This window comes from Spirochaetia bacterium 38H-sp (assembly GCA_039023545.1).
In the GTDB taxonomy this organism is placed as follows: Bacteria; Spirochaetota; Spirochaetia; order Winmispirales; family Winmispiraceae; genus Rarispira; species Rarispira pelagica.
On record JBCHKQ010000001.1, the window covers coordinates 288,357 to 403,699 of the forward strand.

Consider the following 115,343-nt stretch of genomic DNA (forward strand, 5'->3'; position numbering starts at 1 on the left):
TAAATCTTATAACCTTTCACATTCCTGTGCAACACAAAACTCATAGGGATTAAAACGACTCCCGATAAAATGAGAAGAACCCCTGAGAGGCTCAACAGAAGAAATAAGACCTTTCTCCACAAAAACACTTAGATTCCTATACCGCCATACAAAACTCGGAGTACTGGAAAAAAGCCATTCCCAAGAAGCAAAGAACTCCGCTCTATCCGCACAGCATTTTTTAATATCATCTTCCCACACATATTCTTGAGAAAGCGACCACTTATCTGCTACCATACCAACAATATCTTCCGGTAAAACATCAACATAATCACAAACACATCCAACATTAGCCCTTACAGAAGAAATCGCCCTACTTTCAAAAAAACCACAGACAGGCCTCAGAGCAGAAGAAACAACAGAAGAGTCAGAGGAAACAAGCAAGGTACTGTGAAGCATAATCCTTCCCTGAGCAATCTTAAAAGCAGCACCAGAAACTTTCTTTCCATCAGATAGAAAAATAGCAGAACGCTCATCTATTTTTGTCTCAAGTCCAATACCAATAAGCACATCTGATAAAATAAGTGCAAGAAAATCTCTATTGCATTTTCTATCGGATATAAGACAAAAATTGATATTACCACTGTCATGATAGACAGCCCCTCCACCGGATATTCTTCTTGCAAGATTGATATCATTCTTTTTAAGAAAAAGAGGATTACATTCCGCCCAGGGGTTTTGGAAGCGACCTATGACCACAGACGGACTATTGGCATATACAAAGAGCACCTCATCCTCTGTATTGCCAAGAAGATACTCTTCATATGCCAGATTGAGATATACATTATCCGACCGAGAAAATATTACTTTGCGCTTCACGATTAATATGTGGCACCACTGATTGTTACCTGCCAAACATACCAGCCATCATCGCCCTCTTTCATCTTAAACTCAATAGGTTCATTGGTATATGTCCATCCACTGACAGTTGTTGTGGCAACATCACCTGATACAGAGACAGCTCCATGAGAATAACTATTTCCTGAAGGAAGCTTTTGCCCCAGGGTATTGTTATAATCTTTTACATTATCATAGTTGGGAGCATCCGGGTGATAATTGGTATAAACCTCAGAAGGTGCATTATTAACATCATCAAAAAACATATCTATTCTCTCTTCTATACCTATCTTGTTCTTAAGATCACAGGAAAAAAGCATAAAAACAATACCAACAAGCAAAGAAAATATTATAACCCTATTTATATTTTTCATAATAGCCTCCGTTATATATCAGCCTGTACAAGATATGGTACAAGCCTTTTATCAAAAAACTCAAGAACAGACATATAAGCTCCGTAGAACTCGTTCCATCTGTCATAGTCCCCCGTAAGAACCTTGGCCCGAAGAGGTATATAAAGCCTGACAATCATATAACGCCTGAGAGACAATGCAGAAAGTGCATAATATCTGTAGTTAAAACCAAGGTAAGCAGACTGAGAGGTAAGAGGATCTATTTCTTTTTTTCTATATTCTATTGCAACATCCCTGCCTTTTTCTTTTTCTATTCTATTAAACTCCTCAAGCTTTCTGTCTATTATTTGTTTTAACGCATTCTGCTCTTTTTTTAATGCATCAGCTTTGTCCGCATAAGATTCAAGCTGAAACATGACAGACTCAAGTGCGGATAAAGGATCCTTAAGCATCTTAGCACTTCTTTCCTTGTTCCATGCAGAAAAATCAAGAGGTTTCCCGTGAGAAGAAAACTTCTCAGAAGGAGGAGCCCCAAGCTCAACAGTAACAGCCTCTTCTGGTCCCAGCGCAACCGACTGTCCTTGCGCTGTCACCTCAACCTTTCCTGATAAGACATGGATAAGAGAGCTTCCGTCGCTTGCACTTACAATGGTAAACTCTGTTCCCCTGACACCACATATTGCTCCTTGTGTCCGGGACATAGGCTCTGTTCCTGAGAACTTGCCAAACTTATAGCTAACCTCTCCCATCAGAGCTGCAAAACCGGTCTGTTTTTCTTCTCCATAAGGCATATCCTCCACAAGAAAGACAGAATCCGGACCAATCTTTATGGTAGTCCCGTTACCCATCTCAAGCTCTACAAAGCCGTCAGAAGAGGTAACAACCCCTTCTCCGGGCATAAGTACATCTCCTATAAAAAGCTCAACAAGTCCTCCGTTCTTTTCTTTTTTATCTGCCCAACCCTCAAGATAAGAAACAGTAATTTCCTGAGAAAAAGCATAAGACAACAGGAGAAAAAAGGTTAAAAAACCAATTGTCATTTTTCTCATAGGGCAGGCCCCCTTATTCCCAAGATAGAAGGAATACCTTTTACAGGTCTTCCTATAAGAAGCATAAACTCACCTCCCGCAGTATCAATGATAACACAGTTAGTATCCTGGTTAAGATAATTCTTCTGATATGAATCTATTTCCATCTTTATACCCGGCCACAGATCTGAAATACGCTCGGGATAAAAAATTTCCCGTATCGTATAATCTTTGAGTTTAAATCCGCCGGAAGAGAGATATTGCCAGAGAGACTGCATATCGGTAGGCGTGCTTATTATCTCCGATTCAAAAAGAAAAGGCAGCCTGCTCACAGCAGTCAGCGCTGTTATATCTCCTTTGTTGATAAGACTGATAACAATGTCCACATCCTCCCTGTCTGCTCTATACGGAAGAGACTGACATGATGTAAGAATAAATAAGATGATAATAAGTAATACTATTTTTTTCATATTCTTCTCCATTTATCAAAATTCAATTCCTACAGAAAGTCTTATATTGGGAGCAAAATGGAACTCCCAGCCTCTTGCCTCAGGAGAAAAAAGATACTGTCCCACATCAGGAACCCAATATCTTTCTCTGAGAGGGAGCTGAGCTGCCAAATAGCCCAATCCCCCTGCCTCAGCAAAAAATCTACCAAAACGAAATCTATATCCTGCATACGCAGAACCCAAAAGTCCGTACGAGAAACGCTTGGCATAGCCAATCGTATTTGCAGGATAGTTGTTACCAATATCATCCACAAGGTCCTGGTTAACATCTGCTACAGCACCTGTAGAAGTATATCCTCCAAAGCCAAGTCCAAAAACAAAGCCTCCAGAATCAGGGCTTACGTACAAAATCATGATAGAAGAAGCCCAGGATTCTCCCATAGTACTCTCATCATTTTCCATACTTTTAAAGTATATACCATAAAGCATCGTAAGGTTAAATTCTGTATAAAAATCCAACCATAAAGGCACACCAAGTCCCATCTCCTGTCCAACAACAAGATAACCGCCGGGATTATAGAAAAAATACAATGGCTTCTTCTCTCCTGCAAGTTTTTCTTCTATCGGTGGCTCGGAAAGAGTTTTCTGGTAAGCAGAAATGAGTTCTTCCTTTGCCCTATCAAGTCCTTCTGTAGAAACAGAGTTTTCAAACCTTTGCATGAGCTCCGTAAAGAACAGTTCAGCCTGGTTTTTATCTCTTCTGGCATAGTATATGAGGGCTGCCTCCTGTGATTTTATAAAAGCCGATTCCTCGGGTAATATATCCGGCACACTAAAATCAACATAAGTGATTTCTCCCTCTGATATTTTTATACTTTGCCGATAGATTACTGTTTCTGTCCCTAGCCTGTTCTGAGTTATTGTAAGTACATATTCTCCCGCAACTACATTGACAAGAGATACAAGGTCATCTCCAGCATAAAAATCATTGATATACACAGAATAGGATAATGATAAGCCGTTGTTGTTGAGAGACAGCTCGCCATATCCCACATGGGAACCGCTCAAAGCATCTATCATATCTGCAACAAGCCTATCTGTTGCAGAAAATATCCCAAGCAATGATTTTGTACGCTGCTCTTTTACAAGGCTTATTTTTCCTTCTTGTGCATCAAAAACAGAAAGCTCCGACACTATAATACCATCATCCAGAAATATTCTGCCAAATAAAAGATTATCTAACCTTTTTTCAAGACAATAGTCTGACATCTCCTGCTCGGAAGCAAAGTCTGCACTAATATAGTTCTTGATTACTTCATAACGATTGAGAAGATACAAAGAGAGAATAATGGTATCCTGAATTGTCTCGGCAACCACGCTATACTCATCTGAGCTAGTCTGGTTCTCCGGTAAAAAGATTTCTATGCGCGCCTTCTCCTGGGCGAATGACAAAAATGAGGATAAAACTATAATAAGACACGCAAAAAGGCGTCGCATCTGACTACTCCTTTTTATATAATAACACAGTTTTTATGTTTTTGCTCTCTATGCTGTTGTTCTTCCTAAGAACATATTATATTACATTAAGATATATATATACAGTAATGAATACTTTTATTGATAAAATAGTGTCAGTAAAAAGACTATAAAATAAAGAATGGAGCTTCTTTTATGGACAGGCAAGAGATTTTAAAGCTACTAAAAAAAAACAGGTACAATCCTAGATTGATGGGGTTTTCCGCCCTTGACAGATATTACAGATTTTATGATGACCAGTATTATCTCTTGATAAAGAGTTCTGCTGATATGGTAGCTCTTGCACAAATGTTTGATAATCTTATTTTCCCATCTATGTTTGCAATAGAGGCTGCAATAGTAGAAGAAGATTCTGTTGTTCTATTTTCAGAAGAAGGAATGTTTTCTTACTTACCGGAGCTTAACATTACAGCAGATCCTTTTTCCAGAAGGTTTTACATGTCTGATTCGGCTATAAAAAGTATAAGGAGTAAAAAACTGGAATGCGCAGGAGAGTATTCCATAAGGGATGTGTTAAATATTGCAATTATGATTTCACGCTATGATTTTTCTATTGAAGGAGATTTCTTTCCAGATATGAAGTCATATATGCCATCACAGGATGAGCAAAGAATTTTTCTGTCATTGCTTATGAGTTCCTATAAGCCTTGGAAAGGTCTCTCTCTGCTTGATAAAAGCGGTTTATTGTCCGTACTGTGGCCTGAGCTGGCAAGAATGAAGGATGTAGAACACAGTAAAGATTATCATCCCGAGGGTTCTGTCTGGCAACATACACTGGAAGCTTTGCGATATCCCAAAAAAAGGTTGTTGCCTGTTACTCTTGCTGTTCTTCTGCATGATGCAGGAAAACCTCTTGCTACGGAGCAGGATGGGAAACGTTTCTTTGCTCATGCAAATATAGGAGAATCTATAGCCCGCTCATTTCTCAAGCGACTTGGATTTTCAAGCTCTCTTACAGAGGATGTTGCTTTTCTTGTTAGACACCATATGCTGCCACATGCTCTCCCTTCTTTGCGTCCTTCTTCTGTCAGCAATGTATTGGATTCTCCTCTTTTCCCTATGCTTCTCGAGGTGTATCGTTGCGATTTATTTTCTACTTTTAAAGGTCCGGATAGTTATCACCGCTCCTGTAAGGCTTACAAGGCTTATCTTAAAAATAGAAAGAATCCATATAAAAATATGGATTTTAAAAAAGATGTTAAGCTCTTTGTAGAATAAAAAAGCACCGCCTGAGCGGTGCGTTCGGTCTGTTATTTTATTTTTTTTCTGAGGAAATCCGATAAAGAGTCCAGACTATTGTCTATAAGGGTAGCTTGTTTTTGCTTGTTTAAGGCTTCTTTTAATCGGTCAGGCAGTGGGGGGAATTCTCCTGTTGCCTGTTTTACTACTTCCAAAAACTTGCCTGGATGAGCTGTAGATAGGCTTATGATATTGTGTGCAGGGTTCTTCTGCATATATCGCTCGGATGCAAGTACTCCTACTGCTGTATGGGGATCCAAAAAAGTCTGCTTTTTTTTGTGATATCGGCTAATTGTTTCCAGTGTTTCCTTGTCTGATATGCTGCAACCTGTTATATGCTCTGCCATTTTTTCTCTGCTTCCAAACAATGCCTTAAGTCTCTCAAAATTACTCGGATTCCCAACATCCATGGCATTGGAAAGGGTGTGCAATGATGGTCTTGGTTTGTATTCTCCGCCTGCGAGATATTGGGGTACCACGTCATTGGCATTGGTTGCAGCTATAAATCCGCTTGTCGGCATCCCCCAGATGCTTGCATATACTCCTGCTGTGAGATTGCCAAAGTTGCCGCTGGGCACGCAAAATACCGGCGCTTTGTCTGTGTCTTTGAGCTGTGCATATGCGTATACATAATAGAACGACTGAGGGATAAGTCTTCCAAGATTGATGGAATTTGCACTGGTAAGATTAAAGGTGCTCCTAAGCTCGGTGTCCATGAATGCTTCTTTCACCATTCTTTGACAATCATCAAAAGAGCCTTTTACTTCCAATGCATGAATGTTGGCTCCAAGTGTCGTAAGTTGCTTTTCCTGTAGAGGGCTTACCCTGCCGGAAGGATAGAGGATAACAACATCTATGTTTTCTTTTTTATAGAATGCCTGTGCAACAGCGCTGCCCGTATCCCCGGATGTTGCAGTAAGTATAACAGCTTTTCTATGTTCCTGCTTTAAGAACTCTTCCATACAAGTCGCAAGAAAAGAGGCTCCAAAATCTTTGAAAGCACAGGAAGGTCCATGGAAGAGTTCCAGAAGATACAGCTTGTTATCAAGATGTACAAGCTCAGGGGAAAAAGGAAAGGCTTTTTCGGCTATTTCTTTTGCTTTGTCTTTATCAAAGTAGTCGGGGAAGAGCGCAGTTATAAGCTTGCCTGCTATAGCTGTAAAATCCATGCCAGGATTAAGAGAGGCAAAAAGTTCCTGCAAATCAGGATGCTTTACTGGATGGTAGAGGCCTCCATCAGGGGCAAGTCCCCGAAATATAGCCTCCTCATAACTCACAATATGTCGGATATCTCTGGTACTGCAAAACTGCATTTTTGCTCCTTACAGGCCTTATGCTTTAAAAAAGGCATCGTGGACTGTTTTTATTGTTTTTTGTCCCTCTTTCTCATCAACAACAAAGGAAAGATTTAACTCCGATGAGCCTTGAGCTATTGCATGGACATTAATACCGGCCTTGCCCACAGCATCAAATAGCCTCCCGGCTATGCCAGGCGTTCCTCTCATGTTTTCTCCCACAATAGCGACGATTTCCAGATCATTTATGCAATCAAACCGAGATACAAGTCTTGCTCTCTTTTCATATTCCAGTGTTTTCTCAAGTGCAGAGATTGCTTTTCTTGCCTCACTGCTTCTACAGACAATACAGATACTATGCTCGGATGATGCCTGAGAAATCATTATTATATTTATTTTTGATTCTGCAAGTGCGGAGAAAACCCTAGCTGCTATCCCGGGAGTACCCATCATTCCGCTGCCTTCTATATTTATGAGCGACACACCTGGTATGGAGGCTATACCTGTAATAGGCCATTTGTGTCTTTTTGCATCTTTTACTATTCTTGTGCCGGGGTAAGATGGATTCATCGTGTTCTTTATTACTATCGGAATATTTTTCTCAACAGCAGGAATCATAGTATAGGGGTGTATAACCTTTGCACCAAAAAAGGAAAGCTCCATAGCTTCTGCAAAAGAAACCTCTTCCAGAACAAACGCATCTTTTACTATTCTGGGATCAGCACTTAGAACTCCGTCCACATCCGTCCATATCTCAACCTCGGAAGCTCCAACACCCGCACCAACTATAGCGGCACTATAATCAGAACCGTTTCTTCCCAGTGTTGTTGTAACACCTTCTTCTGTAGAACCTATGAATCCAGTTACGATATATATATTGTCTCCTGACAGCCTTTTTTCTATAAGACCATAAGTTGTCTCAAAATCTACAACAGCTTCTCCGTGGCTTGCATCTGTTCTTATAATCTCTCTTGCATCAACATATTCTGCTGCATATCCAAGAGATTTTATATAAGCCGATATAAGATTGCAGTTGAGCCTCTCTCCAAAACTTGCAATAAGATCCTTGCTTCTCTTGGAGCACTCTTTTACAAGTTCCACTCCGTGCAGGATATCCTTTAACTCATCCAAAAGCCCAGATAAAACAGAAAACACTTCTTCTTTTTCTTTTTCATCAGCTATTAAACCATCCACCGCTGTTTTTTGCTTATCCGTAAGAGCAGCAAAATCTTCCCTATAACTGGCATCTCCTTTTTCTGCCTTATCCGCCATTGTAAGGAGCATATCTGTTACACCTTTCATGGCAGAAAAAACAACAGCAATCCTCTCCGTCTTTGCAATATCAAGAACAATACTGACTACTGTCTTTATCCTATCCGCATCTGCAACAGAACTTCCGCCAAACTTAAGAACTTTCATGTTTGCTTATGCCTCCAAGTTGTGATACAATTTCTAGAAAATAATTACAGAGAAGAGGAGTTTTATCAATATACACATTGATGTATAGATATGCAAAAAAAGCCTAAAAAACATAAAATTATTGCATTTTTTTCTATTTTTATTCTTTTCTCGGTAATTTTATTCGCAAGCTGTAAAAGTATAAAAGATACAGTCTCTCAGCAACCCAAAATAAACCAGATAGAACCCACATCACCAACTCAAACGCCAATGCCACCTCAAAAGCTGATAGAGGAACAGCAGATAAAAATACCATCCGGATTCTTTCCTGTTACAGATAATACAGGTCCTATAGCCTTTATACCAGAAAAAAACAATGAGGCGGTACTATTCCTATGTACCAAAGAAAAACAATTTACAATATATACCCTTTCAAGGAAAGAGAGAATATACGATATAGAGTCATTTGCTGATTTTTATGCAATATGGCTGGAGAAAGGGAATCCACCTCATAAGATAAAACTGGGTAAATATCCCCTTTTGTACCAAATACAAGAAAAGACAATAACAGAAAATGCCATAATGTATATTTTTTCCTTTCTTACAGCACAAAAGAAAGTGGATGCCATAATCAGTATATCACAGCAGTCCCCTCCGACTGTAAACTTTTTTGACACAACTCCAGACAAAAGCATAGATATAGAAGATTATAACGATGACAACATACCGGATATACTTGTAAGAGAAAATCTTTTTGAACAAGGAACAGGAAAAGAAACATTTCTATATCTATATAAGTGGAACGGCCACGACTTTGAGATTTCTCATTCTCTGGCAGTGGTAAGAAGCCTTAATAACTTTTTCTATCAGACAGTATCCGAACTCCAAAGAGGCGATCTAGAATCCTTTTACAATCGGGCGGTAGAAGGAAGACCAGCCAGCATCTGGCAAATATTTGTGCCAGAAATAGGAACAGCACCAAAAACTACAGGAAGTATACTGATTACATTTCCGCCTTTGTTTGAAAACCCGTTCCCGGACAATGCAAGACCTCTCAGTACTATAAAAATACCTGTAAAAGTAGAAGCAGAAGGAAAAACTTTTATTGCACACGCACAGCTGCAAATATGTAAATTCCCCTTTACCCGCAAAGCTTTTCTCTTTGTGATTGACAGAAACGCCCCATGACCTTAGAGTATGCCCATGAAGTACAGAATAGAAGGCGGATTCCCTCTCAAGGGAACCATAAAAGCAAAAGGCAATAAAAACGCAGCCCTGCCATGTATAGCCGCCTGTCTCCTTACGGACGAGCCGGTAATACTCAGAAACATACCCAACATACAGGATGTAAAAGTAACCCTATCTATAATACAGGATTTGGGAGCAAATGTAGAAAAAATAGACAACAACACTTATAAAATAACCACAAGCGACATAAAGAGCTCGGAGCTCCCTCCTGAGAAGGCAAAGCTCATACGTGCCTCAATACTCTTCGCAGGCCCATTGCTTGCAAGAACCGGAAAAGCGATACTCCCCCCACCGGGAGGAGACGTGATAGGCAGGAGAAGACTGGACACTCATTTTCTTGCCTTTTCAGAGCTTGGAGCCCGTGTGGAAATAGACGGTGTTTTTCGTATAAGTGCAAATAAGCTCGTAGGAGAAGACATCTTTCTTGATGAAGCCTCCGTAACAGCAACTGAGAATGCAATAATGGCTGCCGTACTTGCAGAAGGCACAACAGTATTGCGCAACGCAGCATCAGAACCACACGTACAGGACCTATGCAACATGTTGAGCAATATGGGAGCAAAAATAAGCGGCATAGGCTCCAACATCCTCACGATAGAAGGCGTAAAAAAACTGCGCAGCACTGACTTTTCTATAGGTTCCGACTATATGGAAGTAGGCTCCTTTATAGGCCTTGCCGCAGTAACAAGGGGAGAAATAACAATAGAAAACGCAAGCCCTCAGCACCTCAGGATGATAAAACTGGCCTACTCCAAACTGGGAATACATTGGGAACAGGAAGAAAACACAATACGCGTCCCATCCCCGCAGCAACTCAGAGTAATCCCTGACCTGGGCGGCATGATACCCAAGATAGACGACGCACCATGGCCCGGATTCCCGGCCGATCTTACAAGCATAATGACAGTAGTCGCCACGCAGGTAGAAGGCACAATCCTCATACACGAAAAAATGTTTGAATCCCGCATGTTCTTTGTAGACAAGCTAATAGAAATGGGTGCAAGAATAATCCTCTGTGACCCGCACAGAGCAGTAGTATCCGGCCCCTCCCGCCTGAGAGGCGCAGAACTCACATCTCCAGATGTGCGAGCAGGCATGGCAATGGTCATAGCCGCACTCTGTGCAGAAGGAAACAGCCTGATACACAACGTATACCAAGTAGAAAGAGGATATGAAGACCTGGTAGGCAGACTCAATAAACTGGGAGCACAGATAAAAAGAGAAAAAGCGGATTAGACTGAACGGGCAGCCCGTCATACGGCAGGCTGCCCTTTTCTGTAAGCAAAAACTATCAAAATCGTTATTTTAACATAAGATTTATCATAGTTATATCATCCGCAAGATGCCCCTTGGAAATCCAAGTATTCACAGCCTCATCCACAAGAGAATCAAAAGAAGAAAAATCATTCTTATATGCACTCTTAAAAAGCTCCAATACCCTCTCGTCGCCAAACCTCCTGCCATCCATATCCAGAATATCGGAAATACCATCGGAATACGCAAATATACGCATTCCTGGCTGAAAATCAAGCTTAAAAGCACAATCCACACTCAAGTTGCTATCCATACCCAGTGGAGGAAGATTAGCCTTAATACGCTTTATTGAAACCTGCCCGCCATCCTGTACAAAGGCATAAGAAACAGGAAAACCGCAATTAAATATGAGACAGCCGGAAGACGGAGAAACAAAAATAAAAATACCGGCCACAAACACATCTGCAGGCAAAATATCCGCCAAAACATTATTGACAAGTGCAACCGTCTCCTCCGGCCTCCTGGCAGCAACCCTTTTTATCATAGAAAAAACAGCCCCAAGTGCACTTGTAGCAAGAGCAGCGGATACATTCTTACCCATAACATCAAAACAAGAAGCCATAACCCCGTCAGCTGCAAGCTCGGAAAAAGAAAAAAAATCCCCACCAATCATATAAGCCATACGGTTATAAAAAGAAAGCTCCACATGTTGGGAAGCAAAATTCCTATGACGCAAAAGAGTAGCCTGCATTTCCCTTGCCCGCTCCATCTCTCGCCTATTTATTTCATTGAGATAGCGTATCATCTCTCTAAGGCTTATAATCCCTGCAAAACTCTTTCTGTACTCTACAATAAACCATCCAGAAAGCTCGGAATCCCTATTCTCATCAAGAGCTTCCGCAACAAGAACATCCACATAATCCAAAGCATCCACAAGCCTGGCATCTACGACATACTCTTCAAGCTCACCATGAAAAATCTTTTTTATTGCAGTATCCACAGAAGCAAGAAGATCCGATTTACTAACAAGACCAATGACAGCACCGTTTTTCTCAACTGGCACAACATCTATGCCCTCGCTATCCATATAATCAAGAACCCACTCTACCTCAGAGTTGATACTGACAGGCTCAATATATCTTGCTATAGAGCCCACATGCATAAAGGAAAAAGAAGATGTGTTACTAATAGTCCCCATAACATATCATTATCATATCAATGAGATAAAAAAACAATACCTAAAACATGTCAATAATAAATAATTACTTGTCATAACAGATTAAAAAAAGGCACTGCGAAAGCAGTGCCGTTCGATATATAAAATCAGATTTTTTCCATTATCTTTGCAAGACGTTTTGCAAAACCCACACTGTCCTTTGGCTTTTGTCCAGCAAGAAGGATTGCCTGGTCAAGAAGTATGTGAGCCATGTCTTTTGCAAGCTCATCATCTGCCTGTTCAATGCGCTTTATAACTGGATGTTCCGTGTTTATCTCAAGTATAGGCTTGATATCGGATAGGGCATCCTGCCCCATTGCCTTAAGCAGCTCTTGCATCTTGAGGGAAGGTGTAAACTCATCAAGTACTATACAGGCAGGTGAGTCCTCAAGTCTTACAGAGGCTATAACATCCTTGACCTCGTCCCCAAGTATTTTTTTGATTTTTTCCGCAACTGTTTTTCCCTCCTCTGCTTTCTTCTTCTTTTCCTCGTCATTGATAAACTCATCCTCTGCCTTGCTTGTGTTTACCGCCTTGAGCTCATAGTCTTTGTACTTGCCTATAAGAGGCACAATAAGCTCGTCTATCTCATCGTCCATTATAAGCACTTCTACATTCTTTTTCTTATATGCCTCAAGCACAGGCGCATTCCTCAACACAGCCTCGTCCCCACCGCTTATATAGTATATCGCCTTTTGCTCCTTATTGTTGATTCTTTCTACATATTCAGCAAGGGAAGTATAACCTGCAGCAGAAGTGGATTTAAAACGAACAAGGTCAACAAGTAAATCCTTATGTGCAAAATCAGAATAAAGTCCTTCTTTTAAGGGCTTATTGTATTGTCTTATAAACTCAAGATATTTCTCTGGCTCTTCCTTTGCAACTCTTTGACATTCTTGCAAAAACCTCTTTACAGTTGCATTTCTTATGTTTGCAAGAATTCTATGCTCCTGTAGCATCTCACGGCTGACATTGAGAGGTAAATCCTCGGAATCTATAATACCACGCAGAAACCTGAGATATTGGGGCAACAGCTCCTTATCATCCTCTGTGATAAAAACACGCTTTACATAAAGCCTTATACCAGGCCTATAATCCGCAGAAAACATATCAAAAGGAGCCCTGCGCGGAACAAACAAAAGACTACTGTACTCCATTGTGCCCTCTGCCTTGATATGAAGATAAAAAAGAGGCTCCTCATCATCTCCTGATATATTCTTATAAAACTCCACATAATCCTTATGCTCAAGCTCGGATTTGGACCTACGCCATAAAGCCTGAGCAGAATTAACCTGTTCCTCTTTCTTGTTTCCTTTATCATCCTCGTAAGAAAGATATATGGGAAAAGCAATATGATTGGAGTATCGCTTGACAATCTCCCTTATCCTCCACTCGGAGGCAAACTCCTTTGCATCCTCCTTGAGATGCAGTACAATACTCGTACCATGTCCTTCCCGCTTGGCCTTATCTATCTCATACTCACCCTTACCATCGCTTACCCAGCGCCATGCCTGTTCCTCGCCAGCCTTTTTACTTATCACTTCAACCCTGTCAGCAACCATAAAGGCACTGTAAAAGCCCACACCAAATTGTCCGATAAGCTCAGAATCCTTTTTCTCATCGCCAGACAACCTGGAAAGAAACTCTCTGGTACCAGACTTGGCAATAGTACCCAGATGCTCCACAAGATCTTCATCGTTCATACCAATACCCGTATCTGACACAGTAAGCAGCGCCTTATCCTTATCAAAAGAGATATCAATCCTGGGAGCAAAATCTAGCCCTTTATAAGCATCATCCGTAAGAGTAAGAATCTTAAGCTTATCAAGCGCATCCGATGCATTGGAAACGAGCTCGCGCAAAAAAATCTCCCTGTGGGAATAAAGAGAATAGATTAGGATATCAAGCAATCTGTTAACCTCAGTCTGAAAATGATGCTTTGCCATTGCACAACTCCTGTCATTAAATATTTGTAAAAAATATAAAAATATAAAGCAAAAGAGAAAAGAGGAAAAAACAAATTATACCGAACGGCAGCCCGCCCTTACGGGACGGACTGCCTTTTCTTTACACACAAAAAAAAGGGGATAAAAAAATCCCCTGTAATTGCATACAAACAAGTGACTAAAAATGAAAAATAATACCAGCAGAAATCCTGGTACAGTTATTAATCCATGCAGGAGGGCCTACTGGCAATTCCTGCTTGAGCTCAGTAATCAAATCCATATTGGGATGGACCTTGATTCTAAGCCCTGCATCAAGATAAGGACCAAGATAAAAAAAAGCAGGCTCAGCAATGACAAACTGAGGACTAAGCCCCACCCCCACATAGGGAATAAGACTTTGAGAAGCTGGGAACAAAAAGACAAGGCCTATCTCACCCGTAAGCAAAAAATCGGCAACAATCTCTCCGCCTCTCTGAGTAGTATTTATACCTATATCGGCACCAAGTTTTAACTCCATACTCTCCGCAAGATTTTGGTGATAAGCAAGACGGAAATCAAGAAAACCCTTATCATAATTAAAAAAATCCACTCCAAGCTGTGTGGAAAACATCTGCGGAAAAGCAGCAATAGTAGCTATAAAAAAAGTGAGTATAAAAAAACATTTCTTCATTACAGCCTCCGATTTTACTATATAGCAATAATCGGAAAATAACACTACATTTTAAATATGAAAGAGAACATAGCAACACTGGCGGTGTGGGATGCCTTCAGAAATCCCTCGGAATGCCCTCTCTGCTCTCTTCTGGAAAAAGCAGAAGAAAAATATGTAGAGTTTTATCTGGTAAACATCATGCAACCAGAGGCAAGAATAGCAATAGAAAAAACAGGCTACTGCAAACATCACATAAGGCTTTTGTACCAGAGAAGAGACCTTCTCCCTCTTGCCATACAGCTCAACGACATACTCACGATAAGAATAAAAGAACGGGAAAAGATGTTTAGGAATCTAATCATCTCGGCAGAAGATGCAGGAGAAAACAATAAGAAAAAAGGTTTTATATTTTTTAACAAACAGGAAATGCAAAAAGAAAGCACCTGCCTCATCTGCGATGCACTGGATAAAGATAGAGATATAAACAGGCGCATAACTATAGAACTGTGGAAAAAACACGATGACTTTAAAGAGCTTTTTAAAAGCAGCAGAGGCTTTTGTATGAAACATGAGGTTGACCTCATAAAGACCGCAAAAAAAAGACTATCGGGAAAGCTTTTTAAAGATTTCACTTCTGTTATGGATGATATACAAAAAAAAGAATATAAACGCATTAAAGAAGAGCTGGAGTACTTCATAGACCAGTATGATTATCAGAACGCAAACAGGCCATGGAAAACATCGCGGGATGCTGTACCAAGGGTAATAAGAAAGATTATGGGAAACGCCATTGTTCCAGAAATCAAGCCCAAAGGACCGGGAGAATAGGGCTTTTGCCTTTTATATGCCTAAGGCAGGCGGACATGCACACTCGCCAGCTATTAGCACTATAAAGTACGCATATCCGCCGTTCGGTATAAATAAAAAGGCTGCCTTTTGGCAGCCTATCATTTTTGCTGTTATATGGTTTATCAGAACTTCTCTATCTTGGCAGAACTCTTAAGTTCTTCTATATACTGCTGAAGCTTCTCCGACTTTTTCTGGTCAACAAGCATATTGAGAAGCTGAGGCTTAGCATCATCAAATGATATTACAGAAGATGCTTTTTTATCCTCAACTTTGATGATATGCAAACCAAACTGAGTCCTTACAACATCGCTTACTTCACCTACTCCCAGGGAAAATGCTGCATCTTCAAAAGGTTTTACCATCTGCCCTTTGCCAAAATAGCCAAGGTCTCCCCCCTGAGGCCCGGAGGGACCTTCGGAATATTTTTTTGCAAGTTCTGCAAAATCTGCACCCTTTGCCAGCTCTTCTTTAACTTGCTTTATTTTTGCATATGCTGCATCTTCTTCCTCTTTTGATGCATCCTGTGCAAGACTTATGAGAATATGTCTGGCATGTACCTGCTCCGGCTGAACAAACTGAGAAGGATTAGCGTCATAATATTCTTTTGCCTCTTCATCGGATACCTCTATATCCTTGAGTACTCTGTTCTCTATAAGTTCCTGTAGGATAAATGCATCTTCTATCTCCTGTCTAAACTCTTCTTCTGTGTTAAATCCGGCCTGAGAAAGAGCATTGGTAAAGTTCTCATCAGATCCGCTTCTTGTCTTAATATCCGCAAGCTGTTTGTCTACTTCTGCTTTATCCGCATTTATCTTCTGTTTTGCAGCTTCTTGAAGTAGTAATTCTCTTGCTATAAGCTGATCAATGACCTGCTCTTTTATCTTTGCTTTATCCTCTTCTGAGGGCTGCATGCCATATTGTGCATACTGAGCAAGATATCGTGCCATTTCTCTGTCTATCTGCTCCACATAGATTGCTTTTCCGTTTACTTTTGCGGCCACTGTTCCTCCACTCTCCTGCCCCTTTGCACACATAGGAAATAAAAATACAGAAAGGACAAGAATTATTAATAATATTTTGTTTTTCTTCATTATGAAAAACTCCTTATAGATATTGTATCACAATACAATATCTACGCATTTATTACCAGTCGTTTTTATGCTATGCGGCTGCTGTTTCCATTTTTTTTATGGATCTGGGTATCCATATGGCAGATATGAGTGCCGTAAGCAAGTTACCTAGCATTACTCCTCCCCATACTCCGTATATCCCCCAGTCAAATACATAAACAAAGATTATCACCGCCGGAACCGCAAGCAATATAAGCCTTAAAAGAACAAGTACCATGCCGTTCCAGCCTTTTCCTACCGCCTGGAAAAATGAGCGTCCCAGTATCCCAAGAGAAGAAAAGATAAAAGCATATTCCAAAAATCTTACCTGTCTTACAGCATAATCCAGAACCTCAGGAACGTCCGTAAAGAATGCATATATCTTGGGTGCAAATATAACAATCAGAAAAACTACCACAGCAGAAACGGATATAGAAACAGTAATAGCTGTGCTCCAGGCCTTTTTTACTCTGTCAAAGCGCTTTCTTCCGTAGTTCTGTCCCACTATAGTAACAATGGCCGAAGCTATTGCAAATATGGGCATCAATACCGCCTGATCTATTCTACCACACAAAGCAAAGGCAGTAAGAGCTCTTTCGTCTATGGATATAACTACCGTATTAAATATAAGGAAGCTAAGGGACATAATCATCTGTCCCAATGCCTGTGGGAAGCCCACAACTGTTATCTCTTTCATAACATATGCTCTAAAACCAGAAAGCTTAAAGTGTACAGGAACTCTAGTCCTTCCGGACAGGAAGATAAAGACTATGTACAGAAAGGCTATTGCCTGAGAAATTACAGTCGCTAGTGCTGCACCTTTTATACCCATGTTAAAGACAAATATAGCTATCGGGTCCAGTATGACATTTAACACTGTACCAAGTATCATAGAAACCATAACATATTTCATGAGCCCTTCACCTTGCAGAACTCCCATAAAGACGTTGGCAATAAACATAAAGGCAGCAGCAGGAAGTATATAAGCAAGATAATCTCTTGCATTGGCAAAATAGCTTCCTTCTGCTCCCAGCATGGATACCAGAGGATTGAGGAATATATACCCCAATACGAGAACAAGGATGCTGATTATTACCGCAAGAAATATGCCCGAGTCGGCTGCAGCATCCAACTTGTCCTCGCTTTTTTCTCCCACAGCTCTTGCAACAAGAGAGGCTGTTCCTACCATGAGGCCATTGCTAAGTGCAATTATAAAAAACATAAGAGGGAAAATTATTCCCACTCCTCCAACAATAGACGGATCAGAAAGATCAATTCTGCTTATCCAGATTGTATCGGTTATGTTATAAATAAGCTGAAAAACCATACCTGCAAATATTGGCAATGCAAGCTTTAGTATAAGAGGCAGAATAGGACCGTTAAACATCTGCTCTTCTCTGTTTGCTTCCATATTTTGTTTTCTCCCGTAAAAAATAGATTAAACGTCTAACTAATCAAAAATAAAAAATAAATTAGTCCGAGTCAAAGATTATTGTGATATTTTCCATTCTAGTTTCATACCAGAACAGGCAGAAACAATATCTCCATATTTTTCCGGTACTATCCACTCACGTCTAACAAGACAAATAGTCCCTTTATTGCGTGGAAGTCCATAAAAATCAGCACCATAGACAGAGGTAAAGCCTTCCAGCTTTTCCAAAACCCCATTATTATAAAAAAGAGTGGCCAGCGCTTCTACAGCATATGGAGCAGTATAAACACCTGCAGCTCCGGCGAGTTTTTTCTCCATATTATGCGGAGCACTATCAGAACCAAAGAAAAATCTACTATTCCCGGAAAAAACGACCTCTCTTATAGCATCCCTGTCTGCCTTTGTCTTGACAACAGGCTTACAAAACAGATGCGGATTGAGCCCGCCTCCCATAAGATCATCAAGTGTAAAAAGAAGATGATGCAGTGTTACAGTAGCCGCCATTATATTATCAGGGAAGGAGTGCACAAAGTCTATTGTAGCCTTGTCGGAGACATGCTCAAAAACCATCTTAAGAGAAGGAAAATTCTTATGTATCTTTTCCACAACAGGAAAGAAGGCTCTTTCTCTATCCAAAACAGAGGCAGAAGGTTCTTCTCCATGAAAACATAAAACCAAGCCGATTTTTTCCATGGCAGCAAGAGCAGGAAAAACAGACTCAACATCTTTTGCTCCATCTTCCGCATTAGTTGTAGCCCCTCTAGGATAATATTTTCCGGCAATTGCTCCAGCTTTTTTTAATAAAGTTATATCCTGCTCTTTCATATCCGGCATTATTTTAAAAACAGGAATTAAATCCAAAGAAGGTGCTGCTTTTTTTATATGGGAAGCATATCTTTTTATATCCTCAGGGCTTGTAACAGGCGGTATAGTATTAGGCATAGCAAGTACTCTGGCAAAACTTTTACTTGCGTCTCTTGCATAGTTTACAAGTTCTTTACCTTGTCTGAGATGTATATGAAAATCATCCGGTTTTATAAGCACGTGCTCCATAATCTCTTGATAGGCTCCCTTGATATATCAAAATAAACCATAGGCTCATTACGGTCAACAGACAGACCTGTCTCCAGATTGTTCCCTTCCGGCCAATCAGGAACCATATTCTTCTCGGAAGCACTCTCCATAGTTTTCCACAGCCCCAGTATCTTATCTACGGTATCGTTTATGAGTTTAGCTACTGTTATCTTTGCTTTTTTTCCGGTAACAGGATGCTGATATTCATATTCGTTATTCCATATATTTTTATTCTCTTCAAAACATTTTCTATAAAAAATAGCTCTGAAGGATTTTAAAGAAGGAATAAAAAAGGATAAAAAATCATTCAGACCACACCAAAAAGATGAAGAAAACCTCTTCTGAAACCAGATATGACTCCTAAGCCCCTTTTTACAATCTGTCATGTGTTTGTCATCATTATACCAAATAAAAGAAAGCATTTTTAAGAAAAAGACATTATCAGAATACTTCATAAGCATATTTTCCAGAGATGCAGATAAGGGAACCGTAACTTCATCTTTCATATACAGATCCATACTACTTTCTATGGCATAATGCCGCATATTGGAACCTGTTCTTACTTCTTCCACGGGCGTTTCATTATCTCCTGAAAAGAAAAAAACCATAGGATGAAAATGAATATCAGCCATGACATGGGTAACATAACCTGCAATAAAGCTATCTCTGAGCTCTCTATCAGATTCAAAATCGGAAATAGAAAAAAGACGTTTGACAGGAAGAAGACTATCCACACCTGATTTCCCATGAAGAAGACTTGATATTCTGTTTTTGTCCGACCCTTCTGCTCTAAGGGCATAAAATATTGTATCAGGAGCAACAGAACCATAGAAAAACAAACCCATATGTTTTTCTATGGCTTTTTTGAGGTAAGAGTCTTTTAAGCTATTATAAGCTGTATATGCAATTGAAAAATGCGTATACTCCTTAGGCATTATTTTGTTCCTTTTCCATATAAGATACTTTTATGAGAGAAATAAGCCCAACTATAAACAAAATCAAAAGACTGGATATTCCCACAGATGTATTCTTGGTAAGGTCACCCAGCCCTCCAACCAGTGCAGGGCCCATAATTGCTGCAAATTTGCCCATTACATTGTAAAAGCCAAAGAACTCCGCCGATTTTTCCTTGGGTACAAGCTTTGCATAATAAGAACGACTCAGAGACTGAATCCCTCCCTGAGCTGTTCCTACAAGCATGGCAAGCCCCCAGAAAAAAGCTGTTTTAAGACCTACTCCAGGCAAATAGGGAAGGAAAATAGCAATAAAGACTATAACAAAGTATGTCCCCAGACCGAAAAATAAAACAGGTCTCGTACCAAATTTCTTTGCAAACCAACCATAAATAAGAGAAAATGGAAAAGCAACAAATTGAACAACAAGAAGTATCAACAAGAGAGTATTGTCCGTGAGCCCTATATCAAGGCCTATTGGAATAGCCATCTTTATAATTGTTACAACACCATCAATATAGAAAAAATATGCAATAAGAAAAATAAAAAGTGCTTTATATTCTCTTGCATTCTTAAAGGTATGATAAATACGTACAAACGCTTCTTTTATGGGGTTACCTTTATGCTCAACAAAATACTTTTGTTTTACAAATATAAAAAACGGGATAGTAAAAACTGCCCACCAACCAGCAGCAATCAGAAAAGAAACTCTGGTCATCGCATCTGTAGTTACAGAAGGAAGAAACTTGGGAAACTGACTTATCAGGACATAAGAAATGATAAAGGGTATATTGCCTCCAATATACCCCCAGGCATAAGCACTTGTGGAAACCCTATCCATTTTGTCATTGCTTGTTATATCTATAAGCATTGAATCATAAAAAATATTAGCTCCGGAAAAACCCAAAATAGAAAGAGCAAATAAAATAATACCTGCCATCCAGTTACCTACAGCAATAAAGGCAAGCCCTGCCGAGGAAAGAACACCCATCATAAAAAAGACAGTAAAAAAGCGTTTTTTGCTGTCTTTGTAATCTGCAAGAGTTCCCAAAACAGGAGAAAGTATTGCAATAACAGCTGCAACTATACTATTTGCATACCCTATTATCGCAGTGGAAGAATGCTCATCCATATCTTGGGCAAGAACTTTTTTAAAAAATATTGGAAATATAACTGTCATGATAATCATAGTGTGTGCCGAGTTTGCCCAGTCATAAAGAATCCAGCTTTTTTCTTGTATGTTTGTCCTGCTCATACTGCCTCCTTGGAAAGATAAAGATATATTATATCATTTTAAAAAATACAGAAACCTTTTTTTGTTGTTATTGCATTAAAAATGCATTAATATAGCCTAAATATGAAAGAAACTATTATACAAGCACTTAGACGAGAAACTGCCCTGGAAAAAGAAATAAATATGCTAAAAGAAAAAATAAAAAATATTAAATCCAGAGCACTTAGCAAAGAAGAAATAAACATTCTAGAAAAACAGGGCAATATAAGCTCAGACTGGTCAAAAATAAGAGTTGCAGAAGATTTTAATCCCAAATGCATTTTCTATTCTTTTTTTATAGGTGATTGTTATATCTCAAAAATAGAAAAACAGGATATATACTCATATCCTTCGGGAATCTATCACAGTACAATAAAAGAAAGTATTATTCTTGATACTTGTTCCATAAACAGATGTGCAATGCTTGATAATTTTATAATAGATAAAAATGCTCTTCTTATAGAAGTAACAGGCAGTAATAAAAATCAATTTACTCCAGGGATAGGTCCCAAAATATCCTGTGGCATAGAAACAGGAGGAAGAGAAATAAACCTTTCGGTATTTATAACTCCGGAAATAGCAGAAGTATTCACAAGCAGACCATTGGATAAAAAAACAATTGAAGAAGAAAAAAAACGCATAGAAGAATATCGCTCTCTAGCTGGTATGACAAAAACATACATAGGAAAAAATTGCATACTGCAAAATGCAAAAGATCTGGAAGAATGCTGGATAGGAGACAACTCCAAGATAACATCAAGTATAATAAGAAAAAGCACTATAATATCCAGCCTTGATTCTCCTGTAAACATAAGTCATAACAGCTATATAGAGAATTCTATAATTCAATATGGTGCAGAAATAAAACGTGGTGCTATAGTAAGATCCAGCTTAATTATGGAAACAAGCGGGGCGGAAGACCACGGCAAGATAGATAGCTGTATAATATTTCCCAATACTCATATAGCAAAAGGAGAGGTAACGGCAAGCCTGATTGGACCATTTGTGGGGATGCACCACCAATCCCTTTTAATTGCAGCATACTGGCCGGAGGGAAAAGGTAACGTTGCATACGGAGCCAATGTAGGCTCAAACCATACCTCAAGACAACCAGATCAAGAAATCTGGCCAGGAGAAGGAATGTTTTTTGGTCTTGGCTGCGTGGTAAAATTCCCTGCAAACTTTAGAAATGCACCTTACAGCACAATAGCATCGGGAATAACAACACTACCACAAAAGATGGAATTCCCTTTTTCTCTTATCGTACAGCCACTGTCTCCCATAGAAGATGTACCACCTGCTTTCAATCAGATTATCCCCGCCTGGGCTCTCACTAGCAATCTATACGGGATTTTTAGAAACCAGGAAAAGTTTAGAACCAGAAACAGAGCAAAATACTATTCACCTGTTTACGAGATTTTTCGCCCAAAAATAATAAAACTCATGCACACAGCTCTAAAACGGCTTCAAAACCCACCGGAGATATCAAATATTTATAAATCAGGAGATATAAGAGGATTAGGAAAAAACGTACTATTAGAAGCAGACAGACTTAGGGCAATAGATGCTTATAGATTTTTTATCAATTACGGATTGCTTAGAATCATTCTTGGAATAGTAAAAACAAAAGAAACAGAAAGCTGGAAAAAAGAAATAGCCGATATAACAGAAGAATACGATTTAACCAGCCAACCAAGACCGATTCTAATACAAAAATATATGGAAATGCTGCCGATAATAAGAGAATCAATAACAAAATCCAGGAAAAAAGATTTTATAAGAGGCAGGAGAGTTATAGACGATTATGACCTTACACATCAGGAAGAAGATGCCTTTTTTAAAGCTATAGAAAAAAGGTTTAAAGAAGAAGAGGAGGCCCTTCTATAGAAGGGCTGTTTTTGCAGCTATAAAAAAGATTAATTGACATCAAAAGATACAGAGAATATACTTTTTATACATAGTCAATTATTAATAGATTAGGGATACTCATGTTAGATACAGCATATCAGACACGCATTTTTCTAGAAATAATCTTACTCTCCATGTCTTTTTTTTGGTCAGCAAGATTAAAATCTATACAATTGAATGTACTCAGATACATATCTGTCTCTTTTCTGCTTAGAGACTTACTGTATATGTTTATAAACAGTAGTTTTATTTTCACATTGGGTGATATATCTTTTGTAGCACTGTCTCTTTTATGGATAAGAACTTATAGTTCATCAAGGAATACAGACATAATTGTAATAATAATTTCTTCCATAACCGCAATAACAATATTTCTGCTCAATTTTCTAGGTGTATTTAACATCACTATTATTTTGGGAATCATTCCGCTAAGTATAATAACAATATATTTTTTAGTAGAATACACAAGGATATCAATACACAATACAGAAGGGGCAGAAGACATAATAGGCATAAGACCTTTTGCTATTCTTACCATTATATCAAGCCCTTTTCTATCCCTTTTTACAGGATACAACAATAGTGCAATAGGCCAGTTTTTTCTGATTTTTCCAATTGTTTATAGTGGTATAATAGTGATGTTTTATGTACTCAAGCATATCAACAAACAAGAGTTTCAGAATCAGCGGCTTACTCAGGATATAGAAAATCTTTTTGACTTTATGAAAAAAGTCTCGTCCGTAACCAGAACAGAGCTGCAGATAGACCGGATATTACAATATGTAACAGAATCTACAATGCAGAATGTTGATGCTGATGGGGCGGCAATATTAATCCTTGACGAATTTGACCCCACTATCATAAGAGTAAGAGCTGTATCCGGATTTTATCCTCCACCATTTCCTGTACCACAGATGGTGAAAACAAAATCCAGCGTTTTTGAAGAATATTTCAGATCACAGCAAATCCCCATAGCCGCCGATAATGTATTATCGGAAACAGTGAGAGAAGTAAAACCGATATTCATAAGGAATTCTGCTCAGGATGACAGATTAAAACATAACAGAGGAGACGATTTGCTGTATTTGAGTTCTTTTATATCAGTACCACTTATAGCAAACAACAGAGTTTTTGGTGTATTATCTCTGATTAAGAGAAGAAGAAACAGATATTTTACTCAGAATGACTTTTCTCATATACTTACCTTTGCAGACTATTCCTCTCTCATAATCGATACAATATACACATATATAGAGCTTCTGGAAAAGAGAGAAATGGAAAGAGAAGTAAACATAGCAGCAGAAATCCAACAGAAGCTAATACCACAATATATGCCAGAGATTTCTACTCTTGATTTACGTGTACATTCCATTCCTTTACATGGTGTGAGCGGAGACTACTATGATATCTTTACACTAGATGAGAATAAGCTCGCACTATTTATGTGTGATGTTGCAGGAAAAGGAGTCCCTGCTGCCCTCATAATGGTTATGATCCATTCCATACTACACCTTATAGCTTCTCCCAACAGAGATCCAGCCGTAACTCTTACATGGTTAAACCGAGGTCTCTTTGGCAGAATAAGCGTAGACCACTATGCAACTGTTTCCTATGCTATATATGACTCAGAAAAAAGAGTATTGGAATACACTAATGCAGCACACCATCCTCTCATCGTGATAAGACCATCTGATAAAAAAATCTTCAAAGTAGATACAAGAGGTCTTCCAATAGGAATAGAACAAAATATAGTATACGAGAAAAAAAGCATTCCTTTGCAAAAAGGAGATATTGCTATACTCTACACAGATGGCATAACAGAAGCCATGAACAAAGACGGAGAACAATACGGATTGGAAAGACTATTAAAAATTCTTTTGGCAAATGCAGAAAAGGATATAGAAGAGATAACAGAAACAGTAAAATCAGATCTTGCAGAATTTGTAGGAAGAGCAAAACAACACGATGATCAAACTTTTTTACTTTTAAAAGTAAAATAAAGGTTTTATAGTTTATATATAGAGAGAGGTGAACATGAAACTACAAACAAAAAATCAAGGTGATGTTCAGATTATAGAACTTGACGGGGATCTGGACGTTTTTAGCTGTGTAGCACTGAAACAGGAAGTAGATAAGCTCTTTAATGCCGGAACACAAAAGATGATTATCAATATGAACAAGGTACCCTATATAGATAGCCGCGGCGTTGGTGTGCTTATCTATACAAACTCACTTTTTAAAAAATCAGGAAGGAAGTTTTTTCTTACCAATGTAAATGGTTCTGTAAAAAGAGTTATAGAGCTTACCAAGCTCTTGGGATATTTACCCATCGCTAACTCAGATACAGAAGCAATACAACAGATGTAATACAAGGAGAATAATATGGAAAACACAGAAATAAGACTGCTTAAAGTAGATGAGAACAGTCCACTATTTGATACTAAAGGAATGTTTTATAAAGAATTCCCAAGTGATTTCAGACAGGTAAGATATTTTACTCTTCTTATTGTTCAAAAAGCCCCACCTGAGATAAGAGAAGTAAACCTTCTTGAACAACAAATAAGCGAAATTCTTATCAATGCAATAAAACACGGAAATAAAAGAGACCTCAATAAGAAGGTCAAGGTGTGGTACAAATTCACTCCAGAATCAGCTCATATAATTGTAGAAGATGAAGGAGAAGGATTCAAAAAACTGGAAGAATGGAACGAATTCCATAAAAGAAGGACACAAGCCTTCTTCCAACAGGATTTTGATACACTGGAAAAGTATATATCTTTTAGAACGGAAGAAAGCGAAGAAATGGACGGCGGTAACGCCATGTTCGCAGCAGTAGAATATTGGAATGGCGGAATAGTATATAACAATAAAAAAAATAAGGTTGCAGTATTAAAAACCTTTCCAAAAAAGCGACATGGAGTTACAATAGAAGAGATACAACAGATAACAACCGCTTAAGAAGGTTATAATGGCTTATCCATCGGAAAAAAGTATAATAGAAATTCCTTTAAAAATCGCGCTAAGTCCGGAGGGGGTAAATTTATTTCTCCAGAGTAATCGCCCCCTCCAAAAAATACAGTTTGCGGACATGAGGGATACCTTTGGCTTAACTGTCACAGGAATAAGTACGGATACACTAAAACAGCTTTTAAGTAAGAATTATATAACCGGTATAGAAGCATCTGATAGCGACATACTCTCTCGTAGAGATGATATTCTTACTCTCAATACTCTTCTATTTAGAAGAGCTCTCCAGGAAAGATTTAACGCAGAATTAAAAGCAAAATTATTAAAATCAAAACTTATATATCAATGGAATAGGACAAATCCTCAAAAAGCAATAACAGAAAATCTTTCTGTCTCTGAAGCAGCCATAAAAAAGATATTCAACAACCAGGGAGAAGAACTAAAAAAGATACAAGAATATATTCTTACTCCAGTATATTATAATATAGAAAAAGAAATAGGTTCGCAGGTAGAAGAAGGAGAAACACTAAAAAAATTGGCTGCTGCTTTCTTTAGAAATCAGGGACCTTTCAACTGGTACATACTGGCTTTTATAAAAGATAAAGAAGATCGAAAATTTTATACGGAAATAAGCTCTCTTATAAATACATATATAAAAAGATCAAAGATAGGAGATTTTCTGGGAACAACTCTGATAGAACTTATTATGAATGCAGAAAACTCCAATATTTATTCTTTTGCCATAAAGAAAAACATACCCGGAGTAAAGATAGATCAAATATTTCAGGATCAGATCCTTAGAAACAAGATTTTGACAAGCATGTCAAAAGCAGAACAAAAACTTTATGTCTTATGGAGTTTTAAAGAAATAGAAAGCAGACAAGGGACAGCTACGAGATTTCAAATAACAGTATACAATAGAGAATATAAGGCACAGATAGTACAGGACTCAATAAAAGAACAGAGTAAGCTTTCAGAAAAAAGCATGGAGCAATATCTTGCCTCTGCAAGTAACAATTCCCTCGGATCGGTTGACATGACGGGTTTCTACCTGCAATCAGTAAAACAAGAATGCGAATCATTATCAATTTTCTTTGATTCCACAGTAGCCCAGCTTGCAAGAAACGATATAGCAGCTATCACTCTTACACTTCAGTTTTAACCCACAGGCTATCTGCTTTTTTTTGTATCTCTATTATTCTGTCATAGAGATAATTCACATATTGGTCTTTCTTCCTAGACTGAGGATTATCCTCATACCACTTTATAGAACGCGCTATCATTTCTTCCAGACCAATAACTGGAGAAAAATTTTTTACTACGGACTTCAATCTGCTCATATCAAACAAAGTAGTATAAGCCTTATCTCCTATAAGACTGGCTCCCTTATCCTTGTCCAGCATTGCTATGTGAGATGATTTTACATAAACAGGCAATAGCTTTTTTCCAAGAGTCTTAGCAATCACATTGTGTATGGTATTCCATGAGTAAAAAAAGCCAGAAGTGATATTAAAGGTATCAAAATCATAATCAAGATATAATAAAGGCACAAAACCTTTTGCAAAATCCTCAGAGTGAGTAAGAGTCCAAAACGCATTACCGTCATCATGTATAACTATTTCTTTGTCTTCCAGAATTCTGGAGGCAACAGTAAAGCCGGTAGAACCTAGGGAAGTAGGAAGCCAACCCTCTCCAATCGTATGAGAAGGTCTGATTATCGTATATCTCAAACCAAGCTTTGGGAATTCTCTTCTTACAAAATCCTCAGCTTCTATTTTATCCTGAGAATATTTCCAATACGGATTGGAAACAGGGGTTTCTTCTGTAATTATAGGGCTGATAGGTGGCTTCTTATATATAGAAGCAGAACTGATAAAAAAATAACTTGCCCCCAGCTTAGAACATAATAACATATCCCGCTTAACATCTGAGACGGTAAAAGCGACCCAATCTACAAGAACATCTATATTGATATTCTGCCTCTTGAGTTCTGTCAAAACGAACTCCGTATCATTTACATCCGCTTTTATAATCTTTACAGAAGAAGGTATAGGTCTTATCCCTGTTTTCCCTCTTGTAACAAGAACAACATCTAACCCTTGCTTTACCGCCTCTAATGTACAATAATAAGAAATATTTCCTGTACCACCTATAAAAAGTACTCTCAAAGTCTTCTCCTCAGTTTAAACTTTGCCTTCCTTCCAGTGCACGTGCTAGAGTTGTTCTATCAGCATACTCAAGATCACCTCCAACAGGCAAACCAAGTGCCAACCTACTTACTTTTATTCCCAAAGGCTCAATAAGACGAGATATATATAAAGCCGTGGTATCTCCCTCTACAGTAGGATTGGTCGCTATTATTATCTCTTTTACCGTTGCCTTTTTTATCCTCTCTATAAGCTCTGCAATGGATATATCATCAGGGCCAACACCCTCAAGAGGAGATATGACACCGTTTAAAACATGGTAAAGACCTCTATAAGACCTTGTGGCCTCTATTGCAAAAACATCGGAAGGCTGCTCAACAACACAAATAAGAGAAGAATTCCGTGTGGCATCAGCACAAAATTCGCAAACTTGCGTCTCGCTAAGCATACCGCAGATTCTACATTTTTTTATTTTATCAGGAAGAGAAGAGATAAGGTTTCCCAATTCTCTTACAAAAGAGACATCAGCCTTTACTAACCAATAAGCAATCCTCCTGGCACTTTTCTGTCCTAATCCAGGAATTCTGGAAAGATAATTAACCAGAACATCTATTGAGTTCATACTATATTCCCACCCGGACCAAAAAACAGCTCGGAACCAAAAGAATTCTTCATATTATCCTGCATTGCTGATTTTAAGTTTTCCATTGCAGAAGAAAGGGCGGATGCTACCAAATCTTCCAAAAGACCAACCTCATCAGAATTAACAATGGAAGGGTCAATCTTGACCTCCTCCACACTAAAATCTCCTCTCATAACTATTTTAACCATACCTGCTCCCGATTCTCCGGAAACCTTGAGCTTTTTTAACTCTTCCTGAGCCTGGGTCATTTTTTCCTGTAGCGATCCAAAATTCTTTATCAAATCAAAAGGGTTCATGTTTTACCTCTCTGTTCTAAAATGGTTTGTTAATAAAATTCAACATAAAATATAAAAAAATCAAATATCAGCTTATTATTTCTCCCCTAAAAATATCTTTAATTCTCTCTATATTTTTGTCCGTACTTTCATACTCAGAAACAGCAGATTCTTCAGATTGAGATATTTCCTCAGATTCTTCCGACTCTAATTCCTCATCGTCCTCCCCCTGCAGAATGAGATTATAATCACTTCCTGCTATTTCTTTTAACATTCTTACTAAAAAATCATAATGAGGTTTGACAAAAAGATAAGCAGAAGAAGAAGAGAAAGCACACACCAACTCCTTATCTTTTAACTGTATGTGACCGCTTTTTAATGCTGCTTCAAGAGTAAGAGAATGTTCTCTGGCTCTTGATAAAAATAGCTCCACAATATTTATAATAGCAGAAGATTGATTTGTAGAAACAACAACAGACTCTGTATCCCCTTTCTGGACTTCTTCTAGCTCAGAATCATCAGACCTAGCAACCTCTCTACTGTAATCAGTATTCTCTAAGAAGTTTTTTTTTACTCCGGTAACCTCACTGGGCATAGATGCAATAGCAGCTCTGACTCTCTCCAACCTCTTTGCAAGCTCCTCCGGAGAAAGCCAGGAAGAAACATGAGAAAGTCTTGCAACAGCCAACTCCAGTTCATAGCGCTGATTTACAGAATAACGAATATCACGATAAACGGACAAAAAAATCTCTATTGCCTTTTCTATCTGAAAAAGAGAGAAAGAATCAACAACAGAGCTGTCAAAGCGGGAAAAAGAATAACCCAGCAGAGAATCCCGTTTTACTCCTCCTTTAACAAAAAGAAGAGCCCGTAAGTAATCTACAATATCTATAACACACTGTTCAACAGAAATACCGGCAGAAAGAATACCATCCAAAGAAGAAAGTGCAGAAGCAGTATCACCTCTGGAGCAACAGGCAACCAAGGATTGAATACTATCAAAACCAGCAAGACCAAGTTTTTCTTTTATGATAGAAAAACTGATCTTTTTATCACAAAAAGAAACCACTTGGTCAAAAAGAGTATAAGCATCTCTCAAGGAACCGCCAGATTCCTTGGCAATCCACATAAGAGCCTCATCCTCAGCCTCAACACCAATCTCCCGGCAAACAGAAGCAAGCAGAGAAACAATCTGCTCATAAGACACAAGTCTAAAGTGATACTGCTGACATCTGGAACGTATAGTAGCAGGAACACGCTGTAACTCCGTAGTAGCAAAAATAAAAACAACATACGGAGGAGGTTCTTCTATGGTCTTTAAAAGTGCGTTAAAAGCACTATTGGACAGCATATGCACTTCGTCAATTATATAGACCTTATATCTAGCCTTGGAAGGAGCAAAAAGCACTTCATCGCGTATTACACGCACATCATTTACAGAAGTATTGGAAGCACCATCTATCTCTATAACATCTATGGAAGAACCCGTAAGAATCTCTCTGCAAGAATCACATACACCGCAAGGCTCCGGAGTAATTCCCTTTTCGCAGTTGAGGGCACGCGCAAGGATTCTTGCTGCAGAAGTCTTACCCACACCGCGGGGACCGGAAAAAAGATAAGCATGAGCAATCCTCCCCTCAGAAAGAGCATTGGATAAAGTAGAAACAACAAACTCCTGACCAACCAGCTGAGAAAACGCCTGCGGCCTTTTTCTGTTAGCAGTAACTTCAAACATAAAAACCCCTACACATCCAAATCTTCTGGCACACCTCCGATAAGTCTCCCTGCCTCAAAAGCAAGCAAAAAACCTCCGCCAGGCTTCATAATATCAACTCCCTGTCCCTTAAGCAACTTGGCAAGAAAATCAGCCTGTTCCAAAGAAGATAAAGTACCCACATATGTCTTAGAAAAAGGCGTCTTAGAATGAAAAAACTTAACCCCTGCAAAAATAGGAATATCATATAACAATTTTTTTTGCAAAGTCTCCGATTCAAGAATAATAGCAGTCTGCGCACCAATCTCCACAAGAGAAGAAAGAACGGCCTCATCCGTTCCCTCTTCATTGACGCATAGAATAAAAGCAAAGTTACCCCTCTTTCCTACCTTTGTAAGCGGCACTACATCTGCCTCGGCAAGCACAGAGCGAAAAACCTCCACATCCTGAGCAAGAATAAGCTTATTCCTTATATTTTCATCCTTTAAAATTCTTGACAACTTTGCGAGAACCTGCAGGTATTGCATCCCCTGCTCGGCCGGGAAAAGAAAACAAAACACCAGCCTCACAGGCCTTCCATCCATGCTTGCATATTTCATTCCCTCCGGAATAGTTGCAGCAAGCACACATGCATTCTTAAGCCCTTCCATCTTACAGTGAGGAATCGCAATCCCCTCACCGATACCTGTTGTAGCTTGTTTTTCCCTATCCACAAGCTCTGCCACAACCGCATCACGTAGTTCATCAGGAAGCAAACCCGCATCACAAGCCTTATCTACAAGCACAGAAAACAGCTCTTCCTTCTTCTTATAAGCCCCCAGATTAAGGAAAACCCCCTCAGGTTTCAAATAATCAATAACAAACATAAACCCCTCCTAAAATAAAAATTAGTAAAAGAGGACAAAAAATCAATAAAAGAACCGAACGGCATACCTGCAAAAGCAGGCATGCCTTTTTAATCATTCTGATATGCAAGTTTTAACAAAGGAGGAGGCAAAATAGCAGTAACAACAACAATAAGAACAGTTATAGAAAATTCAACATGAGTAAAAATCCCTCTGTCCATAGCCATAGACGCAACAATAAGGGCGACCTCTCCTCTAGGAATCATACCAATACCCACACGCAAAGACTCAAGCCATGAAAATCCCCCCAGCTTAGCACCAAGGCCTGAGCCAATGAGCTTGGAAAAAAGAGCAAGAATAACAAGCAAAACAATAAAAATAGGATCACCGGATATGCCCTCAACATAAGTCTCAAGACCAATGTTTATAAAGAAGATAGAAACAAAAAAGCTCTGTCCCAAATCATCTATACCCTCGAGCACAGTACGCTTAAACTCCGTTTGCCCAAGATAGAGACCTGCAAGATATGCCCCGGTAATCTCTGCAACACCAACCTGCTCTGCAGCCCAGGCAAAAACAAAACACAAAGCGATACCTATGGTAACAACAGCCTTTTCTATGTTTGTCCTGCGGGAAATTTCCATAAAAGGCCTAAACAAAAAATTACCAATAAGAAAAGTACCTACAAAATAAAGAACAACCTTTGCAATAACCAGCCAGATAGATTCTCCACCACCAAAAACTGCAAACACAAAAGTAAGAATAAGAAAGCCAATAACATCATCAATAACAGCAGCACCCATTATAGTGGTACCTTCTGGAGATCTCAGACGATTGAGATCTATAAGAGCCATAACAGTAACACTCACACTTGTTGCAGTAAGCATGGTAGCCATTATGGCAGCCTTAGAAGGCCCACCGCCAAAATACATGACAAGAGCCATACCCCCTACAAAAGGGAGAATAACACCACCCAAAGCAACAAGAGAAGACACTTTTCCCTGCCTTCTCAACTGAGCAACATCGGTTTCAAGCCCAGCAGCAAACAAAAGGAAAATAACACCAAGCCTTGCCAGCCAGGAAATAGCCACATCCTCCTCCAGAAAACCAAAACCAGAAGGCCCCAGAAGAAGACCAGCGAGGAGCATGCCCAACACAGGAGGCATTTTTAACCTGACAAACAAAGCAGAACCATATTTTGCAAGAATAAGAATAATAGCAAGATGAATCAGAACATGCTCATTGGACACAAAAGACTCCGCAGAATATTATTACAGAAATATTAACACAAAGATAATGACAATACCAGCAAAAAAAACTGCCAGGCTTGACCTGCACACACAATCCGTGCCTACCGCTGCTTCCTTCCGGACCTGACGGGGTTTGGCAAGACTATGTTGCAGGGGCCTGACAGAACGGAGAGAGGGGGATTCGAACCCCCGGTACCCGGTTAGGGTACACACGCTTTCCAAGCGTGCACCTTCGGCCTCTCGGTCATCTCTCCAAAAAGATTAGCAAGATTATAGAGAAAAGATTGCATAAAATCAAGCACAAAGGAGCATAATCTTTTACACAAGATGTACTGTGAATTTCACCGGATTTATTCACAATTTCCACAGGTTTTCCACAAACAGAGAATGTAAAATTATACTAAAAGCTTTTTTCAAATAAAAACCAAAGGTTCTCTAAGCCAAAGATTCTTATCAGACAGGAAAGAGAGATGTTTTAGCTTGATATGGTTATTCAATTGGCGGAGAGGGTGGGATTCGAACCCACGGTACCGCAGAACGGTACAACGGATTTCGAGTCCGCCCGATTCGACCACTCTCGCACCTCTCCGAATGATAGCGTGCCCAGGAGGACTCGAACCTCCGGCCTTTAGATCCGCAATCTAACGCTCTATCCACCTGAGCTATGGGCACATAAAAAGAAAAACGGAGAGGGAGGGATTCGAACCCTCGGTACCCGTAAGGGTACAACTCCTTAGCAGGGAGCCCGATTCGGCCGCTCTCGCACCTCTCCAAAATAAATTATAGCTTAACCGGAGAGGGTGGGATTCGAACCCACGGAACCTTGCGGTTCAACGGTTTTCAAGACCGCCTCCTTCAACCACTCGGACACCTCTCCTCCTGTGGTAAATAACTATAGACAAAAATAATGTTCCTTGTCAACCAAACAAAAGCAGTGCCCTGCGGGCGCTGCGTTCGGTTTATTTTTTTAAAATTTTAATATGGCCGGTATGTGATATTCTACTCCTACATTTATCAATAGTGACTCCTGATATATGCTGTCAACTGTAAGCATAAAGCTCTTGTAGATGAGGGTCGCCCCAGCGGATGTCCCGCTGTATAGGCCGTCACCTATGTCTATAAGTGTGCCAATATTTATGCCAAAGGAAAAGCCGCCAAAGTCGCCTACCCTTATGCCTGCTTTTAGATGGGATGACCAGGGAGTCTTTTGGTCACCGCTGCTGTTATCAGTAAATATGGCCTGAATGATTCTAAAAGTGCCGGTATATCCCAATACTGCATTGATTTTTTCTATGATAGGAGTATGAAGGATAATTCCCATATCAAGGCCAAGGAGTCCTGCTGTAACTGTGCCTGCTTCTTGCGAGGATACAAACCAAAAGTTGCCAAACAGTGTAGAGACTCCAAAATTGAGGTCAATTGCAGATTGATATGATTGGGGCTGTTTTTTTTCCTGTCCTTCTTGTGCAAAGAGCATAAGGCCAGTTATAAGCAGCAGAATTGCTATTATTTTTTTTGCCATATTATTACTATACTACTTCTGCTTCTTTCTTTCCATTTTTGGGCTGTTTATCTTGTTTCTCTCATTGCATCCGCTATTATGAGTTTTGCCGCGCGTCTTGCAGGGCTTATGCTGCCAAGAATAGAGATGATTATGACTACAGCTGCAGAGCTTATAAAGTCATACCATCTGTAGTCTCCGTAAAATCTTCTTCCAAAGGGCATGGGCATGTTTTCCGGTAGATACTTCGCTATGTTTATTCCTTTTGTAGAAATATACCAGACTATACCAAGACTCAGGATAAATCCTGTTGCGGATGACAGGAGGGCGAGTGCCGAAGATTCTGCGAGTATCATATTTTTGAGTGTGCCTTGCTTCATACCTATTGCTCTGAGTGTTGCTAGTTCTTTGATTCTTTCCTGTACAGACATAGAGAATGCGTTTACGATGTTGGCTGCCGTGAGTATAAAAAGTATTATGGCAAAAACAACAAAGGAGCCACTGTCTGTTTTTACTGCCTGCACAAGTGCTTTTGCAAAATCCTGCCAAGGATATGCTCTGTAGGGTGTGTCTGCTATGCTTTTCTGTATTTCTGCCAGAGCCTTTTCTTGACTAATGTTCTCTTTTTTTCTTATGACAAGATTTATCACTGCATTATCGAGTCCTGTAAGCTGCTGGATAGTCTCTATGTCCGCATATACCATATTGTCATCCATTGCAGGATAACCAAACTCAAAAGTGCCCAATAGTCTTAAGGGCATTATGTCATCAACTCTATATTTGTTTCTAATAGTAAGGATTATCATGTCACCGACGGATACTCCTAGTTTTTTTGCAAGTCCTTTGCCCAAGATAAGCCCTGCCTGAGAGTCAAAATACTTACCATCCGTTATAACTTTTTTTATTCTTGTTATATTCTGCTCGTATCCAGGGTCTATTGCTCTAAGGATTGTATATAGTTTCTTGCCTTTATATGATATGCTTGCTGGTATATCTATCCTTCCACTTACTTCCGCAACGCTGTCTAGTGATGCCAGCTTTTTTCTAAGCTGTGCATAGTTTTGTACTGCATATTCCATAGGTATTCTGGGTTTATCTTTAAGATAATCTGGATGATAAACCTGTATATGAGCGGTATCAAAGTCATTGATATTCTTGAATATTGTAGAAAAATATCCTCTAACCCAGCCTATGCCAAAAACAAGTACAACATAACTGATTATAAGAGCTATCATGATAAGAATGCTTCTTCTTTTGTTTCTCACTGTGTTTCTAAACCCAAGCCATAGCGTATACATGTTTCCTCCTAGATATAGGTGAGAGACTGATAGATAGTTTTTTTTGATGCAACAAAGCCCGCATATAGAGATGCAAATATCGCAAGAAGAATTCCACTTGCTATATTAAGAATCAGGTTTTGAGCAGTTATTACAAAGGTAAAAGATGAGCTCATAAGATAGTCAGAAAGTTCTTCTATTCCGCTTATGGGGTTTACAGAAAAGAACCAAATTAGTGGCAAAGAAATAAAAAGACCCAGGGCTGTTCCTATTACACCCTCTACAGATCCTTCCATAACTATAAGCCCAAGCAGTTTTTTTCTGGTAAGCCCTATCGCTCTTAATGTGCCATATTCTCGTATCCTGTCAAAAACATTCATCAGAATTGCGTTTGCAATGAGCGAGCCTCCAACAATAAGGACAACAAGATTCATAAAGATAAGAACGACATCCACCATGTCCATTATAACGGCAAAACCACCGTTTATTTCTTTCCATGTTTGCATATCGAGTTGTATGTCAGGATGAGTCTTAAAAAAAGAAGTCTTTACCATATCCGCATAGCTTTTATCCTGACACAAAAGTCTTATCTCCGTGACAGAATCGCCGGTTCCGGCAAGCTCCTGAGCAGTGGAGAGTTGTATAAAGACTGTACCTTCATCAAAAGTATCAGAGCTTGTTTTAAATATTCCATCCACAGAAAAGTCCAGATAATAGGCTTCTCCTATAGCACCTTCTACTATAAGAGAAAGGATATCTCCCAACTTTACATCAAGTAGTTCTGCAAGCCTCTGAGATATCAATATACTTTTTTTATACGGCAGAAAAGCTCCTCCAATAAGACCTTCTCTTACCTGAGAGTAAAAACTCGTATTTCTATCTGTTCCTACTACCTCTACGGCAAGATCTCTGCTCTCTTTTTCCCAATCAATAGGAACAGAAACAGCCAAAGCTCCCAGCTTGAGAAAACCTTCTGCGGATACGACAAAACTGTTTTCTTTAAGTTCTTCTGCTATCTCTTTCCAGTTATCAATTCTTTTTTCCAGACCAAGCGGATTAATCTGTTCTTTATATCCTTTTGCATAAACTACGATATGACCTGTGTTTTTGGTAAGAGATTTAAAAAAGTTTACTCTCATACCGTCAAACATTGCTCCCATTATTTCCAGGGCAAACACGGATATGGCTATTGCCAGTATAATCAAGACAGTACGTTTCTTATGTCTGCTTAAAGACAAGATCGCCATTTTAAGAAACATGGTCCATCTCCCCGTCTTTGAGTCTTATAGTTCTTTTTGCATATTTCATTACTGCAGGGTCATGAGTAGAAAATACAAAACTTACTCCTTCTTCTTTATTAAGCCTTTTCATCTCTTCCATGATATGTCCGCCGGTTACAGAATCCAGATTTGCCGTAGGTTCGTCAGCTATTATCAACCTGGGCTTATGTACAAGAGCTCTGGCAATCGCAACACGCTGTCTTTGACCTCCAGAGAGTTCATCCGGTTTGTGCTCTGCAAAGTCAGCAAGCCCCACAAGCTCTACAAGGAAATTAACTCTTTTTTTTCTTTCTGCTGCTGGAATCCTTGCAAGAACAAGAGGAAGCTCAATATTTTCCACAACATTTAAGACAGGCACCAGATTAAAGGTCTGAAATATAAAACCTATATTCTTGAGCCTCATAAGTGCTTCTTGGTCGTCGGAAAGTCCTGCGACATCCCTTCCATCAAACAGGACATTACCTGATGTCGGCTTATCTATGCATCCTATTATGTTTAGCAGAGTAGTTTTCCCACAACCTGACGGCCCTACAATGGATAAAAAATCCCCTTCTTCTATAGAAAAACTTATCCCTTTTAAGGCATGCACTATTGTCTTACCAAGATGATAATTCTTCTTGACATCTTCTAATACAATAAACCCCATAAAACCTCCAAAAATATCAATAACTAACCGTAAATTTTAAATCTGCAATAAAGTCATACGGCCATAAGCCATAAAAACTGCCATCCTTTCCCACAGGCAAAGAAAAACCAACCCTGCAATCTGTCTTATTACCAGGTAAAAACCCAAGCCCAATCGTAATTATTGCACTCTTGCTATCAGCCTCCCAGACAAGCGATTCTTCAAGAACATATCTGTCCCATATAGTCCAATCCGTATGAGAAATAACAGAAAAATACCTTGCATAATCCGTAAACAGTTTATCTTGCTGATAAAACAACTCTGTAATCAGCACAAGAGATGACCACTCGCCATACCAATCCCATTCGGAAGAAAGCATATAGCACCAAGCGTCTTCACCCTTATCCCAGGCAAACTCGGAAGAAAAAACAAACACCCCCAAAGGAAAGCTAAACCATCCACCAAAGCGTTCATCATCCGAATCCAGCCATATCCCTGACAACCCTATCTCAACACTGTCCATAAAAAAACCATCCACATATCCGGCATATCCAAGCCCAGAAATAATATTGGAGCTTAAACCATAAACAACATCTGTAAGCACCATGAGTGCACCACTATAATCCGCCCCAGCGGCCCATCTTACGGATAAACCGTCACGCCCTACAGACTCATCTCCGGAAATTCTATGTATAGAATCTACAGGATGTATGGAATAACAGACCCCAAGAGGCAAAACCTGCCTTCCTGCGTAAAAACGCAGAAAATCACCTGCACTTACAGAGACAAAAGCCTCATAGAGCTCCCAGGAATAAACCAGCTTATAATCCTCCTGTAAGGATAAAAATACCCCCATCCTCATATAAGCCTTTCCAGCATCATCTCCGCTATAAAAAACGAGCTTTGTACCATAACTTGATGAAAGCGACTCCATACCCATAACAGATTCAAAAGACTTATCAACACTCTTATAAGAAAAAGAAGAAAAAACAGAGCCAGAAAAAGACTGTGCATAGACACTCAGCAATATGAAAAAAAACATTCCGGCAAATACCAACTTCTTTGCCATATTAATCTACCTCGTAAGAGCAGAACGAGAAAACATCTCATCACCTAGCTCTTTTAAAGCCTCCATAGAGCTAACCTCAACAACAGAATACGCTCCCTCCTGCTCAAAAGAATCCATTCTGTATATCGTAGGACGCAATGCACCCGCAATATCCTTTACCCCACTAAGAATCATCTCCTTTATAAGGAAATCGGAACGAGAATAATATTTTATTTTAAAGGGTATAAGGCTATCCTTTACCACATAAATCACAACCCTTCCATAAGCAACATCCGACCTTTTTGCAACAGCCTCAAGAATATACATATCGACAATTCCCAGCTCAGGATGTTCCACTCTTTCTACGGACATTATCTTTGCATCATAATCATCTGTATACTGAGGATCGCTCACATCATGATTGGAAAACAAACTACCCTGGAAAGAAGCTCTTGCAGAAAGCCTAACCGGCCTTTTGGAACCTGCCCTTGGATTATACATCCACAGACTTCCTTCCTTTTGCAAAAACCTCATACCCTTTGACCTGGCCGGCTCAAGAACAACAATAAAAGAACCCACTCCTTCCTTATACCAGGACTCAAAAACCATAACAGCCGGATCCGGTCTATCAGGATAATGAGACTCCATCTTAAAAACAGCATGATAAACCTTGGGATTTAGGCTTAGTTCCATACTCCTGAGAATAGAATTTGCATCCGACAAATCCTCGGCAAAAACAAAAACAGAACAAAACATAAAAAACAATATAAAAACAGATAAAAACCTATTCATTTTTAACCTCCCCATGGGATTTTATAACTGACTCCATAAAAACCAGATATTCTTTAAACTCCTTCCGCCCCTTTTCTGTCAGAAAATAAACCGTCTGTGCACCATCAGAAATAAGAACCTTCTCCTTACTAACAAAACCGGCACCCACAAGCTTCTGCAAGTGAGAATACAAAGCACCATCAGAAAGCCCTGTTATTCTTTTGAGAGCAGGAAAAGACACCTTTTCCTCCCTAAAAATAATAGTAATCAGCGAAAGACGCGTCCTTTCAAAAAAAACAGGATCAAACCTTGTGTAAAGCATCCTTGCTATACTCCCTATCCCAAAACCAAAAAAGATACCCACTTATAAAATAAGCAACAGAAATCATACCTGCAGCAACAAAATACAACCAGTCATCCTTCCATCCACCAATCCACATAAAAAAACCCACAAACAGCAAAACAGCTCCCGGAAAAAACAACTCCATATATGACATAACCCCATACATAAAAAGCGGCACAGAACCAAGGAGCACATAAATTCCCGGCACATCCCTACCGGAATCCAATAAAGAAAAAGACATAGCAAGAAGCACGACAAAAATCCCAATAGAAGCAACAATTACCTTAAGCATACCCGGAGTAAAAAGCACAACATCAAGCCGCCTGCTCTGCCTGACCCACGCAACAAACTCACCTACAGAGGCCACAACCATAAGAGGCAACCACAAACCCCAAAAAATCTGATGCTCCGACCAGCCAATAGAAGAACACCACCAAGCAATAAACGCCCCAATAAGCACCACAACACCCCAGAGCAAAAAAGCCCAGTACTCTACAACAGGATACCCCTCTTTCTCCCTGAGAATCTGTTTGATTTCCCTCAAGTCCTCCAGATATCTGTCAAAATCCTGTTTTTCCATAAAACCTCCATATGTAGCCTACTTTGCATAAAAAAGTTACTTTGCATTACAAAGTATAATGCTAAAAAACACACCTGTCAATTATACCGAACGCCATGCCCTCAAAAAATGAGAGCATGGCTTTTAAACAAAAAAGGGGAGCTCAAACTCCCCAAAGAAAATACTCCTTTTTATCATCCTGCGCTAAACATAATGGCATCGTACAAACTGATTATCCCCAACCATTTTTTCATCAGGAAAAGATATTGAACAAATTTCAAGCGCAACTGGACATCTGTTGTAAAAAGGACAACCCTTCTTTTCCGGAGTCCAAAAACTAACCTCATTCTCCACATCTTCTTTTACATCCAATTTTGCAAGTCCATCTCTTTCGGGATCTGGAGCAGCAGAAATCAATAACCTCGTATATGGATGTTTGGGATTAAGAACAACAGAATCAACATCCCCCCACTCAACCATATGTCCACTATAAAGAACAATAATCCTATCCGCAAAATACCTGGCAGTTGCAATATCATGAGTTATATAAAGAAAAGACTTACCCATATCCTTTTTTAACTTATTCATAAGATTAAGAACGCCCAAACGAATAGAAACATCAAGCATAGAAGTAGGCTCATCCGCAAAAATAACATCCGCACCTATCGCAAGAATCCTTGCAAGAAAAGCCCTCTGTCTCTGTCCACCAGAAAGCTGATGTGGAAACTTTTTCCCCTGCTCTTCCGGAGGCACAAGTCCAACAAGAGATAAAGCCTCATCCATCCTCTTCTTAGTTTCTATCTTATCACACTTATGATATAGCTCAATAGGACGCTTAAGATGATAATAAATAGAATGCAACGGATTAAGACTGGAAAAAGGATCCTGAAAAATCATCTGGACCTTTTGCCTGTATTTCCTAAGCTCATCTCCGGAAAAAGCATGCACATCACCACCATCAAAAAGCATCTTCCCCGAAGTAGGATTATAAAAGCGCATAGCAATACGACATATAGTGGATTTACCACAACCTGATTCACCCACAACAGCCAAAGATTCTCCTGGATAAATATCAAAAGAAACATCATTTAAAGCACGCAAAGTCTGCTGTTTAGAAAAAAAATTTTTTCCACTTATGGAAAAATCCATAACAAGATTTTTTACACTAAAAATAGGATTACCTGACATCAACTACCCCCTGGAAGCATTTAAAGGAAAATGGCATTCAAAAAAATCATCACCGTCATGCATACGTGGAGGAACCTCTCTGTAGCACTTATCCTTTGCATTAAAACAACGCTCTGCAAAACGGCAACCATTGGGAATCCTGCGTAAATCCAGAGGAGAACCCGGAATACCCTCCATATATTTCATTTCTCCATGAAGTGGAGGAAAGGAATTTTTAAGTCCATAAGAATACGGATGTCTAGGACTCTTAAGAATAACAGAAGAAGAAGCCTTTTCCACTATCTCAGCAGCATACATTATGCCAATAGTATCACAAAACTCCATCATCAAACTTAGGTCATGGGTTATAAAAAGAATAGAAAAGCCAAGCTCCTCTTTAAGCTCCTGCACCTTCTGGAGAATAGAACGCTGAACAACAGTATCAAGAGCAGTAGTAGGCTCATCCATAACCAGTAACTTAGGCCTCAAAGCCAGAGCCATAGCAATAACAGCCCGCTGTCGCATGCCACCAGAAAATTGATGAGGATAATCCCTCATTCTCTCCGGAGCAATACCCACAAGTTTTAAAAGCTCAGCTGTCCTGTCTCTGGACTCATCCATACTATCTGTGACATCATGGTATTTAAAAATCTCAAAAAATTGTTTTTCCAATTTTATTACCGGATTGAGACAATTCATAGCAGATTGAAAAACCATACTGATTTTTTCCCATCTGAATTTTCTGAGAGTTTCATCGTCCATTTCTAGAACATCCTTGCCATCAAAAATAATACTTCCTCCTGTAATCAGAGCAGGCGGCCTGTGAAGTCTCATAAGAGCATAAGCAAGAGTACTCTTACCACAACCGGATTCACCGGCTAGACCAAAAATTTGTCCCTCCTTTATGGAAAAACTCACATTATCTACAGCTCTTACATGACCATCAAGAGTAACATAATCAACACATACGTCCTTTACTTCCAGCAATGCTGCCATCACACAACCTCTTTTACCTGTTTTTTTGCTTTTTTTGTAAGCTTTGCTTCTTTTTTCTTTTCCCGATAATAACCTGCCATTATTCTGTCCGCCCGCAAGCGAGGATTGGAAATCTCATCGATGGAAAAGTTTATCAGAGTAAGACCAGATGCAAGAATAACTATGGCAAGACTTGGGCCCAGTAACTCCCACCATGCACCAACCTGCAAGGCAGCAGTTCTGTTTGCATTGAGAAGCATATTGCCCCATGTAACAGAAAATGGATCACCAAAACCGAGAAATTCAAGAGTAGCCTGAGCCATAATCGCATATATCGTAGTACCTACAAACCCCGCACTCATCATAGAAAGCATATTGGGCATAACCTCAGAAAAAAGCCTTCTCAACCTAGTCTCGCCAAGGGTCTCTGCTGCATATATATATTCTCTCTGCCTTATACTCATAGTCTGAGATCTCAAAACCCTGGCTCCCCATGCCCAGGAGGTGAGTCCTATTATTATGGCTATTACAAGCGGAGAAACGCCATCAAGAAGTGAAGCCATTATAAGGATAAGAGGAAGATTGGGGACAACCATTACAACATTTATAACAGTAGTAATTATCCCGTCCACAACCCCACCAAAATACCCAGCTGTAATTCCTATAACAGCACCCAAAACAACGGCAATAAGCGCAGCCAGAATACCCACCATGAGAGAAGTCCTTCCACCATAAAGCGTCTGTGCCCATACATCCCTGCCAAGCTGTGTTGTACCCAAGATATGCTTGGCATTGGGAGCAATTCTTATGGCATCCTTATCCATAGCCATAGGATCATAAGAAGTAAAAAGAGGCGCACCGAGAGTAAGAAAAAGCAAAATAAAAAGAAGAGCAAAGCCCACCGCAGCCTTGGGATTATCTCTAAAAAATTTATATACATAAAACAGTTTGGAATCTTTTGATAATAAGTTCTTCATAAGCCTTACCTACCCTGTTTCCTAAGTCGCGGGTCCAAAACCAGCAATAACAAGTCAGCAATGAAATTTGCAGAAAGCATAAGAATTGTGGACATGAGTAATATGCCCTGCATGAGAGGATAATCTCTGCCGTTTAGAGCCTTAAGCATAACCTGTCCCAGTCCGGGATAATTGAAAACTATTTCTATAATAAAATTACCTCCAAGAAGATAACCAAACTGCATAGCCACCGTGGTAACCACCGGAAGCAATGCATTTCTGGCTCCATAACCAAACATAACACGTCTGTCAGGCACACCTTTTGCCCATCCCATGGTTATATAATCTTCTCCAAGCTGATTTATCATATTGGCACGCATACCCATGATTCCGCCAAAACTTACAAGAACCATAGAAAGGATTGGTAAAGCAGCATGATAAAGAACATCACCTATGTATTGAAAAACATTATCCGGTCTAAAAAGAGGAGTAACAGCATAGCCAATGGGAAATATTCTTAAGGCACGTGCAAGCCAATAGTTTAATAACAGTGCTACGATAACCGCAGGAATATTTGCCAAAAGCTGTCCGCCCAAGGTTAAGGCGCTGTCTATCTTGCTGCCTCTTTTCCATGCAACATAAATACCCAACAAGGTATTTAAAATAAAAGTAATTATAAGGACAGAACCCATTAAAAAAACCGTCCATCTCAGACCTCTGGAAACAGCCTCTAAAACTGTCTGAGGATATTGCGTAAAAGAAACACCCCAATTGCCCTTTATGATGCTGCCGACGTAATCAAAATAACTTTCTATAAGAGACTTTTCTTCCGTAAAGCCAAACATTTCCTGTACAGCATGAATAGTTTCTTTATCAATCTTACCACCACTCTGATAAAGTTGAGCCATATACATCTGAACAGGATCCCCCGGCATCAACCGGGGGAGAAAAAAGTTTAATGTTACGGCGGCAACAAAAGCGATGATATAAAAGCCCAATCTGTTAAGTATGTATCTCACTTTGATTGCCCATCCTATTTGTTTATTTTACAGGTCTAAGCTGTAACAGATGATAAATCTTGATATCATGATCAAACAACGCAGGCTCACACACAGGATTATCCTTTGTTGACCAGCCCGTAAATCTGGAAGTGTTATAAATATGCCATAAACCATTATAGAAGAGAGGAATATTTATCATATTCTCTGCAAAGAAAAGCTCTACCTTATCCGTATACTGTCTAAGCTCTTCTTCTGTTTTTGCCGTAGGCATTTTTGCTATGAGAGAATTAATCTCCTCATTGATATAATTATTCTGACACACGCTCCACCATGTAGGCGTAAACGCTCTGGAAGCATCACCTATTGTATCATAGTAGAACTTCCAGATATTTGAGCTCTTACCATAACCGCTGTACAGAGCATCAAACTCACCGCTATCCCATTTTTCGATTATAACACCGAGGTCAGGAGCCTTTGCATTGGCATTGATGCCTATATTTCTAAGTCCTTGTGCAACTATGACTGCCCCGTCATTCCAGTCGGTCCAACCTGCAGGAGAAAGGATATCAAACTTTATTGGGGTTCCATCCGGATTATCTCTCCATCCATCGCCATCTGCATCCTTAAAGCCTGCCTCGTCAAGAATTTTCTTAGCCATCTCGGGATCAAACTTGGCATACTTATCAAGAATTTCTCTTGCCTTGGGGTTCTCATATCCCAGAAGCGCAGGAGGGAGACCGGTTACAGGAGGAACCATGCTGTCAAGATACCCGTAGGCAGCAGTATCAATAATTCCCTGCCTGTCTATAGACAGAGAAAAAGCTCTGCGGAAAGCAACATTATTAAATGCTTTGCGATTATTCTCATCAGGAGTCTGATAGTTGAGAGAAATCCTTACAGCATCATTTTTACCATACCAATAATTTCTATTGGAATCACCTTTTACATAAGTATTGTCTATATCAGGAATAAAAATATATGCCCAGTCAACCTTTCCAGATTCAAGGAGTGCAAGAGCTCCCTCGTTGCCATTAAACTGAGGAACAACAAGCCTATCAACCTTGAGCTCATCGGCTTTCCAATAGTATGGATTTCTTCCCAGAACAATAAGTTCCGGAGTAAACTCTATAATTTCGGAGAAAGGACCTGTAACAACAGGGTTCTCATAAACATAAGACATGGGGTCTTCTACATTTTCCCACACATGTTTGGGAATAATAACATGCTCATTTAAAACATCCTGCCGCCAAAAACGGTTAGGCTCGCGCATCTCAATCTGCACCGTATAATCATCTATTACTCTAACCGCTTTACACTTTCCGTCTTCTCCCCAGAAACCGCCATTATCCATAGCAGGGTGGTCCTTGCTGATTGTAAAAGAATAAGCAACGTCCTCGGCAGTAAGAGGAGTACCGTCACTCCACTTAACCCCTTTTCTTACCTTGATTGTAAGAGTCTTGAGGTCAGGTTCGCTTATAACCTCTTCTGCAAGCCAGGGAATCTCCTTGTTCTTATTAAGTGGATCAAACAGAACAAGGTACTCATGCATAAAACCAAGAGTAAACTGCTTGGCATTGGAAAATGGGTTAAAATTTCTCACCCAACCGTCGGTTGAATCGAGAAGAACAGTGAGCGAAGCTTCTTTGCTGCCCTGTTCTTGCTGAGAACCTGCAAAAGCAAGACCGGCAATCATAAGAACAGCAAGAAGAACTATAAGGGTCTTTTTCATACCCCCTCCTTGTTTAGGCACTAGCCTTTTTTACAGCCCCCTACGGGAGCTCTGCTATATGTTTACGACAACAGATTAACCCTCTATAACCATCCTGTCAAGTTTTTTCTGTTTTCGAAAACATGCTTAAAAATTTTGGATCTCTTTATAAAGACATTTATTAAATAATTTTATATAAAAAGACTTTACTATCTGTCAGAAAAACACCTGAGTCCGTAGATTTAAACCGTGTATCAAACATAAGGTTTTCGCAAACATACAAATGCTATGTTCCACAGGCCTTTATTAAATAATATTTTATGTGTTATGATGGTTGATAACATAAACTATCTTGCACATTGGAGGACCTATGTTTGATGTACGTGGACGATGGGCACTTATAACAGGAGCAAGCCGCGGAATAGGAAGACTCATAGCTTTATTTATGGCAGAAAGGGGCTGCAATCTTATTCTTCACAGCAGAAAAAAAGAAAACTGCAATGCTGTTATTGAGGAAGTTAGGGCAAAAGGCATAGAGGCAATTGCTGTGGAGGCAGAGCTCGCAGACAGAGATAAGATAAAAAATATGCTAAAAGAAATAGATTCTCTTGGGAAAGATATAGACATAGTCTTTAATAACGCAGGCCTTCAGGTAGGCTACAGAAAGGATTATTATAAAACTCCTTTGGAGGACTTTGACATAAGCTTTGCCGTTAATTTTATAGCGCCTGCTATGATATGCTACCACTTCCTCCCACGCATGGAAGAAAGAGGAACCGGTCGAATAATCAACACTACAAGCGGTATAAAAAACGAGCCAGAACAGGCCGGATACTCAGCGAGCAAAGCTGCTCTGGATAAATACACCTCCGACCTTGCCAATAGACTTGATGGAACAGACATAATAATCAGTCTATCCGACCCTGGTTGGTGTAGAACGGATCTGGGCGGTCCCAACGCACCTAATGCTCCGGAAAGCAGTATCCCAGGAGTCGTCGTAGGTGCCTTTGTCAACGATAGGACAAGCGGAAGGCTTTTTAATGCCGGAGATTTCCACAATATGAGTCTAGAAGAAGCTGTGGAAAAAGCAAAGACACTAACTCCTCTTTTTAAATAATATAAAAACCGAACGGGGCAGGCTTTTCCCTGCCCCTTTTTGTGATTTCCGGCAAGGGTTTTTCTGTTTTACACCAAAAAACCACTTTCTATTGCTTTTTGCTGACAGGCAGCAGGGGACGGAGACGTCCCCTGCGTTCGGTATAAGTTATAGACATTTATGGCCAGGATATATAAAAAAAGTCCTATTCTGTCGATGATAAAATACAGAAAACCTTTTTTTCTTGACTTTTGTTAATTATAATTAAAGGTGTGATATTTTTATCGGGAGTTTTTTGTGGGAAGTCTGCTGTCCAAAGCAAAGGAAATCAGAAAAGAGGCCGGATTTATAATCGTAGAGCAGAATAAGCTTCCCGGCAAAAATACTCTTACCTCTCAGGAAGAGAAAGAGATAGCAGAAGAGATAGAACATATTGTCGAGAAAAATAAAATTCATGTTGATGAAAATACTTTTAAAATCCATGCCCAAAAGAAAGGAAGCCTTCTTCCTTTTCTTATCAATCTCTTTGCTGTAATAGCTATTGTTTCCAGTTTTTTTGTGTTTCGTTATCTTTCTGCCCGTGAACAGGAGAGGATTGCTTCCGGTTCTACAGAGCTTGCCGCAGTAGAGGCAAAGCTGATTCAAGAAATTCAGCGACAGGCACAGGAAAAACTTAAGGAAAAAGAGGCGGAGATTTCTACTATCCAGCAAAAACTTTCCGAGCTTGCAAAACAGCAGGAAGAGCTGGAAGCAAGCATGCAGGATAAAATAAAGCAGAAAGAAGAAGAGCTCAAAGGTCAACTTGAGCTTGTTCTTGCGGAAGAGAGAAAAAAGCTGGAGGCTCAGGGTGCATCTGAGGAAACAATACGAGAACAACTCGCAATTATAGAGCAGCAAAAGAATCAAGAATTGGCTTCTCAGATAGATGAGTTTAAAAGACAGGCAGAAGAAGAGAAAAAACAACTTGCTCTTACCATAGATAATCTCAAAAAAGACTATCAAAGCAGCTTGGACAAGCTTATTGCAGAAAGGAAAGCGCTTGAGGAAGAAGCAAAACAAAAGGAAGAAAAGCTAAGAAAGGAGTATGAAGAAAAGACGCAAAGTCTTCTTGCCCAGCAGCAAGCAACAAGCGAGGAACTACAATCAGCAAGAGCACGGCTTGCTTCTCTGGGAGAACAACAGCAGCGGTCTCAGCTTGTGGAAGATAGGATAATGGGGCTTTATTCGGACATAAAAAAATCTCTGGAACAAAAAGATTATGATACAGCACAGCAAAAGCTTGTTTCTCTGCAGGATTTTTTAAACAGCAATGAGATGATTTCTCTGGACAGTCTCAAGGAGAGGAGACAAATAGATCTCTTTGTCACAGATACACTTGAGCAGATGATAGAGCTGCAAAAACAGCAGACAAGTCTGGACACTGCTTCCCTTGTAGCACAGGCTAATCTGCTTGCTAGAATACGTGCCACAGTATCCAGTGCTCAGGAGGCCATAAGACAGGGAGATGCAGAATCTGCAACAAAACTCTATACCGAGGCAATAAAGCTGATACCACAGATAAAAGAAAGCCATGCATACCTTGTATCCCTACTGGAAAATGCACAAACAAGACAGAGCAAGGCTGTCCTTGCCGCCCTTGATGAGGCCGATACAGCATATAAAAACAAAGAAACAGAAAAAGCCCTTGACGCCTATAAAAAAGCCCTATCCTACCTGCCTGTGGACAAAACAAGATATGAGAGAATAGCAGAGAATCTTGTTGCAATAGGCGAGACAAAAAACAGACAAATACAAGATGCGGCAGAAAAGACAACAATAGTCCGGCAGAAAGAGTTGGCACAACAACTTATGACTGCAGCAGAAAAACTTATGTCTCAGGCCAGATATCAGGAAGCAATAGAGCAATACGCAAAGGCACTTGCGGACTACCCGGACGGCATAGATACTGCCAAAGCAATAAGCGGGATAAGAAACAGCATAACGGCATACAACAAACAAACAGAAAAAACTGTAGCAGATTACATCGCAGCACAGAAGAAGCTGCAACAAGAACTTGATACGATAAAAAAAGAACTGGAAGAAAGCAATAAAGAAAACTCAAAGCTTGCAGAAAGAATAAAAGAACTGCAAGCAGTAAATGCAGAAGCGGACACATACGCACAAGAAAACACAAAAATCAAGGAAGAGAACAGCAAACTTACAGAAGAGAGAAAACAACTGCAAGAAAAAATAGCAGCCATGGAGCAGGATAACAAAAAACTCACGGATAGAATATCCGAGTTGGAAAAACAACTTGCAAACGCAAAGAACAAAACCGCACCAGCACTCTCACAGGAAGAAAAAGACGCACTCCAAGAGCAGATAGACACCCTCAATAAAAAGCTGGAATCATACGAGAGACTCAAAGACAGCTACATAAGCTACGCCCGCAAAGAAGACCAGCTTATAAGCCAATACGGAGAAACCGGACTTTCCCAAGCCAAAGTCTACCTCGACAGCTTCCTCTCCTCCCCCGAGGCAAAAGCTAGCTTCCCCGGCCTCTTCTCAAGAATAAAAGCCTATGACAAAGCCTTTACAGAAGCAGGTAAAAGAAGCGCCATGATAGAAGCAATAGACATCATGGAAGCACTCTCATACTTTGACACCCAGGAAAAAAAGCTGGCATTTCTCAAAGACCAGATGGAACAAGCAAAAAACAACGAAGCTCTGTACGCATTTCTAGAAAGCCTGACAGCCCTCATACAGTAAAAACAACTTTATACCGAACGTCGTCCCCGCGTCACACAAGAAAACATAATAGAAAAGGAGCGACGAATCCTGCCTGCGGCATCAAAGAAAAAACAATCAAGGTTCATAAGCATAAAGAGTAAAATTGGCAGCCTTCCCGTCCTTGGTATCAAAAATACTAGCAAGAGAAAAGATCAGCTTCTTGGTTCCTTTGATTTCATACTCTCCACAGTAGTTGAGAAGAGTGGCATCAACAGCAACCCCTATCTCAGCAAAAGAAGAACTGTCATAAAAATAAAACATCTCCTCATCCGGATTATACGCCACAAGACGACCTGCAGAAGTAGCATCTATAACATAACCCGATATCTTACCCTTCTCCTGTACAATCGGTGTAGTAGAATCACCGCTTGTCACCATGAGTTTTATCTCACTACCATCTTTATAGCTTATATAACCTACAGGATTGGGAGAAGAGTAAAATATCTCATAATATGCAGAAGAAGGATTGGGAATAGAATATGTACCTCTATCAACAAAACCGAAAGTTGGACTGGGACTAGGAACCAAAGAAACAGAAGAGCTTGTATACTTTTCTATATAATTATCAGAGGACTCATAGAGGCATCCTGCAATAAAATTGTTGCTCTCGACATAAGAAAGACCAAAGGCATATATATTATTGCCAGAAACAGGATTGTTGCTATAGTCTACAACAGAGTCCATATCATTAAAATCAAGTGTTCTTGCTATTATGACCAAAGGCTCGGCATTATCCTCCTTTATATATCCAATAAGCACATCTGCTTCTCCGTCATCATATGGGCCAACAAGAACTTCCAAATTGTCAGCATACGCAGAACCGGTAAAAAAACCGGTAACATAAGCCGCACTGTCGCCAATCATATTTAAAGTCACATTGCCGTCATTCCTCTTTTCTACTGCAAGTCCGTAGTTGATATGAGATTCGTCCCGTACAGGATAAAAAAACAATCTATCTGAAGAATTGGTATTCCAATCTATCTCTATAAAAGCAGTTTCTCCCAGTTTTTCCATACCTGCAGATTCTATGGAAGCAAGGGTTTTTATTAGCTCCTCGTTATATAAAGGCAAAGTGCAGGAAACAATAAACAAAAAAGAAATTATAATTATAAAACCTGTCTTTTTCATAGTCTTAGAACTCCATCCTGAGCCCCAGTCTTGTACCGGGGACAAAAAAAGCATTATAAATATCCCCGGAAGACTCCATATCCATATTTCCTTCCAGAGACTGGTAAATCTGCTTTCTATCATTACTTATATAGCTTGTAAAGAAGCTCTCAAAAAAGAAGCTCCATTTGCCTACGGCATAAAAGAGAGGCAAATCAGCACCAAGACCGATCTCCGTAAAAAAAGGAGCTACAGGATCAAGACCCGTATAACCCACAGGATACACAAACCGTAAATTAAAACCCGCAAAAAAGAAAAGAGAAACATCGGAAAGAAAACGATAAAACGGAACAGAAAAACCCAACCCGGTTTCTATAAGAGGAAAAGAAACAAAACCTGCAGAAACAGAAGCATATACATCAGAGGGAAGATAATAGCCTATACCATACCACTTTATATCCCAGTCAAGCCTAAGCTTATCCGGAATAAGCCAGTAAGCAAACCCAATATAGGGATACTGGATGTGCTGAGCTCCAATACTTACTGCAAGGCCATAGACCTTTGCCTGAAAAAAATCCACACGTGTTTTATCATTCACCGACAATGCAGCAATCAGCTCCACAGGCCTGTATCCATCCTTCTCCGCACGAATAACATAAGTACTGGGCGCAGGAAGCCTGAGCCTGACCAGTCCCTTATCTCCTACGACAACAGGCTCATCGAAAATCCCACTTAAACTAGTTCCCGGAAGCGCAGACACAACCAGCACACCCTCACCAAACTTAGGCTTCTGTCTGCTTACAGACTCAGCCAACTCTTTGAGCTTATCTTTTATGGGAGAAACAACCGCACGGGCAAGCACAGGAGAAGAAATAACAGGAGGAAGTTCCTGTTCATAATGCCATATTTCCTGCTTGACAGAAAAATCCCATACAGAAAAAACAATCATATCGTTCTGCATATAGAGCAGCAAAGCACTATCTACCCCTCTGGAAATTGCAAGCCCTTTTAATTCGTCGGGATTATCAGAAAAACGATCAGCTATCTTTACAGCAAGCCAATCCTGCATAGCAAGCTCAGAAAGAGTCTCTTCGCGGATAAGCTTATCAATGTCATCAGAAGCCATAAACAACACAACCCTATCAATTGCAAAAAGAGCAGGAATAAAAAACAAAGAGAACAAAACTCCAAACAAGAAACGTCTTACCACCATACAGCTCCCTTATATATATATCCGCTCTTTCTGTCAAAAACATACAGAACAGAACCATCTCTGGAAAGGGCAAAAGCAGAATCATCATAAAAAGGCCACTCGTCTGTTGATTTTTTGCTGCCGCTAAGGTTGTAACGCTCTATATAATTCTTATCATCTTCTTCTTTTAAAACAAGTATAGTATCTCCTCCTACGGCAATGGTCCCATCTCCCCACAAGTCATAGCCTGCATCTCCGGAGAAGCTGGCATGGGGATAAAAATCCATAAGAGGTCCAGTAATAGAAGAAATATCATAGGGAACGGACAAGAAAATAAAATCAGAATCCATACTCATAAGAATGGAAAAATATTTCTCTGTCTCCCAAGTAGAAATCCAATTGTCAACAACAGAAGTAGCACTTGAGAAATAATCAAGGGTAGATGGAGTAGGGATTGTCGACGGTGGGAAAGAACTTGCCACAGAAGAATAAGATAAGCCATTTGTTCCTGATGTTTCGTTTTTAAGAAGATAATAGTTTCCGTTTACATATAAACCGTTAGTCCATTCAGTAAGCGTACCTCCCTCATCCGTCACGTTTTTATTGCCCACATCAATCTTGTAACTGCCCCACCACAGATAAGAACCGTCCCAGAAAATATTATCAAAACGATGGCCGGGAGTACTAAAAAAATCATCTTCATTAAAAACAGCCTCAACACTTAAATCGTCATCCATAACAATAAGCCTGAGTTTATTTCCATCAGAAGACCATACAAATACAGCAAAAATCACATACTTCGTATCGGTATTGTCAACTACCCCAACACAACGCAATCTCATATCAACCCCTTCATACGGAGGAGAAGCGATATCGGATACAAGATCAGAAATTTTTACTTCGTTATCCGCCCAGGAGACCATTGGAGAAAAGGGAGAAGAAAGAAGAAAGGAACAGGAAGGAAACAACAACGCAACAAAAAATAAAAAAAGAATAGAAACAATATTCTTTACCATCTTACAATGCCTCCCAGAGACATAATAGGTCCTCCGTCCGGCTCAAGCTCTATTGCCCCCTGGGGTATAAGTCCCGTACCCAGACTATAATCATAACCACCGCGTATAAACACACCCAAAAAAGGCAAAGGATTAAACTCTAGTCCTACAGCACCTACATGCACATAAAAATCCAACGAAATAGAAGAATCCTTTAAAAATGTTGCATAAAAGCCCACACCACTCTCAATCCATATACGAAAAAAATTAGCAGGTTGTCCCAATATGTATGCCCCTACAACCATCTCAGCCTGATTATGAGGAACAACATAGCGCGCAAAAATACCATCTGAATACTGGACAAAAAAGTACTCCTTCAATCCTGTAAAAACAAATCCCGGGATAAGATACCATCTGCCTTCCATACCCAACCCCATAATTTGTCCGGTAGATAGAAAAGAAGCAGTTTCAAAGATGCTTTTCTTTACAAGAGGGGGCAGCCTGAGCTCCGCAGGAGAAGAATCTGCTACATAATCTGTAATTGCAGTATAATAGCCTTCTTTTTCTACTCTGACACGCAGCTTACTACCTTGAGAGACAAAAATCTGCTTTTTTGTTTTAAGAATCCCGTCTTTTATGGTACCTATATTTCTGTTTCCCATAAAAACAACTGCATCTTCATCTTGAGAATAAATAACCAGTGGAAAGACTTTATCGGCCTTGGGAGAATATTCCGGTGCTTTGGAAGCAAGGCTGTCCATAACAGCAACAATAGCTTTATCAACAGCAGAAGAAAGTTCTAGGGCAGAGGTTACACTCTGCAGAGAAGAGGCCACAAGCCTCTCTCCTCCATCATCATAAAGACGTAAAACAAGAAAAACCCTAAGTCCCTTTTTCCATACAGAGGACTCCATGACAAGAACAGAATTATCGGAGACAGCTATACCCCGTCCGTCAAGAGAGTTGATTATCATACTATCTATTGAATCGGCGGAAATCCCAGAATTTTCTGACACAGAAGAAGGTCTCAGCATAAGACTAACACCGTCTGCAAAAACAGAGAAAGTTGTAAAAAACACAAGAAAGACAAAGAATTGCCTCATTATTTATAATATAGTACCAAAGCTGACAAATCTCCACATATAAAAACAAATAATACTAGGATGATTTTCTTAGATATTCTTCTCAGAAAATATTTTTTCTTAAATATTCCTGAGATTTTTTTATCCTTGCAGGGGCAGTCAAAAATCTAAAAAGAATCTTAGGAAAGGTAAGCCATGCAAGCCTCCTACCATTTTTAATACCTCTCTTTATGTTTTCAACAAAAAAACCGGCAACTATCTCGGGCGGATCCGCAAGAATTTTGTATATTTTAAGCTTGTTTTGATTGGTTTTATCTTTATCGTTTATAAGCAAATCAGTAAACATCATACCAGGACTGAGCAAAGAAATATTAACTCCGCTTCCCTTAACCTCTTTGGAAAAGCCGAGGGTAAAATATCTTAAGGCAGCTTTGCTTGTACCATACAGGTTAAGCCTATCCATATGCTTACCATCGCTACCCCAGCCCTCCATATTGAATATATGACCGTATCCCTGTTCTTTCATTCGGAGAAAGGCTTCTCTGCTTCCATACATGCTTCCCAGAAGATTGGTCTTTATTACCTTTTGATATTCATCCGGAGTAGCTTCCCATAAATGGGTGGAATCCTGGGTAATGCCCGCATTGTTTATCCATATATCAACAGAGCCCATAAGCTCCCATGCTCTTTGCGCTAGGAGTCTGACATGCTCTGGACTCCTAACATCACAGGCTAGATAATACACTGTGCCAATATTTTCTAAAGATGGCAGGATCTTTTTTATGTTGTCATCTGTTCTTCCAGTGATAAAAACAGTATCCCCTTGCTTTAAAAACTCTTCTGCCAAAGCTCTTCCCAAACCTCTTGTAGAACCTGTTATAACAACATTCATATTCTTTCTCCTCTATCGTTTATGTTGTCAAAGGCAGAAGGAAAAATCTTGCTTAAAATAAACATTAGAAACCAAAGCCCCAACGCACCACCGTAAAGCGCAACAGGGATAAAACTTACTTCATAAAGTTTGCTATAGCCTCTCTGATAATAAAGAACAGCAACCAAAGCTATGTAAACAATCCAATTGAGTTTATAAACCCAGGATGGAAGTTTTATACCATATTGGTAGGTCATAACTGCCATAAATAAAAATCCAGTAACAAACATGGGCCATATTTCCTGCCCCTTGTAAGTTGCTATGGCAAAAGCATGCAGGGCTACAAAGGTTTCAAGCAAAGCAACCCATGTTGTGCTGGTATGTATTGGTTTTCCAACCATTGATGTTTGGATAAACAATAAAAACATATATATAAAACCGGCAAGAAGGCCGTAGGAGCCTTCCATGGGATGGAACCAAAATGTATATACCAGAGCCCAGCTTATATATATGCCATGCCACTTTCTGACGGGTTTTCTCAGTTTGTCTTTTATGCCTATTTTTTTCCCAAAGAAAAGCCCTCTACGACCTTCCAGCATAAAGAGCAGAATAATAAGCATTATTATGACAGAATATTGACTTGACCATATAGGTACATCCTGAGCAAGTCCATCGTAAAAAAGATGTGTCTGTATGAGATGCAGAATTACAAAAAATATATTGGATATAAAAATCCATTTTACAACTTTCTCTTTTTTTTCTTTCTGGTCCGCTTTTATAGCAAAAAAAGCCAGTACCCATATGCTGAGTTGATGTAATGTATATCCTGTCCATGCAGAGATCCGAGAAATGAGTCCTGGCTCGGGAAGCTGCCAATAATACCAGGATGCTCCTTTATCCGAAAGATGTTCTATTGATTCTAGTCTGCTTCCCAAAAACCAGACAATAAAAGCAATTACTCCGTAAATTACAAATCCTGCTATAAAAAACTTGTTTTCTTTTATTTTTGCCATTTGATTATGTTTCCTTGATAATATGATAATTCCTTTTCTCTGTTTTTGCAATTTAAAAAGGCAGGCCGCAGGTCTGCCGTTCGGTATTTTCTTAGATTATAAAAAACTTTCTTGCACGCTTTGTCTCTCAGTGTTAAAGTCTTATATATGAGGGATTCCTTCTGGACTATTGTGTATTTTCTTCTGTGGTCTATTTTTCTGGGGATAGCAGCTTCTTTTTCTGTTGCTGTTTCCGAGATGGGGATATCACATGTTGTATATATGTCAGGGAAAAGCATTTTTAATGTTTTTTTCTATATAAAGGCTCTAAGGCTGGTTTTTCCTGTTGTTATTTTTTTGTCCGTGATAATAACTTTGTCCAGGCTTATTGTTTTTCCTGGCAAGTTGTTTTTGTCTATTGTTTTTTCTGCTTTTTCTGCAACTGTTGCTCTATGGTTCTTTTTTACGGTTATTTCTCCTGCTATTGAAAAAACAGAGAAGAATCTCAGTATATCTTATGAAAATCCCGTTATCCCATCTGCACTTATGCGCATAGGAGATGATATTTATATGGAGGTTCTATCGTCAGGGAGGATAGACGAGGGGATTGTTATAGCAGCAACGGGTAAAGAGCCCGGTTTCTCCGTATACGAAAAAGGCTGGTTTGATAAAAGTTCTATGGAATATCTTCTTGATGGTAAAGAAAGTGTAAAATTGTCTTATAGACGGATCTTTCCTCATTATATGCTAGATCCTCCCGTATGGATGACAAAATGGGAGAGTATTTTTTCTTCTTTTGAAGATGTATTTAAACATGATTGGGGGCTTTTTAAAGGGGATTTCTTGCTTCCTTATCTTGCGTGGTTTCTGTTTTTCTCGGGTTTATGGCCATGGATGCGCCTTACAAAGTGGCCTTTTTTAAATGCTGCGTTTACCTTATGGATTTCTGTTACTGCTATTGTTCTGGTTGATGGCGTTTCTTCTGCTCCTTTTAAAGAAATGTTCTCATCTCTTTTTAATTTTCTACCTCCTGTTATTATGAGTTTTCTGCCTCTTTTTATCCCCACTGGTATGGGACTTCTTTCTCTGTCTATGCTTATACTTATGCCCCGCTTCAGCAAGGTAAAGGAGGAGATGCGAGCATGAGACGGCTTGGTTCTTCTTTTATAAAGACTTCTCTTGTTGTCTATGTCGTATCTCTTGCTCTGTCTACCGTTTGGGCTTTGTTTTTTGAGCCTGCAAAGGATGTTGTACCTGCTTTGTGGTCATCTTGGGCTTGGAAAACGGTGTTTATAATATGGATAGAAAATTTTATGTTTTTCCATTTTACCGCTATGACAATAACTATAAGTTTTATTCTTCCTCCGCTTATCCTTATGGCAGGTGAAACAAAGGCAAAGATGCGTTTTATACAGCTTATTTTGGTTTTCACCATATTTATGAGTGCTGTTTTTTTCTTTTTTAACGAGGGTGTCTTGCCATCTCTTGTAAGCAGCAGAGAGGATATTTTGTATAGAAGCAGGCTGGCTTCCCAATTTTTTAATCAATATGAAAAAGCAATAAAGGCGAATGATGTTATAAATGCTTACGAAGCTTTAAACAGATATGCCAATCTAATCCCGGAAAATGAGGATACAAAAAAACTGCTTAAAAATCTTGCCATGAGGCTTCCTGAGGATAGAAGAAAAAAAGAACAGCCAGATTCTTTTATAAAGATAGAGCATAACCTGAGTATTGGTAAGGCTATTTCTCTGTCAGAGGAGGCAATTAACAGGGAAGACTATTATACTGCATATTATTATGCAAGGATTGCTCTGGGGTTGGATAGTTCTCATCAGACGGCAAGGTGGCTTGCTTCCAGAGCATGGGATGCTATTTTAAGTCTGGAAGAAAACAGCGAGGATAGAGCTCAGCGGGTATTTTTTGCATCCAAAAGAGAGGCTTATCAAAAATTGATAGATGGCAAATACCTTGCGGCTTATTATCATTTTTTAAGGCTTTCTAAGGAAAATCCAAAAGATGCTGATGTAATTCGCTATTTGGCAGAGGCAAAAAAGGCTGTGGAAACCTATGCCTTTTACTATGACGAGATAGAAGAGCTTGTAGAAACCCAGGGTATCAATAATGTGCTTTTTTCATATGCTCAGGACAATATATCTACTTTTTATTTTATAAAGAGGATTGTAAGGGTAAGAGAGGGTTCTTACTGCTTTGATATAAGAATGATGGCTACGGATAAGAAGGGTAAGGTACTATACCGTCTATCCGCTCCTTATGGTAAGATAGAGGAAAACAGTCTTGTGATGCAGGCTGTAGGAAGGGATAATCCTAATATACGCTATACTCCCAAGATATGGGGAACTGTGCCTTTTAAACCGGAGTTTATAGTGCCTCTTCCTATGGAAGATTCCCAATTGCATCTTTTTTCCATAACAGAGCAAGGATTCCAGGGAAAATCTTTGTCAGAGCTTATGAGTCTTTCTTTTTTGCCAGCAGAGTTTGGGGTTCCCAAAAAAGAGGTTGTTTTTTCTATGTTTTCCCGTATTTTTAGGGTTCTTATTTTTCTTACGGGCTCTTTTATTGTAATTACTCTCGCGTGGAGAGGGCATAATCGCTCCATGAGGAATTCTATTGCCGCTCTTATACCGGCTATTCCTGTTATAGGGGGTATGATGTGGCTGTTGTCTAATATTCTTCTAAGGGGCGGAGATTTCCTTGTCGCCGGGATTTTGGTAACAGTAGGGTTTGCTGGTGTTGTCTGGTTTATGGTGCTTTTTTGTGTGTTTATGTTGTTTGTGAGCATCTTCCTCTTTGCAAGAAGTTTGCAGTAGTCTATATTGCTTTTTCTTTTCTTAAGAGTTCTTCTTTTATGTTAAGTCCTCCACTGTATCCTCCGAGAGTTCTGTCTTTTCTTATTACTCTATGACATGGAATTATGAGTGGTATTTTGTTGGCCGCACATGCGTTTGCCACGGCTCTTATTGCTCTTTTGTTTCCTATTTTTTTTGCTATGTCTGTATATGTCGCTGTTTTGCCCGCTGGTATTTTGCTTATTTCATGCCATACTTTTTTCTGAAATTCTGTTCCTTCTATATCCAGCTGTATGTCCGGTGTTTTGGCAGGGTTATCCCAATACTGTTTTATTTTTATGTATTCTTGTTCCAGTTTTCCAGGGTTTTCTTCTGCGTGATATGTACTTTTTAACTTTGCCTCTGTTTCTTCTATGTATTTTTTGTCTCCAAAGTTTATACGAGCAAGGCCTTTTTCTGTTTTTGCAAGCAGTATCTGTCCCTGTAGAAAGGGGAATTTTGCGTATGTTATTTTTTTCATGTGCTTATATTATGTTTGTTTTTTTTATATTGCAATGTTCTTCTTTGTTTTTCTTTTGCCAAAGGCAGGAACAGCCTCGATAGGGGCTGTGCCGTTCGGTTTTTTCTTTGTTATATAAGGTTTTCTTAATCCTTGACAATCGCTCAATCTCACAATAAAATCTTGTATCTTTTTTTATATTTTTCTATGCGAGAGGAAAGATGGCAGAACAGATTACTCGGCGTGATGTTAATTATTCGGATTGGTATCTTGATATTGTGCTCAAGGCTCAACTTGCGGATTATAGTCCGGTAAAAGGTTGTATGGTGATAAGGCCGCGTGGTTATGCGCTGTGGGAAAAGATTCAGCAAAATCTGGATAGGATGTTTAAGGAGACTGGGCATTCCAATGCTTATTTTCCGCTCTTGATTCCAGAGGGGTTTTTGCATAAGGAGGCCGAGCATGTGGAGGGGTTTTCTCCAGAGCTGGCTGTTGTTACCCATGGAGGCGGAGAGACGCTTGAGGAACCGCTTGTTGTAAGGCCTACCTCAGAAACGATTATATGGAGTATGTATAAAAAATGGATTCAGTCTTACCGCGATTTGCCGCTTCTTATCAATCAGTGGGCCAATGTCGTGCGATGGGAGAAGAGAACCAGACTTTTTCTGCGGACTACGGAGTTTTTGTGGCAGGAAGGACATACTGCTCATGCAACAGAAGAAGAAGCCAGGGAAGAGGCTCTCAGGATGCTGGATGTTTACAGAAGGTTTGCAGAGGAATATCTAGCTATCCCTGTCTACTATGGCCCTAAGACAGATTCGGAGAAGTTTGCTGGTGCTGTTACTACCTATGCCATCGAGGCAATGATGCAGGATAAGAAGGCTCTTCAGGCGGGTACCAGTCATTTTCTGGGACAGAATTTTGCCAAGGCTTTTGATGTTACTTTCCAGACCGCTGAGGGCAAGCTGGATTATGTGTGGGCTACATCGTGGGGAGTTTCTACTCGTCTCATAGGTGCTGTAATTATGGCTCATTCCGACGACAATGGTCTTGTTGTTCCTCCGCGGATTGCTCCCACAGAAGCGGTTGTTATTCCTATATTTACCAAGAAGGACAACGATAAAATTGCAGATTATGCGCGCGATATAAGAAAACGCCTTATAAATGCAGGGATTTCTACAGAGATAGATCTCGACGACCAGAGTTCTCCAGGCTGGAAGTTTGCAGAATGGGAGTTGAGAGGTGTTCCGGTAAGAATAGAGGCGGGACCCAGAGACATGAAGGAAAACAAGGTTGTACTAGTAAGGCGCGATACGGGGGAAAAGATTTTTGTATCCATTGATAGCCTTGCAAATAATGTAAAAAGCCTGCTTGAAGATATACAGCAAAACCTCTTTAACAGGGCAAAAGATTTTAGAGATAAGAATACTCATTATACAGACGACTACGAGGAGTTTAAAAAACTCATAGAAGAAGGAGCCTTTGTTCGTGCTCCCTGGTCAGGCTCACAAGAGGTGGAAGCAAAAATCAAGGAAGAAACAAAAGCAACCATCAGAGTGCTGGAAGATGACCAACAGAAGCATGCAGAAGGAAAGACCTGTATACTTGGAAAAGAGGATGCAAAATATATAGCACTTTTTGCAAAAAGCTACTGATTGTGATATATTTATCATATGAAAAATAAAATAACCGCCATGACAGTAGCATTATTAGTATTCTGCATGGCGGATTTTTTATACGCACTGGACTACAAGGGCTTTGCAATAACGGACGACTTTGGCATAAGCTTTACCTCCACCTCTGATGCAGCCCCATCCCCGGTTAATCACACACCAGGCATCGAGATTTTTCTACACATAACAGACAATATAAGCTTTCATCCAGCCCTGGCACTATCATGGGGAGAATTTCTCATGTCAGCAAACAAAGCAGCACCGGCAGAAATAGAAGCAGCAAATGCGGCGCTTCTTTTATCAATAATACTACGGCCTTACATAGGATACCACATAGATATAAACTCCATCCTCAGTTTTGATGGCTTTTTCTCACCCACACTAATCTTCAAACTCCCCATAAAATCCTACGGCCAAGACCCATCAGGAGAACTCCTATCATACTACTACGGCGGATTCAGACTTATTTATCCGGAACTATCCTTAAGAATTAGCTGGAAAATCACAGAACACATGTCAATCATGGTGGGAGAAACAACAAGAATACCGCTCTTTAGACTGTGGGACAGCTACCCATTCTATGATGAACTAGGACTATTCTTACACCTAGGACTAGTACTAAAATAAAGACATTATACCGAACGCGGAGCTGCAAGCAGCTCCGCTTTTTTATCAGACATACTCCTCTGGCAGAACATCCTTCCTCTCTCCAGAACGCTCTGCAACAAGAAAAGAAACAGCAGAAGAAATCACCGCATCAAGAAAAGTACCTACACTGATCATAAGAGGGAAAAGAGGCTTAAAAATAAGATATCCCTCCTCCGTAGCCCTTCCGTACATACCACAGATGACAAAAAGACCCATCACAACAGCATAACCAGGAGAAGCACCCATCAAAAACATAATACCTAGAGAAACAAAACCAATCCATAAAAAAGTCGTAAAAGGAATTCCAAGACTGGAATAAGAGGAAAGAATAACTATAAAAGATAAAATCATCACAGAAACACTACCCGATCTGCCAAAAAGAACAGAAAACGGATAAGAAAGAGCCCCTATCCGTCTGGGAACACCTGAGTTTTCCCTGCCATGCAACATCTGAGAACCAAGAGAAAAATAAACATCCCCGGAAAAAAAAGCAAAAAGAAAAGAATTAAGATCCTGATAAAGAAAAAGAAGCCCACTCTTACCCTTTATCAGAAACATAACAAGAGAAACAAAAATAAGAACAAAAAGAACAAAAACGAGAAGCATAAACAGAAAGCCGGAATAAACACTAATATCGCTCTCTTTCTGTAAAATAAAAAACAACCTTGCAGAAACAAACCCCATGACAAAAGGAATAATCTCAACAAAAAAATGATTGATATGATAGATAATACGATTAAAACCATCCAAAACATCTATAAAAGGATCCGTATAATAAGTATCAAAAGACAAATTAGCTCCCAGAAGAATAGCAAAAACAAAAACAGGCAACAAAAAAGTTCCGGAAGTTATAAAGATACTTATAAAATCAGGAGGAAAAACAGAAGAAACAAGCTCGGCAAAAGAAGGTACATCCATATTAACGTTTTCTTCCATTATAAGAGGGATCCTCTCTCCCGGATAAACAGCACCAAAAATAAGGCTGAAAACAATCATCCCGATATTAAAACCACCAAAAACAATAAAAAGATTTTTCCATATTTTTACTGTTTTCTTATGCTTTATAAGCTCATATATGGCAAGACTAAGACCGCTAAAAACAAGAGGAACAAGCAAAAAACGACCTGCATTGATAATAAAAGCATAGAAAAACTCAATCAAAGCCTTAATACCATCGGAATACGGCACAACTAAAGTAAATAAAAAGCCGGCAAGAAGTCCAAGCAAAGTTTTAAACCAAATTTTCATACACTATACCTCTTGTAAAACATCTAAATTCCAAGAAAACCGCGTTTTTTGGGAATATATTGCCACTTTTTTGACTTTCTGGGAACTTGCAAATCAGATATAAAATCACACAACTCAGACTCCAAATCAGAAGAATAAATAACAGCTCTTACAGAAAAACCATCATTCTGTTTCTCAAGATATCTGTCAGCAAGATAAAAGAAACTTTTTTCAAGAAAAAAATTGATAATACTATCTTCCCTCTTTCTTGTATCAAGAACAAAAGTCAACATTATGGCATCCTTATAAAGGAACGGTTCCAGCTCCTTAAGAATAAACAGCCAACCCTTTATCCACGAGTCACAGGCCTCTTCTATAGATTTTACAGAAAAATCCGTAAAATCCTCCTTGTGTGGAGAAAAAAGAAGAACTACCTGCTCTGGGTGCTGTTTTCTCATATAAGAACCAACCACAGTCTTAGCAGAAAGATAAGAAGATGGCTCCCAAAACCTTACACCTATATCATCATCCTCTCTCTTGTGTTCCTCAGCAAGACACAATTGAATATCAAACACGGACAGCAGCCTAATGGCCATAGAATCCATAAAAGTAGCATTGTTTCCAATAAATAAAAGGCTTTTTTTCATGCTTTTTATACTACAAAGCCTTTTAATCTAGGTCAACAAAAAAACAGCACCAGCATATAAATAGAAAAAATAAAGACAATATAAATACACTTATACTGCAACACAAGAATAAAATACTCAGTCAAAAATAAAAAAAACAGGCTGATATGGCCCTAACTCCAAAAAAAGACAATTTTCCGCTTTTTTAAAAACCAACCTTTCCTTCCTTATCAACTCATAAGCAAAATTACTTGTTATGAGTCTGACTATATTCTCTTTTATAATTCGCTCACCGCAGCGGGATGCAAAACTATTAGAAAAATACCCCTTTTTTTCCTGAGAACTATTATTATATGCAATAAGATATTTTTTTGTTTTTGTCTTTACAAAAAAAACAAAAACATCATCATCCTCACTATCTCCAACAAAAAAAGGGAAAAACAAAATGAGTTCTGGAAATCCCATGTTCTTTTTTTCATGTAAAATGGGAGCTATCACCTCATGATGCCACAAAAATAAAAGCTCCTCCTCATACTTGGACGGAGACGCAACATCAACAGGATAATACTCCTGATATCCCTCGATTTGCCCATGTGTAAACAAAAAGGCACCCGGCAAAGCAGACATAAAGCAGCATGCTCCCTTATATTTCTCCATAGGCTTATATCTGGACAAGGGAGAGTCCTGGTCAGGACTACTAAGATAATATAAAAATCTAAAAAACAGTCTCAGCTCTTCCGACAAAATATCTTTTATATAATTTTTAAGCTCAGCATTCTCTTCCAGAGCAAGATGATGTGCAAATGCCGCATTATATACATATCCGTAGGAAAACCTTTTTAAAAATTCCTTTTCTAGTCCCCAAAAGACCTCAAATATATACAAACCTTTTTTTTTCAGAACTCTTCCGGCCTCATCCCAGAATTCCTCAGGCATTAATTTTAAAAACTTAGACTCTTCCAGAGAATAAGAATCTCTGGAAGGAACAGAAGCCGTCTTGCCGGGCTCTGGAAACCATAATCTCCTATACTGGTTTCTCAAAAGAAGCATAGCAGCATCAAATCTTATGCCATCATATTTTTTTGACATATCTCTTATCAACAATAGCATTTTTTTTCTGAGGACCTGATTAGTATAATCCAGTTGAGCCGTATCATTCCAAGGAATACCCTCTCCATTATTCCCATGATATATGAACCACTCCTGTCCCTTGCTGTTTTTTACAGAAAAAACCACTGCCGCATCTTCTTTTGTATAATACTTATCCTCTATTCTTACTTCTATTTTTTCATTGTCACACAGATCCACACCGGAAAAACAATAATTATCATACGGCTTATTCTTTGCTTGCATAAAAAAATCAGGATTTTCAATAAGCCATTTGCTGTCAACCGACATATGATTGGGGATTATATCCACTACCAGTCCCATCCCCTTAGAATGAAGCCTGTCCAGAAACACATCCAGAGCTTTTTTATCTCCTACTCTGTTATCAACATCATAGGAAACTATAGAATAAGCAGAGCCTATCTTATCTTTTTCACCCTGCAGTCTTTTTATCTTCTCGGATGCAAAACTTCTTTGCCACAAGCCTATAAGCCACAAATAATCTATTCCCAGACTCTTTAATTGTTCTATCTCCTCATTGGGAATATCAGTAAGACTCTTAATCGGTTTTCTATATTTTCCAGAAAGATGAAAAAACCATACTGGAAGCTTTTTTACAAGCACCACAGGATTTTTTAAAAAAGTACCCAATTTACACCTGCTAATGACGAGAATTTTTAAGCTCTCTGATTCTATCTCTTATTCTTGCAGCCTCTTCATATCGTTCGTTCTCCAGAGCCCTATTAAGCTCCTCTTCCAATCTCGAGATCTCAAGTTCTGTAGGAGAAGGCTCAAACCTCTCCTTCTCCATAAGGCTAATGGATATGGATGTTTCTTCAATAATGAAATCTGCAACATATATGGGACACCCACATCTTACCGCAATAGCAATAGCATCAGAGGGTCTAGAATCCATATCCATTATTTTCCCCTTATTGTCAAGTATAATGCGGGCATAATAAGTAGCTTCTTTTAGATCATTTATCTCCACTTTTTTTATTTTTATATCCAATACTTCCAGAAGCTTTATAAACAAATCATGTGTAAGCGGCCTGGGCATAGGAACATTTCCAAGACCAATAAGTATGGATTGTGCCTCAAGATGGCCTATAAAAATCGGGACCACCTTATCCAAACCTTCGGGACGTAAAAGTACAGCTGTTCCTCCCTCTGTTCTTGCAACAGTCCAGACATCCGCTTTTTTTAAGTCAGAGTTCCTCATATTTTATAATATTAGTGTTTTGCCCGGTTAAATGCAAACCCTGTTTCTTCCTTTTTCTTTTGCCATATAGAGTGCTTTATCCGCTCTCTCTATAAAAGCCTCTTTCGACTCATCTTTTATAGGATCATATTGAGCAACCCCTAGGGAAATAGTGATTCTCATCTCTGTATTGTTATGAACTATTACATTATTTTCTATATTTTCTCTTATCCTATTAGCTATATAATACGCAGATTCCAAAGATGTATTTGGCAACAGTATTGCAAACTCCTCTCCCCCATATCTGGCAGCAACATCAGTTTTTCTGATATGTTCCATAATTATTCTGGCAGAATCCTGCAAAACAAGATCCCCTGCAAGATGTCCGTAAGTATCATTGAGCAACTTAAAATGATCTAGATCCCCCATAATAAGAGAAAGTGGAACTTTATCTCTATTTGCAAGAAATATGTTATCTATTAAAACAGATTCGAAATAATTTCTTAATTTCAGCTTGGTAAGAAAATCAGTAACTGCCATCTCATACAAAAAAGCATTATGGAGAGCAACACTTGCTATATTGGCCAAATCAATAAGATAGTTTTTTTCATAGATGGAAAAAGATTTCCCATCTATTTTTTCTCCCAAGATAAGTATGCCATAAACCACTTTTTTGGACAGAAGGGGAACTATCATATGAGGGTTTAAAACCTTAATAACCTCAGGTATATCATAATCATCCATATTTTCTTGTAGTTCATCAAGAGAAAGAACATTATGCGACTGCTCAAGAAGCCTTATAAGTGGACTTTTCCCAGATATTCTAAACTCTATGTTGTGTTTTTCCACCTCAAAACCAAAACAATTCCTATGCAATATAAAATCATAATTCCCCATACCTCTTCTTACAAAAATCCCCGCCTTTTCTACCCTAAGCTGTCCCATGGTAACATAGAGTATAGAATCAATAAGGTCATCCAAGTCAAGATTAGTATTAAGGCTTTTGCTTACTTCTATAAGCTGCTTGAGATCATAGATTTGTTTCTCATATTTTTTTTTCTCTTGCTCTTCTATATTAGATTCATCCATGGTATGGGTATAGCTCCTTTTTTTTCATATAGTACATATAGTTTATTTTATAACGATTTTGAATAAATACAAGAATTATTTTAATAAAGAATTATACCGAACAAAAGGCTGCCATGAGGCAGCCTTTTTTATTATAGAGAAGAAAAATCTAAAGTCGAAAAATAGTCTTCCACGGTTTCTGCTCTCCGTATAAGCTTAACAGTCCCATCCTCCTTTAACAAAAGTTCTGCAGACCTTAGCTTACCATTATAGTTAAAACCCATAGCATGTCCATGAGCTCCGGTGTCATGTATTACTATAATATCACCTATCTTTATCTCTGGGAGTTGTCTGTCCACAGCAAATTTATCGTTATTTTCACATAAGCTGCCAACAACATCATAAACATGATCGCAGGGATTTTTTTCCTTACCTAAAACCGTAATATGATGGTATGCTCCATACATTCCGGGGCGCATAAGATTAGCCATGCATGCATCAACACCAATATATTCTTTGTATATATGTTTTTCATGGATAGCTTTTGTTATAAGATAACCATGAGGTCCTGTTATTGCTCTACCACTTTCCGTAACAATCTTTGCAGGATATAAGCCTTTTTTTTCTATAAGCTCTTCATAAGATTGTCTTATGAGACCAGACACAAGATGTATATCCACTTCTTTTTGATCCGGTTTATATGGGATTCCTATACCTCCTCCGAGGTTTATAAACTCTATATCTACTCCTGCTTTTTCCTTTATTTCTCCCACAAGTGTAAAAAGCAACCTAGCTGTATCTGCAAAGTATTCGGGATTTAACTCATTGGATGCTACCATCGTATGCAGACCGAATTTTTTTGCTCCTTTTTGTTTTAAAATTTTATAGCCTTCTATTATTTGTTCTTTTGTAAATCCGTATTTTGCTTCTTCCGGTTTTCCTATTATGCTGTTGCCTTCTTTTAAAGGCCCAGGATTATATCTCATACATATAAAATCAGGTATGCCTGCATGTTTTTCTAGATATTCTATATGTGTTATATCATCCAAATTGATTTTTGCTCCCAATTCTTTTGCTTTTTGGTATTCTGTATATGGTGTATTATTGGAAGTAAACATTATGTCGATTCCACTGGCTCCGACTTTTTCTGCAAGAAGAAGTTCTGGCAATGAGCTGCAATCAAATCCCATTCCTTCTTCTTGGAGTATCTTCATTATGTGTGGGTTAGGAAGTGCTTTTACTGCAAAATAGTTCTTATATCCTCCCGGAACCCACTTAAAAGCCAGGTTAAATTTTCTTGCGGTTTCTCTTATTGCCTTTTCGTCATAGATGTGAAAGGGGGTTGGATATTGTTCTATGATTTTTTCTATTTGCTCTTTTGTAAATGGTAGTTTTTTTTCCATATCTGCTCCGTTTGTTGAGTTTTTATTATCTTATATTTTTATCTTTTTTTTTGCTATGGGATAAAAGGCATTAGCGCTATGCGCTAATGCCGTTCGGTTTTTATTTTACCAGGTTATTTTGCTGTTTATACTTATATAATTTTGTAGTTTGTTGTTTCCGGCAATAAGATTGTAGTTCCATGTGTAAAGAATTTTATAAGCTAGTTCTATTTTCATGTCCAAACTCTCTGTTTCTATGGCAAAGCCCGCATCAAGTCCTGCTTCTAGAGTTTTTTCTATTGTATCCTGAGTCATAAATCTTGTGGGCTGCGCATCAAAGCTGGGATATCCGGTAGTAGTGTAACCTGCATCAAAGATGCTCCCGTCTGCAGGATAGGCTATATCCGCTATTCCTTCCGAAGCGTTTGCGTGTCTGGTAAAGCTAAGCTTAGGCGATAGGGTAACCCAATCCAATGGCTCTATCGTTGCCGCTAGCATAAGTCTATCAGAGTTGGGTGGTAACTGGAGTGCAAGGCTGAGCCCATCGTGGGTATAGTTGAGATAATTGTATGTGTCGGAGTCCTTATGTGTATACATATATGGGGTTATCAGTATGTATTCCAAGGATATGTCTTTTAGGCTTTTGTAGAGGGGAACCCATTTTATAGCTGTTTGGATGCTTGCTTTATAAAGTGTGTTAAAATTTAATTTTACCAGATCATAAAACTCAAGGTCATCTACATATAACATTATGTCATATCTGAACCGGTAAGGTGTCCGTACTGTGAGACTAAGGCCAAACAGTGAGTTATCGGGGGCTCCTGCGTATATCTGTTGATAAGTAAGCTCTCCCAGAGGTATAAGATAATACAGATTAAAATCAGGTCCCCACAGTACGGTTTCAAAAAGTCCCGCTCTTATATTCTTTCCTATATTCCACTCTAGGCTGTTTATTCTAAGATGCTTTCCGGTATTTGCTCCTTCTCCTATGTTATTGGTAGCAACAAGATCCATATATATTGCGGAATATGTCCATCCTAGAGCGTAGTATACCAGATTATATCTTATTGCATGCTGAGAAGAGGGAGAAAGGACTATGCTCTCAGAAAAAAATGGCCCAAAGCTGCTTCTTACGAGGCCGATCTGTGTATATAGTCTGCTATCTCCCATATTGATTATACTGTGTATGCTTTGTTTTATGTAATACGTTCTACCTGCAATACTCATGTTGGAAGAATCAGCAACCATATCCAGAGGGAATCCACTATACTCGGGCTGTGCCATTCCCTCCAGCTGCTTACTCCTTGCAGGAGGAGAAGGAGAAGAGAGACTCTCCCCGTTTTGCTTATCCACAAGCAAAAGGCTCCAATCCGCCGCAGCATATATGAGGCTGTTTAATCTATAATCAAGGAGGAATCCTGCTCCGCTTATTGCAAAAAAATCGTTGTCAGATATGTTTATCAATGCTTTTGCCAGAGGAGTAAAAACAGGAGAAGAAAACTCGAGCTCCTGTTTCTCTTTTTCTTGATTATAATACTTGGATGAATCATTTTTTTTTATCTCTTCCAGAAAGCTCTTTGCTTTATTTCTGCTCTGTCTGTCACCTCTTTCTATAACTTGTAATAACCCTTTTTCCAAAATTTCTTGCGGATATGGTCTGAGTGGAGGCAAAAAATCCACATAACCTGTTGTTATCCATCTGTCAAAATATTTATATATATCATCCTGAGGATCTAAGAAAGCTTGTGCATGTGCAACGATGTTTATTATCAATATAAAGAATATTGATTTTTGTATCTTTTTAATATTCATACGCACACCTTATGAAAATATATCATATATGGGAGAAAAAAAATAAAATGCGACATATTTTTTATATTCTTGCCACATGATTATTTTTTCTCGCTCATTAAAGTTATCCGGTTTTTCTCTAGAAAATAACAAACCTATTTCAAAAGAATCGCCAAAAACCTTATTAAAAATATTCCAAGCTCTCCAAGAGTGATACCAATCTGTTATGATAATTATTTTTCTGATTTTGGTTTTCTTTAAATAAGTATAACTTATTTTTGCATCACCATATGTGGATTTTATTCTTCCATAGGCATTTATTATTTTTATATTTCTGTTTTCCGCTTGTATTTTTTCTATATAGTCTATGTTGGGTTTATAAAAAAGATTGGGAAGAAATATAAAAGCATTGTCATACACTGATAATACAAGTTCTACTGCTTTTTTATGTCGTACAACATATTCTCCTTCCAGTGGTATGATGACTTCAGGAGAATTTATATTATGCTCAGAAAATAAACTTTGCTTTGTATACGGAAGATAAAATATCAGCCCTATGTATTTTATAAAGAAAATTATAAGAAAAGGAAGCAAAGCTTCTCTTTTTAAAGAAAAAAACATACTAAAGCCTGCTCCCTTTTTATAAACCATTATGCTAAAGTTATGAAAATATTCTTTTAAGCTCTTCTGTTTTGTCCAGCCTTTCCCATGGGAAAATATCTCTGCCAAAATGTCCATACGCTGCCGTATTGCTATATATAGGACGTCTCAAATCAAGCGTCTTTATTATGCCTGACGGACTCAAATCAAAAATTTCTTTAACAGCTTTCTCTATTCTTACCTCATCTACGACAGCAGTACCAAAAGTATCAACCATAACAGATACAGGAAATGGTACTCCTATTGCATATGCTACCTGGATCTCACATCGCTTAGCCAATCCTGCGGCAACTATATTCTTTGCTATATATCTGCACATATATGCTGCAGATCTATCGACTTTAGAAGGATCTTTTCCAGAGAAAGCCCCACCACCATGTCTTGCCACACCACCGTATGTATCAACTATTATTTTTCTTCCAGTAAGCCCAGTATCACCGTGAGGACCTCCTACGACAAATCTTCCAGTAGGATTTATAAAAAACTTAGTATCATCGGAAAGAAGCCCTGTAGGTTCAAGAACAGGTTTTATTATCTTTTCTATGACTGTGTTTTTTATTTCTTCATAAGAAGCATCTTCATCATGCTGATGAGAAACTACTACCGTATCAATTCTCTTGGGTACATATCCCTGATATTCTATTGTCACCTGACTCTTTGCATCAGGTCTCAACCAAGATATTTCGGACTTTTTTCTCATCTCGGCGGCTTTAATTAACAACTTATGAGAAAGCATAATTGTTGCAGGCATGTATTCTTCTGTCTCATCACAAGCAAAACCAAACATCATCCCCTGGTCACCAGCACCCTGTTCTTTAAAAAGACCAGTTCCTTCCATAACTCCCTGCGCAATATCCGGACTTTGTTTCTGCAGAGTGCTTATAACACTCATGCTCTTATAATCCAATCCATATTCTGGCTTATCATAGCCTATCCTTTTTACAACATCTCTTGCCAGTTCTTGGACATCTATATGCGCAGAAGTCGCAATCTCTCCACCTACAAGAACCATTCCTGTTGTTGTATATGTTTCACATGCAACTCTAGAGCCTGGATCTTGTCTGAGGCATTCATCAAGAACTGCATCACTTACCTGGTCCGCAAGCTTATCTGGATGCCCCTCGCTTACAGATTCGGATGTAAATAAATAAGATTCTTTATTTCTCATAAAAATACTCCTTTTATGATGTTTTTCTTTAAAAATTAATAACGATAATGCTCAGGTTTATAGGGTCCGTCAAGTGGCACTCCAATATATTTTGCCTGTTTTTCTGTAAGCTTTGTAAGTCTTACTCCAAGCTTTTCAAGGTGTAATGCCGCAACTTCTTCATCCAGTTTTTTGGGAAGAGTATATACACCTATTTCATAATCATTTGTCCACAACTCTATCTGTGCAAGTGTCTGATTGGTAAAAGAATTGCTCATTACAAAAGAAGGATGTCCTGTTGCACATCCGAGATTTACAAGCCTTCCTTCCGCAAGCAGGATTATAGAATGCCCATCAGGAAATTCATATTTATCAACTTGAGGTTTTATATTGATCTTCTTTATTCCAGGTATTTTTTCCAGTTCCGAAACTTGAATTTCGTTATCAAAATGACCTATATTGCATACTATTGCTTGATCCTTCATTTTTGACATATGTTCTGCCGTTATGACATCACAGTTTCCAGTAGCAGTAATATAAATATCTCCATAAGCAAGGGTGTCCTCCACTGTTTTGACTTCATACCCCTCCATAGCCGCCTGTAATGCACATATTGGATCTATTTCGGTTACAATAACGCGTGCACCAAAACCTCTCATGGATTGAGCGCAACCCTTACCAACATCACCATAACCACAAACCACCACAACTTTTCCTGCAACCATAACATCCGTGGCCCTCTTTATACCGTCGGCAAGAGATTCTCTACATCCATACAGATTATCAAACTTGGACTTTGTAACACTGTCATTTACATTTATTGCAGGAAAAAGAAGACTTCCATCTTTTAACATTTGATAAAGCCTATGAACACCTGTTGTTGTTTCCTCAGAAACTCCTTTTATTTTTTTCGCTATTTTTGTCCACTTGTTTTTTTCTCGGGAGTATGTGTCCTTGAGTTTTTTTATAAGCTCAATAAAATCCTCTCCTTCGGAAGAGTAATCTTTTTCCAGTAATTCTGGATTTTTCTCTACTTCCACACCCTTATGAATCATAAGAGTAGCATCTCCCCCATCATCAACTATAAGGTCAGGACCGCTTCCATCAGGAAAAGTAAGTGCCTGTTCCGTACACCACCAATACTCTTCCAAGCTTTCTCCTTTCCAAGCAAAAACCGGTATACCTGCCTTTGCTATAGCAGCTGCTGCATGGTCCTGTGTAGAAAAAATATTGCAACTTGCCCATCTCACAGAAGCACCAAGCTCTACCAATGTTTCTATCAAAACAGCAGTTTGAATAGTCATATGAAGAGAACCGGAAATTTTAGCACCTTTTAAAGGCTTCTTAGCACCATATTTTTCCCTCAACGCCATAAGCCCCGGCATTTCTTTTTCTGCTATTTCTATTTCTTTTCTACCAAAATCAGCAAGACCCATGTCTTTTATCTTATAATCTGTCATAAATTAACTCCTTTTCTGCCTACTCCTTCGTAGACAAAACCTTTTTTTATAGCCGATTCTGGATCAAGAACATTTCTAAGGTCCAAAATCTTTTTTTCTTTTACATTTCTCGATATCTCATCAAGATCAAGATTTCTGTAATCATTCCACTCCGTACAAATGATAACCAAATTAGCATTTTTACATGCATCATATGCATTATCATAATATTCAACATAAGGAAACAGCTTTTTAAAATTTTCTACTGCTTTGGGATCGTGAGCACTTATTTTTACCCCCTCCTTTAAAAAGCCTTTTACAATAGTAATTGCCGGACTTTCCCTTATGTCATCAGTTTCTGCTTTAAAAGCTAATCCCAAAACAGCTACTTTTTTATCAGAAATGTTATTTTCTAACAGACGTTTTGCCTTTTCTATCATTCTTTCTTTTTGTGTTTCATTAGAAGAAATGACTTCTTCTATGAGACTCATCACAACACCAACTTTTCTTCCTGTTTTGGCAAGAGCTTTTGTATCTTTTGGAAAACAGCTTCCCCCATATCCAGGTCCCGGATGAAGAAACTTAGAACTTATTCTTCCATCCATTCCCATTGCCTTTGCAATTTTATGTATATCCGCCCCCATTTCTTCCGCAAGATTTGCCATTTGATTTATAAATGTTATCTTTGTTGCAAGAAAAGCATTGGAAGCATATTTTATTAATTCCGCTGTCTCCCAGTTACACCAGATAAAAGGAGTTTCTATCAAATACAAGGAACGATAAATATCCCTCATAATTGGATTTTCTTTTCCATCCTTAGTACCTATTACGACCCTATCGGGATGAAAAAAATCGTGTATCGCCTTACCTTCTCGTAAAAACTCAGGATTAGAAACCACTTCAAATAAATTTTCATCTACTTTGGAAGACATATAATCGTTTATCCATCTATTTGTCCCTGCAGGAACAGTAGATTTTGTAACAATAACCAAAGGCCTGTCTATTATTTCTGCTATAGCATCCAGAGCCGATTTTATCTGACTGAGATCTGCACTCCCATCTTCTCTTTCTGGAGTTCCTACAGCAAGAAAAACAACCTCGGCATCTTTTAAAGCAACCTTAAAATCCGATGTAAATGACAATCTTCCTGTTTCAAGATTCTTTTTGAGATAATATTCCATTCCATTTTCGTATATTACAGGATCACCGGACGATAATCGTTTTATCTTATTATCATCTATATCAAAACCTACAACAATATTACCAAAATCGGAAAGACCAACACATGTACTAATACCAACATATCCTGTTCCTATGACAGCTATCTTTATTGCCATAAAAAATCCCTAAATTGACTCTACATATTTCTTATAATCAGAAACTGTCATCAGGGACGACATCTCTGCTGTATTAAAAGGCTTTATTTTTATAAGCCAACCCTCTTCAAAAGGAGAAGAATTTATAAGTTCCGGCTTATCTTTTAATTTAGCATTAACTTCCACAATTTTTCCGGAGAGCGGAGCATGAACATCGCTTGTTGTCTTGACAGATTCTATAACACCAAAACTTTCTCCCTTTTTAACTTCTTTTCCAACCTCAGGCAATTCTACAAAAACAACATCTCCTAGACTATTCTGTGCATAATCAGATATCCCACATATAACAATTTCATCATTATTATTAAGCAATGCCCATTCGTGAGTTTCTGCGTAATATAGTCCTTCTCTATACTCCATTATTTTCTCCTTCCACCTGTATAATAAACTCTGACCTGTTTTATAAGTCCTTCGCCTTCACTTTTTGTTGCAACATCTTTAATATCGCTTAAAGCAGTATGAATGAGCCTTCTTTCAAAAGGATTCATGGGCTCAAGCAGAACAGAACGTCTCGTTCTTTTTACCTGATTTGCAATCTTTCTTGCCATACTTACAATCTGTTCTTCTCTTCTGCTCCTGTAGTTTTCAGCATCTATTACAACCTTTAACTCTTCTGCACCCAATCTGGAAACTATCACATTAGCAAGGAGCTGTATTGCATCTAGATTTTTTCCTTTTCTTCCTATCAAAATATTAGAATATTCTGATTCTACAACAAGAATAAGCTTGTTTTCCTGTCTGTCAGAAATAAAAACCTTTGCAGGGAAACCCATTTTTTCAGTAAGCTTCTCTACAAAATCAATAACAGCATGTTCCACATCATTCTCAGGCTGAGAATATATCTTTTTCTCCCCTGTCATTACTCCTTCTGGTATATGCACCCTTATTACAACCTTACCAGATTTAAAGAGCCTTGGTTTTTGTTCTTCTACTATTTCTACGTCAAAAGACTCTCGGCTCAATCCAAGTTCATCTATAGCTCTTTTTATTGCATCCTGTTCTGTTTTCCCTTCAAATTCCTGAACCATATATCACTCCTCAATTAGAAGATTTTTTCTTCATCATTAATTTATTAACATACATCTGTTGAAAAATAGTAAAAATGTTCATAGCACACCAATATACCAATAACCCAGCAGGAGCATTATATAAAATAAACATAAAAACAACAGGCAAAATATACATCATAGACTGTCCTTGCGCAGCTTTATTAGCTCCCTGAGTTATTTTTGTAGACAATATCTGAGTCGCTACAAGTAAAATAGGCAATAACCTTATCTCAGAACCAAGAAAAGGCAAATTAAAACCCAAAGAAAAAATACTTTCAGGAATAGACAGATCCTCTATCCAACCAGGAATAAACATGGCTCCTCTCAAATCAAAATGCGTATTAAAAAGACTATAAAGAGCAAAGAAAATAGGCAACTGAAGAAGCATCGGCAAACATCCGCCAAGAGGATTTACCCCTTCTTTTTGATAAAGAAGGGCTATTTCCTGATTCATCTTCTGCGGGTCATCTTTATATTTATTTCTAATCTCTTCCATTTTTGGAGAAAGAGCCTGCAACTTACTGGTAGATTCGTAACTCTTATGAGTAAGCGGAAAAAGCAAAAGTTTAACAAATAAAGTCAAAAAGATTATTGCAACACCATAATTGGGCACTATCTTATAAAAAAGATTTAGAAAAAATTTAAGAATATTTTCAAGAGGCGCCCAAAAACTGGAATCCACTATTTTATTAAGTTTTAACTCCGACAAACCGAGAGAATTCTTTTCTTTACTATTATATTTACTAAGTTCAGATACAAGCTTAGGACCAACATAAAAATTATAAACATCTCTTATTCTTGCACCAGAAGTATATGGCCTGTAAATAAGAATTCTATGCACAGAAACATCTAAACCATCGTAAACAGTGGAAAAAGAAAAATCATATTTTGTAAGAATAGGAACGGATATAAGAGTAAAATACTTTCCAGCCAAACCAATCCAGGAAGCAGAAATATCAAAGTCCTTAACCTTTCCAGCTGTTAAATTTTCTTCCTTCATCTTAGAATTGGAATAATAATAAAACTTCCTATATTCATATCTATCAAGACTTTCAAACTCAGGACCTATCTCAAAACCAGTATCAAGAGTATATGAAACTCCATCAAAATTAAGAGGTAGAGCCTTATTCTCAGAATTTATTATTTCTACTTCGAGCTTAAACATATATTCTCCAGGATAAAAGACATATCTTTTTATTAATTTAAAACTCGATTCGGAAACCTTAAAATCCCTGTAAAATTCAAAAGTATTATCTTTCCTTTCCAATTTAAAAGTCTCATCAATAGGAATATTCTCTTTTCCTAAAAACAAATTAAAAGCACCTATATTATTTTTTCCGTAAAAAAACATATCCACTGGTTTATCACCATCTTTATGCTTTAACAACTCAAAAGATTTTACAACAGCACCTTTATTGGATAACACAACTCTTACAAGTCCATTATCATAAACATAATCCTGTTCTGCAGGAAAATCATTGTCTTCTACACTTATATCATAAGACAAATCATTACTAATAACATTTTTATCATCATTCAACAAATCATTACTTCTAGTTTCAACACTATTTTCTTTATAAACAGTAGTCTCAGGCAAAGAACTCTGTTGGGGAACAAAAAACATAGTATTTATAACAGCAGAAGCAAAAATAACGATAGCAGATAAAATTACCGCAAGTACAACATTTCTCTCCATAAAATAACTCCTTCTTACGGAACCGGATCATATCCCCCGGGATTAAAAGGATGACATCTGGAAACTCTTTTTAAACCAAGCCATCCACCTTTAAAAGCACCATATTTTTCTATAGCTTCAATAGTATAATGAGAACAAGTAGGAAAAAATCTGCATTTTGCTGGAAATAAAGGGGAAACAAGGCGTTGATATACTCTGATGAAAAAAATAAATAAACGCCCCAAAAAAGATTTCTTTTTAACTATCCTTTGATAATCCGGCTCTCTTAATAAGGGAGCAAAACTGCTCCTTCCTTTCTTCATAAAAATAGTCTCCAGGAAAAAAAACCAGGGCAAGATCGTATCCGGATTTTAATATAGCTTTATTATTTCTATATATATCTCTTTCCACTCTTTTCAATCTATTTCTATCAACTGCTTTTTTGATTTTTTTTGGTGCAAGAAACAATACCCTATTAAAACCGCAATTGTTCTTAACAAAAACCATCCCTGCACCATCTACAGAAACTCTCTTGCCCTCTTTAAACAGGAATTCGATATCTTTTCTTTTTCTTAAAATTTCCTCTTTAGTAAGGCTTTTTTTCATTTGAGACTGTCAGCTTTTTCCTTCCCTTAGCTCTTCTTCTTTTAAGAACAAGACGACCACCCTTGGTCTTCATTCTAGCCCTAAAACCGAACTTTCTTACTCTCTTTGTTCTACTAGGCTGATAAGTTCTCTTCATATAAAAACTCCTTAAAAGGGTATAAATCCTCAAAAACAGGAAAATACAGTATAGATATTGTTCTATATTACGTCAATAATAGCAAATTACAAAAAACAATAAACCGAACGGTAAAGCTATGCTTTACCGTTTTCTTTGTAATCAATAGCATCTTTTAATCTTTTTAGCAATACTTTAAGCTTATCATCTTTTATATTATCAACAGGATCAGAAAAATATTTTTTTTCACTTTCCCTATTTTTCTTTTTCAATGGCTTATTTTTTTTAAATATATAAACATCCTCCGTAACATCATTATCATCAACAACAATATCTCTTACATACATCTCAATATTTTTTATAGAAAGCTGAGGAAAATTTTTTTTAATATAAGATAAAACAACACCTTGTCTTTTTAAAGAAAACTCTTGCAACCATATTGCATCATCAAAAGAAACAATAAGACAATTATCCTTTACATCCTCTATTTTACAGTGATAAGCAAGCTTATCACCTAAAAGAACTCTCCAATTTTTAAAAAACTCAAAATAATCATCTTTACTATTTGAGACATAAGAAGAAAGAATAGCTTCAATTAAATCGGAAGCTTTTTTCATGCTATAAAAACCCTTCCACCTTTGACAGAATAAACAATACTATTCTTGATATTAAGATAATTCATAGCCGGTTCATCAGGCAAAAAAGTAAAAAAAATCTGAGAAAATTCAGGTAACAGCGATAATAATTTTTTTCTTCTACAAGGATCCAACTCCAACAAAACATCATCCATAAGTAATATTGGTTTTTTCTTTGAAACATAAAATAAAAACCGTGCTTGTAAAATTCTCAAAACAAGAGCTATGGTTCTTATCTGACCAGTAGAAGCATAAGAAACAAAATTCTTATCCTCATATTCAAAAAAAACTCTATCCCTATGAGAACCAACAGAAGTATAGCCTATAGAAAAGTCTTTTTTTCTGTTATTAATGTAATATTCAAAAATATCATCCACGGAAAAAGATTTATAAGACGATAAAAATTTTATTTTAACCTCTTTACCGGTTAAATCTGACATAATATTGGAAAAATCGTTCTTAACATAATTGATAAACCATTCTCTTTTAGAACTAATAAAACTTCCTAAAACAGAAAGCTTTTTATCATAAATATCCAGTAACTTAATATTATTTTCTTTTATCAACTTATTTCTGGACTCTAATAATTTTTTATATTCTCTCAATTTATATATAAAAAGAGGATCGTATAAAACAATCATCTGATCAATAAACTTTCTTTGAAAAACAGGTTCTCCATTAACAAAATTGATATCATCATTAGCAAAAACAATACAAGGAAAATTATCAAATAAACTTTCCATGCTTTCAGTTTTTTTATTATTAAAAAAAATACTTTTTTTACCATCTTTTAAAATAATAGAAACAGGAATACTTATACTATTATTATTTTTATAGTCTCCAGAAATAGACATGTAAGAAAAACCATTTTTAACAATAATCTTATTCTTTTTTGTTCTAAAAGAAGTTCCATAACATAACATATAAACTGATTCTAATATATTTGTTTTTCCCTGACCATTTTCGCCCATAAAAATAATTGAGGATGAGTTAGTATTTATTACCCCATCCTCAATATTTCTAAAATTTTTAAAATCTATATAAGAAAACATTTTAACACTAAAGCTGCATTGGCATTATAATATTAAAAGAATTTCCATTATCTTTTTCTTTCAAAGTTATTGCCTTTGTAGAATCCGTAAACTGGATTTCCACCACATCACCTTCCATAACTTTGAGTGGTTCCATAAGATATTGATAATTGATTCCTATTGTATGCTCGTCCCCATCATACTGAGCTGCTATTTCTTCTCTTGCAACACCTATTTCGGATTCCTCAGAACTTAATATAATAAACCCTGCTTTTATAAGCATAAAAATCTTTTTCGTCTTTCCAACAAGAAGAGAAACTCTTTTAAGAGCTTCGAGAAGTTCTGTTTTATTAACAAAAACCTTGTAATCTTGTGCTTCGGGAATAACCCTTCTATAAGCAGGAAAATTACCATCGATAAGACTACTTGATATATGTATACTCCCGTATTTTATAAAAATATGTCTTTCATCTACAGCTACATCCACAAGACCTTCGCCGGGTAAGAGTTTTCTTACAAGATTTAAAACCTTTGGAGGAATTATTATCCCGGAAAAAGACGGAATGTTTTCAAATTTTTTTTCAGAAAGAGAAAGTCTTCTCCCATCCGTAGCTACCATTATAAGAGAACTATCCTCTGTTTCCATAAAAACACCATTCATAAAATAACGTGTCTCATCATCGGAAACAGCAAAAACTGTTTTAGATATCATATCGATAAAATCTTTTTGATTAACAGAAAAATAAGAACCAGAAAAGGAAGGAGATTCTGGAAATTTATCTGCCGATATAGTTTTAAGATCAAAAACTATTTTTTTAAATACTGTTTTTATTTTTAATGTATCGTTTTCATGTATTATTTCTATTTCTCCAGGAGGGATAGTTCTAAGTATTCCTAACAACTTATCAAAAAAAACAGTGGTTGTTCCTTCTTCTATAACATCTACGTCCATACTTGTTTCAAATGATATCTTAAGATCAGTAGCTTTTATAAGCAGTTTTCCATTATTTGCACTAAGAAGAATGTTTGAGAGTATGGATATTGAATTTTTTGAGGATATTATGTCTTGAGCTATGGATATTTCTTTTAGGATATCATCTTTTTCGCATTTTATTCGCATTTTATTACTCCTTATTTATATATAAATTCTAGTAATAATAGTAATAGTAACAGTTAACTTGTGGATAACAGTATTAGTCATTCTTTTATAAAATTTTATATAAATAAAAACTAAATATTGTTATTAACAATTTATACAATTATCCACAGCATTGTAAATTATAAACATATTTCTGTCAAAAAAGCCACAGGTTATTCACCTTTTATTTCTTTTATTAAGTGTTCTGTTATTTTATGTAATGTAGGATCTGTTTTCATTTTTGACTCTATTTTTTGTATAGCATACATTACTGTGGTATGGTCTCTTCCCCCAAAAGCCTCTCCTATTTCTGTTGTAGAAAATTCTGTAAGTTCTCTTGATATATACATTGCTATTTGTCTTGGAAAAGATATAGTTCTTGTTCTTTTTTTGTTTCGTAGATCATTTTGTTTTATGTTAAAATAGTTAGCTACTTTTTCTTGTATTGTTTCTATAGTTATGTTTTTTTTATCAGAAACGTTTTTTGACATGTCGGATAAAAGAGATTCTGCTATCTCCTTTGTAACTTGTTTTTTTACAAGTTCGGAATAAGCTATCACTTTTATCAAAGCAGCTTCCAGATCTCTAACATTAGTAGTTATTTTTTCTGCTATTATATTTATAACTTCATCTGATACTTGTTTTCCTCTTTGAATAACCTTCCGCTTTAAAATTGCACATCTTGTTTCAAAAGATGGTGGTTGTAAATCTACATTTAAACCTCTTTCAAAACGACTTCTTAATCTGTCACTTATATTTTTTAACTCAGAAACAGGTCTATCACAGGTAAATACCATTTGTTTTTCAGAATCATATAATGCATTGAATGTATGAAATAATTCTTCCTGTGTTTCCGTTTTATTTACAAAGAAATGAATATCGTCTATTAACAGTACATCTACAGTTCTGTATTTTCTTTTAAATTTTTCTGTTTCCCTGTTTTGTATTGCTTGTATAAACTCATTTGTAAAATTTTCCGCTGTTACATATACTATTTTATAATCTTCAAAAGTATCATGTACTTTGTTTCCAATAGATTGTAGAAGATGAGTCTTTCCAAGACCAACTCCTCCATATATCAAACAAGGATTATATGATTTGCCTGGATTATTTGCGATTGCGATGCATGCATTTGCAGCAAAGGCATTATTTTCTCCAATTACAAAATTATCAAAGGTATAATCTTTTTTTAACAAAGTCCTTCTTCTCTCTGGCAGTTTTATTATTTTTTCTTCTATTTTTTCCTCTTTATTTTTTTGTCTTATTTCAAAATCCAAACTAAGTTTCTTCCCTAAAATTTTTTCTATTTCTGTTTCTATTATTTTTTTGTATCTTTGTATTATTTGATCTTTTATAAATGCCGAAGGTACACTCAGTATTATAGTATTTTCTTTTCCTGTATGATATTCCAATTGTGAAAACCATAGATTATATTCTTCTGTTGATATTAGATCTTCATTGGGGTCTTTTATTTTTGAGGTAACAGCATCCCATATTATCTTATAGTCATAGGAATAATCAGTATCGGCCATATATTCTCCTTATTTTTTCCACAAGTATTCCACAATAAATTAAAAAGATAAGACGATAATTATTATATCATAATAAGGTATTTTTGTAGATATGAATTTTGTGAAAAAAACAAAGTAAGATTTATTTTTTTATTATATATAAAAATAAACACATATAAAATAATATATCAAAAATATTAAATTTATAAAATTTTTGGTATTTCTTTTGGTGTAAATTTTTATATTATTATCCACATCTTTTCAACAGGCATGGTTAATAACTCATTTTATATTAAGATTGATATAACTAAAAAATAAGTATATACTTACAAAAATCTTAAAAGGAAATAGGAACTCTCATGGAATACTCAGCAGAACAAATCCAAGTGTTAAAGGGTCTTGAACCTGTAAGAAAAAGACCAGGAATGTATATAGGTTCTACGGGAGAAGACGGTCTACATCATCTTGTATATGAAATAGTAGACAATAGTATAGACGAAGCTTTGGCAGGTTATTGTTCTAGAATAGAAATAACGATAGAACCTGGTAATATAGTAAAAGTAAAAGATAATGGTAGAGGTATTCCTGTAGATATCCATCCGGTAGAAAAAGTCAGTGCATTGGAATTAGTACTTACACGTCTGCATGCTGGCGGGAAATTTGATAAAAACAATTATAAGGTTTCTGGAGGTCTGCATGGTGTAGGTGTATCTGTAGTTAATGCGCTTTCCGAATGGTGTGAGGTAACAGTATATAGAAATAATAAAATATATTTCCAATCTTACAAGAGAGGTATTCCTGATGCTCCGGTATCAGAAAAGGGTGCTACGGATTTAACTGGTACTATTGTAAGATTTAAACCGGATTCGGATATATTTGAGACAGTGGATTTTAGTTTTGATATTTTGTCACAGAGATTACGAGAACTTGCCTTTTTAAATAAGGGAATAGAGATATATATTGTTGACAAACGCGGAAAAAAAGAAAAAGAACATCTTTTTAAATACGAAGGCGGGTTAAAAGAGTTTATTGCTTTTCTAAATAAAAACAAAACGTCACTGCACAAGGAACCTATATATTTTGAAGGTGAAAAAAATGATGTAGCAATAGAATGTGCTATTGAATACAATACTTCTTATTCGGAAAACTTTTTTTCATTTGTTAATAATATTAATACGAAAGAAGGTGGATTCCATGTAATAGGTTTTAGGTCTGCACTTACGAGATGTCTTAATGATGTGTTTAAGCAATCAAAGTATTCCAAGAAATTTGATGACACTCTTTCTGGTGATGACGTGAGAGAGGGATTGACCGCAGTGATATCTTTAAAAATAAAAGAGCCTCAGTTTGAAGGACAGACAAAAACAAAACTAGGGAATTCTGAAGTAAAAGGCATAGTAGAATCTTTTGTGTATGAAAATATGCAAGAGTATTTTTCAAAATATCCAAAAGTTGCTGATTCCATAATAGAAAAGTGTTTTCAGGCAGCAAAGGCACGACTTGCCGCAAGAAAAGCAAGAGAAATAGCAAGAAGAAAAAACTATCTGGAGAATATGGATCTTCCGGGAAAGCTGGCTGATTGTACAGAAAAAAATCCGGAAAAATGTGAAATATTTATTGTAGAGGGAGATTCTGCTGGTGGAAGCGCTAAGCAGGGTAGAGACAGGGAGTTTCAGGCTATTTTGCCATTATGGGGTAAGATGCTTAATGTAGAAAAAACCAGGGTGGAAAAAGTTTTGACTAATGATAAGCTTTATCCGATTATTGCTTCTCTTGGGACAGGTTTGGGTGATGAATTTGATATCTCAAAGCTTAGATATAATAAGGTCATAATAATGGCTGATGCAGATGTTGATGGTTCTCATATTAGAACCCTTCTTTTAACCTTTTTTTATAGATATATGAAGCCTTTAATAGAAGAAGGGCATGTGTATATTGCTATGCCTCCTCTTTATAAGGTCTGGATTAGAAATAATGTGGAATATGCTTATAATGATGAAGAAAGAGATAAGATTTTAGCTGAAATGTCAAAGAAATATTCGGAAGAGATACATATTCAACGTTATAAGGGTCTTGGAGAGATGAATCCGGAACAATTGTGGGAGACAACAATGAATCCTGCAACAAGAAATATTATGAAAATAAAACTAGAAGATGCTGTAGAAGCTGAAGAAATGTTTACAACTCTTATGGGAGACCAAGTGGCTCCCAGAAGAAAATTCATAGAAGATAATGCTTTGTTTGTTACCAATCTTGATGTATAAATAAGGAGTATAGAGTGGCTCAGTTACAGGGAAAAGTAATACCTATTCCTATAGAAGATGAGATAAAAAACTCTTATCTCAATTATGCTATGTCCGTAATAGTAAGTCGTGCTCTTCCAGATGCAAGAGATGGTTTAAAACCTGTACAGCGAAGAATTCTTTATGCAATGTATGAGATGGGGCTTAGGCATGATAGGGCCTATAAGAAGTGCGGACGCATAGTAGGAGATGTTCTTGGAAAATATCATCCTCATGGAGATCAGAGTATATATGATGCTCTTGTAAGGCTTGCTCAAGATTTTTCTTTAAGATATCCAATGGTTATAGGACAGGGGAACTTTGGTTCTGTTGATGGAGATCCTCCGGCTGCAATGAGATATACGGAGGCAAAGCTTCAGAAAATTGCTGAAGAAATGCTAAAGGATATAAATAAGGAAACAGTAGATTTTATACCAAACTATGATGATAGTCTTAAAGAACCTTCTGTATTGCCGGCTGCTGTTCCTTATCTTCTTGTAAACGGGGTGAGTGGGATTGCTGTGGGAATGGCTACCAATATGGCTCCGCATAATTTGAATGAGGTTGCAAAGGCTATTTCGGCATATATAAAAAATCCAAATATAAAAGATAAGGAGCTATTGAAATATATAAAAGGTCCGGATTTTCCTACAGGAGGTATAATATACGGACTAAAAGGAATAAGAAGTTCTTATCTTACCGGTAAAGGCGCTATTACGGTTCGTGCTAGGTTTACTCTGGAGACATTGCGCTCCGGGAAAGATGCAATAATTGTGACAGAAATACCTTATGCAGTAAACAAAACAAATCTTTTAGAAAAAATAGCTTCTCTTGTCAAGGATAAAAAAATAGATGGAATATCTGAGATTAGAGATGAATCCGACAGGAACGGAATGAGAATTGTTTTTGAATTAAAAAGAGGAGCTATCCCAAAAGTCATTATTAATAGGCTTTTTAAGATGACACCTCTCCAAACTGTATTTTATGTAAACAATGTTGCACTTGTTGATGGACGGCCTAAGACATTAACTCTAAAAGAATTGATAAAATATTTTGTCGATCATAGACAAGAAATAGTTATAAGAAGGGCAAAGTATGATTTAAAAAAAGCAGAAGAAAGAGCTCATATTCTGGAAGGACTCAAAATTGCTCTGGATAACATTGATGAGGTTATAGCAATAATCAAAAAGTCCAGAACAGTAGATACAGCTAGAACTAATCTTATAAAGCGTTTTTCTCTGTCAGAAAGACAGGCTCAGGCCATACTTGATATGCGCTTGCAAAAACTGACAAGTTTGGAAACCAGAAAAATCGTAGAAGAGCTTCAAGCAACCTTAAAACTAATAGCAGAGCTAAAAGCTCTTCTTGCCAGTGAGGAAAAGATACTACAAGTTGTTAAAGAAGAAACGTTGAAAATAGCAGAAGATTATGGTGATGACAGAAGAACAGAAATTGTTCCTGAGGAAGCAGAGAATCTTGATATAGAAGATCTTATTCAAAAAGAAGATATGGTGGTAATCATATCTAAGGACGGTTTTATAAAAAGAATGCCGGTAAGTGCTTACAGGAGGCAGGGGAGAGGCGGAAGAGGTTTGAGTGGCGGTAAGCTTAACGGAGATGATGCCGTAACGCATCTCTTTATAGCATCTACACATGATTATATATTATTTTTGAGTAATGAGGGAAAAGCTTATTATCTTAAAGTACATGAGATTCCTGAGGGTTCCAGGATTGCAAGAGGAAAAATCATAAGAAGTCTCATACAAATGTCTCCTGATGAGGATGTCTCTGCAGTGGTTGCAATAAGCTCTTTTGAGTCTGATGATTTTCTTTTCCTTGTTACGGCAAAGGGCTATGCTAAGAGACTGGATATTTCTACTTTGTCCAATGCTAAAACAAGAGGTGTAAATGCTATAAGTCTTGATAATGGTGATTATCTTGTGGATGCTCTTCTTACAAAAGGCAATGGAGAGGTTGTTCTTGTTTCTAGAGGTGGATATGCTCTTAGGTGTAAAGAAGAGCACTTTAGGGTCATGGGAAGAACTGCCAGAGGTGTTTCTGCTATGAATTTGTCTGCTGGAGATGAAATATGTGGTGCTGCTCTGGTAGAAAAGGATAAGTATTTACTTCTTGTTAGCAGCTATGGATATGGTAAGAGGCTTTCATTTGAACAGTTTTCTCCACACGGGAGAGCTACAAAAGGACAGATAGCTTATAAAGTGTCAGAAAAGACAGGTGAACTAGCAGCTGCTATTTCTGTGGATTATAAAGACGACATTATGGTTGTCACAGCACAGGGAAACATTATAAAAATGGCAGTAAAGGATGTGTCTGAGATGGGAAGGCAGGCTTCCGGAGTAAAGGTTGTAAATATAGACAATGCCGATTATGCTGTCTCTGTTGACAGGATTGCTCGAGATAAGGATTGAGAGCTTATGGTTAATTTAAGCTTGCGGAGTGTTTCACGTGAAACACTCCGTTTTTATATTAACATTTTTTTAAAGCTTTCTGCTTTTTTATCAAACTTTGTTAATAATTCTTTTTTTTCTGTTTCTGATAAAAAGCTGCCTTCTATAGCATAGTGATTTATTTTTTTCAGGTCTTCAAACGATAAAGAAAAATATTCTATTGCCTTTATGTAATCATCAGTCAGATCTGTATCTTGGATAAAAGGATCGTCAGAGTTAAGCGTTACAGGAACACCTTTTTTAAACAGGGTTCCAAATGGATGGTTCTTTGAGTCTGTCCATGAACCAGTCTGATAATTGGATGTTATGCATTGTTCTAATATTATAAACTTTTCTTTTAAATAGTTTTGTAATTTTTCATCTTTTATCGCAGCTGTTCCATGTCCTATTCTGGTGGCATTTAGATTTTTTATTGCTTTCCAAATTTCTTCTGCTGGAGTTACTTCTCCTGCATGGACTGTTATCCCGTATCTGTTATCCTTTTTTATTTGTTTAAAAAAGTCTATAAATAGTTCTGGACCATAATGTATTTCGTCGCCTGCCAGATCTATTCCCACTATTTCTTCTATTTCTAGTTTTTTTATCTTGTTGTACAATTCCAACATTTGTTGTTGGTTTTGTTTGTTTCTGTTAAATGTTATCAGATATCGTATATTAAAGCCTTCTTCTTTTGCAGCTTGATTGCCTGCTCTTACTATTATTTTTGTTACTTCTTCTCTGTTAAAGTTGTTATTGAGTGCAAAGTGTTCTGGAGAAAATCGGAGTTCTATGTAAAAAATGCCGTCGTTTGAAAGATTTTTTACGGATTGGTATACTATTTCTTCTATGTCTCCAAGGCTTTTGTACCAATCTGTTCTGAATTTAGAAAGAAATTTAAGAAAATCCGGTTCTGAGTCTTTTGGAAATTGAGCTGTTTTTTTAAACTCTTCATATGTTTTTGGTACATCTAGACCGTTTTTTAGGGCAAGGCGGTGAAGTGTTTCTCCGGCAAAGGTTCCCTCAAGGTGTCTGTGCAGTTCTACTTTTGGAAACTGACGTATTACTTCTTTTTGAAGTTTTTTTTGTGACATCTTATGTCCTTGCTGTTTTTGTATATTATCGGTATCTTTGCTTAAAAATTAGATAGGCGGTTTTATTAAACCGCCTCTACAGATACTATTTCTGGCATTTTTCGTTTTAGATAGGCTTCTACTCCTTGTTTTAATGTTATTTGTGACATAGGACATCCTGTGCATGCCCCTTTTAGCCTTACTTTTACTATTCCATCCTCACTTACTTCTACCAACTCTATGTCTCCTCCGTCTGCCATAAGAGAGGGTCTTATCTCGTTGATGAGATTTTGTACGTCTTCTTGTTTCATAATACCTTCCGTTGATTGTTTTTCTTTAGTTTAATCATTATTTTCATCCGGGTCAATCGCTTTATTTTTATAGATTTTATATCAACAAAGGCAGATGCAAAGCATCTGCCGTTCGGTCTATATCTTTCTTTTTCTTTTTTATTGAGGTATACTGTGTCTATGATTACGGTTTTTGCCAATCAAAAGGGTGGTGTGGGTAAAACAACTACTGCGGTTAATCTTGGTGCGTCTCTTGCAGAGCTTGGTAAGAGGGTTTTACTGGTGGATTTTGATCCTCAAGGTAATTTATCAAGCAGTGTTGGTGTAAGTTCTTCTGATAAAACTATTTATGATGTTATACATGGTGGTGTGGGTGCAAAGGATGCTGTCAGAGGCACAGAGATGCTGGGTCTGGATGTGATTCCTTCTGGTATCGATCTTACTGCAGCAAATGTAGAGCTTGTGGATACGGATAACAGAGAGTTTGTACTCAGGGAGGCTATTGCTCCGCTTAAAGATGACTATGATTATATTTTTATCGATTCTCCTCCATCTCTCGGTTTGCTTACGATAAACGGGCTTGTGGCTGCAGAGCAGGTTTTTATCCCGTTGCAATGTGAGTATTTTGCTCTTGAAGGGCTGTCTCTTTTGTTGTCTTCTGTTGACAGAATAAGAAAAAATCTCAACCCCAATCTCAAAATAGGTGGTATAATATTTACTATGTTTGATTCTAGGACAAGGTTGTCCAATGAGGTTGTGGAAAATGTTGTTTCCCACTTTGGTAGAAAGGTTTTTAGAACTATTATTCCAAGAAATGTAAACCTATCTGAGGCTCCTTCCTTTGGCAAACCTATTAACCTTTATAAGCCTTCTAGCATAGGGGCAAAGAGCTATATGAAGCTTGCTGAGGAGGTGATTGCTCGTGGCTAAGAAGGCTTTGGGAAAAGGCATAGATGCTTTATTGGGTGCAATAGATAAAGAGGATAACTCCGGGCTTACTGAGATAGATATAGATGAACTGGTTGCAAATAAAGAACAACCAAGAAAACATTTTGACGACAGTTCACTGGAAGAATTAGCATCTTCTATAAAGGAAAAGGGGGTTTTACAACCAATTCTTGTAGAAGAACTTCCTGAGGGACGATATAGGATTGTAGCTGGAGAACGCCGATATAGAGCGGCAAAAATTGCAGGGTTGGAAAAGGTTCCTGTAATAATAAGGAGCTTTACTGAGCAAGAACGGCTCGAAATAGCTTTAATAGAGAATATCCAGCGGGAAGACCTTTCACCCATAGAAGAAGCTCTTGCATACAAAGATCTTATGAACCACGCATCTATCACTCAAGACGAGCTTGCAAAGCGATTGGGAAAGAGCCGTCCGGCAATTGCAAACGCTTTGCGTCTACTCCAACTTCCAGAAAAAATGCAAAAAGCTCTGGAAGAAAAAAAAATAAGTCCGGGACATGCACGCGCCATATTGTCCGTAGTTAATCCGGCCGCAATGGAAAAACTCTATCAACGTATAATAGCAGAAGGCTTATCTGTAAGAGAAGCTGAGCGTCTTGCAGCAGAATTAAACAGCGGCAGATTGCAAAAAAGCAAAACAGATACAGTAGAACCTAGTAGAACAAACGACCCATTTTTAAGGCAACTGGAAGAAAAATGCATAGAAAAGTTTGGCACCAAGGTACGTATAAAAGGTAGTCTTAAGAGAGGCACACTGCAAATAGACTACTACTCTGCTGACGATTTAACGCGCATAATAGATTTATTGATAAAATAAAAATATCGAATGCAAGCCGCTAGCGCGACTTGCTTTTTTTATGACAGTCGCATACCTGCTGAAACCTTTCTGGCAAAAAAATATAACCCTTTCGTGTTACTGATACTATACATTTTTCCAAACCCGGAAGACAGGCAGCCAATTCTTTTCTGAGAATAGCAATTTGCATATCAACCGCTCTGGAATTTTCTAACTTACTTCCTATTGTCATTGCAATGGCACCCTTGGGCAGGCAAACTCCGGAGTTTTTTAAAAAAAACAGGAGCAAGTTCTTTCTTGTAGGACTTAGCCAAAGAGGTGAATCATTTACAACGATTTTATGATTATCAAACCAGATATCAAGAAATTCTGTTTTTATATTTTTTCTCAAAAACCTGGAAGTTCTGGCGACAAGCTCTTCTAGTGACCATGGTTCTTTGAGATAATCAGCGCATCCTAGAGAAAAAGCCTTTGCAACATTAGAAGGAGTTCCAGAAACAATAATATAAGAATTGATTTTGTCAAGAGAAGAAACAGATAAAAAATCCTCCCAGGTAATAACACAAACAGGATGAGAAACAGCATCTTCTAGGGAAGACACAAGAAAAAAAGAATTATACTGCGCTGTTTTTTTTAATTGTTCTTTTAAGAAAACAGATTGAGATACATCTCGTAAGAATATAGCTACTCCATCACTCTTTATCATTTTCCGGCAGACTAAGCTTTTTCTTTAAATCCTGTAGCAATATATCCGCTTTGTCCTCAGGCTTTTCAAGTTTGGCTATTTCCTCCTCGAGGCTTTTTGCTCTGGAGTCGACTTCCAATTCTTCCATTGCCTCTGCTTCCGACTCCATCTCTTCTACGCGTTTCTCCAACTCATCAAACGCCAGAAAAGCAGAAGTATCAGATATACCCTTTATAGTCTCCTGCAGTTTCTTCTGAGTCTGTACTCTTTTTGCTCTGGCAATAAGTATGTTTCTCTTTCTTCTTGCAGACTCTATTTTTTCCTGAAGCTCTCTTAAGGATTTTTTTAGCTTTTCCACAGTTTCATGCTGTTTTTTATAATTTTCTTCAAAAGCCTTTAACTCTTCTTCCGCATCTGCTTTTTTAAGTAAAGCTTCTTTTGCCAGATCTTCTCTTCCAGCCTTAAGGGCAATAACTGCTTTCTCTTCCCAACTATGTACCTCGGCCCTGCATTCTTCTACTCTTTTTTCCAGTCTTTTTTGATCCGCTAGTGCGTGGGCTACTGATTTTTTTGCTTCTATAAGCTGTTTATTCATATCCAGAATAAGCTGATCTAACAACTTTTCCGGATCTTCCATTTTTTTTACAAGAGAAGAAAACTGGGCTTTTACAGCTCTGATAAATCTGCCAAACAAACCCATAAACTAACCCAAAAAGACCTGGCCACTGTTATCAATGGCAAGGATAGTCTTACATTCCGAACATCTGAATCGGCCCGGTCTGGTAGCCTTGAGTTTCTTGGAACATATAGGACATTTGAAAATTTTTGGAAAAATCTCTTCCTGAGGTTTTTTCCCTGTTTCCGAAAAATGGGCTACTGCATCATCGAGAGAATCCTTGATAGTAAAAAACTGAGAAAATCCCAAAAGCTGAAAAACCTCGTAGACCTTAGGTTGAATTTCAAGAAGAACAATATCACCGTTACGTGTTTTTACAGCTTTAAGAAAGGCTGTAAAAGAGCCAATACCAGTACTTGATACATAATTAAGACCACCACAGTGAAATATTATCCTGACGTAACCGTGTTCTATTACCTTACTTACTCTTTTTTGGAAGAAATTAGAATTATACGTATCTATATAACCATTGAGATAAAGTATTATGCAGCCGTCCACATTATCCACTTTTTGTAGGCGAATCTTAAGGCTTTCGTCTTTTTCTTCATCAAATCCGGGAATTATATCGTTGTTTGTCATTTTCTACCTCACCATTCAACCTTTACAATAATAATATAAGGCAGCTATTTTTTTGTCAAATATATATCTTCATTAATTATTGTCTTAAGGTCTAAATCCTTTATCGACAGAAATTATTGCTCCGTTTAACACAGGTTTTTCTTTTTTTACGATATCTGCAACTATTTCTGCAATATCTTCTCCATCTGTAAAAAAATGATTCTCTACCTTAACGGAAAAGGGTAAAGAACTCTTATCCTGATATTCCGTAAGAACAACTCCTGGGCACAAAATGTTACAACTTATATTATATTTTGAATAGCTGTTAGCAATAGATTTGGCAATAACTCCAAGTGCTGTCTTTGCCGCAGAATATGCAGCAATACGTTTGTATCCTCTTATATGATCTGTATTGTTACCTCCCATTAGGATTATTCTTCCATATCCATTTTCTATCATTCCTTTAAGAGCTTTGCTTATAATAATTGACGGCAGTGTAAAATTGGCTTTTACGATAAAATCCCACTCATCTTCTGTTGTTTCAGCTATTTCTTTATATAAAACAGGTCCAGCCGATATGATGAGAATATCTACAGGCATAAAAGAAACACATCTTTCAATGAATTCTTTTTCTCTCGATATTTCTGCAAGAAATCCAGATACCTCTGTAGTATGTTTTTTGCATTCTTTTAGCGTAGTATTGAGTTTGTCTCTGTCCTTTCCCCCGTGAATAATTAGGTTTACTCCCAATTTTGCCAATGTTAGAGATATATGTTTTCCTATACCTCCGCTTCCACCTATTATCATAGCTTTCTTTTTTTTGATATTATGCGACATAGTTTTCCTTTACCTTGACCTATATAAAAGCTTAACATATCATAAAAGAAAACACACAGGGGAAAAATATGAAGAAAGTATTCCTGTGCCTTATTGTATTGCTTTCTTGTTTTTATGTAAACGCTCAAGAAAAAATATTTTCTAACGTGTTATTTAACATCAATCTGAGGGATTTGACGCGCATAATAGCTGATAGAAATCTTTCTAACTATAAAGATGTTAATATTCTGATAGATGGAATAATCACAGAAATAAGAATAGATAATAAAAATAATAGAGCAGAAGTTGATATTGTATCAGGAGAATGGTTCGGTCTTGATGAAGTAAAAATGTACCAAGTAACAGCTCTAATAACAGATGAAAATTTATTCTCGAGAATCCCAAAAACAAGAAGAGATTCTGTTAATGAATATTCTATTGTTGCAGGGAAAAAAATAATAGGAATAGTTTCTTTGGTACAATCCTCGGCTGATAATGATGTTAGGGTGTTTTTAAAAGATATTAGAATTATTAATTAATCGAAAATAATGGAATCTGGCAGAATTATTTTTCTGCCTTTCATTTTGCTATCTATTACAGCACGGGATACAATATTTTTCAATTCTCTTATGTTTCCAGGCCAATCGTGAGCGTTTAACCTTTCTATGGCTTTTTCGTTGATTTCTATTTTACCATATTCCTTTTCCATCTCTTTAAGAAAAAATAGAGTAAGCAAAACAATATCTTCTTTTCTGTTTCTAAGTGGAGGAAGATCCACTTTTAATATGTTTATCCTGTAATATAAATCTTCTCTAAAATTTCTGTTTTTTACTTCTTCTTTGAGATTTTTATTGGTAGCACATATGATTCTTATATCAATTGGAATTACCCTATGCCCTCCGAGACGGGATATTTGTTTTTCTTCCAGTACTCTGAGAAATTTAACCTGTAAATCCAAAGGAAGTTCTCCTATTTCATCCAGAAATAGAGTTCCCCCATTTGCTTGTTCGAAAAATCCTGGTCTGTTTTTTGCATCTGTATACGCACCTGCCTCCGTACCAAACATCTCCGACTCAATGATACTTGCAGGCAACGCTCCACAGTTAACTGCTACGAAAGGAAACTCTTTTCTTGGAGAAATCTTGTGAATAGTTCTTGCGACCAATTCTTTTCCTGTTCCACTTTCTCCGCTTATAAGAACTGTTTCCGTAACCTGTGCAAGCATAGGAAGATACTCCTTTAATCTTGTTATTGCATCACTAGTCCCTATTATTTTTTCTGTCAGAGAATTTGCAATTATCTTAGTGTTGTATAACTTTTTTTTCAGAGCCTTTTTTATTGTTTCTTTTATCCTATCTGTTTCTGGATTATTTATAAAATCTATTGCACCATTTTCCATGCAGAAGACAATAAAAGAAGAATCCGTAATAGGGGATATTACTGCTACTTGTGTTGTTTCTTGGTTAGAAAGCAGAGTTAAAAGCTGATCTTTTTCTGTTTCATTTTCCACATGAAAAAAAATGATATCAGGATTATTTTCCTGTGACGTTTCTTTGAGTGCTTCAATATCCTTTGCAATAAAAAAACTATAGTTTTCTTCAAGACAATTTTTTAAATAATAAGCGAGATCCTCCTTTTTTGTAACAAGAACAATTTTTATCATTGTTTTCCCAATAATCTATAAAATAATACAAACAACGCAAAATAAAGATAATAAAATATTTTTAAGATTTTAAAAGGGTTGACTATTATGTTCATTAAAGGTGGCTTTTTTGCATAAAAATTTTTTCTATAGTCTTTTTTCTTTCCGGAAAATATTTTCATTGTTTCCGGAGAAGATATAACTATAGATGGAGGAAGGTACTCCTTATTTTCTAAAATCCAGTATTCCGGTTTTTTTATTCCAGAACCTATTATCAGGACATCTGGAGATGCTTTTTTTATTGCGGTAAGCAGTTTTTCCATAGAAGAAGCAGGCACCTTGCCGTGATGTTTTCCCACAATTCTCAGGTTGGGAAATGTTGTTTTAATATTATTTTCTATTTTTAATATGTCTTTGGGAGATTCTCCAAGCAAATACAGGCTACCTTTTTTCTTTTCTGTAAAATGCAGTAATTTTATTATAAAATCAAATGGCATATATCTTACTGGGGGCTTTTGTTTTAGTCGTTTTATTCCCCATACTATAGCTCTATCTAATGGAAGAATAAGATCTGCAGATTCCAGGACTTTTCTGTATTTTTTTGATCTTCTTGCTTTAAAACAATGTTTTAATTTTATAAATATTATATGATTGATTTTTTTGTCCAATATAAAATTTTCAAAGCATTTTTCAATGTTCTCTTCTTCTATATCGTCAACGGGAATTCCTAACAGTTTTATTCTTGTTTTATAATTCCATATATCTTTTGCCATTATTACCCCTGTAATGCCTTTATATAAAATTGTCGGTTTCTAGGGCCGTCAAACTCACAAAAAAATATTCCCTGCCACGTTCCTAAAGTGAGTTGTCCACTTGTTACGGGAACAATCACAGAAGGTCCTATCAAGCTTGTTTTTATATGAGCGGCAGAATTACCTTCTATATGAGCATATTGATCTTCAAAAGGAATGATTTTATTTAGCTCTTTTGTCATATCTTTTATTACATCAGGGTCTGCTGCTTCATTTATTGTTATTCCTGCAGTAGTGTGAGGGCTGTAAATGATAATAGCGCCGTCTTTTATATTTTTTTCTCTAAGAAAATTTCTAACGTGAGACGTTATATTTTTCATTTCAACTCTGGATTGTGTCCGGATGTTAACGATTTTCATATATTTTACTCCTTTCCTCCTCCAGTATTTCTATTGCCTTTTTTTGAACACTGTCAAAATCGGGATTATAAAGAGGTGGATTAGAAGTTCTTCTTAATATTTCCTGGTATATCAATCTCTTAAGCCATGTTTTGTCATATTTGCTATTTTCCGCTTTAAGTTGATCAATAAAATTTTTTATATCTTTTTCTGTGGGGGATATTTTATGCTCTATTACAAAGTTACTTATTTTTTCTGTAGCTATTAGTTCTCCATAGAGTTTTAGTTCCTCTTCTGTTAGCTGTTCTTCTTTTATTTCTATGTCCGGGGTAATGCCCTTTTTATCTATGACTTGTCCACTAGGTGTATAATATTTTGCAATGGTTAGTCTGTATCCTGTCTTGTTGCCTGGCAGAAAATTTACTATTTGAACAGAACCTTTACCATATGTTTTTTCTCCTACAAGTAGTGCTCTTTTCCTGTCTTTTAATACTCCGGATAAAATTTCTCCTGCCGATGCTGTGCCTTTATTGGCAATAACAACTATAGGGATGTTTTCTTCTACTATTTTACCACTTGTCGCATTATATATTTTCTTTGATTCTGCTGTACGGCCTTCTTCTCTGAGAATCAGACCGTCATCAAAGAAAAAGTCAGCAACCTTTAGAACGGAATCCAACAGCCCTCCTGGATTGGACCTAAGGTCAATAAGAAGTGCAGAGTACCCATTTTGTATAAAATTCATCAGAGCTTCTTTTACTTTTTCCGGTGTTTTGGGTGTAAACTGGATTATTCTTATTATGCCAATCTTTTTTTGTGGGATATATTGATATCTTACTGTAGGGATTTCTATTATTTCTCTTTTTAGCTTTTTAGAAAAGATATAACTTGAACCTCTCTGTATTGTTATGCTCACTTCTGTTCCAGGTTTTCCTCGTAGTTTGGACAATACTTCATCCATACTCATGTCAGAAGTCGATTCTTCTTCTATTTTTATGATTTTATCTCCTGCCATTATACCCGCTTTGTATGCTGGTGTTCCTTCTATAGGTGATACAACATCCACATATCCTGGATTTTGTCCCTCTGGTTCCTGTTTTGATATATAAAGACCTATTCCTCCAAATTCTCCTGTGGTAGTGTCCATGAGGTCTCTAAGTTCTTCCTCAGATAGGTATTCTGAGTACGGATCCCCCAGGCTGTCAAATATACCTTCCAGGGCACCTTGTATGAGTGTTTCTCTGTCAATTTCATTTACATAATTTTGTTCGATAATTTCCAGAACTTGTTCTAGCTTTGACAGGTCTTGTATTTTGTTGGAGTCCATTGCAAATGCAATATTGGGCCACATTAGCAAAAACAAAAAAATTAAAACAATTCCCAATCCTCCGAGACAGAGACCTGACATCAATCCTTTTCTTCTCATTATATATCTCCCTTGTTTAACTTGCATTTATTCTTAGTAATAGATATCTTTTTGTCAACTAAAGGTAGAATACACTTGACCGGCTTGCAATGCAATTTTAGACTAATATAGAGATGAAAGATATGCGGCTTCTTATTTTCTCAGATGCTGGGGTACTTATTATATTTTATTTTATCTTTATATTTATACAACGGGATCTAATGATGTCTAATCCTGCTGTTGTGCCTGTTGTTTTATGGTTGGCAGCACTTTCTTTGTTCATATTTTTAGGTCAGTTTTGTATCTCATTTTTAAATATAAATATTGATAGATTAAAAAATGTTTTTACAGGAAAAGTAATACGCGCTCTTTTTTTTGCTATAATGTTATTTTTTGCTGATATTATAAGATATAATTTAAAATTATTTATAATTATTTATATATTTGCTTTATTTCTTACAGGTAATTTTTATTTGTCATTGAGAAAAAATAAAAGGTCTGAGATGGAGACTGTAAAAAAAGAGGGAGAATAATGCATGTATTTCCGGTAGCAAGCGGAAAAGGCGGTGTAGGGAAATCTCTGTTGTCCACGAACCTTGCCATAGCTCTTGCGCAGGCTGGTAAAAAGGTTGTTCTTGTTGATCTTGATTTGGGTGCTTCCAATCTTCATTTGATGCTGGGTTTGCCAGTATCAAAAGGGCTGGGGAGCTTTCTTTCCTCTTCTGGGGATTCCTTTGATGACATAATAGTAAAAACCCAATTTGATGGCCTGTTGTTTATTCCTGGAGATACGGAAATCCCGGGGATGGCAAATCTGACAGCAGGACAGAAGAAAAGAATTTTATCGCGCATAAGTAAACTTGATGCGGATTATGCTATACTTGATCTTGGAGCCGGTACACATATAAATACTCTTGATTTTTTTCTGTATTCCAATACTGGGCTTATTGTTACTACGCCTGCTCCCACTGCAACAGTTAATGCGTATCTTTTTCTTAAAAACGCTATTTTCAGACTGTTATATCTTGCATGTAAACGAGGCTCTCCCGGTTATGATTACATAAGAAAGCTTGAAAAAGACGGAAAAGCCTTACAACAGATGTATCTTCCTCGTATGGCCGAGGAAATAAATAAAATAGATCCAGAAAGCTATAATAAATTTAAAGAATCTTTGGAATCTTTTTATCCCCGGCTTATTCTTAATATGCTGGAGAATCCGCAGGATACGATAAGAGCACAGCGACTAAGACACTCGTGTCAGCAGTATCTGGGAATAGATATAGAGCACTTGGGCATAATTTATAGAGATGATCTACAGGATATAGCGCTTTCTTCAAGGATTCCGATAATAACATATAAACCGGATGCGGTTCTTTCTCAGGCAATATATAGAATAGCTGACAAGTTATTGCAGATATCCGATAGTGAGAGAAGTCTTATAGAGATAGACAATATAGACGATACCTTCCAAGAAGCTGATGTTGAAGCTCAGGTGGATTTTGAGAGTAAAATGCAGTATGTAGAAGAGCTTTTACATACAGGTACTTTGACAACTGGAGATCTTGTGGAAACGGTTAAAATGCAGCAAATAGAGATAAACAGGATAAAAAAAGAGAACCAGTTTTTAAAGGCAAAACTGGTAAAAGCTATTCAAGAGGGGTTTAAACCCTGATACGGGTAATATGATGGCAACGCAGAAGCTTACTATATGTGGAAAAATAGATATCAATATAGATAAACAAGGGTTAAAAGCTACTATAAGCTTTACAAGAGGTAAAGATGGAGATCCTTTATGGGATTTGAAATCTTTAAAAGAATTACTCGAGAAAAAAGGAATTAAGGAAGGGTTTTCTGAACAAAGTCTTAGGATAGTTTTAAGAAAGCTTGCAGAAAGTAAAGACCATGTTATAAGCCTTACTGTAGCAGAAGGTATATATCCGGAAAAACCAGTTCCAGAAACAGTGGAGTGGGAAAAACTGTCTCTTCCTGATGATATAAAAAAGGATGCAGAAAAAATCCTTGCTATGTCAGAACCTCCTGAGATATATAAAGAATATTTTGAGAAAAAAACAATAGAGAAAGAAATAGAAAAGAAGGGAGCACTTCCCTTTCTTCCTGCAAAAAAGGAAAAACAGAAGGTAACGGAAAAAATAGCAAAAAGAGAAAAGATTTATATAGATCCTACAGTATTACAGGTTTTTTTTGTAGAAAAAGGTACATATCTTGGGAGAGTCCTTGCTCCCGTGTCTGGTCTTGAAGGTAGAAATATATTCGGAGAGGTTATACCTCCTCTTGTTTTAGAAGATACGGGATTTTATGCCGGAAATGGAGTGAAGAGAGAAAAAACAGATCTTAAGGCAGAAGAAACAGGAATCCTGAGGATAGGGAAAAATTGGGTGGATATTATTCCTTTTCGGCCTCATATATGGGAAGTAAGCCTTTCTCAAGATAAGGCCACCTGTTTGCTTTCTCTTATCCCTGGTTCAGAGCTTGCTCAGTTTCCTTCTGTAGAAAAAATAATAGAAAAAGCAAATGAGTTGGAGTTTCCTCAAGAAAGGCTTTTACCTCAAGAGGAAATACAGGAGATAATACGCTTTGCTCTGTCAAAAGGTGAAGAACTAAAAAATGTTCCCATAAGCGGAGATAGCGATGCTTTCTTTAAGATAAATATATCTAAAGACAGATTACTTGCAACCTTGACTCTTCATAAAGGTACAGGGAGAGGAAGAAGTCTTAATCTAAAGGAAGTAGGTAGAGCAATAAAGGAAAGCGGATTAAAGGGACTGGACTACAAAAAAATTAATCAGGATATTCTTGATTTTTATAACAGCAAAGAAGTAGAGCTCAGAGACTATGTGCTTGCAAAAGGAAAAGCACCTAAGAAAGGTTCTCCCAGAAGCTTGGAGCCTTCTGTAAGGTATTTACCTGCTGAGGAAATAAGAAAAATAATAGAATCGGTTAAAAATACACCGGAAGCATACAAAGGTATCAATTCCATAACAGAGTTTTCTATAAACGAAGTGGAAAAAATGGCAATAGTAGAAGAAGAACAGCCTATTTTTCTCATAAGTCCTGCGATGCCGGGAGAACCCGGTATAGATGTTTTTGGCGAAAAGATAGAAGGACTTCCTGGAGATGCTCCTCCTTTAAAAACACTTGAGAACATAGAGGAAAAGGGAAATCTTCTTATTTCGAGTATTCATGGTATTCTGGAAGAGGGAGAAAAAGAAGGGGTTTTATATCTCAGAGTAAGGCCTCATAGTGATGGCAAGATTATAATAGAGACCAGCCCTGATGATATGGAGGCTTATATCTCTCTTGAGGAAGGGACAGGTACAGGTAGAAAACTTTCTCTTGAGGATATAAAAAAAGCTTTAAAAGAAGAGGGGATAATAAAGGGGATTGATGAAGAAGCAATAAAGAATGCACTTGATGAAGCAAAGCAAAATGGAAAAACAGGGAGAATCCTAATAGCAAAGGGCAAAGAACCCGTAGCTGGAGGAGAAAAAAAACTGGAATTCATGGTTTCTCTTGCTTCCGGAAAGAAGTATAGAGAAACAGAGGATGGCAGGATAAATTTCAAAGAGCATGATACGCAAACGCGTATAGAAAACGGACAGACTATAGCAAAGATCCTTCCTCCTGCGGTAAAGGAGGAAGAAGGTTGGGATATTAGGGGCAGGGTTAGAAAACCCATAAAAACAGAAAAGCCGTTTGAATTGGAAATAGGTGAAGGAATAAAAGAAGAAAAACAGCAGGATGGCAGTGTTTTGCTAATTGCCGAGACAGACGGAATTCTGTTTTATAATAAGAAAAAGATTGCTGTACTTGTGTCTAGGGTTATAAAGGGCGATATAGACATTTCTACAGGTAATCTTAAGTTTACAGGTGATATAAAAATAACAGGTTCTGTAAGAACAGGTTTTTATGTTATGACAACCGGCAGCATAAGTGTTGGAGAAGGGGTAGAGGCTGCTCTACTTTCTGCTGGTTCTAATATTGTGATAAAGCAGGGTATAAAAGGAGCAAGGAAGGGAACTCTTAGAGCAAAGGGAAGTATAAGTGCGAGGTTTGCAGAGTATGCACATCTTCTCGCCGTGGAGAATATAATCCTCAGTAATTTTTGTATGGGTTCTCTTGTAAAATCCAATGGAAAGCTTGTTGTCGGTCCGGAAAAGGGAAAAATACTTGGAGGCAAGATAAAGGCACGTATGGGAATAGAAACAGGTGACCTTGGTTCTGCCAATGGGATAAGAACAGAAATTTTTTTTGGGCAGGATTATCTCATAGAAGATCAGATAGAAGTGGAAGAGGGTGAGATAGCTAAGCTCAAACAAAAAATAGTAAAACTTGATGCGGAGATGGAACGTCTTTCTAGAAATGGACATAGCAATAAGGTTAAGGAGCTACATTCTGTAAAGTTTAAAATGCTCAAGATGATGGAAAAACGTTCTTACAGATTGTTTACTTTGCGAGAAAAATTTGAGCAGCATTTTGATTCTGAGATTATAGTATACGGGACGATTTATCCCGGTGTTGTTATAGAAACACATGGACGTATCCATGAGATAAGAAAACCACAGAAAAATGTCAAGGTTAAGTTTGATTCTCGTTCTGGCAGAATAGAGCTGGAACCTTTAAAAAAATAAAAATAATAGGAGAATTTATGGCATATTTATATTATCCTTCTTGGCTTAAGCCATATATTATACCCCAGCTCCCTTTTTTGCGATGGTATGGTCTTATGTATGCTGTGGCTTTTGGTATTGCATATTATCTTACGCGCTATCAAGTAAGGACTTTAAGATTGGAAGAAGATGCGGATGACCTCATAGACTTTTTTTTCTGGAGTATAATCGGGTTGCTGGTTGGTGCGCGTCTTTTTTCCACTCTGATTTACGATACAAGCGGTCTTTATTGGAAAAAACCGTGGCTTATTTTTTGGCCTTTTGACGAGGATTGGAATTATACTGGCCTTCAGGGAATGAGTTTTCATGGTGGTGTTGTAGGTGGTCTTACGGGAATGCTTTTTTACTGTTTTAAGAAAAAGAAGAATTTCCTGGAATACGCGGATATGCTTGCGGCCGCTATTCCGCTTGGTTATACGTTTGGCCGGCTTGGTAATTTTATCAATGCCGAGCTTTACGGTAGGGTTACCACCATGCCTTGGGGTATGTTCTTTGATACTGCTACCCGCTTTCCTGCTAAAGAAGGGTGGGTACAAAGAGTTGCCGAAAAAGCAGGAATTATTCTTCCTCCCAATAATATGCTGGTAAATCTCCCCCGACATCCATCTCAGCTTTATGAGGCGTTTTTTGAGGGTATTGTCTTGTGGCTTTTTATGTGGTTTGTGATACGTCCGCGCAAATCTTACAATGGCATGGTTATGTCTTGGTTTTTTATCGGTTACGGCACGATTCGCTTTTTTTTGGAATATTTTCGGCAGCCAGACGAGAACCTCGGCTTTATAATAAAACTTGTTCCAGATAAGACTAACATCTATCTATTTGAAACTTTTTTTAATTTTACCATGGGGCAGGTTCTTAATTTTCTTATGATTATAGCAGGTGTTGTGATTATGTTTGCACTTCGTAACAGGCATAGAAATAAGCTTTTAAGTCAATAGACCGAACGGCAACAAGCTTTGCCTTGTTGCCTTTTTTGTTTGCAAAAAAGGGGAACCTGGCAGAGCCGGGGTCCCCGTTCGGTATAAAATTATACAGAATAAAGACGTTTTGCTTTTTTTAGGCGTTTTCTTGATGCTCGGATTTCGTCGTCATAGTTTTCTATGACTTGTCTCAACTTTTCTTTTAATGTGTTATAGCCAAATTCTTTCTTAGCTATTCTAAAGTTTTGCTCTATGATTTCTTGTTTTTCACTGGGGTGAGTTAGAATGTGGTGTATTTCTTCCAGTATATGTTCTGGTATTACCAGATGGCCGTCATCGTCATATATGTTTCTTATTTCTATGTTATTAAGCCCGGGAACTTTTATGTCTGTCTTGTAGACAAGGTATGTAGTGGTTACTACCGGAACTTTTGCGGCCAGTGCCTCAAGGAGGGCATTGCCAAAGCCTTCCCAAACCGGCAGATAGGTAACGAGGTCGGCATGAACCAGAACGTCACGGTTGGTATATATTTTTTTCCCATCTCTGTTTGTGCTGCGTGTTGCTCCTACCCTGTCAGATATAAGGTGTAGTTTTACATTGTTTTTTTCTGCTAATGCTCGGATTTGTGCTACGTAATCATCATCCGGCTCGTCTCCCTGGTATAGAGAGATTATATACTGCACTTTTTCTTGGTACTTGGGGTATTTTTCTTGTAGTGCGGCTATTAGTCTGACCGAGTCTTCTATGCGTTTTCTTCTTACTATTCTTGTGGGCTGTACTATGAGTATGTCGTCTTCTTTAAAGCCAAGCTCTGTTCTAAAATCTGCATTGTAATCGTCTATAACTGGTGGGTTATCAAAGTCTTCACAGTTGGGGATTACATGTGGATGAACGCGTTTTATGGACGAAAGAATATGGGCTGCATAGCTCGATATTACCGCATGTTCCAGTCCTATATCAGAGGGAGGCATTATATTGTTGAGGAGATTTTCTATCTTGTTATTGCTAAATCGGCTTCTTTCCCACCAGAAATCATGGTGATGAAAAATTGTAGCAAGCCTTTTTGAGGTTGCAACGTGATGAGTTGCAATTCCTCCCAGTAGAGTCATTGGCATTGCATTTGTATTTTCGGCTATGATTACGTCTATATCATATTGTTTTACAACATCATAAAGCTGTTCTCCAAGCTCAAGACCTTCTCTCATGCATTCTTCTATATAGTTTTTTAATTTTTGTTCTGTTATGTACACGGGGATTTTATTGAGATAGGGGAAGAATATTTTTTCATAATGTCTTTGAGCAGGCGAGTCAAATCTGAGAGCAGGCATGGTAACCTGTTGATCCTTTTTTACACCTGGTACAGGGTCTCTGTATTTTCCTGCTATCGTAACTATCTCATGTCCCATTGATTTTAGAGCAGATATCCATTTTTCTACTTCCAGGGATACTCCGTCAACATCACCCAGTTTTCCACTTATAAAGGCTATTCTAAAATTATCCACATAATCCTCCTGATTTTGTGGCAAAAACTCAATTGTTAATTTATACTCAAAATATAATCTAATTTAAAGGAGTTCTTATGAAGGTTTTGCTTGTTTATTATTCTCATACGGGCTCAGTAGAAAAGATAGCTTCTTTTATAAAAGGAAAATATTCCGTGGATACTCTTGAGATAGAACCTAAGAAAAAAATTCCTACTTCCGGTTTTTTTATGTTTATGCTGGGAGGTTACGAGGCCATATTTAAAAAAGCTCCTCCATTAAAAAACCCGGAAATAAATCCAGGAGATTATGATCTCATTATTGTTGGTAGTCCAGTATGGGCTGGAAGAATTTCTTCTCCTGTTTATTCTTTTATAAAACGATATGGTTTTTCGGAGAAAAAGTGTGCTGTTTTTTGCTGCTATGCTGGCAATCCCGGTAACAGCCTGTCTGAGTTATCAGACTTATTGGAAGAGCGAGGTAACCATATTATAAGTATTGCTGGTTTTAAGCAAAAGGATTTGGAGACAGAGTTGGAAAAACGGGTATCGGAGTGGCTTGATTCTATTATGTGATATGTCCGGATTTAAATTTGGCATACTTAGCAGTATAGCAAGGCTCATCGGTGACTTTTTTTATCTTGACATAGATAAAAAAGACTATTTGCAATCTATACAGCCTCCTCTTCTTATAATTTCAAACCATGTTTCCAATTTTGATCCTGTTTTTATAAATCTTGCTTTTCCTGAGCTGATACGCTTTGTTGCATCTGATTCCATATTCAGAAGCTTTTTGCATAGAAAGATATTTTCTTTTCTCGATATTATTCCTATAACCAAGGGAATACCCGATGCAGGTACTTTGCGAGGGATTTTTGATGCTAAAAAAAACAGACGTTTTTCCGCTATTTTTGCAGAAGGACAAGCCAGTTGGGACGGTGTTAATCTCCCTCTTGCTTCCGGTACACTTAGGCTCATAATGGGATTAAAGCTTCCCATATTGGTTCTCAATATAGCGGGTGCTTTTCTTGCTGCCGGGAGATGGAGGAAGCAATCAGAACGGGGAGAGGTTACGATTATGCCGTCAGGTTATATAGATAGCAAAGAACTTGCAGCATATGATGAAAAGACATTGGGGGAGAAGCTGGAAGGTTTGCTTGCTCATGACGAGTGGGATTGGCAAAAAAGAAACAAAAAACTGTTAAGGGGAAAAAGAGCGGAATATATGGAAAGGTCTCTTTATCTTTGTCCAGTATGCTTTTCTGATTCTTCTCTTTTTTCTATAGGTCATGACCTTGTATGTAAAAAGTGTGGAATGAAAGTGTTTATCAATCCTTATGGTTTTTTTGAGTCTTCACAGATTGATTTTAAAACCATGAGAGATTGGAATATTTGGCAAAAGACGTTTCTTATTGAGTTTCTTAGAGAACGCTATAAGGAAAATAAATCTCTTCTTTCTCCCGAAAATTGTACTGTTTCTTACGGCCCCATAAGGCATGTTTCTGCCTTTACTTATAAAGCTGTGCTTTCTCTAAAAAACGATGCTCTGGTTATGACCTCCAGTGAAAGTTCTCAGTTTTTTATGCTTAAAAACATAAGAGGTCTTAATATACAAAAAAATGAACGTATGGAGTTTATCCATAACAATACTCTTTATCGTATAAGTTTTTGGAATAAAAGAGTATCGGCGTTAAAATGGGTTGATGCAATATCAACATTATCCAACAGGAGTTTTTTATGAGTATTGATTGGACTTTTGCAATGGATATTGCTGTTCTGTCCCTTCTTTTATTGGGAGGGACTTTTTTGAAAAGGAAGGTCGGTTTTTTTAGAAAATTCCTTTTTCCCAATGCGATAATAGCAGGTTTTATAGGACTTTTACTTGGAAAGGATTTCCTGGGAATAATTGATATTCCAGAAGAAAGACTAGGAACTTATGTTTATCATCTTATGGCTGTTGGTTTTATTGCACTTGCCTTAAAAGAAAGAAAACAAGAGAGTATTCCCATAGTAGTAAAGACAGGTGCTTTTATTGTTTCTGGCTATCTTTTGCAAGGGATAATAGGTTTTGGATTGGGGCTTGCTTTACTATTCTTTATTCCCAATCTTTTTCCGCCATTTGGACTCTTGCTTCCTTTGGGGTTTGGGCAAGGGCCAGGGCAGGCTTTTTCAATAGGTTCCAGATGGGAAGCGCTTGGTTTTCCTCATGGAGGGAATGTGGGACTTTCTATAGCTACTATAGGTTTTTTATGGGCGTGTTTTGGAGGGGTTTTCCTTCTTAATATTCTTTTTGGTAAAAAAAGAGATATCGATAGCAGCAAGGAAATGGTTTCCCAAACTGTTGTGGAATATGATTCTCCTGGAGATATTCCTCTTACGGAGTCCATAGACAGGCTGAGTATACAGATTGCCTTGATTGGTTTTGTTTATCTCTTAACTTATCTTTTGTTAAAAGGTATAGAATCTTTGCTTGCTGGTGCTGGTTCCTTTGGCCATACGTTTGCCCAACTTTTATGGGGTTTTCATTTTATAGTGGGCTCTCTTCTTGCAATTCTTTTGAGATTTGTTTTTGATATTTTAAAAAGAAAAAAAATCATGAAGAGAAATTATACTAATAATTATCTTTTATCCAGGATTTCCGCAGGTGCCTTTGATTATATGATCACTGCCTCCATAGCTGCAATATCCATATCTGTACTAAAAGAATATCTTATTCCTGTTCTTGTTGTTACTACTGTTGGAGGAATTTTTACTTCGATTTTTGTTGTTTTTCTAGGAAGAAGGATTTACAAAGATTACTGGAGGGAAAACAGTGTGGCTGTATACGGCAACATAACTGGTACAATATCAACCGGATTGGGGCTCATAAGAGAGATAGATCCTCTTTTTAAATCACATGCAGCTGAGAATCTAGTATTTGGAAGTGGTGCCGGACTCATCTTGGGGCTTCCTTTGCTTGTAGTCTTGAGTCTTCCTGTATATGGTTACGTAAACAATGCTCCAATTTATTATGTAATAACAATGATAATACTGATATCGTATTTCCTTCTTTTATTAGGCTTTTTGCTTTTTTCTTCTACAAAGAATAAAAAGCTTGTTAAAAAAAGTCTTTAGTCTGATAATAGATATATAAAGATTTTGGAAAGAGGTATGGGGAATATAATCAACATAGAAGAGCCGGATGAGGCAAAAAAGGGGAGTTTTTTACATATAAAGGACCTTGATATATTGCTCGAGACAATATTGACACAATCAAGGTTAATTACAAACTCCGATGCAGGTTCTATCTATCTCAAAGATGGGAATAATATAAAGATAGAATATGCTCAGAACGATACTTTGCAGGCACAATTGCCGCGGGGACACAAACTTATATATGAAGTTTTTTCCGTGCCAATAAATAATAAGACAATATCGGGATATGTGGCAAACACTAAGAAACCGCTTCTCATAGAGGATGTTTATTCTATTCCTTCGTCTGCTCCGTATTCTTTTAGCTCTATGGCGGATACTATCTCCGGTTATAAGACGATATCTATGATGACCATGCCGCTTTTGAGTCCCAGGGAAGAACTCCTAGGTGTTATACAGCTTATCAACCCCAAGGATTCTGATGGGAATATCAGAGCTTTTTGCAAAATAGACATGGAGGCTGTAAATCAGCTGGTTATGAGCGCTTCTTTTGCTCTTCAGCAGGCAAAGATAATGAGAAACATTGTCCTTAAGATGATAAAGATGTCCCAGATGAGAGATCCTCATGAAACAGGCGCTCATGTAAATCGTGTTGCTGCCTATTCTGTTGAGATATACGAGGCTTGGGCTATACAACAGAATATAGAGGAAAAAGAAATATACAGAACAAAGGATATTCTCAGGATAAGTGCCATGTTGCATGATGCAGGAAAAGTGGCAATATCAGATACTATTCTCAAAAAACCGGGAAAACTTACTCCTGAAGAGATGGAAATAATCAAGACTCATACATGGATGGGTGCGCAGCTTTTTTGGGGGCCTGATAATGAGTTTGAGCAGGCTGCTTATGATATAAGTCTGACTCATCATGAAAGATGGGATGGCAGCGGGTATCCGGGAAAAGTGGATGTTTTTTCCGGAAAACCTTTATCTGGAAGGCTTAGTCCTCTTGCAGGAGAAGAGATACCCATATTTGGCAGAATTGTTTCTCTTGCGGATGTATATGATGCTCTTTCTTCAAAAAGGAGTTATAAAGAAAAATGGCCGGAGGAGAGAGTAAAGGAGGAATTGCTTAAGATGTCAGGAAAGGCCTTTGACCCTAACCTTGTTAATATATTTTTTAATATCTATCAAAATATAGAGTTAATAAGAAAGAGGTATCCGGATTAACCATGACAAAAACAAAATGCAAACGGGTAGGTATCCTTACCAGTGGTGGGGACTGCCCGGGGCTTAATGCTGCCATACGAGGTGTCGCAAAATCTGCTTATTATAAATACGGAATTGAAATCATAGGGATTTCTAACGGATATAGAGGACTAATAGAAGGAGATGTGAGGCCTCTAAAGGCTAAGGACTTTGATGGAATTCTCACAAGAGGTGGAACTATACTGGGAACTTCCAGAGAAAAGCCTTTTAAGCCGGATGGTAGAGAAAGAGACTCAGATGCAGGAAGCAGAAAAGCCGATGCGATTATAGAAAACTACAAGAAACTTAAGCTCGATTGTCTTGTTGTTTTGGGTGGAAATGGTACCCATAAAACAGCTTATCTCTTAAAAAAGGCTGGCTTAAATGTGATTGGCCTTCCCAAAACAATAGATAACGATATATGGGGTACCGATGTTACTTTTGGTTTTCATAGTGCTGTAGATGTTGCAACAGAGGCAATAGATAGACTTCATTCTACTGCTCATTCTCATAACCGTGTAATGGTGATAGAGCTTATGGGGCATAAGGCCGGATGGCTTACTCTTTATGCAGGCATAGCAGGAGGAGGCGATGTAATTCTAATTCCCGAGATTCCATATTGTATTGATAGTATAGTGGAGCATCTTGTAAAAAGAAGTAATCAGGGAAAAGAGTTTTCCATAGTTGCTGTTGCAGAAGGAGCAATATCAAAAAAAGAAGCAAATCTTGCTAAAGAAAAGAAGAAAAAACACAAAAAAGAATCCAAATATCCGTCAATAGGTTATGAGATAGCAAAAAAAATAGAAAAAAAAAGCGGCATGGAAACCAGAGTTACTGTTCTTGGCTATCTTCAGAGAGGAGGAACTCCAAATCCGTATGATAGGGTTCTTGCTACAGCCTTTGGTACTGCTGCAGCTGATTTGCTCGCTATGGGAAGATATGGCTATATGCTTGCTATGAGAAATAACCATGTTGTTCCTGTTCCGCTAGAAGAAGTTGCCGGCAGACTTAAAAGAGTCCCCCCTGATCATGGGCTTATCTCAACAGCAAGGGATATAGGAACCTGCCTTGGCGACTAGAATAATAGTAAAAATTTAATAATAAAGTATAAAAAAGTATACACATCCTGTTAATATACAAGTTCCCTGTGTTTGTTTTGTGTAATTCTTTTTATTAAAAACAAATAAAAATAATTATACTGTATAAGAATTGGCATGGTATTTGCATATATCTGTGGGAAGGAGTTGGTTGTGCAGGTGATGGAAAAAACATATGATTTAAGAAGCATAGAGCAGGAATTCCTTAGAAAAAGCATACATATGAGTATTGCCCTCTCTCCCACGGTAGCAAATTTTATAGGGGTACTCCCTACAATTTTTTTACTAGGAATGGGAACCATAGTTTACACTGTTATGGAAGCTATGAGAGTTTCCGGCCTTAATGTGGGTGTTGTTTCTGCAATAACCTCCATGGTAACCAGAGAAAGGGAGAAAAATGGATTTGTAATCGCTCCTATTACTCTTGGTACTGGTGCTATGCTTGCTCTGCTTCTCTATCCTGCACCTGCGGCAACAATAGCAATATATGCTCTTGCCTTTGGTGATGGTTTTGCCAGTCTTGTAGGAAAAAGTATAAAGACCGTGAAAATTCCTTTTACAGGTGGCAAAAGCCTTGGCGGCAGTTTGGCTTGTTTTTTTGCTGTTTACTTTTCTGCATATCCTTTGCTTGATGATCCGTATAAGGCAATAATCGTCGCTGTGTCTTCAACGATTATAGAGATGATTCCCTCCAAGGATTTGGATAATATGATTATGCCTGTTGGTACAGGAATGATAGCAAGTCTTATGTTATAATCATAAGATTTCTTTTTGGTATAGCTTTCTTATAATATAAATACTTCCTGTTACCAGAAGTAGGAAGGCGATGATAATATAAAGAGCAGGTGAGTCCATAAAAAATAGTATTGCTCTTCCTATTATTATAAATATCAGAAAAAGAGCCTTTTTTATATCAAATCTGCTGCTGTATTCATCATGTCCGTTTGCAATACATATTACAGACAATATACATACCCCTACAGAAAATATGCCAAAGGCTCTTGTAAAAAGAGGCAGCGGAATGCCGGAGGAGAAAAATAAGGAAGTGTTTAGAGGCATAAACCATGCCATAAAAACAGAAAAAACAATCATCCACAAGCTCAGTCTTCCTATTCTCTGATAGCTCAAAGAGAGAGAAAAAAAAGAAAATAGAAAGAGGCTTGATAAGCCTATAAAATATCCAAGATAAATCAATCTGTATAAAAGGCGAAGTGAATTTATATCCGGTCTGAATATGTCCGAAAACAGGATAAAAAGGCGAAATAGCTCAAACTCCATAGAAAAAATAAAAAGCACAAAGAAGTAAAAGTCGGCACTTATGCTTGTCTTGTAAAAATTCTTGGAAATAAGCATTATTGCCAGAACAAATGACAACTGCAAGAAATATATAAGCAGCAAATCCAGTCTGTATAGGGAAAAAAAAGCCACACCTCCGTCCCCAATATATACATATAAGGTCAGAATGATATAAGAAATAAGGGCAACTATGGAAATAAGAAGCAAAAAAGAGAATATAAAATTGCGTTGTTTAAGAGTCATACAAATATATTATCCTCTTTAACAAGAAAAAACTACAGTAAAAAGAAAAGGAAACGATATTAAAAAAGGAGGAAAGTAATGAAGAAAACCCTTATCCCCCTTGTACTCTTATTGGCAATATTTTCTCTATATGCAGGTGATGCCGCAAGTTTTGTTAATCTTGGATTTTCCGGGGATGGCAACACCTTTATGTTTGGCATACATGGCATAACCCAGAAAGATTCCTATCCCTATGCGGAGATGTATGTAGTTGATGTCGCTGATAACGATTTTGTTCCTGCTGGAGTAAAGAAAAAGACATATCCGGTAAGTTTTTTGCCTGGCCAGGACAGCGTTGCGGCTCTTCTTAACCTGTTGGAAGACAACATCAGTCTTACAAAGAAGTATGGTATAGACCATCTCAATCAGGGCAGGCTTCTTTACATTCTTGCTAACGGAGCAGAGCCCAAGGACTACATAGAGTTTAGGGATTTTTACACATCCGAGGAATATCATGTAACGCTTGTCCAAACAAAAAAAGGAAGCAAAGAAAGCAGTCAGGCTTCTTTTCATATCCAGCTCACAAAGATAGATAAAAGCAAAAACAGTATAACAGCTGTGATAGGCCTTCCCAACTACTTTAGAAAGGGTGTCATGGAGTATCGCATAAGGCAGATAATCCTTGCACCGGATAATGCCTCCCTTGTGTTTGTTGTGGAAAAATATTACTACGATACGGATGGTCCTACTATAAAGTATATGGTAGAAACTTATACTCCTTGATACTTTTTTATCCCGAACGGTGTAAGGCCAGGATTCCCCTGAGAGCAGGAAAGTGCGCCTTACACCTGCCTGCGGCAAATATCTAGTTATGACAAAAACCAAACTTATAGCGGTAGCAGTGCGGGACGACTGGGCGTCCCGCACGTTCGGTCTATATTCTGCTTTCCTGATAGCGCCATGTAAGAAACCAGAAAGTTGACAGCATAAACTTACCGTGATAATGTGTTTTCGAAAACATGTTTGGAGGTATTTTGTGTACAGGATAGAATCCGGCCGGGTAATTGTTGGCAATAAGGTTCGTTTGAGTTGTCTTTGTACCGGGCTTATCAGGATACAGTATGCAAAGAGCGGTGTTTTTGAGGATAGACAGAGTGTAAGGGCTATAGGTGGAAGGGGCTCTGTGGGGTTTGACAGTGTAGAGGAGATTCCCGGAGGGATTAGGCTACAAAGTGGAGATTTTTATCTGCACTATATGTTTTGCGATATGGATGAGTGGGAAAGGGCTCTTAGTGCTTACCATAATGATAAACTTGTTTGGCAACCCGATATGATAGATAGTGATAACCTTGGCGGAGTGCATCTGGGGATGGATTGTATACAGAGGGGGATTATTCCTGAGGGTGTCCATTCTGCCGATAAAAATTATCATCCCAATAGTACGGAGTATCATCTGTGGAATTATGTTTTTGCAGAGGAGGGCACACAGCCAGATGCCCATTATTATGGTGGACTTGTTACTATAGAGCAGCTTCTTGCAAGAGAAAAACTAGAGACTCTTGTCCCGCAGGTTAGAAAAATAATAGAAGAAAGAAAAAAGTATCCGCCTTCTTTTTTGAGTAGATCGGGTTATTTTTTGTATAACGATTCTTGTACTGCAGTGTATGATGATAGTGGCTGGCCTGTTGAAAGAAAAGCTTGTGAGACTGACTGGTATCTTTTTCTTTACGGAAGGGACTATTCTCTTGCATACAGACAGTATCTATGCTTGTTTGGCAGAAGTGAGATGCTTCCAAGGTATGTGCTGGGCTTATGGTTTAGCAGATTTCCAACATACCGGAGAGAGAAGATTGCAGAGTTATATGAGTGTTTTTCTAGTCTAGGTGTCCCCTTGGATGTGTTTGTCTTTGACCTTGAGTGGCATAAAGGTGGATGGTATGGTTTTGATTGGGATGAGGAGCGATATCCCTGTTATAGAGCTTTGATTGCCAGTCTGAAAGAAAAGGGTGTCAGACTTGCCGTAAATATTCATCCAGACGGATTGCCTGTTAGTGATTCTCTTTTTGCTGATTTTGTAAAAAGAGCAGGAATAGAAGATAGTTACAGAGAAAAGGTTGTAAAAGGTGTTTTTAAACCTGTTGATCTTTCTTCAAAGGCCGAGGCCGAGGCTTTTTTTGATGTTTTTCATAAACCCCTTATGGATGAAGCTATAGATATCATGTGGATAGACGGGCATGCTTCCGCCAATATAGAAGGTCTGGATAAGCAGTTGTGGACCAATGAGCTTTATTGGCGCTTTTTAAAAAACCAGAGACAGAATGCAAGACCTGTTATCCTATCAAGGACAGAAGGTTTTGGCAGTCATAGGTATCCGGTTCATTTTACAGGTGATACTTACAGTCAGTTTGAGGTGCTTAGATCTCAGGTAGAATATACCCTCAGAGCAGGTCATATGGCTCAGTCCATGGTTTCTCATGATATAGGCGGACATATGTGGCGTTATAAGCATCTCAATCCGGAACTCCTTTGCAGATGGTATCAGTTTGGTGCTATGAGCCCTATTTTCAGGCTGCATTCTTCAGGTGGGAGTGAGAGAGTCCCATGGGAGTACGATGAGTTTGTAGAAAGGAGTTTTAGACAGGCTATGCTGTGGCGGTACTCTCTTCTTCCGTATTTTTATACTCTTATGAGAGAAAGCCATGATACGGGATTGCCTCTTTGTAGAAGTTTCTCACTCTTTTATCCCAATTGGGAAGATGGGCTATCTGTATGGGATGAGTATATGCTGGGGGACAGGATTCTTTGTACTCCTTTTGTAAGGGAATCTTCTTATAGGTCTGTCATACTTCCGGAGGGAGAGTGGTTTTATCCTGTAAGTGGAGAGAGATACATTGGCGACGGAAAATCTTCCTTTGTTCTTCTTGGAGAGGCTGATTTTACTCCGCCTCATTTTATAAAGACAGGCTCTATCCTTATAAAACAGTCCTCTGCTCTTTCTGCTTCTTCTTTGCCTCGGGAGCTTGTGATAGAGCTATATCCTGCCTCATTGATCAATGATTCCATATCTGTGTATGAAGACGATGGAGTTTCTATGGAGTATTCTGCAGGTAAATTCTGTTATACAAACTTTTCTGCAAAAGGAGACAGTAGGAGGGTAGAAATAAGTATATCCTATCTTGGAGACGTTTCTGTTATACCAGAGGGACGAAGTTTTTCTATGCGGGTGTTTTGTGATAATGGTTTTAAACTATTGGCAGATGACAGAGTCATGTTTTCTTATAAAAAAAAGGATGAAGACTTGTATCCCGTACAGAGGTATTATGAATGCAAGGTTCCCTACGGGACTAAGAAATTCTCTATTGTTTTTGTTTGATTAGGTTATATGTTTCTGGGCGAGGACCATTTCCTCACCCAATAGCGGAGTTTATTGATAACTTATTTTAGATATTCTTTTAGCTGATTAAAGGCTATTTCTTTTTCTTTTACACCGGTTGTTTTTATTGCTTTTCTCATCACTGTCTCCCACTCTTCCTGAGGGATTTCCAACTGGATTTCTGCTATACAGTTTTCTATATCCGGATTATTGGGAATATTGTATATCATTTCTTTATCATAAAAGAATAGAGAGGACAGCTTCTTTATATAGTCTCCTATTAGGTTGCCCTTCTTTTTTTGCTGTTTTCTCTCCAGATTTTCCTGTTTTTTCTTGGACTTTTTGAGTTCCCGTTCCATCTTTTCTATTTCGTTCATCTTCATGAGCTGCTCCTTACGGGATTTTTTATGAGAGGTATTATATGCTACTATTTTTTTTATGCTTTT

The 115,343-nt window shown here is 37.8% G+C and carries 107 protein-coding genes, 5 tRNA genes and 1 other RNA gene; 32 read left to right on the forward strand and 81 right to left on the reverse strand.

Annotated features, from left to right (window positions below):
- Window positions 1-6: 6 nt before the first annotated feature.
- From WKV44_01190 to WKV44_01210, 5 genes are read right to left on the reverse strand one after another with little or no spacing between them, the layout of a single operon-like run.
- Window positions 7-858: a lipoate--protein ligase family protein gene (locus WKV44_01190; GenBank protein MEM5947152.1), complete on the reverse strand. Its 852-nt coding sequence runs from the start codon at window positions 856-858 to the stop codon at window positions 7-9.
- Window positions 859-860: 2 nt separating this feature from the next.
- Window positions 861-1,250, reverse strand: coding sequence for a hypothetical protein (locus WKV44_01195; protein ID MEM5947153.1), 390 nt, complete (start codon window positions 1,248-1,250; stop codon window positions 861-863).
- Window positions 1,251-1,261: 11 nt separating this feature from the next.
- Complete coding sequence (locus WKV44_01200) at window positions 1,262-2,278, reverse strand: FecR domain-containing protein (GenBank protein MEM5947154.1); 1,017 nt, start codon at window positions 2,276-2,278, stop codon at window positions 1,262-1,264.
- Entirely contained in the window at window positions 2,275-2,727 is a 453-nt protein-coding gene (locus tag WKV44_01205; GenBank protein ID MEM5947155.1) for a lipoprotein, read from the reverse strand. Before WKV44_01205 ends, WKV44_01200 begins: the two co-directional genes overlap by 4 nt.
- A gap of 15 nt (window positions 2,728-2,742) precedes the next feature.
- On the reverse strand, window positions 2,743-4,203 hold the full coding sequence (locus tag WKV44_01210; protein MEM5947156.1) for a hypothetical protein: 1,461 nt from the start codon (window positions 4,201-4,203) through the stop codon (window positions 2,743-2,745).
- A 174-nt stretch (window positions 4,204-4,377) separates the two neighbouring features.
- Here WKV44_01210 and WKV44_01215 point away from each other — a divergent pair, with 174 nt between their 5' ends.
- Window positions 4,378-5,460 carry an HD domain-containing protein gene (locus WKV44_01215; GenBank protein ID MEM5947157.1) on the forward strand — a complete coding sequence of 361 codons (1,083 nt, stop codon included), beginning with the start codon at window positions 4,378-4,380 and terminating at the stop codon, window positions 5,458-5,460.
- A 32-nt stretch (window positions 5,461-5,492) separates the two neighbouring features.
- Here WKV44_01215 and thrC read toward each other — a convergent pair whose 3' ends face one another.
- Both thrC and WKV44_01225 read right to left on the reverse strand, forming a co-directional pair.
- On the reverse strand, window positions 5,493-6,794 hold the full coding sequence (gene thrC, locus WKV44_01220; GenBank protein ID MEM5947158.1) for a threonine synthase: 1,302 nt from the start codon (window positions 6,792-6,794) through the stop codon (window positions 5,493-5,495).
- 18 nt (window positions 6,795-6,812) lie between these two features.
- Window positions 6,813-8,195 (reverse strand): aspartate kinase, encoded by a 1,383-nt coding sequence (locus tag WKV44_01225; protein MEM5947159.1) that lies wholly within the window; start codon window positions 8,193-8,195, stop codon window positions 6,813-6,815.
- A gap of 90 nt (window positions 8,196-8,285) precedes the next feature.
- Here WKV44_01225 and WKV44_01230 point away from each other — a divergent pair, with 90 nt between their 5' ends.
- Together WKV44_01230 and murA are read left to right on the forward strand one after the other, a co-directional pair.
- A complete protein-coding gene (locus tag WKV44_01230; protein ID MEM5947160.1) occupies window positions 8,286-9,362 on the forward strand; it encodes a hypothetical protein in 1,077 nt (358 codons plus the stop codon).
- A gap of 15 nt (window positions 9,363-9,377) precedes the next feature.
- Window positions 9,378-10,658, forward strand: a complete 1,281-nt coding sequence (murA, locus tag WKV44_01235; GenBank protein ID MEM5947161.1) for a UDP-N-acetylglucosamine 1-carboxyvinyltransferase — start codon at window positions 9,378-9,380, stop codon at window positions 10,656-10,658.
- Window positions 10,659-10,722: 64 nt separating this feature from the next.
- Here the strand turns inward: murA and WKV44_01240 are convergent, their stop codons facing one another.
- The 3 genes from WKV44_01240 to WKV44_01250 form a co-directional block, all read right to left on the reverse strand.
- Window positions 10,723-11,874, reverse strand: coding sequence for a SpoIIE family protein phosphatase (locus WKV44_01240; protein ID MEM5947162.1), 1,152 nt, complete (start codon window positions 11,872-11,874; stop codon window positions 10,723-10,725).
- Window positions 11,875-11,999: 125 nt separating this feature from the next.
- Window positions 12,000-13,838 (reverse strand): molecular chaperone HtpG, encoded by a 1,839-nt coding sequence (gene htpG, locus WKV44_01245; protein MEM5947163.1) that lies wholly within the window; start codon window positions 13,836-13,838, stop codon window positions 12,000-12,002.
- Window positions 13,839-14,016: 178 nt separating this feature from the next.
- Window positions 14,017-14,508 (reverse strand): hypothetical protein, encoded by a 492-nt coding sequence (locus tag WKV44_01250; GenBank protein ID MEM5947164.1) that lies wholly within the window; start codon window positions 14,506-14,508, stop codon window positions 14,017-14,019.
- A gap of 57 nt (window positions 14,509-14,565) precedes the next feature.
- Between WKV44_01250 and WKV44_01255 the strand changes: the two genes are divergently transcribed.
- A complete protein-coding gene (locus WKV44_01255) occupies window positions 14,566-15,318 on the forward strand; it encodes a DUF6062 family protein (protein ID MEM5947165.1) in 753 nt (250 codons plus the stop codon).
- Between the two features lie 143 nt (window positions 15,319-15,461).
- Here the strand turns inward: WKV44_01255 and WKV44_01260 are convergent, their stop codons facing one another.
- From WKV44_01260 to WKV44_01280, 5 genes are all read right to left on the reverse strand, one after another.
- Window positions 15,462-16,430, reverse strand: coding sequence for a peptidylprolyl isomerase (locus tag WKV44_01260; GenBank protein ID MEM5947166.1), 969 nt, complete (start codon window positions 16,428-16,430; stop codon window positions 15,462-15,464).
- A 70-nt stretch (window positions 16,431-16,500) separates the two neighbouring features.
- Complete coding sequence (locus WKV44_01265) at window positions 16,501-17,859, reverse strand: MATE family efflux transporter (GenBank protein MEM5947167.1); 1,359 nt, start codon at window positions 17,857-17,859, stop codon at window positions 16,501-16,503.
- 78 nt (window positions 17,860-17,937) lie between these two features.
- Entirely contained in the window at window positions 17,938-18,933 is a 996-nt protein-coding gene (gene pyrC / locus WKV44_01270) for a dihydroorotase (GenBank protein ID MEM5947168.1), read from the reverse strand.
- Window positions 18,915-19,889, reverse strand: coding sequence for a zinc dependent phospholipase C family protein (locus WKV44_01275; protein ID MEM5947169.1), 975 nt, complete (start codon window positions 19,887-19,889; stop codon window positions 18,915-18,917). The genes pyrC and WKV44_01275 overlap by 19 nt, the downstream gene beginning before the upstream one ends.
- Complete coding sequence (locus WKV44_01280; protein MEM5947170.1) at window positions 19,882-21,162, reverse strand: MFS transporter; 1,281 nt, start codon at window positions 21,160-21,162, stop codon at window positions 19,882-19,884. Before WKV44_01280 ends, WKV44_01275 begins: the two co-directional genes overlap by 8 nt.
- Before the next feature lie 102 nt (window positions 21,163-21,264).
- On the opposite strand from WKV44_01280, the gene WKV44_01285 reads away from it, so the two are divergent.
- The 5 genes from WKV44_01285 (at window position 21,265) to WKV44_01305 (ending at window position 27,217) form a co-directional block, all read left to right on the forward strand.
- Entirely contained in the window at window positions 21,265-23,067 is a 1,803-nt protein-coding gene (locus WKV44_01285) for a DUF4954 family protein (GenBank protein MEM5947171.1), read from the forward strand.
- Between the two features lie 278 nt (window positions 23,068-23,345).
- Window positions 23,346-25,088 (forward strand): GAF domain-containing SpoIIE family protein phosphatase, encoded by a 1,743-nt coding sequence (locus WKV44_01290; GenBank protein MEM5947172.1) that lies wholly within the window; start codon window positions 23,346-23,348, stop codon window positions 25,086-25,088.
- Between the two features lie 34 nt (window positions 25,089-25,122).
- Window positions 25,123-25,455, forward strand: coding sequence for an STAS domain-containing protein (locus tag WKV44_01295; GenBank protein ID MEM5947173.1), 333 nt, complete (start codon window positions 25,123-25,125; stop codon window positions 25,453-25,455).
- 15 nt (window positions 25,456-25,470) lie between these two features.
- The gene (locus WKV44_01300; GenBank protein MEM5947174.1) at window positions 25,471-26,046 is read left to right on the forward strand and encodes an ATP-binding protein; all 576 of its coding nucleotides are present in this window, start codon (window positions 25,471-25,473) and stop codon (window positions 26,044-26,046) included.
- Window positions 26,047-26,056: 10 nt separating this feature from the next.
- Entirely contained in the window at window positions 26,057-27,217 is a 1,161-nt protein-coding gene (locus tag WKV44_01305; GenBank protein ID MEM5947175.1) for a hypothetical protein, read from the forward strand.
- Here the strand turns inward: WKV44_01305 and WKV44_01310 are convergent.
- The 25 genes from WKV44_01310 to WKV44_01430 all read right to left on the reverse strand — a co-directional run bounded on the left by WKV44_01310 (window position 27,201) and on the right by WKV44_01430 (window position 46,161).
- Complete coding sequence (locus WKV44_01310; GenBank protein MEM5947176.1) at window positions 27,201-28,223, reverse strand: NAD-dependent epimerase/dehydratase family protein; 1,023 nt, start codon at window positions 28,221-28,223, stop codon at window positions 27,201-27,203. The genes WKV44_01305 and WKV44_01310 overlap by 17 nt on opposite strands.
- 10 nt (window positions 28,224-28,233) lie before the next feature.
- Window positions 28,234-28,824, reverse strand: a complete 591-nt coding sequence (recR, locus tag WKV44_01315) for a recombination mediator RecR (GenBank protein ID MEM5947177.1) — start codon at window positions 28,822-28,824, stop codon at window positions 28,234-28,236.
- Window positions 28,821-29,141, reverse strand: a complete 321-nt coding sequence (locus WKV44_01320) for a YbaB/EbfC family nucleoid-associated protein (protein ID MEM5947178.1) — start codon at window positions 29,139-29,141, stop codon at window positions 28,821-28,823. The genes recR and WKV44_01320 overlap by 4 nt, the downstream gene beginning before the upstream one ends.
- A gap of 67 nt (window positions 29,142-29,208) precedes the next feature.
- On the reverse strand, window positions 29,209-30,855 hold the full coding sequence (dnaX, locus tag WKV44_01325) for a DNA polymerase III subunit gamma/tau (protein ID MEM5947179.1): 1,647 nt from the start codon (window positions 30,853-30,855) through the stop codon (window positions 29,209-29,211).
- 8 nt (window positions 30,856-30,863) lie between these two features.
- Window positions 30,864-31,700, reverse strand: a complete 837-nt coding sequence (locus tag WKV44_01330; GenBank protein MEM5947180.1) for a PTS sugar transporter subunit IIA — start codon at window positions 31,698-31,700, stop codon at window positions 30,864-30,866.
- 89 nt (window positions 31,701-31,789) lie between these two features.
- The gene (locus tag WKV44_01335) at window positions 31,790-32,929 is read right to left on the reverse strand and encodes a cation:proton antiporter (protein ID MEM5947181.1); all 1,140 of its coding nucleotides are present in this window, start codon (window positions 32,927-32,929) and stop codon (window positions 31,790-31,792) included.
- Window positions 32,930-32,995: 66 nt separating this feature from the next.
- Window positions 32,996-33,092: signal recognition particle sRNA small type (ffs, locus tag WKV44_01340), an RNA gene on the reverse strand.
- Window positions 33,093-33,095: 3 nt separating this feature from the next.
- Window positions 33,096-33,183, reverse strand: a tRNA-Ser gene (locus WKV44_01345).
- A 244-nt stretch (window positions 33,184-33,427) separates the two neighbouring features.
- Window positions 33,428-33,518 (reverse strand) — tRNA-Ser (locus WKV44_01350).
- A gap of 9 nt (window positions 33,519-33,527) precedes the next feature.
- Window positions 33,528-33,601, reverse strand: a tRNA-Arg gene (locus tag WKV44_01355).
- A 13-nt stretch (window positions 33,602-33,614) separates the two neighbouring features.
- Window positions 33,615-33,701: transfer RNA gene (locus WKV44_01360), tRNA-Ser, on the reverse strand.
- A gap of 20 nt (window positions 33,702-33,721) precedes the next feature.
- Window positions 33,722-33,806 (reverse strand) — tRNA-Ser (locus WKV44_01365).
- Window positions 33,807-33,896: 90 nt separating this feature from the next.
- Entirely contained in the window at window positions 33,897-34,451 is a 555-nt protein-coding gene (locus tag WKV44_01370; GenBank protein ID MEM5947182.1) for a hypothetical protein, read from the reverse strand.
- A gap of 47 nt (window positions 34,452-34,498) precedes the next feature.
- Window positions 34,499-35,728: an FtsX-like permease family protein gene (locus tag WKV44_01375; GenBank protein MEM5947183.1), complete on the reverse strand. Its 1,230-nt coding sequence runs from the start codon at window positions 35,726-35,728 to the stop codon at window positions 34,499-34,501.
- 8 nt (window positions 35,729-35,736) lie between these two features.
- Window positions 35,737-36,966 carry an FtsX-like permease family protein gene (locus WKV44_01380; GenBank protein ID MEM5947184.1) on the reverse strand — a complete coding sequence of 410 codons (1,230 nt, stop codon included), beginning with the start codon at window positions 36,964-36,966 and terminating at the stop codon, window positions 35,737-35,739.
- Window positions 36,956-37,633, reverse strand: coding sequence for an ABC transporter ATP-binding protein (locus WKV44_01385; GenBank protein ID MEM5947185.1), 678 nt, complete (start codon window positions 37,631-37,633; stop codon window positions 36,956-36,958). Before WKV44_01385 ends, WKV44_01380 begins: the two co-directional genes overlap by 11 nt.
- Before the next feature lie 16 nt (window positions 37,634-37,649).
- Window positions 37,650-38,681, reverse strand: coding sequence for a hypothetical protein (locus tag WKV44_01390; protein ID MEM5947186.1), 1,032 nt, complete (start codon window positions 38,679-38,681; stop codon window positions 37,650-37,652).
- 6 nt (window positions 38,682-38,687) lie between these two features.
- A complete protein-coding gene (locus WKV44_01395; protein ID MEM5947187.1) occupies window positions 38,688-39,452 on the reverse strand; it encodes an outer membrane lipoprotein-sorting protein in 765 nt (254 codons plus the stop codon).
- Window positions 39,445-39,753, reverse strand: a complete 309-nt coding sequence (locus tag WKV44_01400; protein MEM5947188.1) for a transcriptional regulator — start codon at window positions 39,751-39,753, stop codon at window positions 39,445-39,447. Before WKV44_01400 ends, WKV44_01395 begins: the two co-directional genes overlap by 8 nt.
- Window positions 39,734-40,354 (reverse strand): hypothetical protein, encoded by a 621-nt coding sequence (locus WKV44_01405; GenBank protein ID MEM5947189.1) that lies wholly within the window; start codon window positions 40,352-40,354, stop codon window positions 39,734-39,736. The genes WKV44_01400 and WKV44_01405 overlap by 20 nt, the downstream gene beginning before the upstream one ends.
- A 183-nt stretch (window positions 40,355-40,537) precedes the next feature.
- Window positions 40,538-41,521 (reverse strand): ABC transporter ATP-binding protein, encoded by a 984-nt coding sequence (locus WKV44_01410; GenBank protein MEM5947190.1) that lies wholly within the window; start codon window positions 41,519-41,521, stop codon window positions 40,538-40,540.
- A 3-nt stretch (window positions 41,522-41,524) separates the two neighbouring features.
- Window positions 41,525-42,496: an ABC transporter ATP-binding protein gene (locus WKV44_01415; protein ID MEM5947191.1), complete on the reverse strand. Its 972-nt coding sequence runs from the start codon at window positions 42,494-42,496 to the stop codon at window positions 41,525-41,527.
- Entirely contained in the window at window positions 42,496-43,452 is a 957-nt protein-coding gene (locus WKV44_01420) for an ABC transporter permease (GenBank protein ID MEM5947192.1), read from the reverse strand. Before WKV44_01420 ends, WKV44_01415 begins: the two co-directional genes overlap by 1 nt.
- Window positions 43,453-43,457: 5 nt before the next feature.
- On the reverse strand, window positions 43,458-44,345 hold the full coding sequence (locus WKV44_01425; protein MEM5947193.1) for an ABC transporter permease: 888 nt from the start codon (window positions 44,343-44,345) through the stop codon (window positions 43,458-43,460).
- Window positions 44,346-44,472: 127 nt separating this feature from the next.
- The gene (locus WKV44_01430; GenBank protein MEM5947194.1) at window positions 44,473-46,161 is read right to left on the reverse strand and encodes an ABC transporter substrate-binding protein; all 1,689 of its coding nucleotides are present in this window, start codon (window positions 46,159-46,161) and stop codon (window positions 44,473-44,475) included.
- 349 nt (window positions 46,162-46,510) lie between these two features.
- Between WKV44_01430 and WKV44_01435 the strand changes: the two genes are divergently transcribed.
- Together WKV44_01435 and WKV44_01440 are read left to right on the forward strand one after the other, a co-directional pair.
- A complete protein-coding gene (locus WKV44_01435; GenBank protein MEM5947195.1) occupies window positions 46,511-47,257 on the forward strand; it encodes an SDR family oxidoreductase in 747 nt (248 codons plus the stop codon).
- A gap of 276 nt (window positions 47,258-47,533) precedes the next feature.
- A complete protein-coding gene (locus tag WKV44_01440; protein ID MEM5947196.1) occupies window positions 47,534-49,984 on the forward strand; it encodes a hypothetical protein in 2,451 nt (816 codons plus the stop codon).
- 96 nt (window positions 49,985-50,080) lie between these two features.
- Here WKV44_01440 and WKV44_01445 read toward each other — a convergent pair whose 3' ends face one another.
- The 6 genes from WKV44_01445 to WKV44_01470 all read right to left on the reverse strand — a co-directional run bounded on the left by WKV44_01445 (window position 50,081) and on the right by WKV44_01470 (window position 56,265).
- Window positions 50,081-51,133, reverse strand: coding sequence for a hypothetical protein (locus tag WKV44_01445; protein ID MEM5947197.1), 1,053 nt, complete (start codon window positions 51,131-51,133; stop codon window positions 50,081-50,083).
- Window positions 51,134-51,137: 4 nt separating this feature from the next.
- Window positions 51,138-52,325 carry a carboxypeptidase-like regulatory domain-containing protein gene (locus WKV44_01450; GenBank protein MEM5947198.1) on the reverse strand — a complete coding sequence of 396 codons (1,188 nt, stop codon included), beginning with the start codon at window positions 52,323-52,325 and terminating at the stop codon, window positions 51,138-51,140.
- Window positions 52,316-53,320 (reverse strand): hypothetical protein, encoded by a 1,005-nt coding sequence (locus tag WKV44_01455; GenBank protein ID MEM5947199.1) that lies wholly within the window; start codon window positions 53,318-53,320, stop codon window positions 52,316-52,318. Before WKV44_01455 ends, WKV44_01450 begins: the two co-directional genes overlap by 10 nt.
- Window positions 53,314-54,402, reverse strand: a complete 1,089-nt coding sequence (locus WKV44_01460) for a hypothetical protein (protein ID MEM5947200.1) — start codon at window positions 54,400-54,402, stop codon at window positions 53,314-53,316. The genes WKV44_01455 and WKV44_01460 overlap by 7 nt, the downstream gene beginning before the upstream one ends.
- An 82-nt stretch (window positions 54,403-54,484) precedes the next feature.
- Complete coding sequence (locus WKV44_01465; GenBank protein ID MEM5947201.1) at window positions 54,485-55,273, reverse strand: SDR family oxidoreductase; 789 nt, start codon at window positions 55,271-55,273, stop codon at window positions 54,485-54,487.
- Complete coding sequence (locus WKV44_01470) at window positions 55,270-56,265, reverse strand: hypothetical protein (protein ID MEM5947202.1); 996 nt, start codon at window positions 56,263-56,265, stop codon at window positions 55,270-55,272. The genes WKV44_01465 and WKV44_01470 overlap by 4 nt, the downstream gene beginning before the upstream one ends.
- A 147-nt stretch (window positions 56,266-56,412) precedes the next feature.
- On the opposite strand from WKV44_01470, the gene WKV44_01475 reads away from it, so the two are divergent.
- On the forward strand, window positions 56,413-57,390 hold the full coding sequence (locus WKV44_01475) for a hypothetical protein (protein ID MEM5947203.1): 978 nt from the start codon (window positions 56,413-56,415) through the stop codon (window positions 57,388-57,390).
- Complete coding sequence (locus WKV44_01480; GenBank protein ID MEM5947204.1) at window positions 57,387-59,075, forward strand: hypothetical protein; 1,689 nt, start codon at window positions 57,387-57,389, stop codon at window positions 59,073-59,075. Before WKV44_01475 ends, WKV44_01480 begins: the two co-directional genes overlap by 4 nt.
- Window position 59,076: 1 nt before the next feature.
- On the opposite strand, the gene WKV44_01485 is transcribed toward WKV44_01480, so the two are convergent.
- Window positions 59,077-59,574, reverse strand: a complete 498-nt coding sequence (locus tag WKV44_01485; protein MEM5947205.1) for a methylated-DNA--[protein]-cysteine S-methyltransferase — start codon at window positions 59,572-59,574, stop codon at window positions 59,077-59,079.
- Window positions 59,575-59,774: 200 nt separating this feature from the next.
- Between WKV44_01485 and proS the strand changes: the two genes are divergently transcribed.
- Window positions 59,775-61,208 carry a proline--tRNA ligase gene (gene proS / locus WKV44_01490; protein MEM5947206.1) on the forward strand — a complete coding sequence of 478 codons (1,434 nt, stop codon included), beginning with the start codon at window positions 59,775-59,777 and terminating at the stop codon, window positions 61,206-61,208.
- Window positions 61,209-61,226: 18 nt separating this feature from the next.
- The gene (locus WKV44_01495; protein MEM5947207.1) at window positions 61,227-61,853 is read left to right on the forward strand and encodes a hypothetical protein; all 627 of its coding nucleotides are present in this window, start codon (window positions 61,227-61,229) and stop codon (window positions 61,851-61,853) included.
- 45 nt (window positions 61,854-61,898) lie between these two features.
- On the opposite strand, the gene WKV44_01500 is transcribed toward WKV44_01495, so the two are convergent.
- The 21 genes from WKV44_01500 to dnaA all read right to left on the reverse strand — a co-directional run bounded on the left by WKV44_01500 (window position 61,899) and on the right by dnaA (window position 82,679).
- Window positions 61,899-63,122 carry a cation:dicarboxylase symporter family transporter gene (locus WKV44_01500; protein MEM5947208.1) on the reverse strand — a complete coding sequence of 408 codons (1,224 nt, stop codon included), beginning with the start codon at window positions 63,120-63,122 and terminating at the stop codon, window positions 61,899-61,901.
- A 23-nt stretch (window positions 63,123-63,145) separates the two neighbouring features.
- Window positions 63,146-63,748 (reverse strand): hypothetical protein, encoded by a 603-nt coding sequence (locus WKV44_01505; protein ID MEM5947209.1) that lies wholly within the window; start codon window positions 63,746-63,748, stop codon window positions 63,146-63,148.
- Between the two features lie 117 nt (window positions 63,749-63,865).
- Complete coding sequence (locus tag WKV44_01510; protein MEM5947210.1) at window positions 63,866-65,485, reverse strand: alpha-amylase family glycosyl hydrolase; 1,620 nt, start codon at window positions 65,483-65,485, stop codon at window positions 63,866-63,868.
- 10 nt (window positions 65,486-65,495) lie between these two features.
- The gene (locus WKV44_01515) at window positions 65,496-66,056 is read right to left on the reverse strand and encodes a bifunctional nuclease family protein (protein ID MEM5947211.1); all 561 of its coding nucleotides are present in this window, start codon (window positions 66,054-66,056) and stop codon (window positions 65,496-65,498) included.
- A gap of 27 nt (window positions 66,057-66,083) precedes the next feature.
- On the reverse strand, window positions 66,084-67,124 hold the full coding sequence (gene dgcA, locus WKV44_01520) for a diguanylate cyclase DgcA (GenBank protein ID MEM5947212.1): 1,041 nt from the start codon (window positions 67,122-67,124) through the stop codon (window positions 66,084-66,086).
- A 131-nt stretch (window positions 67,125-67,255) separates the two neighbouring features.
- A complete protein-coding gene (gene lysA, locus WKV44_01525; protein ID MEM5947213.1) occupies window positions 67,256-68,506 on the reverse strand; it encodes a diaminopimelate decarboxylase in 1,251 nt (416 codons plus the stop codon).
- Between the two features lie 105 nt (window positions 68,507-68,611).
- A complete protein-coding gene (locus WKV44_01530; GenBank protein ID MEM5947214.1) occupies window positions 68,612-70,297 on the reverse strand; it encodes a hypothetical protein in 1,686 nt (561 codons plus the stop codon).
- 9 nt (window positions 70,298-70,306) lie between these two features.
- Window positions 70,307-71,014: a hypothetical protein gene (locus WKV44_01535; GenBank protein ID MEM5947215.1), complete on the reverse strand. Its 708-nt coding sequence runs from the start codon at window positions 71,012-71,014 to the stop codon at window positions 70,307-70,309.
- Complete coding sequence (gene metK / locus WKV44_01540) at window positions 70,938-72,104, reverse strand: methionine adenosyltransferase (GenBank protein ID MEM5947216.1); 1,167 nt, start codon at window positions 72,102-72,104, stop codon at window positions 70,938-70,940. The genes WKV44_01535 and metK overlap by 77 nt, the downstream gene beginning before the upstream one ends.
- A 35-nt stretch (window positions 72,105-72,139) precedes the next feature.
- Window positions 72,140-73,543 carry an adenosylhomocysteinase gene (gene ahcY / locus WKV44_01545; protein ID MEM5947217.1) on the reverse strand — a complete coding sequence of 468 codons (1,404 nt, stop codon included), beginning with the start codon at window positions 73,541-73,543 and terminating at the stop codon, window positions 72,140-72,142.
- Window positions 73,540-74,859, reverse strand: a complete 1,320-nt coding sequence (locus WKV44_01550; GenBank protein ID MEM5947218.1) for a UDP-glucose/GDP-mannose dehydrogenase family protein — start codon at window positions 74,857-74,859, stop codon at window positions 73,540-73,542. The genes ahcY and WKV44_01550 overlap by 4 nt, the downstream gene beginning before the upstream one ends.
- 9 nt (window positions 74,860-74,868) lie before the next feature.
- Window positions 74,869-75,258, reverse strand: coding sequence for a glycine cleavage system protein GcvH (gene gcvH, locus WKV44_01555; protein MEM5947219.1), 390 nt, complete (start codon window positions 75,256-75,258; stop codon window positions 74,869-74,871).
- Window positions 75,258-75,926: an RNA-binding cell elongation regulator Jag/EloR gene (gene jag / locus WKV44_01560; GenBank protein ID MEM5947220.1), complete on the reverse strand. Its 669-nt coding sequence runs from the start codon at window positions 75,924-75,926 to the stop codon at window positions 75,258-75,260. The genes gcvH and jag overlap by 1 nt, the downstream gene beginning before the upstream one ends.
- Before the next feature lie 10 nt (window positions 75,927-75,936).
- A complete protein-coding gene (gene yidC, locus WKV44_01565) occupies window positions 75,937-77,643 on the reverse strand; it encodes a membrane protein insertase YidC (GenBank protein ID MEM5947221.1) in 1,707 nt (568 codons plus the stop codon).
- A 14-nt stretch (window positions 77,644-77,657) separates the two neighbouring features.
- Window positions 77,658-77,867: a membrane protein insertion efficiency factor YidD gene (gene yidD, locus WKV44_01570; protein ID MEM5947222.1), complete on the reverse strand. Its 210-nt coding sequence runs from the start codon at window positions 77,865-77,867 to the stop codon at window positions 77,658-77,660.
- A 13-nt stretch (window positions 77,868-77,880) separates the two neighbouring features.
- Window positions 77,881-78,228, reverse strand: coding sequence for a ribonuclease P protein component (gene rnpA / locus WKV44_01575; protein MEM5947223.1), 348 nt, complete (start codon window positions 78,226-78,228; stop codon window positions 77,881-77,883).
- Window positions 78,209-78,364 carry a 50S ribosomal protein L34 gene (gene rpmH, locus WKV44_01580; GenBank protein ID MEM5947224.1) on the reverse strand — a complete coding sequence of 52 codons (156 nt, stop codon included), beginning with the start codon at window positions 78,362-78,364 and terminating at the stop codon, window positions 78,209-78,211. Before rpmH ends, rnpA begins: the two co-directional genes overlap by 20 nt.
- 116 nt (window positions 78,365-78,480) lie before the next feature.
- Window positions 78,481-78,960, reverse strand: a complete 480-nt coding sequence (locus tag WKV44_01585; GenBank protein ID MEM5947225.1) for a DciA family protein — start codon at window positions 78,958-78,960, stop codon at window positions 78,481-78,483.
- Window positions 78,957-80,030, reverse strand: a complete 1,074-nt coding sequence (gene recF / locus WKV44_01590) for a DNA replication and repair protein RecF (GenBank protein MEM5947226.1) — start codon at window positions 80,028-80,030, stop codon at window positions 78,957-78,959. The genes WKV44_01585 and recF overlap by 4 nt, the downstream gene beginning before the upstream one ends.
- 7 nt (window positions 80,031-80,037) lie before the next feature.
- A complete protein-coding gene (dnaN, locus tag WKV44_01595; protein ID MEM5947227.1) occupies window positions 80,038-81,129 on the reverse strand; it encodes a DNA polymerase III subunit beta in 1,092 nt (363 codons plus the stop codon).
- 191 nt (window positions 81,130-81,320) lie between these two features.
- On the reverse strand, window positions 81,321-82,679 hold the full coding sequence (gene dnaA / locus WKV44_01600) for a chromosomal replication initiator protein DnaA (protein ID MEM5947228.1): 1,359 nt from the start codon (window positions 82,677-82,679) through the stop codon (window positions 81,321-81,323).
- Between the two features lie 338 nt (window positions 82,680-83,017).
- Here dnaA and gyrB point away from each other — a divergent pair, with 338 nt between their 5' ends.
- Together gyrB and gyrA are read left to right on the forward strand one after the other, a co-directional pair.
- On the forward strand, window positions 83,018-84,922 hold the full coding sequence (gene gyrB, locus WKV44_01605) for a DNA topoisomerase (ATP-hydrolyzing) subunit B (GenBank protein MEM5947229.1): 1,905 nt from the start codon (window positions 83,018-83,020) through the stop codon (window positions 84,920-84,922).
- Window positions 84,923-84,936: 14 nt separating this feature from the next.
- Entirely contained in the window at window positions 84,937-87,369 is a 2,433-nt protein-coding gene (gyrA, locus tag WKV44_01610) for a DNA topoisomerase (ATP-hydrolyzing) subunit A (protein MEM5947230.1), read from the forward strand.
- A gap of 53 nt (window positions 87,370-87,422) precedes the next feature.
- On the opposite strand, the gene add is transcribed toward gyrA, so the two are convergent.
- Both add and WKV44_01620 read right to left on the reverse strand, forming a co-directional pair.
- Window positions 87,423-88,478: an adenosine deaminase gene (gene add / locus WKV44_01615; GenBank protein ID MEM5947231.1), complete on the reverse strand. Its 1,056-nt coding sequence runs from the start codon at window positions 88,476-88,478 to the stop codon at window positions 87,423-87,425.
- Window positions 88,479-88,543: 65 nt separating this feature from the next.
- The gene (locus tag WKV44_01620) at window positions 88,544-88,768 is read right to left on the reverse strand and encodes a NifU family protein (GenBank protein MEM5947232.1); all 225 of its coding nucleotides are present in this window, start codon (window positions 88,766-88,768) and stop codon (window positions 88,544-88,546) included.
- A gap of 159 nt (window positions 88,769-88,927) precedes the next feature.
- On the opposite strand from WKV44_01620, the gene WKV44_01625 reads away from it, so the two are divergent.
- Window positions 88,928-89,677, forward strand: a complete 750-nt coding sequence (locus tag WKV44_01625; protein ID MEM5947233.1) for an AAA family ATPase — start codon at window positions 88,928-88,930, stop codon at window positions 89,675-89,677.
- Window positions 89,670-90,530, forward strand: coding sequence for a ParB/RepB/Spo0J family partition protein (locus tag WKV44_01630; protein ID MEM5947234.1), 861 nt, complete (start codon window positions 89,670-89,672; stop codon window positions 90,528-90,530). The genes WKV44_01625 and WKV44_01630 overlap by 8 nt, the downstream gene beginning before the upstream one ends.
- Before the next feature lie 19 nt (window positions 90,531-90,549).
- Here the strand turns inward: WKV44_01630 and WKV44_01635 are convergent, their stop codons facing one another.
- From WKV44_01635 to WKV44_01650, 4 genes are all read right to left on the reverse strand, one after another.
- Window positions 90,550-91,215 carry a winged helix-turn-helix domain-containing protein gene (locus WKV44_01635; protein MEM5947235.1) on the reverse strand — a complete coding sequence of 222 codons (666 nt, stop codon included), beginning with the start codon at window positions 91,213-91,215 and terminating at the stop codon, window positions 90,550-90,552.
- Window positions 91,202-91,894: a PspA/IM30 family protein gene (locus WKV44_01640; GenBank protein ID MEM5947236.1), complete on the reverse strand. Its 693-nt coding sequence runs from the start codon at window positions 91,892-91,894 to the stop codon at window positions 91,202-91,204. The genes WKV44_01635 and WKV44_01640 overlap by 14 nt, the downstream gene beginning before the upstream one ends.
- A gap of 3 nt (window positions 91,895-91,897) precedes the next feature.
- Window positions 91,898-92,449 (reverse strand): STAS domain-containing protein, encoded by a 552-nt coding sequence (locus WKV44_01645; protein ID MEM5947237.1) that lies wholly within the window; start codon window positions 92,447-92,449, stop codon window positions 91,898-91,900.
- An 84-nt stretch (window positions 92,450-92,533) separates the two neighbouring features.
- Complete coding sequence (locus tag WKV44_01650; GenBank protein MEM5947238.1) at window positions 92,534-93,265, reverse strand: SDR family oxidoreductase; 732 nt, start codon at window positions 93,263-93,265, stop codon at window positions 92,534-92,536.
- A 68-nt stretch (window positions 93,266-93,333) separates the two neighbouring features.
- Here WKV44_01650 and WKV44_01655 point away from each other — a divergent pair, with 68 nt between their 5' ends.
- Window positions 93,334-93,783, forward strand: coding sequence for a hypothetical protein (locus tag WKV44_01655; GenBank protein MEM5947239.1), 450 nt, complete (start codon window positions 93,334-93,336; stop codon window positions 93,781-93,783).
- Here WKV44_01655 and WKV44_01660 read toward each other — a convergent pair.
- The 4 genes from WKV44_01660 to WKV44_01675 are packed head-to-tail and all read right to left on the reverse strand — an operon-like array spanning window position 93,780 to window position 97,462.
- Entirely contained in the window at window positions 93,780-94,907 is a 1,128-nt protein-coding gene (locus tag WKV44_01660; GenBank protein ID MEM5947240.1) for a sigma-54 dependent transcriptional regulator, read from the reverse strand. The genes WKV44_01655 and WKV44_01660 overlap by 4 nt on opposite strands.
- Complete coding sequence (locus WKV44_01665) at window positions 94,904-95,659, reverse strand: WecB/TagA/CpsF family glycosyltransferase (GenBank protein ID MEM5947241.1); 756 nt, start codon at window positions 95,657-95,659, stop codon at window positions 94,904-94,906. Before WKV44_01665 ends, WKV44_01660 begins: the two co-directional genes overlap by 4 nt.
- A 2-nt stretch (window positions 95,660-95,661) precedes the next feature.
- A complete protein-coding gene (locus WKV44_01670; protein MEM5947242.1) occupies window positions 95,662-96,057 on the reverse strand; it encodes a secondary thiamine-phosphate synthase enzyme YjbQ in 396 nt (131 codons plus the stop codon).
- Complete coding sequence (locus WKV44_01675; GenBank protein MEM5947243.1) at window positions 96,044-97,462, reverse strand: S41 family peptidase; 1,419 nt, start codon at window positions 97,460-97,462, stop codon at window positions 96,044-96,046. The genes WKV44_01670 and WKV44_01675 overlap by 14 nt, the downstream gene beginning before the upstream one ends.
- 122 nt (window positions 97,463-97,584) lie before the next feature.
- Between WKV44_01675 and WKV44_01680 the strand changes: the two genes are divergently transcribed.
- The 4 genes from WKV44_01680 to lgt are packed head-to-tail and all read left to right on the forward strand — an operon-like array spanning window position 97,585 to window position 103,067.
- The gene (locus WKV44_01680; protein MEM5947244.1) at window positions 97,585-97,974 is read left to right on the forward strand and encodes a hypothetical protein; all 390 of its coding nucleotides are present in this window, start codon (window positions 97,585-97,587) and stop codon (window positions 97,972-97,974) included.
- Window positions 97,974-99,113: a P-loop NTPase gene (locus WKV44_01685; protein ID MEM5947245.1), complete on the forward strand. Its 1,140-nt coding sequence runs from the start codon at window positions 97,974-97,976 to the stop codon at window positions 99,111-99,113. Before WKV44_01680 ends, WKV44_01685 begins: the two co-directional genes overlap by 1 nt.
- Before the next feature lie 10 nt (window positions 99,114-99,123).
- Window positions 99,124-102,090: a flagellar assembly protein A gene (locus tag WKV44_01690; GenBank protein ID MEM5947246.1), complete on the forward strand. Its 2,967-nt coding sequence runs from the start codon at window positions 99,124-99,126 to the stop codon at window positions 102,088-102,090.
- Between the two features lie 17 nt (window positions 102,091-102,107).
- Window positions 102,108-103,067, forward strand: coding sequence for a prolipoprotein diacylglyceryl transferase (gene lgt, locus WKV44_01695; GenBank protein MEM5947247.1), 960 nt, complete (start codon window positions 102,108-102,110; stop codon window positions 103,065-103,067).
- Window positions 103,068-103,156: 89 nt separating this feature from the next.
- On the opposite strand, the gene WKV44_01700 is transcribed toward lgt, so the two are convergent.
- Window positions 103,157-104,551 (reverse strand): glycosyltransferase family 4 protein, encoded by a 1,395-nt coding sequence (locus tag WKV44_01700; GenBank protein MEM5947248.1) that lies wholly within the window; start codon window positions 104,549-104,551, stop codon window positions 103,157-103,159.
- A gap of 77 nt (window positions 104,552-104,628) precedes the next feature.
- Here WKV44_01700 and WKV44_01705 point away from each other — a divergent pair, with 77 nt between their 5' ends.
- The 6 genes from WKV44_01705 to WKV44_01730 all read left to right on the forward strand — a co-directional run bounded on the left by WKV44_01705 (window position 104,629) and on the right by WKV44_01730 (window position 110,762).
- Window positions 104,629-105,105, forward strand: a complete 477-nt coding sequence (locus WKV44_01705) for a flavodoxin family protein (GenBank protein MEM5947249.1) — start codon at window positions 104,629-104,631, stop codon at window positions 105,103-105,105.
- A gap of 1 nt (window position 105,106) precedes the next feature.
- Window positions 105,107-106,270, forward strand: coding sequence for a lysophospholipid acyltransferase family protein (locus WKV44_01710; GenBank protein MEM5947250.1), 1,164 nt, complete (start codon window positions 105,107-105,109; stop codon window positions 106,268-106,270).
- On the forward strand, window positions 106,267-107,643 hold the full coding sequence (locus WKV44_01715) for a sodium:glutamate symporter (GenBank protein ID MEM5947251.1): 1,377 nt from the start codon (window positions 106,267-106,269) through the stop codon (window positions 107,641-107,643). Before WKV44_01710 ends, WKV44_01715 begins: the two co-directional genes overlap by 4 nt.
- A gap of 36 nt (window positions 107,644-107,679) precedes the next feature.
- Window positions 107,680-108,891, forward strand: a complete 1,212-nt coding sequence (locus WKV44_01720; protein ID MEM5947252.1) for an HD domain-containing phosphohydrolase — start codon at window positions 107,680-107,682, stop codon at window positions 108,889-108,891.
- 2 nt (window positions 108,892-108,893) lie between these two features.
- On the forward strand, window positions 108,894-109,988 hold the full coding sequence (locus WKV44_01725; GenBank protein MEM5947253.1) for an ATP-dependent 6-phosphofructokinase: 1,095 nt from the start codon (window positions 108,894-108,896) through the stop codon (window positions 109,986-109,988).
- A 180-nt stretch (window positions 109,989-110,168) separates the two neighbouring features.
- Window positions 110,169-110,762: a phosphatidate cytidylyltransferase gene (locus tag WKV44_01730; protein MEM5947254.1), complete on the forward strand. Its 594-nt coding sequence runs from the start codon at window positions 110,169-110,171 to the stop codon at window positions 110,760-110,762.
- On the opposite strand, the gene WKV44_01735 is transcribed toward WKV44_01730, so the two are convergent.
- A complete protein-coding gene (locus tag WKV44_01735; protein ID MEM5947255.1) occupies window positions 110,763-111,545 on the reverse strand; it encodes a hypothetical protein in 783 nt (260 codons plus the stop codon).
- A 78-nt stretch (window positions 111,546-111,623) separates the two neighbouring features.
- On the opposite strand from WKV44_01735, the gene WKV44_01740 reads away from it, so the two are divergent.
- Window positions 111,624-112,307, forward strand: a complete 684-nt coding sequence (locus WKV44_01740; protein ID MEM5947256.1) for a DUF2259 domain-containing protein — start codon at window positions 111,624-111,626, stop codon at window positions 112,305-112,307.
- A 253-nt stretch (window positions 112,308-112,560) separates the two neighbouring features.
- Complete coding sequence (locus WKV44_01745) at window positions 112,561-114,897, forward strand: TIM-barrel domain-containing protein (protein MEM5947257.1); 2,337 nt, start codon at window positions 112,561-112,563, stop codon at window positions 114,895-114,897.
- Between the two features lie 62 nt (window positions 114,898-114,959).
- Here the strand turns inward: WKV44_01745 and WKV44_01750 are convergent, their stop codons facing one another.
- Window positions 114,960-115,280: a hypothetical protein gene (locus WKV44_01750; GenBank protein MEM5947258.1), complete on the reverse strand. Its 321-nt coding sequence runs from the start codon at window positions 115,278-115,280 to the stop codon at window positions 114,960-114,962.
- Window positions 115,281-115,343: the final 63 nt, after the last annotated feature.

Bases quoted from the DNA above. Each gene is read 5' to 3' on its own strand.
- WKV44_01195 (MEM5947153.1), bottom strand. From the start codon at position 1,250: ATGAAAAATATAAATAGGGTTATAATATTTTCTTTGCTTGTTGGTATT.
- WKV44_01200 (MEM5947154.1), bottom strand. From the start codon at position 2,278: ATGAGAAAAATGACAATTGGTTTTTTAACCTTTTTTCTCCTGTTGTCT.
- WKV44_01205 (MEM5947155.1), bottom strand. From the start codon at position 2,727: ATGAAAAAAATAGTATTACTTATTATCATCTTATTTATTCTTACATCA.
- WKV44_01210 (MEM5947156.1), bottom strand. From the start codon at position 4,203: ATGCGACGCCTTTTTGCGTGTCTTATTATAGTTTTATCCTCATTTTTG.
- WKV44_01215 (MEM5947157.1), top strand. From the start codon at position 4,378: ATGGACAGGCAAGAGATTTTAAAGCTACTAAAAAAAAACAGGTACAAT.
- thrC (MEM5947158.1), bottom strand. From the start codon at position 6,794: ATGCAGTTTTGCAGTACCAGAGATATCCGACATATTGTGAGTTATGAG.
- WKV44_01225 (MEM5947159.1), bottom strand. From the start codon at position 8,195: ATGAAAGTTCTTAAGTTTGGCGGAAGTTCTGTTGCAGATGCGGATAGG.
- WKV44_01230 (MEM5947160.1), top strand. From the start codon at position 8,286: ATGCAAAAAAAGCCTAAAAAACATAAAATTATTGCATTTTTTTCTATT.
- murA (MEM5947161.1), top strand. From the start codon at position 9,378: ATGAAGTACAGAATAGAAGGCGGATTCCCTCTCAAGGGAACCATAAAA.
- WKV44_01240 (MEM5947162.1), bottom strand. From the start codon at position 11,874: ATGGGGACTATTAGTAACACATCTTCTTTTTCCTTTATGCATGTGGGC.
- htpG (MEM5947163.1), bottom strand. From the start codon at position 13,838: ATGGCAAAGCATCATTTTCAGACTGAGGTTAACAGATTGCTTGATATC.
- WKV44_01250 (MEM5947164.1), bottom strand. From the start codon at position 14,508: ATGAAGAAATGTTTTTTTATACTCACTTTTTTTATAGCTACTATTGCT.
- WKV44_01255 (MEM5947165.1), top strand. From the start codon at position 14,566: ATGAAAGAGAACATAGCAACACTGGCGGTGTGGGATGCCTTCAGAAAT.
- WKV44_01260 (MEM5947166.1), bottom strand. From the start codon at position 16,430: ATGAAGAAAAACAAAATATTATTAATAATTCTTGTCCTTTCTGTATTT.
- WKV44_01265 (MEM5947167.1), bottom strand. From the start codon at position 17,859: ATGGAAGCAAACAGAGAAGAGCAGATGTTTAACGGTCCTATTCTGCCT.
- pyrC (MEM5947168.1), bottom strand. From the start codon at position 18,933: ATGGAGCACGTGCTTATAAAACCGGATGATTTTCATATACATCTCAGA.
- WKV44_01275 (MEM5947169.1), bottom strand. From the start codon at position 19,889: ATGCCTAAGGAGTATACGCATTTTTCAATTGCATATACAGCTTATAAT.
- WKV44_01280 (MEM5947170.1), bottom strand. From the start codon at position 21,162: ATGAGCAGGACAAACATACAAGAAAAAAGCTGGATTCTTTATGACTGG.
- WKV44_01285 (MEM5947171.1), top strand. From the start codon at position 21,265: ATGAAAGAAACTATTATACAAGCACTTAGACGAGAAACTGCCCTGGAA.
- WKV44_01295 (MEM5947173.1), top strand. From the start codon at position 25,123: ATGAAACTACAAACAAAAAATCAAGGTGATGTTCAGATTATAGAACTT.
- WKV44_01300 (MEM5947174.1), top strand. From the start codon at position 25,471: ATGGAAAACACAGAAATAAGACTGCTTAAAGTAGATGAGAACAGTCCA.
- WKV44_01305 (MEM5947175.1), top strand. From the start codon at position 26,057: ATGGCTTATCCATCGGAAAAAAGTATAATAGAAATTCCTTTAAAAATC.
- recR (MEM5947177.1), bottom strand. From the start codon at position 28,824: ATGAACTCAATAGATGTTCTGGTTAATTATCTTTCCAGAATTCCTGGA.
- WKV44_01320 (MEM5947178.1), bottom strand. From the start codon at position 29,141: ATGAACCCTTTTGATTTGATAAAGAATTTTGGATCGCTACAGGAAAAA.
- dnaX (MEM5947179.1), bottom strand. From the start codon at position 30,855: ATGTTTGAAGTTACTGCTAACAGAAAAAGGCCGCAGGCGTTTTCTCAG.
- WKV44_01330 (MEM5947180.1), bottom strand. From the start codon at position 31,700: ATGTTTGTTATTGATTATTTGAAACCTGAGGGGGTTTTCCTTAATCTG.
- WKV44_01370 (MEM5947182.1), bottom strand. From the start codon at position 34,451: ATGGCAAAAAAAATAATAGCAATTCTGCTGCTTATAACTGGCCTTATG.
- WKV44_01375 (MEM5947183.1), bottom strand. From the start codon at position 35,728: ATGTATACGCTATGGCTTGGGTTTAGAAACACAGTGAGAAACAAAAGA.
- WKV44_01380 (MEM5947184.1), bottom strand. From the start codon at position 36,966: ATGTTTCTTAAAATGGCGATCTTGTCTTTAAGCAGACATAAGAAACGT.
- WKV44_01385 (MEM5947185.1), bottom strand. From the start codon at position 37,633: ATGGGGTTTATTGTATTAGAAGATGTCAAGAAGAATTATCATCTTGGT.
- WKV44_01390 (MEM5947186.1), bottom strand. From the start codon at position 38,681: ATGGCAAAGAAGTTGGTATTTGCCGGAATGTTTTTTTTCATATTGCTG.
- WKV44_01395 (MEM5947187.1), bottom strand. From the start codon at position 39,452: ATGAATAGGTTTTTATCTGTTTTTATATTGTTTTTTATGTTTTGTTCT.
- WKV44_01400 (MEM5947188.1), bottom strand. From the start codon at position 39,753: ATGCTTTACACAAGGTTTGATCCTGTTTTTTTTGAAAGGACGCGTCTT.
- WKV44_01405 (MEM5947189.1), bottom strand. From the start codon at position 40,354: ATGGAAAAACAGGATTTTGACAGATATCTGGAGGACTTGAGGGAAATC.
- WKV44_01410 (MEM5947190.1), bottom strand. From the start codon at position 41,521: ATGTCAGGTAATCCTATTTTTAGTGTAAAAAATCTTGTTATGGATTTT.
- WKV44_01415 (MEM5947191.1), bottom strand. From the start codon at position 42,496: ATGGCAGCATTGCTGGAAGTAAAGGACGTATGTGTTGATTATGTTACT.
- WKV44_01420 (MEM5947192.1), bottom strand. From the start codon at position 43,452: ATGAAGAACTTATTATCAAAAGATTCCAAACTGTTTTATGTATATAAA.
- WKV44_01425 (MEM5947193.1), bottom strand. From the start codon at position 44,345: ATGTATATGGCTCAACTTTATCAGAGTGGTGGTAAGATTGATAAAGAA.
- WKV44_01430 (MEM5947194.1), bottom strand. From the start codon at position 46,161: ATGAAAAAGACCCTTATAGTTCTTCTTGCTGTTCTTATGATTGCCGGT.
- WKV44_01435 (MEM5947195.1), top strand. From the start codon at position 46,511: ATGTTTGATGTACGTGGACGATGGGCACTTATAACAGGAGCAAGCCGC.
- WKV44_01445 (MEM5947197.1), bottom strand. From the start codon at position 51,133: ATGAAAAAGACAGGTTTTATAATTATAATTTCTTTTTTGTTTATTGTT.
- WKV44_01450 (MEM5947198.1), bottom strand. From the start codon at position 52,325: ATGGTGGTAAGACGTTTCTTGTTTGGAGTTTTGTTCTCTTTGTTTTTT.
- WKV44_01455 (MEM5947199.1), bottom strand. From the start codon at position 53,320: ATGGTAAAGAATATTGTTTCTATTCTTTTTTTATTTTTTGTTGCGTTG.
- WKV44_01460 (MEM5947200.1), bottom strand. From the start codon at position 54,402: ATGAGGCAATTCTTTGTCTTTCTTGTGTTTTTTACAACTTTCTCTGTT.
- WKV44_01465 (MEM5947201.1), bottom strand. From the start codon at position 55,273: ATGAATGTTGTTATAACAGGTTCTACAAGAGGTTTGGGAAGAGCTTTG.
- WKV44_01470 (MEM5947202.1), bottom strand. From the start codon at position 56,265: ATGGCAAAAATAAAAGAAAACAAGTTTTTTATAGCAGGATTTGTAATT.
- WKV44_01475 (MEM5947203.1), top strand. From the start codon at position 56,413: ATGAGGGATTCCTTCTGGACTATTGTGTATTTTCTTCTGTGGTCTATT.
- WKV44_01480 (MEM5947204.1), top strand. From the start codon at position 57,387: ATGAGACGGCTTGGTTCTTCTTTTATAAAGACTTCTCTTGTTGTCTAT.
- WKV44_01485 (MEM5947205.1), bottom strand. From the start codon at position 59,574: ATGAAAAAAATAACATACGCAAAATTCCCCTTTCTACAGGGACAGATA.
- proS (MEM5947206.1), top strand. From the start codon at position 59,775: ATGGCAGAACAGATTACTCGGCGTGATGTTAATTATTCGGATTGGTAT.
- WKV44_01495 (MEM5947207.1), top strand. From the start codon at position 61,227: ATGAAAAATAAAATAACCGCCATGACAGTAGCATTATTAGTATTCTGC.
- WKV44_01500 (MEM5947208.1), bottom strand. From the start codon at position 63,122: ATGAAAATTTGGTTTAAAACTTTGCTTGGACTTCTTGCCGGCTTTTTA.
- WKV44_01505 (MEM5947209.1), bottom strand. From the start codon at position 63,748: ATGAAAAAAAGCCTTTTATTTATTGGAAACAATGCTACTTTTATGGAT.
- WKV44_01515 (MEM5947211.1), bottom strand. From the start codon at position 66,056: ATGAGGAACTCTGACTTAAAAAAAGCGGATGTCTGGACTGTTGCAAGA.
- dgcA (MEM5947212.1), bottom strand. From the start codon at position 67,124: ATGGATGAATCTAATATAGAAGAGCAAGAGAAAAAAAAATATGAGAAA.
- lysA (MEM5947213.1), bottom strand. From the start codon at position 68,506: ATGGAAAAAAAACTACCATTTACAAAAGAGCAAATAGAAAAAATCATA.
- WKV44_01530 (MEM5947214.1), bottom strand. From the start codon at position 70,297: ATGAATATTAAAAAGATACAAAAATCAATATTCTTTATATTGATAATA.
- WKV44_01535 (MEM5947215.1), bottom strand. From the start codon at position 71,014: ATGGACATTTTGGCAGAGATATTTTCCCATGGGAAAGGCTGGACAAAA.
- metK (MEM5947216.1), bottom strand. From the start codon at position 72,104: ATGAGAAATAAAGAATCTTATTTATTTACATCCGAATCTGTAAGCGAG.
- ahcY (MEM5947217.1), bottom strand. From the start codon at position 73,543: ATGACAGATTATAAGATAAAAGACATGGGTCTTGCTGATTTTGGTAGA.
- WKV44_01550 (MEM5947218.1), bottom strand. From the start codon at position 74,859: ATGGCAATAAAGATAGCTGTCATAGGAACAGGATATGTTGGTATTAGT.
- gcvH (MEM5947219.1), bottom strand. From the start codon at position 75,258: ATGGAGTATAGAGAAGGACTATATTACGCAGAAACTCACGAATGGGCA.
- jag (MEM5947220.1), bottom strand. From the start codon at position 75,926: ATGGTTCAGGAATTTGAAGGGAAAACAGAACAGGATGCAATAAAAAGA.
- yidC (MEM5947221.1), bottom strand. From the start codon at position 77,643: ATGGAGAGAAATGTTGTACTTGCGGTAATTTTATCTGCTATCGTTATT.
- rnpA (MEM5947223.1), bottom strand. From the start codon at position 78,228: ATGAAAAAAAGCCTTACTAAAGAGGAAATTTTAAGAAAAAGAAAAGAT.
- rpmH (MEM5947224.1), bottom strand. From the start codon at position 78,364: ATGAAGAGAACTTATCAGCCTAGTAGAACAAAGAGAGTAAGAAAGTTC.
- WKV44_01585 (MEM5947225.1), bottom strand. From the start codon at position 78,960: ATGAAAAAAGCTTCCGATTTAATTGAAGCTATTCTTTCTTCTTATGTC.
- recF (MEM5947226.1), bottom strand. From the start codon at position 80,030: ATGTTTTCTTATATAGATTTTAAAAATTTTAGAAATATTGAGGATGGG.
- dnaN (MEM5947227.1), bottom strand. From the start codon at position 81,129: ATGCGAATAAAATGCGAAAAAGATGATATCCTAAAAGAAATATCCATA.
- dnaA (MEM5947228.1), bottom strand. From the start codon at position 82,679: ATGGCCGATACTGATTATTCCTATGACTATAAGATAATATGGGATGCT.
- gyrB (MEM5947229.1), top strand. From the start codon at position 83,018: ATGGAATACTCAGCAGAACAAATCCAAGTGTTAAAGGGTCTTGAACCT.
- add (MEM5947231.1), bottom strand. From the start codon at position 88,478: ATGTCACAAAAAAAACTTCAAAAAGAAGTAATACGTCAGTTTCCAAAA.
- WKV44_01620 (MEM5947232.1), bottom strand. From the start codon at position 88,768: ATGAAACAAGAAGACGTACAAAATCTCATCAACGAGATAAGACCCTCT.
- WKV44_01625 (MEM5947233.1), top strand. From the start codon at position 88,928: ATGATTACGGTTTTTGCCAATCAAAAGGGTGGTGTGGGTAAAACAACT.
- WKV44_01635 (MEM5947235.1), bottom strand. From the start codon at position 91,215: ATGATAAAGAGTGATGGAGTAGCTATATTCTTACGAGATGTATCTCAA.
- WKV44_01640 (MEM5947236.1), bottom strand. From the start codon at position 91,894: ATGGGTTTGTTTGGCAGATTTATCAGAGCTGTAAAAGCCCAGTTTTCT.
- WKV44_01645 (MEM5947237.1), bottom strand. From the start codon at position 92,449: ATGACAAACAACGATATAATTCCCGGATTTGATGAAGAAAAAGACGAA.
- WKV44_01650 (MEM5947238.1), bottom strand. From the start codon at position 93,265: ATGTCGCATAATATCAAAAAAAAGAAAGCTATGATAATAGGTGGAAGC.
- WKV44_01655 (MEM5947239.1), top strand. From the start codon at position 93,334: ATGAAGAAAGTATTCCTGTGCCTTATTGTATTGCTTTCTTGTTTTTAT.
- WKV44_01660 (MEM5947240.1), bottom strand. From the start codon at position 94,907: ATGATAAAAATTGTTCTTGTTACAAAAAAGGAGGATCTCGCTTATTAT.
- WKV44_01665 (MEM5947241.1), bottom strand. From the start codon at position 95,659: ATGGCAAAAGATATATGGAATTATAAAACAAGAATAAAACTGTTAGGA.
- WKV44_01670 (MEM5947242.1), bottom strand. From the start codon at position 96,057: ATGAAAATCGTTAACATCCGGACACAATCCAGAGTTGAAATGAAAAAT.
- WKV44_01675 (MEM5947243.1), bottom strand. From the start codon at position 97,462: ATGAGAAGAAAAGGATTGATGTCAGGTCTCTGTCTCGGAGGATTGGGA.
- WKV44_01680 (MEM5947244.1), top strand. From the start codon at position 97,585: ATGCGGCTTCTTATTTTCTCAGATGCTGGGGTACTTATTATATTTTAT.
- WKV44_01685 (MEM5947245.1), top strand. From the start codon at position 97,974: ATGCATGTATTTCCGGTAGCAAGCGGAAAAGGCGGTGTAGGGAAATCT.
- WKV44_01690 (MEM5947246.1), top strand. From the start codon at position 99,124: ATGATGGCAACGCAGAAGCTTACTATATGTGGAAAAATAGATATCAAT.
- lgt (MEM5947247.1), top strand. From the start codon at position 102,108: ATGGCATATTTATATTATCCTTCTTGGCTTAAGCCATATATTATACCC.
- WKV44_01705 (MEM5947249.1), top strand. From the start codon at position 104,629: ATGAAGGTTTTGCTTGTTTATTATTCTCATACGGGCTCAGTAGAAAAG.
- WKV44_01710 (MEM5947250.1), top strand. From the start codon at position 105,107: ATGTCCGGATTTAAATTTGGCATACTTAGCAGTATAGCAAGGCTCATC.
- WKV44_01715 (MEM5947251.1), top strand. From the start codon at position 106,267: ATGAGTATTGATTGGACTTTTGCAATGGATATTGCTGTTCTGTCCCTT.
- WKV44_01720 (MEM5947252.1), top strand. From the start codon at position 107,680: ATGGGGAATATAATCAACATAGAAGAGCCGGATGAGGCAAAAAAGGGG.
- WKV44_01725 (MEM5947253.1), top strand. From the start codon at position 108,894: ATGACAAAAACAAAATGCAAACGGGTAGGTATCCTTACCAGTGGTGGG.
- WKV44_01730 (MEM5947254.1), top strand. From the start codon at position 110,169: ATGGAAAAAACATATGATTTAAGAAGCATAGAGCAGGAATTCCTTAGA.
- WKV44_01735 (MEM5947255.1), bottom strand. From the start codon at position 111,545: ATGACTCTTAAACAACGCAATTTTATATTCTCTTTTTTGCTTCTTATT.
- WKV44_01740 (MEM5947256.1), top strand. From the start codon at position 111,624: ATGAAGAAAACCCTTATCCCCCTTGTACTCTTATTGGCAATATTTTCT.
- WKV44_01750 (MEM5947258.1), bottom strand. From the start codon at position 115,280: ATGAAGATGAACGAAATAGAAAAGATGGAACGGGAACTCAAAAAGTCC.